Here is a 111,511-nt window from a genome sequence, read left to right as displayed (position 1 = left end):
CTGATCGGGGATGTTGCGCTTTTCCCATTGCGGCAACTGCGCATTGATTGACTTGACGTCGGCACCGGGCTTCAGCCGGGCATAGATCCAGCCCGACTGCCAGCCATATTGGCTGAGGAAATCGGGCGTCTGCGCCCAGTAGCTGGGCGGATCATAGCGGGCGAGCATGGTGAGCTTGAGGTGCGAGGCCTTGGGCAGATCCTTGAGCACGCCATTGACGCGATAGTCGGTCGAGGTGCCGCGCGAGATGAGCGTCAGCGTCTGGCCCATCGGGTCTTCGCTGCCGAAGCGGCGCTTCGCCTCGCTGTCGGTCAGCACCATGTCGCCGGGCTTGGCCAGCGCGGTGCGCGGATCGCCCTTCACCAGCGGCAGGTCGAGCACGTCGAACACCGGACCGTCGACGAATTTCATGTCGTCCACTTCGGTCGCGACGCCGTTGCGCAGCACGACCGGCCCCGCCGACAGCAGATGGACGGCCGCCGCGATCTGCGGGAAATCCTTCCGCAGCGCCGCCTGCGCGACATAGGGCGCCATCTGGAGATTGTTTTCGCGGCCGCCATGCGGGTCGGTATAATAGGTCTGGAACTGGAAGGTCCGGTCCGCCTGCGGCATCCAGGCGTCGAAGGTCAGTTCATTGCGGACGAACAGCAGGATGATGAGGCAGGCCGCCATGCCGGTCGCCAGCCCCAATATGTTGATCGCCGCATAGGTGCGGCTCTTGAGCAGCGACCGCAGGCCGACCGTCAGATAATTGCGCCACATGGGAAGTCTCTCCGTCTTGGGCTATCAGGCGGCGCGGCGCCGTTCCTGCAGGATGCGGCCGTCCAGCATGTGGACGACGCGGCTGGCATAATCGGCATGGGCGGGCGAATGGGTGACCATGACGATGGTCGATCCTTCGGCGTTGAGCGTCTGGAGCATCTTCATCACTTCCTCGCCATGGCTGGTGTCGAGGTTGCCGGTCGGTTCGTCGGCCAGGATCAGGCGCGGTTCGGACACCAGCGCGCGGGCGACGGCGACGCGCTGCTGCTGGCCGCCCGACAGCTGGCTGGGCCGGTGGCGGGCACGATGGGCGATGCCGACCCGGTCCATTACCGCCTCGACCTTCGCCTTGCGCTCGGCCGCGGGCATGGCGTGATAGAGCAGGGCCAGCTCGATATTCTCGGCCACGCTCAGTTCGTCGATCAGATTGAAGCTCTGGAAGATGAAGCCCAGATGGGTCTTGCGGATGCCCGCCAGCCTGGGTTCGGGCAGGCCCGCAATCTCGGTATCGCCAAAGCGGTAGGAGCCGCTCGACGGGCTGTCGAGCATGCCGATCATGTTCAGCAGGGTCGATTTGCCGCAGCCCGACGGGCCCATGATCGCGACAAATTCGCCCTGGAAGATGTCGAGGTCGATCGCGTCGAGCGCGGTGGTTTCGACCATGTCGGTGCGATAGACGCGGCTGAGTTCACGCAGGCTGAGCAACGCTTGGGTCATGTCTTTGCCTTTCACTTCTTTTCGAGGATCAGCCGATCCTTGTCGGCAAACCCGGTATAGGGGGATGTGAGCACCTGCTCGCCGGGCTCCAGCCCGTCGAGGATCTCGATATAGTCGGCGTTGCGCCGGCCGAGGCGCACGGCGCGCTTCACCGCCTCGCCGCCGTCGGGCGTCACCACGAACACCCAGGCACCGCCGGTGTCATTGTAGAAGCTGCCATTGGGGATGAGGCGCGCGCGGACCGGATCGCCCAGGGTCAGCTTGGCCTGGAGCGTCTGGCCGCGCTGGATCTGGGGCGGTTCGCCGTCGAGGAATTGCAGGTCGATCTCGAACTGGCCGTTGCGCACGGTCGGATAGATTTTCGCGACCTTCATCCGATAGCTCTTGCCGTTCCAGTCGACCGTCGCGGTCTGGCCGAGCTGGACGCGGGGCAGATAGAATTCGTCGATCCCGGCGACCAGCTTGTTGCGGCCGGGGCTGTCGATCTGGCCCAGCCGCTCGCCGCGCGCCATCGACTGGCCGACCTGGATCGAGAAGGCGGAGACGGTGCCGGCGACCGGCGCGCGCAGATTGAGCGCCTCCAGGCTGGCGCGGGCGACGCCGAGGCTCGACTGAAGCGTTTCGGCCGAGGCGCGCAACTGGGCGAGCTGGCTGGTCTGGAGCCGCTCGTCGGTCTGCTGGGTATGGGCGAGGACGGCCCGCCGGTCGCGCTGATAGGCAAGGTCGTCGCGCGTGTCGGCAAAGGTCCGGCCGGCGACGAAGCCGCGCGCGGCCAGCGGCGCTTCCCGCTCATATTGGCGCTGCGCCTTCTTGAGGTCGAGATCGGCCTCCAGCATGGCGCGGTTGTTGGTGAGCCGGTTCTGCGACAGCGCCAGTTCCTGGCTGCGCATGGAATTGAGCTGCTGTGTCACTTCGGTCTGGCGGGCGAGGACCGACAGTTGCAGCTCGGCGTTGGACAGGCGGGCGAGCAACTGGCCCTTCTGGACGGTGGCGCCATCCTCGACCAGCACCTCTTCGACCCGGCCGCCCTCGATCGCGTCGAGATAGACGGTGATGAGCGGGGTGACGCGGGCGCGCAGCGGCAGGAAATCGTCGAACCGGCCCTGGCTGACGGTGGAGACGACGATGCGGTCGGCCGGCAGGGTCTGGCTGTTGCTGCTGGGCATATAATACCAGGCGGTGCCGAGCAGCGCGATCACTCCAGCGGCACCCAGTGCGACCTTGGCGCGCAGCGGCAGGGTCTTGCGCGCCACCACCCGGTCCATCGCGCCGCCGCTGGTGGGCGAGGCGGCCCGCGGCGTTTCGCTCGGCATGCTGACGACGCTCATGCGCGGCGGCTCCACTGTCCGATTTCGAACATTGCTTGTCCGATACCGAACATCAGGCGAGGAAGGGCTTGCAGCCGGTGCCGGCGCGGGCGGGGCAGCGGAGATGCCCGGCCTCGGCCGCCATATGGCGCGGTGCTTCGCAGCCGAACGGCCGGGAAGCGGCCTGCGGCGCGGCCATCACCAGCAGGGTAGCGGCGATGCCGAGCAGGATCGAAAGCGGTTTTGACAGCGAGGGGCCGGGCCGGCGATACATTGTCAGTCTCCATCTGGACTTGGGGCACATGCCCTTTGCCCGATGCTTCGCAAGCGGCGTGCCAGTTGCCTTTTTGCGGGCATGTGCGGGACGGGATGCGGGCCGCGACGGGTCTGGCACGGATATTGATTGCACGGTTCCGGACAGGCGCTGTACGGGAGCGAACGGATGACAGAGGGGCGGATGACACAGGAGAAGCCATTCGAGCTGTGCGTCGTCATCGATGATGATGACGACATATTGCTGGCCGCGCGCCTGTTGCTGCGCGCGATCTTTGGCGAGGTGCTGACCTTTCGCGACCCCGAATCCGCCTTTGCCGCGACCGCCGGCCTGACCCCCGAAGCGTTCCTGCTCGACGCCAATTTCTCGCGCGGGGCAACCAATGCGGCGGAAGGGTTCGAATGGCTCGGCCGTTTCCTGGCGCGCGATCCGCAGGCGGTGATCGTGATGATTACCGCCCATGCCGGGGTGCAGGTCGCGATCGAGGCGATGAAGCGCGGTGCGACCGATTTCGTGACCAAGCCCTGGTCGAACGAGCGGCTGCTGGCGACGGTGCGCACGGCCGCAGCGCTGCGCGCGTCGCGCAAGGCAGTGGCGCAGAAGGACAAGGTGGCGATGATCGCGGCCGCGCCGGCGGGCGAAACGCCGCTGCTCGGCACGTCACCGGCGATGGCGCGGGTGCAGCAACTGATCGACCGTGCCGCGCCGACCGACGCCAATGTGCTGATCCTGGGCGAGAATGGCACGGGCAAGGAACTGGTCGCGCGCGAATTGCATCGCCGATCACGCCGGGCCGAGCGGATCATGCTGCCGGTCGACCTGGGCGCGGTGGCCGAGAGCGTGATCGATTCAGAGTTGTTCGGGCATGTGAAGGGCGCCTTCACCGATGCGCGGACCGACCGGATCGGGCGGTTGCAGGCGGCCGATGGCGGCACCTTGTTCCTGGACGAGATCGGCAATCTGCCGCTGCACCTGCAGCCCAAGCTGCTGACCGCACTGGAGCAGCGCAAGGTGACGCCGGTGGGCGCCAACAAGCCGGTGCCGGTGGACATCAGGGTGATCGCCGCGACGAACCTGAGCGCCGGGCAGATCGCGGACGAGGGGCGGTTCCGCCAGGATCTGCTGTTCCGCCTGAATACGGTCGAGATAGTGCTGCCGCCGCTGCGCGAGCGGCGCGAGGATATTCCCGCGCTGGTCGCCCATTATCATGCGCTCTATGCCCGCAAATATGCCCGGCCGGTGCATCCGATCGCGCCCGAGCTGATGGCGGCGCTGGTCGCCTATGACTGGCCGGGCAATGTCCGCGCGCTGCGCCATGCGATCGAGCGGGCGGTGATCCTGGCCGGGGACGCACCCTTTGGCATCGAGGATATCCCGCTGCGCAGCCATGGCAGTTCGGAGCCGGTCCGGATCGACCGCGCCGCCGTGGTGGAAGCGCCGCCACCACCCGACGACATGAATCTGGAACGGGTCGAGCGGCGGCTGGTCGAGACCGCGCTGATGAAGCATGGCTATAATATATCCAGCGCCGCCGCCGAGCTGGGCCTGACCCGCGCCTCCCTCTATCGCCGCATGGAAAAACATGGGCTTTGATCGACGCTTCTCGATCGGCCTGGCGCTGCGGCTCGTCATGGCGATGGCGTGCCTGGCGGCGCTCGCCTGGGCGCTGATGACGCCGGACCTGGGCGCCGTGCGCATCCTGTGCGCGATCGGCGCGGCGGTCAGCGCTATGGCGCTATGGCATCATGTGCGCCGCGCCAATTTCGAGCTGGCCCGCTTTGTCGAGGCGATCGAGTTCGGCGACCTGCAGGCGCGCTTCGCCCGGCCGGGATCGGACAGCGGCTTCGATCAGCTGGGCGCGGCGCTCGATCGCGGCATCCGCAAGCTGCGCGACGATCGGGTGCGCTTGCAAGAGGCGTCGCGCTTCTACGAGGCGCTGGCCGATGATGCGCCCGCCGCGCTGCTGACGATCGCGCCCGATGGCCGGATCGAGCCGGTGAACAAGGCGGCGCGCAAGCTGTTCAACCGCCATGCCGGGGTGCGGCCGGACGATTATGCCCCCTATGGCGGTCATTTTGCCGCGACGCTGACCGCGCTGGAGCCGGGGCGCAGCCAGACCATGTTGATCGAGACCGATATCGGGCCGCAGCGCGTGCTGATCCGCTGCGCCAGCCTGACCCGGCTGGGCGGGGCGACGCGGGTGATTGCGGTGCAGGTGATCCAGCAGGCATTGAACGCGGTCGAGGTGGCGGCGCAGAGCGACCTTATCCGCGTGCTGACGCATGAGATCATGAATTCGATGACGCCGGTGACATCGCTCGCCCGCACCGCGTCGGACCTGATGGCGCAGGCGGACGATGGCGGCGATCCGCTGATCGCCGATGCCCGTGCTGCCGTCGATACGCTGGCCCGGCGCGCCGACGGGGTGATGCATTTCGTCGAAACCTATCGCACCATCACGCGCCCGCCGCTGGTCGACCGCCGCCTGTTCGCGGCGCGGCCCTTTGCCGACGAACTGGCAAAGCTGTTCGCGGCCGATGCCGATCGCGCGAGCGTGCATCTGGAGGTGCGGGTCAGCCCGGCGGACCATCGCATCGATGCCGATCCCGACCTGTTGGCGCAGGTGGTCATCAACCTGCTGCGCAATGCGGCGGATGCGGCCGAATGCCATCGCGACCGGCCGGAAGTGTCGCTGAGCATCGCCGCGATCAGCGCCGGGCGCACCCGGATCGAGGTGGCGGACAATGGCCCCGGCGTGCCCGAGGCGCTGCGCCACGACATCTTCCTGCCCTTCTTCACCACGAAGAAGACCGGCAGCGGGATCGGCCTGAGCCTCGGGCGGCAGGTGCTGCTGGCACATGACGGCACGATCGAGATCGACAGCGCGCCGTCCGGCGGCGCGCTGTTCCGGCTGACGTTGTAGCGCGGCGGCCGGCCCCGATCAGGGGCAGGGATCGGGCAGGTCGCGATGGACCGCCTCGATCGCGGCGATGGCGTCGGCGCTGAGCGTCAGGTTGACGCTGTCGATGTCGGCCCTGAGCTGGTCCAGCGAGGTCGCGCCGATGATCGTCGCAGTGACGAACGGGCGGCTGTTGACATAGGCGAGCGCGAGCTGTGCGGGATCAAGGCCATGGGCATGGGCGATCGCGACATAGCGGGCGGCGGCCGGGGCCTGGCCGGGCAGGTCGTAGCGGACGAACTGGCGCGCCACGTCGCGGCGGGTGCCGGGCGCGATCACCCCGCCCAGATATTTGCCGGTCAGATTGCCGCCGGCGAGCGGCGAATAGGCGAGCAGGCCGACATCTTCACGCAGGGCAAATTCGGACAGGCCGATTTCGAACACGCGGTTGAGCAGATTATAGGCGTTCTGGATCGACGCGATGCGGGGCAGGCCCTGGTCCCGCGCCAGGCGCAGATATTCGCTGACGCCCCAGGGGGTTTCGTTCGACACGCCGACATGGCGGATCTTGCCCGCCTTCACCAGATCGGCAAGGGCATCGAGCGTTTCCTCGATCGGGACGGTGTCGGGCCGGTCGGCCAGGGCGGACAGGCCGCGCACGCCGAAGGAGGGGACCGGCCGGTCGGGCCAGTGGACCTGATAGAGATCGATATAGTCGGTCTGCAACCGGCGCAGGCTGTCGTCGATCGCCTGTTCGATGTTCCGGCGATCGAGCCGGTCCGCGGTGCGGATGCCGCGCGAGGGATCGCGGGCGGGGCCGGCCACCTTGGTCGCCAGGATGATGTCGTCGCGCTTCTTCCGCCCGGCGATCCAGCTGCCGATATAGGCTTCGGTCAGGCCCTGGGTCTCGCGGCTGACCGGGGTGACCGGATACATTTCGGCGGTGTCGATGAAATTGACGCCCTGGCCGATCGCATAGTCGAGCTGGGCGTGCGCTTCGGCTTCGCTGTTCTGCGATCCCCAGGTCATGGTGCCAAGGCAGATCAGGCTGACCCAGAGGTCAGTGCGACCGAGCGTGCGATATTCCATATGTCATGGCCCTTTCGTGGCAAGCGACTGGTTTCTAGCCGTTTGTCGGGAAATGCAAAGCCATGGCGGGATCGGTTGAGAAACTATCATTGACAGCATCCGTCCGGCCGCAGACAGGAAACAGCTCGTCCATCGGTTAACCAAAGGCTCATCGGATCGCCCTAGGTTGCGACTCCTTCCCTGTTGGTGCGTTGATCGAGCATGTCTGACCTGTCTGATCTCATCCTGGACATGATTACCCGCTATGGCTGGTGGAGCGGGCCGATCATCGGCGTGCTGGCCTTTTTCGAATCGCTGGTGGTGATCGGGCTGTTCGTGCCGGCGATCGCCACGATGATCGCGGTCGGCGGGCTGATCGGGGCGGGGCTGGTCGATCCGGCGCCGGTGTTCGCCTGCGCCGTGTTCGGCGCGATCCTGGGCGACTGGGTATCCTATACGCTGGGGCGGTCGGTCGGGCCGGCCATCTATCGCCATCGCTGGCTGCGCGGGCATCGGCTGGCCTTTGCGCGGGCGCGGCTCTTCTTTCGCCGCTATGGCTTCATCTCGGTGCTGCTCGGCCGCTTCCTGGGGCCGGTCCGCTCGACCGTGCCGGTGGTCGCGGGCGTGGTGAAGATGCCGCATGGCCCGTTCCAGATCGCCAATATCCTGTCCGCCCTGCTGTGGGTGCCGGCGCTGCTGTTGCCCGGCTATCTGGCTGGCGGCCGGCTGACCCATTTCGATTTCGAGGCGGAGCATTTCGCGATGATGGCGCTGGGCCTGTGCCTGGTGCCGCTGCTGCTGGGGTGGCTGGCGATCCGTTTCTTCAACAAGCCGCGCCAGCGGCATCGCACCATGTCTGCACAACGCGGCTGAAAGGTTGATGACAGGCTGCTTCGCTAATCGGCGGCGGCCCAATTCACACCCAATAGGCTGTTCGCTGCGGCGGTGATGTTCTTCACGTCGTTGCCTTGCGGGACGGCGAGAGGATTTATGAACGACATCTGGACTCACATAGTCGCCGATTTTTCCAATCTTGGCTCTCCATCCGCGCTGGCGGCCTTTGGCCAGGTGGTGCTGATCGACATCATGCTGGCGGCGGACAATGCGATCGTCGTCGGCGCGCTGGCGGCCGGCCTGCCACCCGCATCGCGGCGCAAGGTGATCGCGATCGGCGTGATCGCCGCGCTGGTGCTGCGCATCGCCTTTGCCCTGCTGGTGACGCAGCTGATGCAGCTTGTCGGCCTGGTCTTTGCCGGCGGCCTGCTGCTGGTCTGGGTCGGCTGGAAGATGTGGCGCGAACTGCGCGCGCATGGCGAACCGGAAGATGCCGAGCATATGGCCGGCAAGGCGGCGCCCAAGGGCTTTGCCCAGGCGGCCTGGGCGGTCGCGATCGCCGATGTCAGCATGAGCCTGGACAATGTGCTGGCGGTGGCCGGCGCGGCGCGGGAGCATCCCGGCATCCTGGTGATCGGACTTGTCCTGTCGGTGGCGCTGATGGGCGTGGCGGCGAACCTGCTGGCCCGCGTGATCGAACGCTATCGCGCGATCGCCTATTTCGGCCTGATCGTGATCCTCTATGTCGCCGGCAAGATGATCTATGAAGGGGCGATCGACCCGGCCACGGGCCTCATCACCTTGTTCTGATAAAAAGAATGGCGGGGCCGGTCAGTCGGCCCCGTTCTTCCGCCCCATGGAGGCAAAGCCGAGCGGCGCGCCGATCAGCACCAGGATGACGCGGGTCAGATGGTGGATGACGACGACGCCAGGCTCCAGCGCCAGGCTGAGCGCGACCATGCTCATTTCGGCGAGGCCGCCTGGCGAATAAGCGAGCGTCAGCAGCACCGGATCGACCCCGGCAAGCGTGCCGATCCCCGCCGCCCAGGCAAAGGTGACGGCCAGCAGGATCGCCGTCGACCCCGCCGCCAGCGCCAGGATGCGCAGCAATTCCTTCAATGTCAGGCCGACGAAGCGGCAGCCCATGGTGGCGCCAAGGCCGACCTGTGCCGCGGCCAGCGCCCAGCCGGGAATGCGGAAATCGGCGAGGCCGCTCATATGCACGGCGGCGCTGACCGCCAGCGGCCCGACCAGATGCCAGGCGGGCAGGCGCAGCAGCCGGCCGATCAGCAGGCCCAGCAGCGCGCAGCCCAGCCCCCAGAAGAGCAGCGACCAGCTGGCGACATCGCCGGTCACCGGGGTGATGGCGCTGGCCGCGACCGGCGCATGGTCGAGCCGGATCAGGAAGGGCAGGATGAAGACGACGAGGAAGATGCGCGCGCCATGGATCAGGCCGATGGCGCGTTCGTCGGCGCCGCGTTCGGCGCCCATCACCACCATTTCGGCAATGCCGCCGGGCATGCCGGCGAAATAGGCGGTGGCAGGGTCGAACTTCGCGACCTTGCGGAAATAGGTGACGCACAGCAGCGCGGCGGTGGCGAGGAAGAAGGGCAGGGCGGCGAGCGGGATGATCCAGTCGCGCGCCTGCGGCAACAGGTGTGGGCCAAAGCTGCTGCCCAGCACCACGCCGATCACCGCCGCCATCGGGCGGCGGGTGGCGGCGGAGGCCTGAATCGGCAAACCGGCGACGCTGGCGACCGCGCAGGCCGCCATCGATCCGAGCACCCAGGGCAGTGGCGCATGGATCGACCAGAAAAGCGCGCCGCCGGCCGCCCCGACGGCAAGCGCCGCCAGGAAGCGGAGAAGTGTATCCAATCCCCTAGGCGACAAAGGGGAAGGCCAGGGCGATCATGCCGACCAGGGTCATGACGATGCCGACCGCGGCGGCGGGCAGCAGGGTGAAGCGCTGATGATCGGCCAGGTCCACGCCCGCCAGGCTGACCAGCAGATAGGTGGAGGGGACCAGCGGGCTGAGCAGATGGACCGGCTGGCCCATCAGCGAGGCGCGGGCGATCGCCATCGGTTCGACGCCATAATGGGCGCCGGCTTCGGCGAGGATCGGCAGCATGCCGAAATAGAAGGCATCGTTGGAGATGAAGAAGGTGAAGGGCATGGAGAGCAGGGCGGTGATCGGCGCCATATAGGGGCCGAGCGCGGGCGGGATGACGCCGACGACTTCCTTGCTCATCGCCTCCACCATGCCGGTGCCGCCGAGGATGCCGGTGAAGATGCCGGCGGCGAAGATCAGCGACACGACCGAGAGGACATTGCCGGCATGGGCGGCGATCCGTTCCTTCTGCTGGGCGACGCCGGGATAGTTGACGATCATCGCGATGGCGAAGGCGATCATCATCAGCACCGAGAGCGGCAGCACGCCCCACACCAGCAGGACGAGCAGCGCCACCACCAGCAGGCCGTTGAACCAGCGCAGATGCGGCCGGCGCGCTTCGGGATATTGCGAGACGCCCAGGTCCGACGGGGCGACCGACTGGCGCGCCTGCACCTTGCCGAGGCGCCGGCGTTCCTTGATGCCGAACCAGAAGGCGAGGCCGAGCAGGAAGGCGAGGCCGGCGATCATGCCGGGGATGAGCGGCAGGAACAGGGTGGCCGGGTCCAGCTTCAGCGCGCTGGCGGCGCGGGCGGTCGGCCCGCCCCACGGGGTCAGGTTCATGATCCCGCTCGTCACCATCAGCAGGCAGACGAGATAGAGCCGGTTCATGTCGAACCTCTTGTAGAGGGGAAGCAGCGCGGCGATGGTGATGATGTAGGTGGTCGACCCGTCGCCGTCGAGGCTGACGATCGAGCAGAGCACCACCGTGCCCAGCAGGATCAGCAGCGGATCGCCATGCACGATCTTCACCAGCCGGGCGACCAGCGGGTCGAACAGGCCGGTGTCGGTCATGGTCGAGAAGAAGAGGATGGCGAACAGCAGCATGACGCCGGTCGGCGCCAGATTCTTGATGCCGTCGATCATCATGTCGCCAAGGCCGGCGGCCTGACCGGCGATCACGCCGAACAGCGAGGGGATGACGATCAGCGCGACCAGCGGCGTCATCCGCTTGGTCATGATCAGCGTCATGAAGGTGGCGACCATCAGGAAGCCGAGCAGGGCAAGATTCATCGCTGCGTCCTTGAGGGGGCTGGAGGAAGGAGGATCAGAAGGTCACGCCGACACGGGCGCTGACGGTCTGGCCGTCATCGCCGCCCGTGTAGGTGCCGGCGCGGTTGTTGGTGTGCCACTGGATGCCGTTGAGCTGGATCCGGGTGAAGCTGTTGAGATACCAGTTGACGCCCAGCGTCGCGGCCCAGCCGTCGCCGCCCAGCACGAGGTCGGTATAATCGAGATTTTCGTAGCGGGCGGTCAGCTCGATCGCGCCGAGGCCGCCGTCGAGCACGGGGTCGAGCACATTGGGCTGGCCGAAGCTGCCGAGGCGCGGGTTGTAGGGCGGCAGTTCTCCGGTCAGGAACAGGCCGCTCGACAGGCTCCAGGCCTTGCTTTCGAAGCTGGGGCGTCCGCCGTCGAGGCGTGCGATGCGGCGGCCGGCCTCACCCATCACCCAAAGGCCGCCGACATAGCCGCCCAGTTCCGCGCCATAGCCGGTGGTCGAGCGGCCACCGAGCAGTTCGCCGGTGGTGACGCGGACCGCGCCGTTGAAGCGGCCGCCGATGACGGTGCTGCGGGTCAGCGTGGTCGCGGCGGACGACAGGGCTTCGTCGAAGAACCAGCCGCCGACATGGAGCAGCGAGCGATCGGTCTTGATTGGGTTCCAGTGCGCACGGCCGCTGAAGGTACGGCTGTCATTGGTCGCCTGTTCGCCATCGACGCGGTCGCCGGTCACGCTGAGCGAGGCATGCCAGTTGGGGCCGAACATGCGGCCCATGATGCCGATGCCGTAGAAGCCGCGCTGCGGGATGATGGCGGTCGACACCACGCCGCGTTCCAGGAAGGGGGTGGAGTCCGAACCGGTGCTGCCTTCGAAGGCGCGGTCGTTGAACAGGTGCCCCGCGCGCACGTCATAATCGACCTTGCTGCTGATCTTGTTGCGATAGCCCAGGAAGGCGGTGACGATGTCGACCTCATTCTCCGAAAAATCGCTTTCGAACTGGTAGAAGAAATGCGGACCGACGCCGCCTTCCAGACCCAGGCGCAGCGCGCGCATGCCGGTCGTCGTGGTGTTGCGGCCGCCATATTTCGACCCCATGGTCGAGCTGACGTCGACCAGGATGCGGCCGCGCGGCTTGTAGGTGAAGACGCCGTCGGCCGAGCGGAAGACGGGCAGGCCCGCGCCCCATTCGGTGGTGACGCCGGACGGATTGGCGGCGACCGCGCGGGCCTGGGCCACGTCGATATCGGCCGGGCCGGGGGGCACGATCTGCGGCGCGAAGGGGGCGATGACCAGCGGCGGGGCCGTGTCCTGCTGCGCCATTTGCGGCGCGGGCTGCGCAGCGGCGGGGGGCGTCGCGGCCTGGGCGGCGGCCTGTTGCCCCTCGATCTTGTCGAGCCGGGCCTTGAGCGCGGCGATCTCGGCCGCCTGGGCCTTCACCAGTGCGGCCAGGTCATCGGCGCTGGGCGCCTGGGCGAGGGCGGGCGTGGCGACGATCAGTGCCAGCGCGGCGCAACCGCCGCGCAACATCAGATGGGACATGCTTATCGGGCTCCGGAAATAAGGGCCGCCTGCCATTCGCGCAGGAAGCGCTGGCGCGTGAGGCGGTCGAGATTGACGAGAAGCTGCGGGCCGACGCGGATCGAGCGGGCCTGGGCAGCGGGCAGGCGGCGGCCGTTGATGTCGGTCCGCACCGGCCAGAGGCTATGTTGCGCGAGCAGCGATTGCCCTTCGCGCGAGAGGAGGAAGTCGAGGAACAGTTTTGCCGCGGCGGGGTGCCGCGCCTCGCGCGCGATGAAGGCGATGCGCGACATCACGATGGTATAATCTTCGGGAAAGACGACGCCGATGCGCGGGTCGCGGCGGGCGCGTTCCTGCGCGTAGGAGCCGATCACATTATAGGCGATCGAGAATTTGCCCTCGGCCACGCCGCGCAGCATCGGTTCGGTGGTGATGTGCAGTTGCGGTCGGGTCGCGGCCATCGCCTCGACCAGCGAACCGGTGTCGCGGGTGATGGCATAATCCTGCGTCAGATAGAGATAGCCGGTGTTCGAGCGGGCGGGATCGAAGGTCGCGACCTTGCCGGTCAGGGTCTTGCGATCCTTGCGCAGCATCGCCTCCAGCGCGGCATGGCTGCGCGGCGGATTGGCAATCGCCTTCTTGTTGTAGACATAGGCGATCGGCTCTGCGGTGACGCCAAAGCCCATATTCTTCCACACCGCGTTGGCGGGCAGGGCGGGCTTTTCGGGGCTGGCATAGGCCTGGGCAAAGCCGTCGTTGATGAGCTTGACCTGCTGGTCCATCGCCGACGACCAGACCAGGTCGGCCGACATCCGGCCGCTGCGCGCCTCGGTCGAGAAGCGGCGGAACATCTCGTTCGACCCGAGGTCGGAATAGCTGACGGTGACGCCGGGATAGCGGCGCTGGAACGCCAGGATGACCGGTGCCATTTCCGACGTGTCGGCATTGGCATAGACGATGACCTGCCGTTCGGCACGGGCATCGCCGATCAGATCGTCATAGGAACGCGGATAGCCGGTTGGCCTTTGCGCTACCGCTGTCGCGCTGGTGACGGACAGGCTTGCCAGCGCCGCCACTATCTGAATAACCCTTCGCATCGACCCTGCTCCTCACATGTTCCGTTCTTCTGTCGGATTGGGAGAGGCAGTTACGAAGCCAAGCTGTCATCAACCTTTCAGCATCGGGTGCCCTATTCGGATTTTGATGATCGAGGATGACGCCGCACTGGCGCGCAGCATTGCAGCCCTGCTGCGGGCGGGCGGCCATGCGGTGGACCATGTCGCGACCGGCGAGGATGCGCTGGCGGTGGTGGGCGGGGAACCCTATGCGCTGGTGATACTGGACGTGGGCCTGCCCGATATCGACGGCTTCACCGTCTTGGCGGAATTGCGCCGGCGCGGCGAGAAAGTGCCTGTGCTGATGCTGACTGCGCGCGATGCGCTGGACGACCGGGTGCGGGGGCTGGACCTGGGCGCCGACGATTATCTGCGCAAGCCCTTCGAACCGCAGGAACTGGAGGCGCGGGTGCGGGCGCTGGGGCGGCGGCGGGGCGGCGATCCGACCCCGGAAATCACGGTCGGGCCGCTGACCATCAATCGATCGACCGGCGCCGCCGATGTCGCCGGACGGGCGCTGGACCTGCGCCGGCGCGAGCTGGCGGTGCTCGAGTCGCTGGCGACCAGGGCCGGACAGGTGGTGCCGCGCGAATTGCTGATCGGCGAGGTGTTCGGCTTTGACGAGCCGGTCGGCAGCAATGCGATCGAGGTGCATGTGACCCGGCTGCGCGGCAAGCTGGCGCCTGACGGGCCGGGCATCCGCACGGTGCGCGGCGTGGGCTATATGCTCGATGCCCAATGAGGGACGGCCATCAGGCGAGGGGCGGGCCATTGCCCTGCGCACCCGCCTGCTGGCGGCGATGCTGGGACCGATGCTGGGCGCGGCGGCGATCATCGGCGTGGGCGGCGCGACGCTGATTTCCGACGTCGTCCGCCGGACCAACGACCGGGTGCTGGGCGGCGCGCTGGGCGCGATCGCCGAAACCGTGCAGGTGGAGCGGGGCGAGGTGACGCTGGACCTGCCGCCCGCCGCTTTCGGCATGCTGGAGAATAGCGAGCGGGACAATGTCTATTACCGGATCGCGGTGGGTGGCACGCTGCTGACCGGCTATGCCGATCTGCCCGCTCCTGATCCCCGGACCATGCCGGTCGATCAGCCGCGGTTCCGCTTTGCCCGGTATCGCGGGCAGGACATCCGCATCGGCGAGGTGAAGCGCAGCCTGCCGCGGATCGCCGACCCGGTGATCGTGCAGGTGGCCGAGACGCTGGATAACCGGCGGGCGCTGATGCACCGGCTGATGATCGCGCTGCTGATCGGCGAACTGACGCTGGTGGGGGTGGCGATCCTGCTGCTGCGGCCGGCGCTGGGCTGGAGCCTGCGGCCGTTGCTGCGGCTGCGGCGCGCGGTCGAGGTGCGCGATGGCGGCGCGCGGCCGGATTTCTCGGCACTCGAAGCGGGGCCGTTGCCGAGCGAATTGCGGCCATTGGCGCGGGCGTTCAACCGGCTGCTGCGCCAGCTGGACCAGGCCACGGGGGGCGTGCGCCGTTTCACCGCCGATGCATCGCACCAGATGCGCACGCCGATTTCGGTGCTGAAGGTGCAGATTGAGCTGGCGCGCCGGGGATCGCGCGAGGCGTTCGATGAAATTGCCGATGCGGCGCAGCGGCTGGAGCGGCTGGTGACGCAGTTGCTGGCGCTGGCGCGGGCCGAGGAGGCGGGCGCATCGCCGCCGCTGGAGACGGTGGACCTGAAGGAAGTGAGCGCGGTGGTGGTCAACCGGCTGATCAACCAGGCGATCCAGGCGCAGGTCGAACTCAATCTGGAAGCGTCGGACGCGGAAAGCTATCGCGTCGAGGCGCATCGCACGCTGGTGTTCGAGATATTGGCCAATCTGGTCGACAATGGCATCCGCTATAACCGGTCCGGCGGCACGGTGACGATCGCGCTGGCGCAGGGCGAGGACGCGACCCTGATGACGGTCAGCGACGACGGCCCCGGCATTGCGGTGGAGCATCGCGACAAGGTGTTCGAACGCTTCTTTCGCGTGGGCGGCGCCAGCGCGCCGGAGGGGACGGGGCTGGGCCTTGCCATCGTCCAGTCCGCCGCGTCGCGCATGGGCGCGCAGGTGGAGATTGTCGAGGGCGGCGCGGGCACGCATATCCGCGTGCGCTTTCCGCGACGGGGGGAGGATGGCGCGGTTTAGCGCGCTTCTGCCCACTTGTGCGCAGGCCGCCGCTTCGCGGAGCACCCACCGCCGGCTCCTCCCTGGAAGGGAGGGGATGAAAGGCGCGCATGATCAGCGCGGCGGCAGGTCGGGATAGCTTTGCGCGATCGGCCCGAGCGCGTCGGCCAGCGGGGTCAGCCAGGGTTCGAATCGCCGCCAATGATCGACCCCGCCGGTGTAGATGGGCTGGCGCACCTGTTCGGAACTGGCGGTGCGCACCGCCCGGTCGGTCTGCCAGAAGGACAGGCAGGCCGCCTCGAAATCGAGGCCGAGATAGGCGAGCAGCCGGTCGACCTCGCCGAGCGTGTCGGCGACCATCTGTTCGTAGATGACGCGGTGGACCCGGCCCGGCGCGGCCGCGTCATAGGCGGCCATCAGCGCGACATAGTCGCGATAATAAAGGCCTATGTCGGTGAGGTCATAGGTGAAGGCCTGGCCGCGGGCAAAATGCTGTTTCCAGCCGGAAAAGCAGCAGCCCATCGGATGGCGCCGCGCGTCGATGATGCTGGCATTGGGCAGGATCAGCTTGATGAGGCCGACATGCTGCCAGTTGTTGGGCATCTTGTCGATGAAGCGCGGCTTGCCGCTCTGGCGGTGGACGCGGGTCTGTTCGACATATTCCTCGCCCAGACGCCGGCGGTCGGCCGGGGTCAGCGACGCCGCCATGGCCGCGAAATCGGCAAATTCGCCATCGTCCACCCGCGATTGCAGGCGGCTGGCGATCATCATCATCTCGGGCAGTTCCATCGTGCCTTCGACCTGGCTGTGGCTGGCGAGGATCTGTTCCACCAATGTCGATCCCGCGCGCGGCAGGCCGACGATGAAGATCGGGTCGGGCGCGGGGCAGCCACCATCGCCCATGGTGGCGATGAAGGGCGCGCTGAAGGTCGTGGCGGTGGCCGCGACTTCGGCGGAAAATTCGCCGGCATCATGGCGGATCATCGCGCGGCGCAGCCGGTTGCCGGCGTCATAATGGCGGAAGGCGGCTTCGTCCGCCTTGCGGTCCTCCTGCGCCTTGCCGAGCGAGAAATGGAGGTGGAAGACATCCTCGCCCTCCGTCTGGCCATCGCGGGCCAGGGTTTCGAGCGCTTTCTCCATCGTGGCGATGTCGGCAGCGTCGAGCTTCACGGTCTTGAGGTTGGCGAGGCTCCACCAGGCTTCGCCCATGGTCGGGCGATGATGGACCGCCTGGCGATAGGCATGGACCGCGTCGGCCTGTCGCCCCAGCGTCTTGAGCGCATGACCCAGATTTTGCCAGACCTGCGGTTGGTCGGGCCGATCGGCCAGCAGGTTTTCATAGATGGCGCGCGCGGCGTCCTGATCGCCCAGCCGCACCAGCACCGATGCGCGGATCAGGTCATAGCCCGGATTATGGATCGGCGAGCGGGCAAGGGTTTCGGCATGGGCCAGCGCTTCGCTCAGGCGGTTGTTCTGCAATAGCAGGCGGATGAGGAAATCGCGGGCGAGGTCGAAGCCGGGTGCCAGCACGACGGCGCGCTCGACATGAGCCAGGGCCGCATTCATGTCGCCGCGCCGCCATTGCACCTCACCCATGAGGCGGGTGCCGGCGGGATCGTCGGCCAGGCGGTCTGCGCGCGCCGACAGCAGCGTGGCCGCGTCGTCCAGTCGCCCCTCGTTCATCGCCATTGCCGCTGCCAGCAGGTCACGATCGCGCGAGGCGGCATGGACGCCCGACAGGTCGGCGCGCCAGGCGTCGCTGTCCCGCCCACTCGCGCGGAGCAGCCCGGCCAGCAGGAACCAGCCGCCGGGGACGCCGGGTTGCTGGCGGGTCAGGCTTTCGAGCGCGCCGATCGCCTGGCGCTGGTCGCCGGCTTCCTGCGCGGCCTGGGCCAGTTCCCACAATATCGCGGGGACATTGGGATGCTGGCGGGCAAGGGGGGCGAGCCGGGCCAGTGCGGCCTTGGGCTTGCCGAGGCGGCGCAGCGCCTGGCCGATCAGCAGTTCGGCGGGGGGCAGGCGTCCGGCCCGGCGCAGGATCGCCTCGGCCTGCGCCAATGCCGCATCGGGGCGGGCGTCGAGCTGGGCGGCAGCGTCTGCCAGCGCCGTCTGGATGCTGTCGGTTGCCGGTACGGCGGACGCGTTCCCCATAGCCCCTCATATTTGTGCGACTGCTCAAAATCTTATGTCGGCTGCAGGCAGGCGTCGAGTCAGCTTGTCGTAAAAGTTTCAAAAAGTCGCCGAACAGCCGCTTGACAGGGCGTGTCCGATCGGCAGTATCGAATTTAGGACAGTTGTTCTGATTGCTGCAAAAGCGAACTGTCCGGGGATTATGGAACAGATAAACAGCGTGGCCAGCGTCTGGCGGCGATCCTGAAAGAGTCTCTCTTTCGGGCGGGGCATCCTTCGCCCTGTCGGCCGCCGGTGCGCGAGGCCGTGCGAACGCGTCAGGGAAGGAGACCCGGAGCACCGGGCGAATTTCGCAGGAGAGGACGAGTCGCAACGCGTATCAGGGGGTATTCGTATGGCCATTCGTCTCCGCTCGCGAAGAGTGCGCACGTTCTGCGCGCTTGGCACGAGCACGTTCCTTACACCGATGATCCTGTCTGCGCCGGCACTGGCGCAGGCCCCGGCAGCCGATGCCGCCGCCGCCGATGCCGCAGCAGCAGAGGCCGAACAGGGGCTGGGCGAGATCGTCGTCACCGCGACGCGCAGCGCGCAGAGCATCCAGAAGGTGCCGATTTCGATGCAGGCGCTGGGCGCGGAGAAATTGCAGGAACGACAGGTGAAGGGCCTGAGCGATTTCGCCGCCCTGCTGCCGTCGGTCTCGTTCGAGGGCATTGGCCCCGGCCGCAACACCGCCTTCTTCCGCGGTATCGTGCCCGCCGGCGGCGCCTATGCCTCGGTCGGCTATTATCTGGACGACATGCCGATCACCGGCACCGAAGTGCCCGACATCCATGCCTATGATCTGGAACGCGTCGAGGCGCTGTCCGGGCCGCAGGGCACGCTCTATGGCGCGGGCTCGCTGGCCGGCACCATCCGCCTGATCACCAACAAGCCCAAGCTCGACAAGTTCGAGTTCGGCTATGACGTGGAAGCCAATAAATATGGCAAGGGCGATTTCGGCGGCCAGCTGGAATCCTACATCAACGTGCCGCTGGCGCCGACGCTGGCGGTGCGGGCCATGGGCTATTATCGGCGCGACGGCGGCTATATCGACAATACGCCCAACAACGGCACGTTCAACGATGGCAGTTCGTCGACCCTGACACTGGGCGACAACAACCCCAACACATCCTACACGCTCGACAATAGCGACATCGCCAAGGATGATTACAACACCATCCGCGAATTTGGCGGCCGCTTCCAGCTGCTGTGGCAGCCGACCGAGGGCTGGGACATCACGCCCGAGATCACGGCCCAGAAGCAGGTGGCGCGCGGCTATTTCGGCTATGATCCGCGGGTCGGCGACCTGGAGGTCCATGACTATGACCAGACCAAGAATGACGATCGCTGGTATCAGGCGGCGCTGTCGATCCATGGCCATATCGGCGACTGGGACATCGTCTCGGCTACCGGCTATTTCAAGCGCCGCACCCGCACGCTGAACGACTATACCTATTACACGGTCACCTATGACGGCTTCGGGCCGGGCTATGAAAGCTATCTGCAATTTTTCGACAATTGCACCGGCTCCGGCGCCAGCCAGCAGTGCCAGATGATCAACCCGACCCAATATTATCATGCCGACACGCACCGCAACAAATTCACCCAGGAATTGCGGATTTCGACGCCCAAGGACTGGCCGTTCGACGTGACCGTCGGCGGCTTCTACCAGCGGCAGAAGAATGAGCTGAACACCAGCTATGCGATCCGTGGGCTCGACACGATCACCGGCTATACCGCGACCGGCGGCGGCGATGTGGCGGGCGGGCTGATCGGCGTGCCGGCCATGTATGGCATCGCCTATGACGAGGACGGCAATCCCTATTTCGATACCAGCGACGTCATCAACGCCAATGGCAATCCGCTCGGTACGATGATCCTGGGCACCCAGGCGGTGAAGGGCGACGCCTTCTATTATGTCGAGCAGGACCAGCTCTATCATGACAAGGCGATCTTCGCCGAAGGCCATTACAACATCACGCCGACGCTGAAGCTGACCGGCGGCATCCGCTATTTCTGGACCGACTATAAGGTTCGGGGCTTTGCCGGCGTGGCCGGATCGGCCGCAGGCGTGGGCTGCACCACGCCGCTGCCCGACGACGAGCGGCTGACCTGCGTCAACACCAACCCCAATGCGGCGGACGGCACCGGCCGCTACAAGGAGGATGGCGAGACCCACAAGGTCGCGCTCGACTGGCAGTTTCAGCCCGACAAGATGGTCTATTTCAACTATTCGACCGGCTTCCGCCCCGGCGGGTTCAACCGGCCTCTGCGCATCCGCAGCCTGGGCAAGATCGTCAATGTCGCGCCGTTCAAGTCGGAAACGCTGACCAATTTCGAGGTCGGCGTGAAGACCACCTGGAACAATATCTTCCGCTTCAACGCCGCCGTCTATTATGAGAAGTGGAACAATATCCAATATGGCGTGGTCGTGTCGGGCGCACAGGGCGCGGGCATGACCGGCAATGCCGGCAAGGCCGAGGTCAAGGGTATCGAATATGATGCCGACCTGCGGCTGGGCAAGGTGACGATCTCGACTTCCGGCGCGTTCAACGATGCCAAGCTGAAAGGCGATTTCTGCAACTTCGCGCTCAATACCGAGACCGAGTCCATTGCGCAGTTGAGCAGTTGTACGCTGGGCGAGTTCGTGGAAGGATCGAGCCCGCCGACGCCGCAGGTTGCGGCAGCCAACGGCACCCGCCTGCCGCGCCAGCCGCGCTTCAAGGGCACGACATCGATCCGCTATGACACCGACCTGGGCGACTATGCCGCTTATATCCAGGGCGCTGCGCTCTACCAGACCGGCGCGACGCAGGATCTGAACGTCGAGAGCAACGAGCTGCTGGGCAATACCAAGGGCTTTGTCAGCTTCGATTTTTCGGGCGGGATCAAGAAGGATAATTGGAGCGTCACCCTGTTCCTGCAGAACGCCTTCGACAAGCGTGGGCAACTGACGCGCAACACCTTCTGCTCGATCGACTTCTGCGCCAACAGCTCGCGCACCTTCACGATCAAGCCGCAATTCTTCGGCATAAGGTTCGGCCAAAAATTCTAAACAGGTCGCCGAACAGGATGGCCATGCCCCGCACGATATGCGCGCGGGGCATGGCCATTTTCATGGGGGTGGCGGGCATGCTGCTCGTCATGCCGGAGCGGCCGCGCGCACAGGAGGATCATTCCGGCCTGACGCGCGCAGCCTATCGCGCCCGATGCCTGATGTGTCACAGCCGCGCCGCGCCAGAGGGCGTCTCACCGGAGATATTGGCAGGGCTGCATCCCGAACCGGGGCTGAAGCCGGCGGCAGCGATGCCGGGTGTCAGTTGCTGGCGGCGCTGCACCAATTGCTGGCCCGCAGAGCCGCGGGAGGGACGGAAGTAAGTCCCTATTTCTTCTCATATTTCCAGTTGCGGCCCTTGCCCTCGCCAATCCAGTCGACGGCCTGGGCGATGCGCTTGTCGCGGGTGGCGTCGGTCTTCGCCTCATTGATCCACTCGCAATAGTCGCGGATCTTGCCGGGCGGGAAGATGGCCCAGATCGCCGCCGCTGCCGGGTTGGCGGCGATGGCGGCCGCGAGGGCGGGATGGGCCGGCAGAGGCGGCTTTGGTGCCTTGGGGCCGGTGCGTGGGCGATCGCCGGCGTCGATCAGGGCCATGGCCTGCGCGATCAGCCCGGCGATGTCGGCATCGGAGGGGAGGTCGGAAAGGGTGGTGAGGCGGCCGAACTGGCCCATGGCGTCGTCGCTGGCGCCTTCACGCCCAACCTTGTCATGCCAGAAGCCGAAGGCGGCATGGCCCTTGAAGGCGGCCATGTTGGCGAGATTCTGGTCCCTGTAGGTGAAGAAGGGCATGCCCCATTTGACCGCTTCGCCGATGTCCGGCGACGCGGCGTGCATCAGCGCCCGGATATGGATGAGGATGGGGCGGGCGAAGTCCGCCTGGGCGGCGATATAGACGTCGATCCGCGGGTCTATGGCCATAGGATGATCCCCCTCGCTGTGCCGCGGGCTCAAGCGGCTGTCCCGATCGGCTGGTGATGCCATCAGCCGGCGGGCAGTGCAACGCGCGGGGCAATCGCACGGGGCGCAGCGAGGGGGACTGCGGGCGCGCCCCTTTCACGCGCCCGCAGAGCCTGGCTCAGTTGACAGCGCGCGGGGTGTCCGGCGTGTCGAGCAGGGCGATGGCCATGGCCGGTCCACCCGCGCGACGGGCGAAGCGGGCATTATTGTCGAGCGCCTGACGCTGAAGATCGCGGATCTGCCGGTTGTAGCTGGCCTGGGTCGTGGCGAAGAGGATGGTCGCGACATAATTCTGCCCGGCGCCGATGCCGGCGGGGAGCGGATGCAGGGTCGGGATGCTCTGGATGGCGCGCATCGCCGCCTTGTCGAGCTGGCGCGAGCCGGACGAGTTGAGCAGGGCGATGCCGGCCGGCGCACCGCTGTCGCTGCAGGCGAACTTGACCTGGACGATGCCTTCCTCCGGCCCGGACAGGATGGTGGGATAGCGCAGCCGGTTGGAAAGGATGTTGCCGGTGCGTTCGACCCAGCGGTCGAGCGTGGGCGGGGCGGTGGTGGGCGCCGTCACGTCGATCGAGGGGGCGGATGATTGGGCGCGGGATGCGGCCGGCAGCAGCAGCGGCACGGCAAGGCAGAGGCAAAAAAGCAGTTTCATGTTTCGATCTCCTGAGAGCGGATGATCGGCCGGGGGCGGGAAGGACGTCGTTGGTCGGCCCGCATGCGGTCGAAGGTGCAGACGGCGACCCGGCAATGTCTGCACCCGCATTTTTATCAGGCGAAAGATGAAATGACAATTTTACAAATGAATTTGCCATTTAGATGCTTAAGATGTTTGGAAATTAAAATTTAGTTGCAAATGCTTTTCGTGAGAACAGCGTTTCTTGGGCGGCCTCTCTGGCGCTGGATGGCAGGGGAAGGGAAGAAGTCACGGAAAACCGCGCGCTATTCCGGTGCGCGGGCCGGCATGGCGCAGGATGGCGGGGGCACATGTCGACCATGGCGGGACGGTCGACTTGAGGCTGGCGCGCCCGAGTCCTTTTCAGCCCTTGTGGCGCGCGGTCAGAAGATAGTTGATCGCTGTGTTCGCCGACAGGGTGAAGCCGCGCGCCGGATCGAAGGCGAGGCCGCTGCTGTCGGTGACTTCCAAGCCGGCATCTTCGAGCAAGGCGGTCAGCTCATCGGGGGTGATGAACTTGGACCAGTCATGCGTGCCCTTCGGGATGCCGCCGATGCTTTCGCCGATGGTGATCATGGCGAGGCGGGACATGGGTGTGCGGTTGGGGGTGGAGAGGATCATCAGGCCATCGGGCGCGAGCTTGGCCGCGAGGGCGCGAACGAAGGCGGCGGGATCGGCGACATGTTCGATCACTTCCATCGAGGTGACGAGGTCATAGCCGGTATCGCTGACCTGCTCGACCGGAGTGGCGCGATAGTCGATGGCGAGGCCCTGGCCCTGTGCATGGGCGACAGCGACGGCGATATTTTCCGGCGCTGCGTCGAGGCCGGTGACGCTGGCGCCGAGGCGGGCGAGCGGTTCGGCGAGCAAACCGGCGCCGCAGCCGACATCGAGCGCGCGCTTGCCGGCGAGCGGACGGAAGCCATGATCGTCGCTGTCCCAATGCCGGTCGATCGCGGCGCGGATATAGGCGAGGCGGACCGGGTTCAGCTTGTGCAGCATCGCGCTCGACCCCTTGGGATCCCACCAGTCGGCGGCCATGGTGCCGAAATGGGCGGCTTCCTTCGGGTCGATCGTCGCGGTCGTCTCAGTCATCATGCACCTTGGGTCTTGCTGGGTGGCGAAGCACCCGTGCCGCCGTTCTAGCAGCGGGCGGCGGGAAGGCCAATGTGCCATGCTGTCATAGCTATGTCTTTGAAGGCGGGGCATGTAGGAGCGCGGGCAGCGGCAAGGTGGGCGAGCGGATGGCGGGATTGCTTGCCATATCCGTCGCGGCTGCTAATAGGGCAGCCGTTTTGCCCCTTTGGGACATTTTGTTTCACAATTGGAGCAATGTCCGATCCGATTGCATCGGCTCGGCTGCTCCATATCTTTTGTTGGTCGCGTTTTCTGAAGTCAGCAGGTGTTCCACCTGCTTCGAAAACGCTTAAAGGACAGGTTCGACAAGCAAATGGCGCGCATCGTGATGAAATTCGGCGGCACCTCCATGGCGGGGATGGAGCGAATTCGCAACGTGGCCGCGCGCGTCAAACATGTCGTCGACCAGGGCCATGAAGTGGCGGTCGTGGTGTCGGCCATGGCCGGCGAGACCGATCGCCTGGTCGGCTTCTGCAAGGAAGCCTCGGCGCTCTATGATCCGGCCGAATATGATGTCGTCGTGGCGGCAGGCGAACAGGTCACCAGTGGCCTGCTGGCGATGACGCTGAAGGCGATCGGCGTGGACGCGCGCAGCTGGCTGGGCTGGCAATTGCCGATCCGCACGATCGAGGCCCATGCCAAGGCGCGCATCAGCACGATCGAGACCGATGCGCTGATCGCGGCGATGCAGTCCGGCCAGGTCGCCGTCATCCCCGGTTTCCAGGGCATGATGGACGATGGCCGGGTGTCGACGCTGGGCCGTGGCGGTTCGGACACGTCGGCGGTCGCGGTGGCCGCGGCGGTCAAGGCCGATCGCTGCGACATCTATACCGACGTCGACGGCGTCTACACCACCGACCCGCGCATCGTGGCGCGTGCCCGCAAGCTGGACCTCGTCACCTATGAGGAAATGCTGGAGCTGGCCTCGGTCGGCGCCAAGGTGCTCCAGACCCGCTCGGTCGGCCTCGCCATGAAGGAAGGCGTGGTCGTGCAGGTGCTTTCCTCCTTCGATGATCCCACCCAGGACGACCTCCCCGGCACGCTGATCGTGAGCGACGAGGAACTGGAAGCCAAGCTCAAGGAAACCAAGATGGAACGTCAGCTCATCACCGGCATCGCCCATGACAAGAATGAGGCGAAGATCATCGTCACCCGCGTGCCCGACAAGCCGGGCGCGGTGGCCAGCATCTTCACCCCGCTGGCCGATGCGGCGATCAACGTCGACATGATCATCCAGAATGACAGCAAGGACAATGAGGAGACCGACGTCACCTTCACCGTCCCGCGCGCGGACCTGGCCCGCAGCGTCGACATCCTGGAAGCGAACAAGGACGCGATCGGCTTCCGCCGGATCATCACCGACACCGAAGTCGCCAAGATCAGCGTCGTGGGCGTGGGCATGCGCAGCCATGCCGGCGTCGCCGCCACCATGTTCAAGACGCTGGCCGAGCGCGGCATCAACATCGAGGCGATCTCCACCAGCGAGATCAAGGTTTCGGTGCTGATCGACGAGGACGAGACCGAACTGGCGGTGCGCGTGCTGCATACCGCCTATGGCCTGGACGCCCCGGCGGCTTGACAGACATACTCCCCTCCCTTCTAGGGAGGGGCATGGGGGTGGGTGCGATTGCGTCAGCAATCGCCGCCTGCCTTGGTGGATAGGGAGGAAGCTCGCTTTGCTCGCTACCCACCCCAACCCAGCGGCAGGTAAACAGCGCCCCGCGCTGTTTAGGCCATGCCGGGGGCATGGCCAACCAGCCGCTCTTGAAAGGGAGGGGCTTTTTTATGTTGTAGGATATGACGATGACCACTGCCAAACTCGCTTCCCTGATGGCCCGCGGCACCGAATTTCTCGGCTGCGAGAGCGCGATCCTGTGTGGAGCGATGAGCTGGGTCAGCGAGCGGCATCTGGTGTCGGCCATTTCCAACGCCGGCGGTTTCGGCGTGATCGCCTGTGGCGCGATGTCGCCCGAACTGCTGGACGCGGAAATCGCGGCGACCAGGGCGCTGACCGACAAGCCGTTCGGCGTGAACCTGATCACCATGCATCCGCAGCTGTTCGACCTGATCGCGGTGTGCGCCAAGCATGAGGTGAGTCATGTCGTGCTGGCTGGTGGCCTGCCGCCCAAGGGCAGCATCGAGGCGATCAAGGCCAATGGCGCGAAGCTGATCTGTTTTGCGCCCGCGCTGGCGCTGGCGAAGAAGCTGGTGCGATCGGGCGTCGACGCGCTGGTGGTCGAGGGCATGGAAGCAGGCGGCCATATCGGCCCGGTCGCGACCAGCGTGCTGGCGCAGGAAATCCTGCCCGAAATGGCGCAGCAGGTTCCGGTGTTCGTGGCCGGCGGCATTGGCCGGGGCGAGGCGATCGCCGCCTATCTGGAAATGGGCGCGGCCGGCGTGCAACTGGGCACCCGTTTCGCCTGCGCGAGCGAGAGCATCGCCCATCCCGCGTTCAAGAAGGCCTTCTTCCGCGCGTCGGCGCGCGATGCCATTGCGAGCGTGCAGATCGACCCACGCCTGCCGGTGATTCCGGTGCGCGCGCTGAAGAATGCCGGCACCGAAGCCTTCACCGCGAAGCAGCGCGAAGTCGCCAACCTGCTGGACAGCGGCGCGGTCGACATGGGCGAGGCGCAGTTGCAGATCGAGCATTATTGGGCCGGCGCGCTGCGCAAGGCGGTGATCGACGGCGATGTCGAGGGCGGGTCGCTGATGGCGGGCCAGTCGGTCGGCATGGTGACCAAGGAAGAGCCGGTTGCCGACATCATCGCCGAGCTGATGGCGCAAGCCGCCACGGCGCTGGAACGCCGCGCGGCCTGATCCCTGCTGCCTGGAAAACAGGCTTTATCGGCTTTTAACCAATATCGGGCATGGTTTCCGGCATCAGATTTGCCGGAGACCGTCCATGCGTGCCTCGATCCGTCACCTGCTCTTGTGCCCGCTGGGCGGGATTGCGCTGCTGTCGGGCTGCGCGGGGCAGCGGGAGGTGGCGGTTGCGCCGCCGCCTGCGCCCGTGCGGGCACAGCCCGTGCCCCAGCCGCTGCCGCCGATGGGCGCGACGGCCACCATGCAGATACCGGCGATCGGCGCCGATGGCCTGCGCGTCACGCCCAACCGCGATCTGAGCGGGCCGGCAACGCTGTGGCATATGCGCATGGCGCTGAATGTGGCGGCCCTGTCCTGCCAGGGGAACGGTGACGCGGCGCGGCTGCAATATAATGCGCTGCTGGCCCGGCACAGGGCGGCGCTGACGCGGGCCAATGCGCAGGTCGAGGGGGAATATAAGGCGCAGTTCGGCGGCGGCGCGATCGCGCAGCGCGAGCGGCTGAATACTATCGTCTATAATTTCTTTGCGCTGCCGCCGGCACAGGCGGCCTTCTGCGCGGAGGCGGTGCGGGTGGGGGCGACCGTCAACAGCCTGCCCGCGGACCAGTTGCTGGCCTATGCGCCGACCGGCCTCGCCGCGCTGGAAAAGCCCTTCACCGACTTCTTCGATGCCTATGCCCGCTATCAGACCGACCTGGCGGCATGGCGTTCGGGGCGGACGCTGGCGATGGCGCCGGTGGTGCTGGAGGTCCGGCTGAGCCGGGCGGACCTGATCGCGGATGATGGCGTGACGGTGCCGAAGGGGGCGCTGCCGCGCCTGCTGGCGCGCGCCGACTGAGAAAAATCGGCTATTTCCGGCCTTTTTCGCGATGCTCGGCTTGCCGCATTGCAACCAATTGGGATAGCGGGCTTTTAACAGCAACCGGGCGGGGGTTCAGCGGTGAACCACAGGCGGGGCCGTCCTTGGCTGCGCGTTAAGCATATTTCCTCCGGTGGAAATGCCCGGCATGTTGGTCGGGCCAGATCGTCGGAGTAGTTGATGTTCCTGCCACGTTCCCTGTCTTCCCGTCTGTCGCTGCTTGCCCTGACGGCGCTGGCGGCCTGTGCGACGCCGGTGAAGCAAGTGCCGCCCACGCCGCCGCCGGCGGTGGTGCCTACGGTAATGCCGACCCCGCCGCGCAATTCCGCGCCCGACATGGTGCCGCCGGACAAGGACGAGGCCGGGAAGTTCATCACCCCCAATCGCGATTCCCAGGGCGACCAGGCGCTGTGGCATGTGCGCATGGGGCTGAACGTCGCGGCGCTGGGCTGTCCCGAGACCAATGGCCAGACGCGCATATTGTATAACCAGATGCTGACCGTGCATGGCGCGTCGCTGAAGCGCGCCAACGACACGCTGGAGGTCAGCTATCAGCAGCGTTACGGCAGCAGCGCGATCCGCATGCGCGAAGTGCTGAACACGCTGGTCTATAATTTCTTCGCCCTGCCGCCGGCGCAGAAGGCCTTCTGCCAGAAGGCGGTGGCGACGATGACGATCATCAACGGGCTGACGCCCGAGGCGCTGGCCGCCTATGCGCCCAAGGCGCTGGACGAGCTGGAGCAGCCCTTCCGCGATTTCTGGGCGGAATATGAGGATTATCTGCGGCGGCTGGAGGAATGGCGCAAGCGCTTCGGCGCGACGGTGAAGCTGGTCGGCCCGGTCGGCGGCGATGATCTGAACGACCATGAACCGCCGGCGCCGACCGCGCCCGCGCCAATGGGGCAGGTGCCGGCCACGCCGATGCAGCGGCCGTCGGACATGATCCTGCCCGATGCGCCGGCTTCCGCGCCCGCGCCTGCTGCGCCGGCCCCGGCTGTTCCGGGAACGCCGGGCGCGCCGCCGCCGGTGGTGCCGACCCAGCCGCAGGTGCAGGCGCCCAAATTGCCGTTGCAGCCGGTTCCCGCGCCGCCCGAAAGCTGATCGCCGGTCAGGCGTCGCGCGCGTCGAAGCGGGCGCGGGCGTCCTCGACCGTGGCGAGATTGCGTTCGGCCCAGACCCATACGCCGCAGAAGGCGGCGCTGAGGCTGTTGCCGAGCGGGGTGAGGGCATAGTCGACGCGCGGCGGCACGACCGGATGGACGGTGCGGGTGAGCAGGCCGTCGCGCTCCATCTGGCGCAGCGTCTGGGTCAGCATCTTCTGGCTGATCCCCTCGACCGCGCGGCCGATCTCGGTAAAGCGCAGCGTGCCGCGCTCCTCCAGCAATTCCAGGATCAGCATCGTCCATTTGTCGGCCACCCGGCCGATCAGTTCATTTACGAGTCGCTCCACCCGCGGATCGAGATCGGTCGGCGGATCATGGTCGAGATACTGCTCGGCAGCCGCTATTTCAGCGGTAGCGAAGCGGGATTCCAGAGGATTTGCCATTTCTTACCTTTGGGTGCCTATGGCACTTTACGGTGCCTTCTTTCCAAAAGAGAGTGTGGGTCTAAATTAGTGGGCAAGCAACCAGTCACAGGAGCTTTCCCATGAAAAATTCCGGCAACACCATCCTCATCACCGGCGGCGGTTCGGGCATCGGCGCGGCGCTGGCGCATGAATTCCACGCAGCGGGCAACCAGGTCATCATCGCCGGACGTCGGCAGGCGGCGCTCGACGAGGTGATCGCCGCCCACCCCGGCATGGCGTCGATGGTGATCGACATGGAAGATCCGGCGGCGATCGCGGCCTTCGCGGCAAAGCTGGTCGCCGATTTCCCGGCGCTCGACGCGGTGCTGCTGAATGCGGGCATCATGGTGGCGGAGGACAGGATCGACCTCGCCATCGCCGAGGCGACGGTGGCCACCAATCTGCTCGGCCCGATCCGCCTGACCCATGCGCTGCTGCCGCATCTGCTGGCGCAGAAGAGCGCGACGATCCTGACCGTGTCGTCGGGCCTGGCCTTCGTGCCGCTGGCGGCGACGCCGACCTACAGCGCGACCAAAGCAGCGATCCATGGCTGGTCGCTGGCGATGCGCGAGCAGCTCAAGGACACGGGCGTCGATGTGGTGGAGATCGTGCCGCCGGGCGTGCAGACCGACCTGATGCCCGGCCATGCCGAAAATCCGCAGATGATGCCGCTGGCCGATTTCATCAGCGAGACGATGGGCCTGCTGCGACAGGAGCCGACCCCGGCGGAAATCCATGTCGAGCGGGTCAAGTTCCTGAGCGAGGCGACCAAGCGCGGCGAGTTCGACCAGGTGTTCGGGATGCTGAACGGGGCGCATTGACGCCCGCAAAGCTTGCCTCCTGCATCGGGGAGGACTATCTGGGCTTCGTCAAGCGAGGCCACGTCCTCCCCCGCCATGCGGGTTTCAAGTCCGGGACGGCCCGGCGCCCCTTGTGTAGGAGCGCCATAATGGCCTGGATTGCCCTGTTTTTTGCCGGATTGCTGGAAATCGTCTGGGCCTTTGCGATGAAGCAGTCGCATGGTTTTACCCGGCTGGTGCCGAGCCTCATCACCCTTGGCGCGATGATCGCCAGTTTCGGCCTGTTGTCGATGGCGATGCGCAGCCTGCCGCTGGGCACCGCCTATATGATCTGGACCGGGATCGGAGCGCTGGGCGCCTTTGCCGTCGGCGTCGCCTTCCTGGGCGAGGCGATCAGCCCGGCGCGGCTGGCGGCGGCGGCGCTGATCCTGTCGGGCCTGGTCATGATGAAGCTGGCGTCGCCGGGCTGACGGTTGAGGGCGCCTTGGGCGGCAGGGGGAAGAGGCGGACGAACCGCTCCGCCAGCGCCCGGTCGCCCTCCATTTGCAGGGCCGGCGCCATCGCGGCGAAGGACTGGCCGCCATAGACGATGGCGGCGAGTGCATTCTGGTCGCCGGTGAATATCACGTCGGTGCCGGCCGCTGCGCCCCGGTCGATGCGGAAATCGCCATCATGGAGCGTGGCGCGAAATTCCTCCTCACCGAAGCGGAAGCCGATGGTGGCGTCCAGATCGCCGATCGCGGCGCGATCGATCATCGTGCGCATCGACATCACCACCGACACTTGGCTCATCGGCATGCCCGGCTGCATCGTCGGCGATCGGCACGCCCAGCGGCCCAGCACCATGAACAATATTTCCGACTCGCGGCCCCATTGGGTCAGCTCGTAAATCTGGCTGGCGGCGGGTGGGGGCAGGCGGCGGCGGACAAGGATGCTGGCCGCTTCCAGTTCCTCCAGCCGCTGGGTCAGCACATTGGCGCTGATTCCGGGCAGGCTGGCGCGCAGGTCGGTGAAGCGCTTGGGGCCAAGCAGCAATTCCCGCATGATCGGCATCGCCCAGCGATCGCCGATCAGATCGAGCGCATGGGCGGTGGCACAGCCATCCTGATAGGCGCGTTTGCGCGGGTTGGGACTCATTGGTTATCTTTTCTAACTTGTCTGTTGCATAATGTAATCTTCTGGCGCACAAAGTTCAAGTCGGCGACTCACGACAAGGTGCGAGCCGCCATGAAAGCATGAGGAGAGAGACGATGGCCGATGCGCCCGCGCCGAAGATGATCTTCGTCAACCTGCCCGTCACCGATCTGCCCGCCGCGATCGCCTTCTATGAAGCGGTCGGCGCCGTGCGGAACAATGATTTCGCCGATGACAGCGCGCAGATGATCAGTTTTTCCGAGACGATCCACGCGATGCTGCTGACCCATGAACGGTTCGCCGGCTTTACCCCGCGCAAGATCCCCAATGCCCATGAAACCGCGCAGGTGCTGCTGTGTTTGAGCGAGACGAGCCGGGACGCGGTGGACGCGACGGTGGACAGGGCGCTGGTGGCGGGCGGGACCGAGCCGAACCCCAAGCAGGATCATGGCTTCATGTATGGCCGCAACTTTGCCGATCTGGACGGCCATATCTGGGAAGTGATGTGGATGGATGTCGCCGCCGCGATGGCCGCGAACCAGGGAGAAACTGCCGACGTCTGATGTCGACGACCTTGCAGAAGGAGAGAGACGATGAGCTATATGGACGGGTTCGTGATCCCGGTGCCCAAGGGCAACAAGGAACGCTACAAGGAGGTTGCGGCATTCGCTGCGCCGATCTTCATCGAATATGGCGCGCTGCGTGTGGTCGAATGCTGGGCCAACGACATCAAGCCCGGCAAGGTCAATGATTTCCGCACCGCCGTCATCGCCGAAGAGGATGAGGAAGTCGTCTTCTCCTGGATCGAATGGCCCGACAAGGCGACCCGCGATGCCGGCGCCGAGAAGGTGATGAAGGACGAGCGCATGCAGCCCAAGGAGGGCGAGGACATGCCCTTCATCGGCGCGCGGCTGATCTATGGCGGGTTCGAGGTGCTGGTCGACGCGACCGCCTGACCTTCCCCCTATCGCTGACAGGAGACGGACGATGACCGACTTCAATGGCAAATTCTTCTGGTATGAACTGATGACCAGCGATCCCAAGGCGGCGCTGGCCTTTTATGGCGATGTCGTCGGCTGGACGTCGCAGCCCTTTGGTCCCGATGGCGACTATAATGTCGTCAGCGGCAGCGCCGGACCGCTGGGCGGGGTGATGGTGATTCCGGCCGAGGCCAAGGATTGTGGCATGACGCCCTGGTGGGGCGGCTATGTCGGGTCGGTCGATGTCGATGCGGATGCACAACGGCTGACCGATGCCGGCGGCAGCGTGAAGCGGCCGCCCGAGGATATTCCGGGCGTCGGCCGCTTTGCGGTGATGGCCGATCCGGGTGGCGCGGTGTTCATGCTGCTCAAGGGATCAAGCCCCGAGGGGATGGATGCGCCGCCGCCGATGGCGCCGGGCCATGTCGGCTGGCACGAGCTATATGCCGGCGATTTCGACAAGGATCTGGCCTTCTATACCGGGCAGCTCGGCTGGTCGAAGGGCGAGGTCATGGATATGGGCGAGATGGGTAGCTATCAGCTTGTCTCGCAGACCGGCTCGACGGACTTTGACGGCATGACCGGCGGCATCATGCCGGTGCCGCCGATGATGCCGGTGCCGCTATGGCTGTTCTACTTCACCGTCGGCGACATCGACGCGGCGGTCGAGCGGGTGACGGCCGGTGGCGGTACGGTGCTGCAGGGGCCGATGGAGGTGCCGGGTGGCGCCTGGATCATCCAGGCGACCGATCCGCAGGGCGCGATGTTCGCGCTGGTCGGCAGCAAGGGAGAGGGGTGATGGACAAGATTTCGCCCTGCCTGTGGTTCGACGGCCAGGCCGAGGAGGCGGCGCATTATTATGTGTCGGTGTTCGGCGGGTCGGTCGACCATGTGAGCTATTATCCCGAGGTCAATCCGTCGCCTTCGCCGCTGCCGGGCGGGAGCGTGCTGCTGGTCGAGTTCAGCCTGTTCGGGCAAAGCTATCAGGCGCTGAACGGCGGGCCGCAATTCAGCTTTGACGAGGCGATATCGCTGTCAGTGGCGTGTGCGGACCAGGGGGAACTGGACGGCTATTTCGACCGGCTGACCGGTGATGGCGGCACGGCCGGGCCGTGCGGCTGGGTGACCGACAAATATGGCCTCTCCTGGCAGTTGGTGACGCGCCAGATCATGGACAATTATCATACCGGCGACCGTGGCGGCATTGCCCGGATGATGCAGGCGATGATGACGATGCAGAAGCTGGACAGCGGCGCGATGCACGCGGCGTTCCTGGGAGAGGCTGCATGAGCGGGGCGGCGCATGAGCTGTCGGTCACCTGCCTGATCGATGCGCCGCGCGAGATTTGCTGGAAGGTGTGGACGGACCTGAAGGATGAATGGTTCTGTCCCAAGCCCTGGCGCGCCGAGGTGATCGAGGAGGATATGCGCCCCGGCGGCCGCAGCGCGGTGCAGATGTTCGGGCCGAATGGCGAGGAGACCGGGCCGATGGAGGGCATTTTCCTGGAGGTGGTGCCCGGCGCGCGGATCGTCACCACCGACGCCTATGCCGCCGGCTGGATCCCGCAGAGCCCGTTCATGACCGCGATCTGGGACTTTGCGGCGGAGGGCGATGGCACCCGCTTCACCGCGACCGCGCGCCATTGGGACGCGGAGGCGAAGGCGCGGCATGAGGAAATGGGCTTCCATCCCGGTTGGGACGAGATGATGGCCCAGTTCAAGGCGCTGTGCGAGACGTCGGCCGCGAGCGCCTGAGCGGATCGCCGGCGGGCTGGTCGGGCACCAATATTTCCGCCGGGTCCATTTTCGACATGGCGATGGCGGCGCGCATGAAGAGCAGGGCCGGGCGCAGCGACGTGTCGCCGCTTTCCTGCACATGTTCCCGCAGCGCGCGAACGAACAGGTCGGGCCAGCGCTCGATATCCACGCCCTGGCCGCGCAGGATCAGCGCGGTGGCGCTCCAGTGGCGCTGGAGCAGGCCGATCATGTCAGCATAGTCGCGGGAGTCGCCGACACAGGCATCGGTCATCTCGCGGAAGATCGGGCCAAGTAGCAGCGCCGGCTTGCCATCGCCCACGCCCGCCCAGAGCGAGCCGGGATATTCGGCAAGCAGGCCATTCAAGGCATCGCCGAAATAGCGCAGCCGCCCGTCATGGGTGGCGACCTCGATCAACGGGGCGGCGGTGCCTTCCTGCTCAGCGCGATGGCGCAGCAGCATCTGGCAGGCGAAGCCGGCCAGGGCGCCCAGCGTCTCTTCGGCCGAACGGGTGCGCGGCGGACGGACCCGGTCGAGCAGGCGGCGGGCGAGCGCCTCGTCCGGATCGAGCAGGGCGGGCATGCCCCGTTGCGCGCGATCGACGCGCTGCAGGCCGCGCGTGGCGTGACGGACCCAGAGGAAGAAGGTGAGAGTGAACAACGCGAAGCTGGCCGCCATCGCGCCGAGCAGCGGCAGGGCGTAGGCGTTGCGGACAGGCGGCAGGAACAGCGCGAACAGGCAGAATATCGGCAGCAGCGCGAGCGGCAGGAGGCGCGCGACGCCACGACGCAGGCGCTGCGCGGTGGCCATGTCGGGGATGGCATATTGGCCGCCGATCAGGCCGAACGGCATGAACAGCGGGCGGCCGTCCGCGCCATGGCCAAAGGCGCTGTCGAGGAAGCTGTTACCGAAATATGAGGGAATGGGATGAAGGGGGTGTTTACCCTGTTGGGCCAGATCGCCCGAGATGGAAGCGTCACGCGCATTCGCCGATGGTGTGAAACGGGCGCTATTCTTTGGTTCTGGGCTGCGTGGACAAATTCGGACTGTCTGCGAGCGACCAGAAGCAGACATTCCTCCCCGGAACGGGGAGGTGGCAGGCGCGGAGCGCCTGACGGAGGGGCAGGTGCCTATTAACGCTGCGCTATTGGGCCTGTGCCCCTCCACCACTCGCTGCGCGAGCGGTCCCCCTCCCCGTGCCGGGGAGGAATGTCTTGTTCCCGCCCAACTCCGTCACCCCAGCGAAGGCTGGGGTCTGAGGCGGAGGCAGAAGGAGGTCAGGCGTCTTGCGCTATCCGTTGCCCGCATGTGCGCCTGCCTGAGATGCCAGCCTTCGCTGGCATGACGGGATAAGGGGCATTGCGCACCCTACCCATCCTCGCCATTCGGCAGGCGCCGGGCTTGTTTGCGCGCGGCCTAGCGTGGTTTCGCGGTTTCGACGGCGTAGATGGCGGGGCTGCCGGCGATATTGCTGCGATAGACCAGCCATTTGCCGTCGGGCGTGAAATGCTGGTTGGGTTCGAGCGTGTAGTCATGGCTTGCGAGATCGACGAGCCGTTCCGTCTCCAGCGTGCCGGTTGCGATCAGCGTGTCGCCGCCGAGCGTGTTGCGAGCGCGGGGATTGTCGTCGGGGCGGGGGTGGAAGAGGCTGATATATTTGCCGTCATTGGCGCCGTCGCCCGAGAAGCTGCGGCCGTCGGGCGATGAGGCGAAATGATAGGAGCCCTGGCCCGGACGGATCGCATACCAGCGGCGCGCGCCATTGGCGACGTCATGGCCGGCAAGCCAGCGCATCCCCTGTGGCATGATGAGGTCGTACCAGATGGTGCGGCCGTCGGGCGCCCAATATTCATGGCCGGCAATCTCGCCCTGCAGGATGCGCTGATGCACCTTGGTTTTGGCGCTGCCGTCGGTGCGGATGGTCCAGATGCGATCGACCTGCTGCCAGGGCCCTTCATGGCAATACATGAGCAGATCGGGATCGGTCGGCGAGAATTGGACATGGTTGAGCCAGTCCTTCGACGCGGTGATGCGGCGCTGCTGGCCGGTGGCGATGTCGATCGCGAAGATTTCCATCGGCACGCCGGCGGCAAGCCGGGCCTCCATCCATTTTTCCTTGGCGGCGGCGAAGGAGAGGGGGCGGCCCTGATCGTCGGTGCCGCTATAGCTGGGTGAACCGGTCTTGGGATCGCGCTTGCCCTGGGCGGCGATGGCAGGCGGCGGCGGGGCGAGTTCGCGATGGCCGGCAAGCAGCGTGTCGTCGGCATTGATGGATTCGATGCGGCCGCCCGGCATCGCCGCGATACGGCGGCGCTTGCCGCTGTCGAGATCGACCGACCAGACGATGAAGGACGGCTCACCCTCGCTGCTGCCGGTCGGGTTGGTGGTATAATAAGCGACATTGGCGCGGTGGCCGACGAACAGCAGCCGGTCGACCTTTTCCTTCAGCACCAGCCGGGTGGTCCAGTTGCTGGTGTCGGCGACGCGGATCCCCTCCGGCGTCAGATAGACCATGCGCTTTCCGTCGGGGGTGAAGGGATTATAGTTGAAATAGAGGCCATAATTGCCCGGCCGGTCATCGACGCGGACGATGCGGTGGCCGGTGGTCGGGTCGGTCCAGCTGGCGGGGGAAGCGGCGGGTGCGGGCGCTTGCGCCGCGACGAGCAGGGGAAGGGCCAGCCCGATCATTGCCTGCCTCAACCGCATCCCATCCTCCCAGTTCAAGTTCAATTTGCGGGATTGGATACCGCATATCGGGAATTTGGCAAGGCGGCTGTGATGCGGGCGCGGCGCGTGCTTGCCGGGCCAAGTCTTTGACAGAGGAGGGCAATAAGGCGCGGGCTTCTGAAATATTCGTGAAATGACGGGGCAAAATCGGATGGCCACAGACGGGGCGGAGATTTTCCACCCAGATGAAAGGCCATGACATGACTTATTCCTCGCTCCTGACCCTGGGCGCCGCCGCGCTGATGGCGACGCTGGGCGCGCCGGCCATGGCGCAGGCGCCGCATCATGGCGCGAGCCGGCCGGTGAGCAGCAAGGCGCCGGCCAAGAAGCCTGCTCCGGCCAAAGCTCAGCCGGCCAAGGCCCAACCCGCCAAGGCCCAGGGCCGTTCGACCGGCGCGGCGCACCAGAAGGCCTGCCGCAATCGCTACAAGAGCTATGACGCCAGGCTGGACAGCTATCTCTATCGCGGCAAGCGGGTGCGCTGCACGCTCTGATCGCGATCGACGCGGGGCGGCGCCGGGGGACGGCGCCGCCCCGTTCCTGTTTTCATGAAGAAGGACGAGGCGCGATGCGCAAGATGATGATCGGGGCGGCGCTGCTGCTCTGTTCGGCGCCGTTGCTGGCCCAGGGGGGGCATGGGCGGCGGCGGCATGGGTGGTGGCATGGGCGGTGGCCCGCCCGGCGGTGGCGGCGGCCCTCCCGGTGGCGGCGAAGGCCGGCCGCAAAAGCCGCGCGAGATGAAGCCGATCAAGCGCAGCCAGATCGACAAGATCGTGACCGCCATGTTTGCCGAAGCCGACAGCAATCGCGACGGCATCGTGACGATCGACGAATTGCGGCTGGTGGTGCAGGCGCGGCGCGAAGCGATCATCCGCACCCGCTTCGACGCGATCGACGGCAATCATGACGGTACGCTGAGCCTGGCCGAGTTCCAGGCCTGGCAGAGCAGCATGGGATCGGTCGCGCTGTCGGAAACGGGCGCGATGGGCGATCAGGGCGGGCCGGTGGCCGAGGCGATCATGCCCAAGCTGGGCGACGACCCCGAGGATGCGATACTGGGCCGGCTGATCGAACCGCTCAATGCCAGCGCGATCGCGCAGGCCAACAGCAATTATGATGCCGGCGCCTCGCTGGAAGAAGTGCTGGCGTTCGAACATGCCCGCTTCGACGCGGCGGACGCCGATCATGACGGCGTGCTGTCGGCCGAGGAGATGCGCAGCCTGATGCCGCGGCGTGGTCCCGGTGGAGGCCCAGGTGGTCCTGGCGGCCCCGGCGGTCCGGGTGGCGCGGGCGGACCGCCGCCGCGCAACTGACGGGATTGATGCCGATGCCTTGCCTATCCTTGTCCTGCCGTCGGGCGGGCGGCGCCCTGCTGCTCGCCGGATGCAGCCTGTTCGCCCTATCGACGCCCGCTGCGGCGCAGAGCGTGGCGAGCGACGATATCGTCGTCACCGGGCAGGCGCCGCCGGGCGCGGTGATCGGCGATATTCCCGCACAGAACCAACTCGGCCGTGCCGACATCGATGCCTATGGCGTCGGCACGGTCAGCGAATTGCTGGACGAGATCGCGTCGCAGACCAGCAGCAACCAGGGGCGCAGCGATGACGGCCCGGTGGTGCTGGTCAACGGCAAGCGGATTTCGGGCGTCAACGAGGTCAGCGACCTGCCGACCGAGGCGATATTGCGGCTCGACATCCTGCCCGAGGAGGTCGCGCTCAAATATGGCTATGATGCGCAGCGCAAGGTGGTGAACATCATCCTGCACCGCCGCTTCCGATCGCAGGTCGCCAATGCGGGGGCTGGGATCGCGACGGCGGGGCAGGGCGAAAATCTGGCCGGCGATGTCGGCTATACCCGCATTCGCGACAATGACCGGGTGAGTGTGACGGCGCGGGCCAAATCCTCCGCCTCGCTGCTGGAAAGCGAGCGCGACGTGATCGTCGATCCGGAAGCCGCGATCGATCCGACCGGGCGGGTCAGTGACGACCGCGCCTATCGCACCCTGTCGCCCTCCACCCGCAGCTATATGCTGAACGCCACGGTCGCGCATCAGTTGAGTGAGACGGCGAACCTGTCCTGGAACGGGCGGGCGGACTACAAGACCAGCAAGGCGCTGAATGGCCTGCCCACCGGCAGCCTGACCGATGGCGACGAGACGGTCGACCGCATCCTGTCGCTCGATCCGCTGCATCAGGACACGCGCGCGCTGACGCTGAGCAGCGGCGTCAGCCTGAATATCGACCTGTCGAAGACCTGGCGCATGTCGGTGATCGGCAGCTACAGCCATAGCGACAGCCGCACCGACAGCGATCGCGGCTATGACCTGGACGATGTGCAGGCGGCGCTGGACGCGGGCGATGTGGCGACCGATGGCGTGCTGCCCGCGAGCCTGCTGGGGACCATGGGCACACAGAAGGCGCGTGCGTTGCAGGACACGGGCAGCGCCAGCCTGCTGGTCAATGGCAAGCTGTTCAAGCTGCCGGCCGGCAATGTCGGCATGAACCTGCGCCTGAGCGGCGACACGAGCAGCCTGCGATCGTCCAGCACGCTGGATGGGGTGATGTCGCAGCGGACCGCGAGCCGCACCAATGGCGGCGCACAGATCAGTTTCGACCTGCCGATCGCCAGCCGGCGCAATGGCTTCCTGCCGGTGCTGGGGACGCTGACCGCCAATATGAACGCGTCGGTGACGCAGGTTTCCGACTATGGCACGCTCGGCACGCTGGGCTATGGCCTCAGCTGGACGCCGCGCACCGGCATCACCATCATCGCGGCGGTCAATAATGACCGGACCGCGCCGACGCTGGACCAGCGCAACAGCCCGACCATCACGACCAGCAATGTGCGCGTCTATGACTATGTGCGCGGGCAGAGCGTGACGGTGACGCAGGTGAGCGGCGGCAATCCGGCGCTGACCGCCGACAATCGCCACCAGTTCAAGCTGGGCGCGACGGTGAAGCCGCTCACCAAGGTCAACCTGACCCTGTCCGCCAATTATGTGAGCAGCGAGACGCGCGACGCGATCATCAGCCTGACCGGCGTGTCTTCCGCATTGGAGGCGGCCTTCCCCGATCGCTACAGCCGCGACGAGGACGGGATGCTGACGCGGATCGACACACGGTCCGTCAATGTCGCGCGCGAGGAGGTGAAGCAACTGCGCTGGGGCCTCAACTTCACGCAGATATTGCGCAAGCCCAAGCGGCCCGAGCCGCCGGCCGGCTTCGTGCCGCCATGGCGGCGGGCGGCGGCGCAGGGCGATGAGGCGCAGATGGCGGCGCCAAAGGCGGAGGGCGGCGACGGGCAGCCCGCAGAGGGCGCGCCCGGTGGTGGTCCCGATGCCGAGCAGGACGCGATCCTGGTCGACGGCCACCGGCCCGATGATGCAACGCCGATGGGGCCGCCCGGCGGCTTTGGCGGGCCGGATGGCTTTGGTCCGCCGCCTGGCCCCCCGCCCGATGGCATGGGGCCGCCCGATGGTCCGCCGCCCGGCGGTGGACCTGGCGGTCCGGGCGGTCCCGGTGGGCCGGGCGGACGGGGCGGCTTCGGCCCGCCCGGTGGCGGTCCGTTCGGCGGCGGCAGTGACAATGGCGCGCGGCTGCAACTCTCGCTCTATCACAGCATCATGCTGCGCGACGCGGTGCTGCTGAGCGAAGGCGGGCCATGGGTCGATTTGCTGAATGGTGGCACGCTGGGCGGCAGTCCGCAGCCGCGCCACAAGGTGCAGCTGAGCAGTGGCGTGATCGACAATGGCGTCGGCATCCGGCTGGACGGCAACTGGCAGAGTGCGTCGCATGTGACCGGGGACCAGACGGCTTCGGGTGGCGACCTGCGCTTTGGCGAGCTGGTGACGTTCGACCTGCGGCTGTTCGCCAACATGGCCAACCGGTTCCGCGGACAGGCGTGGGCGCGGGGCATGCGGGTGAGCTTCACCGTCGGCAACCTGCTCAACCGGCGGCAGAGCGTGACCGATGGCACGGGCGCGAAGCCCGTCGCCTATCAGCCCGCCTATCTCGATCCCGAGGGGCGGACGCTGATGCTGTCGGTGCGGAAGATATTCTGAATGGGAAAGGGGCGGCCGACGATCGGTTGCCCCTTCAACCTGATTGAAAACCCATCATAAAATGCGCATCTGGCGTGGATGACCAAACTCTCTTTCCTAGCCCGGATAGGGGCGCCGATCGGCGTCCTGCTGGGGACGCCCGCCGCTGCGCAGGAGGCACCGGACTTTTTCGGCGCGGCGCTGTGCCAGCCGCCTTATTCGACCGACAGCGCGACCGCCCTGTATGAAGCCGCCGAAAAGGTCGCCAAAGCCGATACATCGATGTTGGGGGCGGCGATCTATACGCTGCCTACGCCGATCGAGCGGGACGGCTTTGTGGCGCGGGCGGTGGTCTTCGCCGGCATGTCGGTCGGCGTGCTGCTGGATGGCGAGGTCGCGGAGGCCGCGGCGGCCCGTTATGGGCTTGCCAGGGAAAAGAGCCGCCTGTTCGGCGCGTCGAGCCTGGGCTTTGCGCGGCAACTGGACGATGCGGCGCAGGACATGCGCGAGATGGGGCTGATTTCCGTCGTTGCGCGGCAGGGGCCTGCCCTGGCGGGACGGACATTGCTGACCTGCGAGTTCGTGTCGCATGAGGATCGCAAGGCGCTGGACAGTCAGGAAGGCGATGCGCCCTGATATGAAAAGGGGCGCCCGGTTGTCCGGACGCCCCTCCTTCGTGACGGCTTTGCTATGGGATGCCGTGGATCAGGCCTTGTAGACCTTGTCCACAGCCGCACAGAATTTCGTCATGTCTTCGGCCGAACCGACGGTGACGCGCGAGACATTGGGCCAGATCGGCCAGTTGCGGCCGATCTGCACTTTTTCCGGCGAGGCGAGCAGGGCGGCCTGCATTTCCTTGGCCGGCTTCTTCCAGTTGACCATGAACATGTTGGCCTGGCTGCCCGGCTGGACTTCGATGCCCTTCTTGGTGAGCCAGGCGATGGTCTGGTCGCGGGCGGCGATCATCTCGTCGCGGCGCGCCTTGATGAGCGCAGCTTCGGGATAGACGGCGTTGCCGCAGGCCATGGCGGTGATCGACAGGCCGCCGGCCGACGGGCCGAACAGCATCAGGCGCTTCTGCACTTCGGGATCGGCGAAGGTGAGGCCGAGGCGGATGCCGGCCATGCCGAACAGCTTCGAGAAGGTCCGCATGACGATGATGTCCTTGCGGTTGCCGATCAGCGAAGCGGCGCTGGGCGCGTCCGAGAAGTGGATATAGGCTTCGTCGACCAGCAGCATGGCGTCGGCCGGCTTGTTGTCGAGCAGCCACTTGATGTCGGCGATCGGCGTGATCGTGCCGGTCGGGTTGTTGGGCGTGCAGATATAGTAGAGGCCGGCGTTCGGGTTGGCGGCCAGCATGGCCTTCACGTCATGGCCCTTGCCGACGGCCTGGGGGGCCTTGGCGATCGGGGCCTTGAGGTAATCGGCGGTGCGCCAGGCGGATTCGAAGGTCGGGTCGGCGGTCACCAGGCCCTTGGTCGGCGAGCAATAGGCCGCGACGGTCGAGACCAGCGGGCCGCCCGAGCCGGGCCACAGCATCACCTGGGCTTCGGGAATGCCCTCCACCTTGGCGATGGTCGAGACCAGATCGCCACGATAATTGTCGGGATCATACCAGTTGCCGACGGCGCCGGCCTTGGCGATGGCGTCGACGCCCGAGGGGAAGGGGCCGGTCCAGCATTCGTTCGAGCCGATGCGCACCGCGCCCTTGATGCCGCGGGCGGCCTGCTGCTGCGCGAAGGCGGGCGCGGCCAGCATTTCGTGCATCGCGGCGCCGGCGCCGATCAGGGCGGCAACCTTGGCAAGCTGGCGGCGCGAATAGCCGCGCTCGATCAGGTCTTCCCGCGCTTCCTTGTCCAACATCATGGTCATGCCGATTGTCCCCTTGTTTTCCTGCGAAATGCCTTGGATTTCGTCTGGAGAAACGAAGGCGGAAACAATTTCCGCAATGCAAAAGGGGCTGCGGCACGCTTTATTTTGCGCGCCGCAGCCCCTTTTTCGTAAGGTCAGGCCAGATCAGGCTTTCCAGACGGCGTCCACGGCCTTGCAGAAGGCGTCCATCTCGCTGGCCGAACCGACCGAGATGCGCGAGACATTGGGCCAGATCGGCCAGTTGCGGCCGATCTGCACCTTCTGCGTCAGCAGGGTGGCCTGCATGTCCTTGGCGGGCTTGCCCCAGTCGACCATGAACATGTTTGCCATGCTGCCCGGCAGCACCTTGATCCCCTTCTTGGTCAGATGGGCGATCGCCTTGTCACGGTTGGCCGCCATTTCGACCTGGCGCGCCTTGATGAGATCGGCCTGGGCGACCGAGACTGTGCCGCAGGCAACGGCCGTCATCGGCAGCATGGCGGTGACCTGGCCACCGTCATAGCGCATCATCTTTTCCATCAGCGAGGGCGCGGCGAAGGTGAGGCCCAGGCGCATGCCGGCCATGCCGAACAGCTTCGAGAAGGTGCGCAGCACCAGCACGTCGTCGCGGGTGGCGGCGAGCTTGGCGGCGCGCGGCGTGTCGGTCCAGTGGATATAGGCTTCGTCGACCACCAGCACCGAATCCTTGGGCTTGTTGGCGGCCAGCCATTCGATGTCGCCGATCGGCGTGATCGTGCCGGTCGGGTTGTTGGGCGAGCAGATATAATAGACGCCGGCGTTGGGATCGGCCGCCAGCATCGCCTTCACGTCATGGGCATTGTCCTTGGTGAGCGGCACCTTCGTCACCTTGGCGCCGAGCCAGGCGCCGGTGCGCCAGATCGCTTCATAGGTCGGGTCTGCGGTGACGATGCCCTTGGTCGGCGAGGCGAAGGCGACGGCGACGCGGCTCAGCGGATCGGACGAGCCGGGCCAGGCGACGATGCGGTCGGCCGGAATGCCTTCCACCTGCGCGACCGCGGCGAACAGCTTCTCATGCTCATTGTCGGGTTCGTAGCGATTGCCTTCGGTCACCAGCTTGAAGGCGGCTTCGGCGGCGACCGGGAAGGGGCCGGTCCAGCATTCGTTGGCGCCGATGCGGACCGCGCCTTCGACCGGCTTGGCGGCCTGCTGTGCGGCGGCACCGACGGTGCGCATCGCGACGGCGCCGGCGCCGAGCAGCGCGGTCACCTTGGCCAACTGGCGGCGCGAATAGCCGCGGTCCAGAAGCTCCTGTTCAAACTCCGTTGGCGTGGTCGTTTCCATGATCCCTGACTCCCAGACATGCTTGATGCTGCCTTTGCGGCGTTAGACGAATGTACAGCATGTATCCGCCACGCAAATGAGGAAGATGACCTAGCTTATCAGCGATGCGCAACAATCGTGCTTTTCTGCGGGGTTCATGAACATATCGCGAGGAAAGCGCTTGGAAAGAAAGCCATGCATCTGTTAGCGATTTGCCATGCCCAGTACGCCCGCCGCCGCCGCCCGCCAGATCCTCGTCCGCCTGCAGGAGGTGATGGCGGCGCGCACCAGCGCGCAGGCCAAGCTGAACAAGGTGGTGGAGATCATCGGCGAATCGCTGTCGAGCGAGGTCTGCTCCATCTATCTGGTGCGCGAGGGCGTGCTGGAACTGTTCGCGACCCGCGGCCTGAAGCAGGAGGCGGTGCATGTCACCCGCATGGCCAAGGGCGAGGGGCTGGTCGGGCTGATCGCCACCAATGTCGAGCCGCTGAACCTGGATGAGGCGGCCGCCCATCCCGACTTTTCCTATCGCCCGGAAACCGGCGAGGAATTGTTCCACAGCTTTGCCGGCGTGCCGATCGTGCGGCGCGAGCGCGCGCTGGGCGTGCTGTGTGTGCAGCATGTCGAACCGCGCAAATATGAAGAGGTCGAGATCGAGGCGCTGCAGACGGTCGCCATGGTGCTGTCCGAGCTGATCGCCAATGCCGAACTGGCCGATGACGGCCCGACCGATGCGCGGGTGCAGGAAACCGGATCGAACATCATGACCGGGCTGCAACTGGTGATGGGCATGGCGCGGGGCCATGTCGTCTTCCACCAGCCGCGCGTCCATATCGAGCATACCGTCGCCGAGGATACGGAAGCGGAGCGGCAGCGGGTCATTTCCGCCTTTGCCAAGATGCGCGAACAGATCGACCGGATGACCGGCACGGCCGATTTCGGGACCGAGGGCGAGCATCAGGAGGTGCTCGAAACCTACAAGATGTTCGCCTATGACGAGGGCTGGATCCGTCGCATCAACGAGGCGATCGACAGCGGCCTGACCGCCGAGGCGGCGATCGAACGGGTGCAGCAGCGCACCCGGATGCGGATGCGCCAGATCGACGATCCGCTGTTGCAGGACCGGATGCACGATCTGGAGGACATGGCCAACCGGCTGCTGCGCATCGTGTCCGGGCAATTGGGCACCGCCGCCCAGTTGGGGCTGCGGCAGGATGCGATCCTGATCGCGCGTAACCTGGGTCCGGCGGAACTGCTGGAATATGACCGGCGGCGGCTGAAGGGCGTGATCCTGGAGGAAGGGTCGCTGACCGCCCATGTCACCATCGTCGCCCGCGCCATGGGCGTGCCGGTGCTGGGCCGGGTGCGCGACATTCGCCACCGGGTCAATGAAGGCGACCTGATCCTGATGGATGTCGCCGAAAATGCGCTGCTGATCCGGCCGACGCCCGACATGGAGGAGGCGTTCGAGACCAAGCTGCACATCACCCAGAAGCGGCGGGCGGAATTTGCCGCGCTGCGCGACCTGCCGTCGGTGACGCAGGATGGGGCGCGGATCGAGCTGATGGTGAATGCCGGCCTGCGCGAGGATGCGCAGGCGCTGGACATGGTCGGCGCCGACGGCATCGGCCTGTTCCGCACCGAATTCCAGTTCCTGGTGTCGGCGACGCTGCCGCAGCGCGAGAAGCAGCAACGGCTCTACAAGGATGTGCTGGACGCGGCCGGCGACCGGCCCGTCATCTTCCGCACCGTCGATATCGGCGGTGACAAGGCGCTGCCCTATATGACGCGCGAGGATGACGAGCATGAGGATAATCCGGCCATGGGCTGGCGCGCGATCCGGCTGGCGCTGGACCGCGACGGCCTGATGAAGGCGCAGGCGCGCGCCTTGCTGGAGGCAAGCGCGGGCAAGGTGCTGAACATCATGTTCCCGATGGTGTCGGAACCCTGGGAGTTCGAGGAGGCGCGCACGCTGGTCGAGCATCAGCGGCAATGGCTGATCGGGCAGAAGAAGAAGCTGCCGGTGGCGGTGCGCTATGGCGCTATGCTGGAGGTGCCGGCGCTGGCCGAGGTGCTGGACCTGCTGCTGCCGCAGCTCGATTTCCTGTCGATCGGCACCAACGACCTGACCCAGTTCCTGTTCGCCGCCGACCGTGCCCATCCCAAGCTGGCGGAGCGCTATGACTGGCTGAGCCTGGCGATCCTGCGCTTCCTGGATCGGGTGGTGCGGATCTGCGAGATCTACAAGGTGCCGGTCGGCGTCTGTGGCGAAATGGGCGGACGCACGCTGGAGGCGATGGCGCTGATTGGCCTGGGCGTGCGGCGGCTGTCGATCACGCCGGCATCGGTCGGGCCGGTCAAGGCGATGATCCGCGCGATCGACGCGGCCGAATTGCAGGCGTTGATGCGCGATCTGCTGGACAGCGGGGCAAGTGATCTGCGCGCGCAACTGACCAACTGGGCCGAGCAGCGGAACATCGAGCTGGCCTGAAAAGACACCGCCCCGGCGTTGACAAGCGCCGTCCCGCAATGAGACAAGGCCGCCAATCAAGGTCGCGGAGCAGCATGGCAGACGAACCCGAATTCGAACCCGTCGCGGACGACGCGACGGCAGCGCATCCCAGCACCCCCGGCGCCAAGTTGCGCGCCGCGCGCGAGGCGCAGGGGCTGTCGGTGCAGGATATCGCCACCCGGACCCGCATCGCCCAGCGGCAGCTGGAGGCGATCGAGCGGGACGATTATGGCGCCTTGCCGGGCATTCCCTATGCGGTGGGTTTCGCCCGCGCCTATGCCCGAGCGATCGACCTGGACGAGGTGGCGATCGCCGCCGACGTGCGCAATGCCGTGCATAATTCCGACATGGGGGCGACCCGCTACGAAGCGTTCGAGCCGGCCGATCCGGCGCGGGTGCCGTCGCGCACCCTGGCCTGGACCGCGGCGGTGATCGGCATCATCGTGATTGCCGGCTTCACCATCTGGCGCACCCAGTTGCTGACCCCGCCGACCGGCGAGGAAATCGCCGAGCAGCAGGCAGAAAAGCCCGCCGCCGCGCCCAAGGCCGGCGTGCAGGCGCCGATCGCGGCGCCCGTGACCGGACCGGTGGTGTTCACCGCCAATGACGATGTGTGGATGCGCATCGTCGACGAGACGGGCGAGCGGCTGAAGGACGGGCTGCTGAAGAAGGGCGAGAGCTTCACCCTGCCGGCCGGCGCGCGCAATCCGACGATCCTGACCGGTCGCCCGCAGGCGCTGGACGTGACCGTGGGTGGCAAGGCGATCCCGCCGCTGGGCGCGGCCGACCGCACCATCGCCGACGTTCCGGTCAGTGCCGAGGCGCTGCTGGCACGGGCTGCCGCACCGGCAGGGGCTCCGGCGGGCGCTCCGGCGCCGGCCGGCCAGCCGGCGCGCGCACCGACGACGCCCGCGGGCGGGCAGGGGAGCGTGCCGACGCCGGCTGCGCCACCGCCGCCGACCGCCGCGCCGCAGCCCAGCGCGGGCAACTAATCCGTCCCATAGCCGGACAGGTACGAGCGGGCCGCGCTTTGTTGCGTGGCGCGTCCGCCTATGGTTAAAGGCGGAAAGATTTAGTCGGGGATCATCATGCGTTACGCCTTTTTCGCCACCACCGCCATCGCGCTGGCGGCCCCGCTGCTGTCGGCCGTGCCGGCCGCTGCCCAGCAGAATCCCACGGTCGAACTGCGGGTCGACCGGCTGGAAAAGGAAATGCGGGCGGTGCAGCGCAAGGTGTTCCCGGCCGGCACGCCGGTAGAGGCGGAAATCACCCGACCCCAGACGCCGACTATCGCGCCGGGCAGCCCGACGTCGAGCCCGGTGGCCGACCTGACCGCGCGGGTGGGGGCGCTGGAATCGCAACTCGCCTCGATCACCGGCCAGGTCGAGGAAAACAGCTACAAGCTCAAGCAGTTGGAAGAGGCGTTCAATCGCTACAAGGCGGAAGCCGAAGCGCGGGCTGCAACGCCGGTCGAAGCCGGCCCGCCGGTGATGCGCCCGACGGTCGCGACCGATGCGCCCGCGCCCAAGCCGGCTGCTGCCAAGTCGACGACCCCGCCCGCAAAGTCGGCCGCCGCGCCGGTGGCCAGCGATGCGCGCAAGACGGCGGTGGCGGCGATCGAGAAGCCGGATACCGGCGATGCGGCGGGCGATGCCTATAGCTATGGCTTCCGCCTGTGGGACGCGAAATTCTATCCCGAGGCGCAGGCGCAGCTCAAGGCGACGGTCGACAAATATGGCGACGGGTCGGTCGGCAGCCGCGCCGCCAACCTGCTGGGCCGCGCCTATCTGGACGATGGCAAGCCGGCGCTGGCGTCGGTCGCCTTCTACGAAAATTACCAGAAGCGCCCGCGTGGCGAGCGCGCGCCCGACAGCCTGGCCTATCTGGGCGAGGCGCTGATCCAGCTCAAGAAGCCTGCGGACGCCTGCAAGGTCTATGCGGAGCTGGAACAGGTCTATGGTTCGACCCTGTCGAGCGGCCTGCGCGGCATGATGGACAAGGGCCGGACCAAGGCCAAGTGCAGCGTTTGAGCCGATAGACGTGCCGGAGCTGGCACCTTCCCATCGCCCCGATGCGCTGCGGCTGGCCGTGCGCGCGCTGGTGGACGGGGAGGAGACGGCCCGGTTCGGCATCGCGGTGTCGGGCGGGCCGGACAGCATGGCGCTGTTGGACCTGGCGGTGCAGGCCTGGCCCGGCCGGGTGGCGGCGGCGACGCTGGATCATGGATTGCGGGCTGAATCCGCGGCCGAGGCGGCGATGGTTGCGCGCTGGTGTGCGGAGCGGCGCGTCCCCCATGCGACGCTGGCGCCGGAGACTGCGGTGTCCGGCAATATCCAGGATTGGGCGCGGCGACAGCGTTATGCCCAGCTGGAGGCGTGGCGGGCCGGCGCCGGGCTGGACTGGATATTGACCGCCCATCATGCCGACGACCAGCTGGAAACCCTGCTGATGCGGCTCAACCGGGGATCGGGGGTCGGCGGCCTGGCCGGGGTGCGGGCGCGGGCCGGCCGGGTGCTGCGGCCGTTGCTGACGGTGCGCAAGGCGCAGTTGCAGGCCCATGCCGACCAGGCCGGGCTACCCTATGTGCTGGACCCGTCCAATGCCGATCCGCGCTTCGACCGGGCGGCGCTGCGCAAGCGGCTGGATGGCGTCGACTGGATCGATGCCGAGGCGGCGGCGCGCAGCGCGGCGGCGCTGGCGGAGGCGGAGGCGGCGCTGATATGGACGGTGGCGGGGCTGGCGGCCACGCATATCCATCCATCGACCGACGCCTGGGTGCTGGACCGCACCGACCTGCCGCGCGAATTGTTGCGCCGCCTGCTGATCGAGATGCTCTGTTCTGCCGACCCGGAGATCGTGCTGCCGCGCGGCGAGGCGCTGGACCGGGCGATTGCCGCTGCGCGAGCGGGGCGGCAGGCGAGTCTGGGCGACTGGCTGCTGCGCGGTGGCGCGGTATGGACCCTGTCGCCGGCGCCGCCGCGACGCTGAGATTTTCGGAAAAGTTCCACCGTCCGACGCAAGGTGCCAACGGTCGGTCGCTTTTGGGCGGCATGCTGACCGGTTCTTAACCCATGGGCCGTTAACCACATGGCGTGACCAATAGCGGGATTTGTTCGGAATGATGGAATTTGCGGCGCTGACCTATGGCTTGCTGGTCAGCGTGATCCTCTCGGCTGTGAAGCGGAACCGGAAGCTGAACAAGGCGCATCCGCCGCTGCTTCTCTACATGGGCTATCTGCTATGCGGCCTGTCCGCCGGCCTGGCGCTGGTGCTGGCCTATGTCGCGCTGTTCCAGCTGACCGGGAACTGACCATCTGACAATCGACAGGGCCGGAAATCGGCAGCGGACGGCGCGTCCAGCTTGCGCTTTGCCGGCCACACCCTATCTTGCGGGGTGAAAGAGAGTGATGATGAACGACGAAAAAGACCCACAGGGTAATCCCTGGATCAAGAGTGCGATGATTTGGGCAGGGGTCATCATCGCCCTGCTCCTGTTCGTTTCGCTGTTCGAGCGCCCGACCACCCAGGCCGGCAGCGCCATCGCCTATTCGGAATTCCGCGCCAAGGTGCAGGAAGGCCAGGTCAAGGATGTGGCGATCGCGCCCGACCGGATCACCGGCACCCTGTCGAGTGGCCAGGGTTTCAGCACGGTGCCGGTCAATGACCCCAAGTTGACCGACCTGCTGGACGATTATAATGTCAAATATTCGGGCCAGGCCGAACAGCAGCCCAGCTTCTGGCAGATCATGCTCTATCAGTCGCTGCCGTTCCTGCTGATCCTGGGCATCGCCTTCTTCGTGCTGCGCCAGATGCAGAAGGGCGGCGGCGCCGGTGGCGCGATGGGCTTTGGCAAGTCCAAGGCCAAGCTGCTGACCGAAAAGCATGGCAAGGTGACGTTCGATGACGTTGCCGGCATCGACGAAGCCCGTGAGGAACTGCAGGAAATCGTCGAGTTCCTGAAGGATCCGAGCAAGTTCGCGCGGCTGGGTGGCAAGATCCCCAAGGGCGCGCTGCTGGTCGGTTCGCCCGGCACCGGCAAGACGCTGCTGGCCCGCGCGATTGCGGGTGAAGCGGGCGTGCCCTTCTTCACCATTTCGGGTTCGGACTTTGTCGAGATGTTCGTCGGCGTCGGTGCGAGCCGCGTGCGCGACATGTTCGAGCAGGCCAAGAAGAATGCGCCGTGCATCGTCTTCATCGACGAAATCGACGCGGTCGGCCGCCATCGCGGCGCGGGCCTGGGCAATGGCAATGACGAGCGCGAGCAGACGCTGAACCAGCTGCTGGTCGAGATGGACGGCTTCGAAGCCAATGAGGGCATCATCATCGTCGCGGCGACCAACCGCCCCGACGTGCTGGACCCCGCGCTGCTGCGTCCGGGCCGTTTCGACCGCCAGGTCGTGGTGCCCCGTCCCGATATCGAGGGCCGCGAGAAGATCCTGGCCGTCCACATGAAGAAGGTGCCGCTGGCGCCCGACGTCAACCCGCGCACCATCGCGCGCGGCACGCCGGGCTTCTCCGGCGCGGACCTCGCCAACCTGGTCAACGAAGCCGCCCTGATGGCGGCCCGTCGCGGCAAGCGTCTGGTCGCCATGGACGAGTTCGAGGCGGCCAAGGACAAGGTCATGATGGGCAGCGAGCGCCGCTCCATGGTCATGACCGACGACGAGAAGAAGATGACCGCCTATCATGAGGCGGGCCATGCCATCGTCGCGGTCCATGAGCCGGCGTCCGACCCGATCCACAAGGCGACGATCATCCCGCGCGGCCGCGCGCTGGGCATGGTGATGCGCCTGCCGGAACGGGACAGCTACAGCTATCATCGTGACAAGATGCACGCGAACATGGCCGTGGCCATGGGCGGCCGGGTCGCCGAGGAAATCATCTTCGGCTATGACAAGGTGTCGTCGGGTGCGTCGGGCGATATCCAATATGCCACCAAGCTGGCGCGCGACATGGTCACCCAGTGGGGCATGTCCGACAAGCTGGGCCCGCTGCAATATGAAGAGCAGCAGGGCGAGACCTTCCTTGGCTATTCGCAGAGCCAGCGCGTCCATATGTCGGACGAGACGGCGAAGCTGATCGACAAGGAAATCCGTGGTCTGGTGGAGCAGGGCTATGCCCGTGCGCAGGAACTGCTGAAGGGTCATGAGGACCAGTTGCACCTGCTGGCCAATGCCATGCTGGAATATGAGACGCTCTCCGGCGAGGAGATCAAGGCGCTGCTGGAAAAGGGCGAGATCACCCGCGACGACGGCACCACGATCAAGCCGTCGGTGATCCCGGCGGCGGGGTCGTCCATCCCCAAGACGCGCAAGCGCAAGGGGCCGTTCGGCGATCCGACACCCGCTGGCGCCTGATCCAGCGATCTGGAAAGATGAGAAGGCTCGGCAGATTTGCCGGGCCTTCTTTTTTGTCGGTGGCTGGCAGCACTGCTGAAGGCGGGCTTTACCTTAATCTTAAGGCGTCTCTGGCAGGCATGGACCAGTCTTTGATGATGGCGGGCCATGACCACCAAGAACATGCCTTTTCCCGTGCAGGCGCATGCGCCGACATTGCGGCCTGGCCTCGTGCTCTGGGCCTGCCTGCTGTTGTTCATGGTTACGGCGTCGCTGACGGCGCTGCGCGTCGATGTGACGCAGGGGTTCGATGAACTTGCCCATTTATCCTATGTGGCCGAAATCCAGGACGCCAATGGCGCTGCGGTCCCGCTTGAGCGGTTGCGGCTGCTCGATCCGGCGACGATGCAATGGACCGACAATGATAATTATCTGAACCATCCCGCGCCCTATTATCAGTTGATGGCAGCGATGGCGCCGCGCCTGATTGGCGCCGGGGCCGGTGCCGTCATCATATTGCATTTCGCCAATGTCGCGATCGTCGGGATCGGCCTGCTGCTGATGCTGGGATTTGGGCGAGGTCTGGTGCGGGCGGACGCGGAATGGATCGCGCTGGGGCTGAACCTGTGCTGCATCCGATTGCTGATCGAATTGGCCGGGGCGGTCAACAACGACAATCTGGCCTTTCTGGGCGGTGGTGCCTTGCTGTTCGGACTGGGCCGCTATCTGCGGCGTGGTGCCCTGAGCGACCTGCTGCTGGCCTGCATCGGCCTGATCGTGGCGAGCCTGGCCAAGCTGACGGGACTGATGCTGTGCGGGGGCACATTGGTCGCATTGCTGACGTTGCTGGTCTGGACGGGGAAGCGAATGCCGCTCCTGCATCTTGGCGTGGTCTTGCTGGCGTTCGCGGTTGCTGCCTGGCCGTTTGTTGCCTTCTGGCTGGCCTATGGAAGCCCCGCGCCCGACACCTTCGCGCAGCAAAGCCTGTTGCGGGATGGGGCGGCCGCTGCGGGTTGGGCCGGGCAGGCGCGGATGGCCTTTCCGGCCTATGTCCTGATGTTCCTGACATCCTTCGTGGAAGGGTGGATGCCGGTACTGAGCGAAAGAACGGGGCTGCAATGGGGGGCGCTTGCCATTCCGGCCTGCATGCTGATCCTGGCGATGGATGGGATACGGCGCGCAGGCGTGGCGGTACTCGTGCAGCGTCGTCGAGATTCGCTGGCGATGCTCATCCTGGCGGGCGGCGCGGCCGCCGCCGGCGTGATGCTGGTCCATATCCTGTTCAGCTATCAACGGCATCTGGCGACGGGATGGATGATGGACGCCTATCCCCGCTATTATCTGCCGCTGCTGCCGATCGTCCCGCTGGCGGCGCTATATGCCATCCGATCGCTGCCCGACGCCCGGCATAGGCGCCTGGCACGCGGGCTGATGGCGGGGGCGCCGCTGCTTTTCGCGCTGATCGGCTGAGGCGCGTCGGGCAGGATCAGTCGCCCCGGCGTTGCAGCGCCTCCCGGAAGCCGCTGAGCCAAGTGCCGACCCGCTGGATCGCGTCGCCGCCCTTGCCGAGCAGGCCGTGCAATTCCTCCTCCGCCCGGTCAAGCGGCGCGCCGTCGGGGGCGGGCGGCAGGATATGGGCAAAATAGGTGCGGTCGAGCAGGCGACGCAGCAGCCGCTCGCCGATGAAGGGCTCGCCATTGTTGAGCGCGCGGGCGGCTTTCAGCAGATTGCGGATATCATATTGGGTCGGGCTGAGGTCCGGCACGGCCTTGGGGATATCGAGCAGCGTATAGACCGCGACCCGCGCGGTGCGGACCGAGCTTTCCATGGTGAAGACCACATCATTGTTGGTTTCCACGAACTGGCCGAGCAGGCCGAGATTGGTGCAGCCCTCCGGCACGATGCGGGGGCGGTCGCCGGCGGCGCGCGGCATGAATTCGGCGGTGATATAGGGCATCAGCGCCAGGCGCACCCTGGTGTTGGCGGCGACCGCGTCGATCTGGTCTGCGATGCCCAGATGATAGCAGAGTTCGGCCAATATCTCGCGCCCGGTGCAGGCGGGCATCGGCTTCTTCACATGATTGCCGTCCTTGTCCATCAGCAGGGCATAGACCCACAGTACCAGCACATCGCCGGGCTGGTCGGGGAAATGGGGCTGGCGGTTGCAGGTGAAGCTCATCACCCAGTTGCTGTCGGTGAAGGTGATGACCCCGCCGGTGACGGTGCGGCCCGAATAGGGATCATTGACGGACAATTGCTTCAGACGATCGACCAAAGGCGACGGCTTGCAGGTCAGTGTCGCCGATTCCCAAGTGGATCGGTCCGCATCGCCATAGAATTTTTCGGGCCGGCCGAAGACCGGCGACTTGGCGGCGAGATTCTTCCACAGCGTCCAGTCGCTGTCGGGGCCGGGATCGGCCTTGCCCCGTTCCAGCACCGGCGCATGGTCCATGTCGCCATAGGCCGTCCCCTCCGTGATCGATCCGGTGAGGGCGAAGACCAGATCGCGGGGACCGATGGCGATGCTGTCTTCCTGACCGTCGATGCGGCAGAGGAGGTCGGTGACGGTGCGCCGGTCGCCCTCCAGACGCATGCGCATGTCGCGCACCTGGGTGTCGAAGCGGATCTGCACGCCCTTGTCGCGCAGAAGCTTGCTGAGTGGGCGGACGAAGCTGTCAAACTGGTTATATTTGGGGAAGATGAGGGCCGACATGTCGTGCAGTCCATCGAGCGCATCGAGGAAGCGGTGCATGTAGAGTTTCATTTCCAGCAGGCTCTGCCAGTTCTGGAAGGCGAACATGGAGCGCCAGAGGAACCAGAAATTGCTCTCGAGAAAGCCTTTGGAGAAATAATCCTCGATCGTCAGGTCATCCAGATCCTCCTTGCGCTTGAGCAGCAAGCGAATGAGTTCCCATTGCTGGGCGCGGGTGAGGCCAAGGGTCGAGAAGTCGCGTATCTCGCCCTGCCGGTGCATCAGCCGGGCCTTCGACCAATTGGGGTCATTGTCGTTGACCATCCGATATTCGTCGAGGACGCTGAACCCTTCGGGCAGTTCGAGCGCGGGCACGTCCTGGAACATGTCCCACAGATTGTCATAGTTCCAGTTCATCTCGCGCCCGCCGCGGATGATATAGCCGTCCTGCGCATTGCCCGCGCCATCGAGCGAGCCGCCCTCTATATCGAGATTTTCGAGGATCATGATGTTGGCCGGCGGCATATGCGCGTCGCGGATCAAATAATAAGCGGCGGCAAGGCCGGCGATGCCGCCGCCGATGATATAGGCCTTGCGCGTGTCGATGCCGTCCGTGGGCAGGGGGCGATTGCGCTGATAGGCGGCCACCATGTCGGGCGGGGGAAGCGTGTTGGCGGCGCTGTTTTCCCAGAAGGCGCCGGCTGCGTCGGGTTCGTGGACGAATCCGTCGGGGGCGGTGCGGGGAATGTCGAAACCCGGTATCGGCGATTGGGGCATATCTGCCGTCTCCTTCGCTTGGATCGTGGAACGATCGCATGGGAAAGCCTTGGTCGGGGGCGGTCTAGCAGCCGGTGGAGGGCGTGGGCATTGCGTAAATACCCTGAGACAGGGCAGAAAATCCCATGTGGCTGGCAAGGGGAGCATATTGCGCCTGGCCGCGTCCGGGCCGTTGGACCGGCGGCTGCAGGATGCCGCGCAGGTGCCGCAATAAAATGACGCCGGGGTCTGGCCGTTTTGCGGGTTAATGGTTACATGGGCCGCCACGAATCCCCAGCGGTCCGGTTCCCCTCCGCCCGACCCGCGCAGCAGAAAGTGGCTTTCACATGGACATCCGCCTTGGCCTCACCTTTGACGACGTGCTGTTGCAGCCCGCCGAATCCGATGTGCTGCCCAGCCAGGCGGACACGTCCACCTATGTGACCAAGGCGATCAAGCTGAACATCCCGATCCTGTCGTCGGCGATGGACACGGTGACCGAGGCCGACATGGCGATCGTCATGGCGCAGCTGGGCGGCATCGGCGTGCTGCACCGTAACCTGACGGTCGAGGAACAGGCCGATGCGGTCCGTGCGGTCAAGCGCTTCGAAAGCGGCATGGTCGTCAATCCCATCACCATCCTGCCGACCGCCACGCTGGCCGACGCGCAGATGCTGATGCAGCGCCACAGGATCAGCGGCATTCCGGTCGTCGAGGCGAACGGCAAGCTGGTCGGCATCCTGACCCATCGCGATACCCGCTTTGCCGAGAATCCCGGCCAGCCGGTCAGCGAGCTGATGACCAAGGACAATCTGGCGACGGTCAAGGCCGGTGTCGGCCAGGATGAGGCGATGCGCCTGCTGCATGCCCGCCGGATCGAGAAGCTGCTGGTGGTGGATGATAATTATCACTGCGTGGGCCTGATCACCGTCAAGGATATCGAAAAGGCCGTCACCTATCCGCAGGCGACCAAGGATGCGTCGGGCCGGCTGCGGGTCGCCGCCGCCTCGACCGTGGGCGACAAGGGGCTGGAGCGCAGCAAGGCGCTGATCGACGCGGAATGCGACCTGATCGTCATCGACACCGCCCATGGCCACAGCAAGCAGGTTGCGGTCGCGGTGGAAGCGGTCAAGAAGCTGTCCAACCATGTCCAGGTCGTGGCCGGCAATGTCGCCACCGCCGAAGCGACCAAGGCGCTGATCGACGCCGGCGCGGACTGCGTGAAGGTCGGCATCGGCCCCGGCTCCATCTGCACCACCCGCGTCGTCGCGGGCGTGGGCGTGCCGCAGCTGACCGCGGTCATGGATTCGGCCAATGAAGCGCACAAGCATGGCGTGCCGGTGATCGCCGATGGCGGCCTGCGCACGTCGGGTGACGTCGCCAAGGCCCTGGCGGCGGGCGCCGGCTGCGTCATGGTCGGGTCGCTGCTGGCCGGCACGGCCGAAGCGCCGGGCGAAACCTTCCTGTATCAGGGCCGCGCCTATAAGAGCTATCGCGGCATGGGCAGCGTCGGCGCGATGGCGCGCGGCAGCGCCGACCGCTATTTCCAGGCTGACATCAAGGACCAGATGAAGCTGGTGCCCGAGGGTATCGAAGGCCAAGTGCCGTTCAAGGGGCCGGCCAAGGATGTCATCCACCAGCTGGTCGGCGGCGTGAAGGCGGCGATGGGCTATACCGGCAGCCGCACCATCAAGGATCTGCAGGAGCGTGCCCGCTTCGTCCAGATCACCAATGCCGGCCTGTCGGAAAGCCATGTCCACGACGTGACGATCACGCGTGAGGCCCCCAACTATCCGACGCGCTAAGGAGCAGGTGGGATGACGCCTGCGGCACGGGTGCAGGCGGCGATCGACCTGCTGGACGCGATCATTGCTGCCGCCCGCGATGGCGGGCCGGCGGCGGACACGCTGATCGCGCGCTATTTCAAGGAACGGCGCTATGCCGGGTCGCGCGATCGCCGCGCGGTGCGCGACCATGTCTATGATGCGATCCGCCGCGTCGCCGATCGGCCCGAGACTGGCCGCGCGGCGATGATCGGCCTGGTCGAGGCGCAGCCGGAGCTGGCCGCGCTGTTCGACGGATCGGCCCATGCGCCGCTGCCGATCGAGCCGGGCGAAGCAGGCGCGGCGGCTGGCGCGGTGCCGGGCTGGTTGCAGCCCTTGCTGGCCGCGCCGGTCGAGCAGGATGCGTTGCTGGGCCGCGCGCCGGTGGACCTGCGCGTCAACCGGCTGAAGGCGACGCCCGCGCAAGTGGCGCCCGAATTGCCGGACGCGACGCCGATCGCCGGCATCCCGGACGCGCTGCGCCTGCCCGAAGGCTATCCGGTCGAGCAGAGCGAGGCGTGGAAGCGCGGTGCGGTCGAGGTGCAGGATGCCGGCAGCCAGCTGATTTCGGCCGCTTGCGGGGCGCAGGCCGGGCAGACGGTGATCGACCTGTGCGCAGGGGCCGGCGGCAAGACGCTGGCGCTCGCTGCGGCGATGAGCGGCAAGGGCCGGCTGATCGCGGCCGACACGATCCGCAACCGGATCGACCGGCTGGCGCCGCGTGCCGAACGGGCGGGCGTGACCTGCATCGAGAGGCTGCTGCTGGATCAGGGGCATGAGGCGCGCGCGCTGGCGCCGCTGGCGGGGCAGGCGGACATCGTGCTGGTCGACGCGCCCTGTTCGGGCACGGGCACCTGGCGCCGCAATCCCGAGGCGCGCTGGCGCCTGACCCAGGCGCGGCTCGACCGGCTGGTGTCGGAACAGGCCCGGATCCTGGATTTCGCCGCGCCCTTGCTGGCGCCCGGCGGTCTGCTGGTCTATGCTACCTGCGCATTGACCGACAGAGAGGGGCGGGATCAGGTGGATGCGTTTCTGGCGCGTCAGGCCGGCTGGAGTGCCGAGCCGATCGAAGCGGATATGGGCCGCGCCCATGGCCATGGGCTGCTGCTGACGCCCGGCCATGACGGCACCGATGGCTTCTACTTCGCCCGGCTGCGGAGGACCGCCTGAAACAGGCCATGGACAAGCGCGCGCAAAATAGCGACACTTGCCCTTCGGTCTGCGGGCCTGAGTCAATGCCTGAAACATGGCTGGAGATTTTGATGCGTTTCACCCCGGCCTCGATTGCCCTTGCCGTCCTTCTGACCACCGTTTCCAGCGTGGGCCTGACCCAGCGCCCCGATACCCAGATCGAACCGCGATCGATCGAATGGCAGAAGGCGGGCGAGGCGGCGCGCAAGGCGGGCAATCTGGCCGGCGCCACCGATGCGCTGGAAAGCGCGCTGGCGGTCGATCCGCGCAATCGCGCGGCCTATATTGAACTGGCCGAAGTGGCGCGGGCGCAGGGGCTGCAGGGCAAGGCCATCCGCCTCTACAAGGAAGCGTTGCTGCTCGACCCGACCGATGTGACCGCGATCGCCGGGCAGGGTGAGGCGATGGTCGCAAAGGGCGCGATCGCCAAGGCCAAGGAAAATCTTGCCCAGGCGCAGAGCCTGTGCAAGGGTAGCTGCCCCGAAGTCGCGCAGCTCAATGCCGCAATCCAGAAGGGGCCGCCGGCAGTCGCGATGACCAGCAAGGAAGCGGTGCCCGGCACCAAGGCCAACAGCACCGATAATCCCTAATCTATCCGGCTTTCGCCGGTTCGATCGATTTTTCGTAGAAGCGCGTGTCGACCGCCATCCTGGGGAAGGCGGGCGGCAGGTCGTGGGCTTCGACCAGGGCGAACCCATTCTTCTCGTAGAAGCGATGCGCCGCCAGGAAACGGGCGGTGGTGCCGAGATAGATTTGGGCCAGGCCGCGATCGGCCGCCGCGTCGAGCAGATGGTCGAGCAGCGCCTGGGCGACGCCGGCGGCGCGGCCGCGATGGCTGGACGCCACGAACATCTTGCGCAGCGCGGCCTGACTTTGGCCGATATCCTTGAGCGCGATCGTGCCGATGATCCGGCTGTCCTCCTCCGCGACCCAGAAGCCGCCGGCGCCGGGCAGGTAGAAGCCGGCTATGTCAGTGAGGTCCGGCTGGTCCGCTGCGGTGATGGCGATGCCATATTCGTCGCGCTGGATGCCAAGGATCAGGTCGAGAATGCCCGGCTGGTCGGCGGGGGCGAAGGGGCGGATCAGGGGCAAGGGGCTGGGCTTCCTGGCAGCGGTTCGGAATGATCGACGCGGACGGAAACGAACGACCGCGCCGAAAGCCGCCGGTCAGTTGCTGGCGTTGGCGGCCGGTGCGGGCGTGGCCGTGGCGCTCGCTCCCTCCGGAGTCTGGCCCTCCGGCGTCTGGGCCTTGGGCGCGAAGATGCGCAGGCTGTCGAGCAGGGCCTGCGCGATCGGCTGATATTGTTCGCTCAGCATTTCGGGATAGACGAAGGTGGCGGTGACGATCGCGCCGTCAGGCTGCTTCAGCAGGCGCAGCGCGACATTATTGCCTTCGCCGTCATTGGCGGTGCCGCGATATTCATTCTCGCCGATGAAATCGCCATCCACGCCCTCGGCGCCGTCGGACAGCGCCTCGACGATCTGCTGCAGCGTCTGGTCATTGTCATTCTTCTGCCAGAAGACGCGGACGTCGGCCCCCGCGCCGGGATCCTGATAGACGACGCCATCGGCATTGCTGGCTTCGCCATCCTTCATCCAGCCTTCGGGCATGGTGACCGAATAGCCATGGTCGATATTCACATAGTTGCGGCTGTCGCCGGCATCATCCTTTTGCGCATTGGCCAGCGCATTGGCAGCGGCCGCATTGGCGGCGGCGGCCAGTTCCTCCTGGCTCGGCATGTCCGCGACCGGTTCGGCGCGGCCACAGGCGACCAGCAGCAGGAGGGGGGAGCAGGCGGCGAGGAGGGGCGCTTTCATGCCCCGTTCAAAAGCATAGGCGCGGGGATAATTCAACGCCGTAGCGGAACCCCCGCGACAATATGCCCCGGCCGCAGGGCGCCCGGTCCCGCGATCAGGCAGCGTTGTCGATGCCCAGTTCGGCGAGCTTGCGATAGAGGGTCGAACGGCCGATCCCCAGCCGGCGGGCGACTTCGGTCATGCGGCCGCGATAATGGCCGATGGCCAGGCGGATGACGTCGGCCTCGATCTCGGCGAGTTGGCGGACATGGCCGTCGCCTTCGAACAGGGTGATGCCGGCCGCTTCGCGCGGTGGCGTGGCGGCAGCGCGCTGGCGCGGACCGCCGGCGCCGCGCGACAGGATATGGGCGGCGACCTGCGGGAAGTCATGCGGGGTCAGCGCATCGCCCTCGCACAGCACGGCAGCGCGGAACAGGGCGTTCTGGAGTTGGCGGACATTGCCCGGCCAGTCATGCTGCATCAGCAGCGCCAGCGCATCGTCGGTGAGGCCCAGGCCCCGCAGGCCCGGCTGCGTCGCGATGCGGGCGAGGAGGTGGCGGCAGAGGGCGGGAATGTCGCCCATACGCTCCCGCAATGGGGGCACGGTCAACTGGACGACGTTCAGGCGATAATAGAGATCCTCGCGGAACCGGCCTGCCTCGATCTCGTCGCTGAGCTTCTTGTTGGTGGCGGCGATGACGCGGACATCGACATGAACGGGGCGGCGCGCGCCGATCGGCTGCACCTCGCCATCCTGAAGCACGCGCAGCAGCTTGACCTGCGCGTCGAGCGGCATTTCGCTGACTTCGTCGAGGAAGATGGTGCCCATGTCGGCCGACAGGAACTTGCCGACATGGCGGTCGAATGCGCCGGTGAAGGCGCCGCGTTCATGACCGAACAGTTCTGATTCGACGAGGTTGGCGGGGATCGCGCCGCAATTGACGGTCACCATCGCCTGCTTGTGGCGCGGCGATGCGGCATGGATGGCGCGGGCGACGACATCCTTGCCGACGCCGCTTTCGCCCTCGATCAGCACCGGCACGCGGGCGCGCGCGGCCTTGGCCGCGATGGCAAGGGCAGTGCGGAACTGGGGCGCCGCGCCGACGACATCCTCGAACGCCAGCGGGGCGCTGATCTTCTCTGTGAGCGGCCGCAATTCACCGCGCACATTGCCCTCCAGCGTCGCATTGAGCGCGGCGAGCAGCCGTTCGGGGGCGATCGGCTTGGAGAGGTAATCGGTGGCGCCCGCGCGCATCGCCTGGACCGCGACGGCGACGCTGTTATGCGCCGTCAGCACCAGGATCGGCAGGGCGGGGCGCTGCGCATGGATGTCGCCGATCAGGTCGGCCGGATCGAAATCCGGGCTCCATTGATCGATCAGGACCGCGTCGAGCTGCATGCCGTCCTGCGTGCCCAGCGTCGCCAGGGCGGTTTCGGCATCGCTGGCGAAGATGGTCCGCCATCCCGCGCGCGCGGCCAGCGCGGACACCAGCCGGCGCTGTGCCGGCTCGTCGTCGATCAACATCAGCAAGGGAACGCCTTCGCGAACCATCTGGACCCCTCTTGTGCAAACAGGAGGTCATCCTAGGCGCCGGGGGTAAAAGCGCCCTTAACCTGTAAAGATTTTCTTGTGCCCCTACGGCTTGAGGGGGGTGGGGGGACAGGATAAGAGGTTGCACAACGATGTAATAACTAGGGGAACGGATATGGCTTCTGACGGGAACATCCAGAGCGCAACCCAGACCTATGAAGGGTTTGTCGGCTTCGTGAAGTGGGGCACCATTGCCTGCCTCATCGTCGCCGCGATTGTCGTGCTGCTGATCTCCAGCTGAGCCATGTCGACGCTATAGGAGGGGGATGCTGATATAATGAAAATTGCGATATTGAAGGAACAGGCTGCGGGCGAACGGCGCGTGGCCGGTACGCCCGAGACCGTGAAGAAATTCATCGCGCTGGGCGCAAGCGTGGCTGTCGAGGCTGGCGCTGGCGCGACGGCGTCGATTGCTGACGACGCCTATGCGGCGGCCGGTGCCAGCGTTGGCGATCGTGCCGCGACGCTGGCGGGTGCCGATATCCTGCTGGGCGTGCAAGGCCCTGATCCGGCCAGCCTTGGCGGCGCTGCGGCGGGGGCGTGGATCGTCGCGGGCCTCAACCCGTTCGGCGAGCGAGCACGGGTCGATGCCTATGCCGCCGGCGGCTATGAGGCGCTGGCGATGGAATTCATGCCGCGCATCACCCGTGCGCAGTCGATGGATATCTTGTCATCCCAGTCGAACCTGTCGGGCTACAAGGCGGTGCTGGACGCGGCGGCCGAATATGACCGCGCCTTCCCGATGATGATGACGGCGGCGGGCACCGTGTCGGCGGCCAAATGCTTCGTCATGGGCGTGGGCGTGGCCGGCCTTCAGGCGATCGCCACCGCGCGGCGGCTGGGTGCGCAGGTGAGTGCGACCGACGTGCGCGCCGCGACCAAGGAGCAGATCGAATCGCTCGGCGCCAAGGCGATCTTCGTGGAGAAGGTGGCCGGCATCGAAGGCGAGGGCACCGGTGGCTATGCCACGGAAATGTCCGACGAATATAAGGCGGCGCAGGCCGAGCTGGTGTCGTCGCACATCGCCAAGCAGGACATCGTCATCACTACCGCGCTGATCCCCGGCCGGCCTGCGCCGCGCCTGATCAGTGACGCGCAGATCGCGTCGATGAAGCCGGGCAGCGTGATCGTCGACCTGGCGGTCGAGCAGGGCGGCAATGTCGAGGGCGCGGTCGCCGGCGAAGTGGTCGTGCGCCACGGCGTCAGGATCGTTGGCCATCGCAACGTGCCCAGCCGCCTGGCCGCCGACACCTCCGCCCTGTTCTCGCGCAATCTCTATAATTTCCTGTCCGCCTTCTGGGACAAGGAGAAGAACGCGCCGGTGCTGGACGAGGAAATCGGCAACGCCATCCGCCTGACCCAGGGGGGCAAGGTCGTCAACGAACGACTGCTGGGCTGAACGACATATCGCTGCGCGCTTTCGGTTTCAGGCCGGGCGCGAATGGCGCAGACGCTTCGCGAGCGATGCTCCGGGGCGAACAGGGAGTAGGAACGATGGACTTCATTGCCATCCTGTCGATTTTCGTGCTGGCGTGCTTCGTCGGCTATTATGTGGTCTGGTCGGTGACGCCAGCGCTGCACACGCCGCTGATGGCGGTTACCAATGCCATTTCGTCGGTCATCATCGTCGGCGCGCTGGTCGCGTCGGCGGAGGCCGGTAGCCTGGCGGCCAAGCTGCTGGGGCTGGTCGCGGTGGTCTTTGCATCGGTCAACATCTTCGGCGGCTTTGCCGTGACCGAACGCATGCTGGCCATGTACAAGAAGAAGGAGCGCAAGTGATGCACGAGCTTGCGCCCGTCTCGCCCTTCGTAGCGCTGGCCTATCTGGTTTCCGGCGTCCTCTTCATCCTGGCGCTGCGCGGCCTGTCGAGCCCGTCGACCAGCCGTCGCGGCAACCGCATGGGCATGGTCGGCATGGCAATCGCCGTGGTCACGACCCTCTATACCCATGACGTGCTGAGCCTGCCCGAAATCCTGGGCGCGATCGCCATCGGTGGCGGCATCGGCTTCATCATCGCCCGTCGCATCGAGATGACGGCGATGCCGCAGCTGGTTGCGGCCTTCCACTCGCTGGTCGGCCTGGCCGCCGTGCTGGTCGGCGCGGCCGCCTATCTCAATCCCGGCGCATTTGGCATTCTCGATCCGCTGACGAACGAGATTCATAATGCCAGCCGCATCGAGATGGGGCTGGGCGTCGCGATCGGCGCGATCACCTTCTCGGGTTCGGTCATCGCCTTCCTGAAACTGAACGGCAACATGTCGGGCAAGCCGATCATGCTGCCGGGCCGCCATGTCATCAATCTGGCGACGCTGGCGGCGATCCTGGGCCTGATCGCCTATTTCGTGACCGACCAGTCGCCCTGGATCTTCTGGACCGTGACGGCGCTGAGCTTCGTCATCGGCTTCCTGCTGATCATCCCGATCGGCGGGGCGGACATGCCGGTCGTGGTGTCGATGCTGAACAGCTATTCGGGCTGGGCCGCCGCCGCGATGGGCTTCACCCTGGGCAATACGGCGATGATCATCACCGGCGCGCTGGTGGGCAGCTCCGGTGCGATCCTGTCCTACATCATGTGCAAGGCGATGAACCGCAGCTTCATCAGCGTGATCGCTGGCGGCTTCGGCGCGGAAGCCGGCCCGTCGGGCGGCGGCGCGGCGGCAGTCGACCGTCCCTACAAGCGCGGCAGCGCCGAGGATGCGGCCTTCCTGATGAGCCAGGCGGACAATGTCATCATCGTGCCCGGATACGGCATGGCGGTCAGCCAGGCGCAGCATGCGCTGCGCGAAATGGCCGACCTGCTGAAGAAGGAAGGCGTGAACGTCAAATATGCGATTCATCCGGTCGCAGGGCGCATGCCCGGCCACATGAACGTGCTGCTGGCCGAAGCGAACGTGCCGTATGACGAGGTGTTCGAGCTGGAGGACATCAACAGCGAATTCGGCCAGGCCGACGTTGCCTTCGTCATCGGCGCCAATGACGTGACCAATCCGGCCGCCAAGACCGACAAGACGTCGCCCATCTATGGCATGCCGATCCTGGACGTCGCCAACGCCAAGTCGGTGCTGTTCGTGAAGCGCTCCATGGGCGGGGCCGGCTATGCCGGCGTCGACAATGAGGTCTTCTACATGGACAACACGATGATGCTGCTGGCCGACGCCAAGAAGATGGTCGAGGAGATCGTCAAGGCGCTGGCCCATTAAAGTGACCCGATCCACCCGCGCCGGATCGCCCCGTCGACGGGGCGGGTGGATCGTCCTGACTTGTCGAAGCCGGCATCTTTCGTAAAAGAAGGGCTGGGGCACCGACATGCCCGGCCCGCACGGGGCCGGACAGGCGCCCCCATATTGGGAGCGACATGCGTAAACTTGGTCTGATTGGTGGTCTCAGCTGGACGTCCACCGCCCGCTATTATGAGATCATCAACCAGGCGATCCACCGGGCCAAGGGGGGCCAGCACAGTGCGCGGCTGCTGATCGAAAGCCTCGATTTCGCACAGGTTTCCGGCTGCATCACGCAGGAAGACTGGGATTGCGCATCGGGCCATCTGATCGGCGCGGCCCAGCGGTTGGAACAGGGCGGGGCGGAAGCGCTGCTGATCTGTGCCAATAGCATGCACCGCATCTATGACCGGATCCAGGCGAGCATCGCCATTCCCATCATCCACATCGCCGATGTCGTCGGCACGCGGATGAAGGCCGACCGGATCGATCGCGCCGCCCTGATCGGCACGCGCAATGTGATGACCGAGAAATATTATCGCCAGCGGCTGGTGTCGCACGGCGTGTCGCTGCTGCCGGCCGATGTCGCGCTGGCCGAGCGGATCGACCGGATCGTCTATGACGAACTGACTGTCGGCAAGATCAACCGCGATTCCGAGCGTTTCATGAAGTCGGAACTGACCGACATCGCCAAGGAGGATGTGCAGGCCGTCGTGCTCGCCTGCACCGAACTGGAGATGATCGTCGACGTGAAGGCCAATGTGCTGCCGATCTACGACTGCACTGAAATCCACGCCATGGCGGGCGTCGACTTCATCCTGAGCGAATAAGGATGGCTGTGGCCGGGCGCGGTGTCAGACCGCGCTCAGCCCCGCATCGGCCAGGCCCCGCCACAGATGGAGCGCCTGGACGCTTTCCTTGACGTCATGGACGCGCACCATCTGCGCGCCCAGTTGCGCCGCGCGGAAGGCGAGGGCGACCGAGCCGCCGAGCCGGTCGGGCGCCGGTGCCTCGTTCGACAGGGCGCCGATCAGGCGCTTGCGGCTGCCGGCAAAGAGCAGCGGTACGCCCAGCCCCTGGAAGGTGGCAAGGCCGTTCACCAGCGCCAGATTGTCCGCCAGGCTCTTGCCGAAGCCCAGGCCCGGATCGACCATGATCTTCTCGCGCGCGATGCCGGCATCGAGGCAGGCGGTGATGCGGGCATCGAGATAGTCGAACACGTCGGTGACGACATCGGCATAGCCGTTGGGATTGTCGTGCGGATCATCGCCGGTCGAAGGCGCATGCATCAGGATCACCGGACAGCCGGCGCGGGCCGCGACCTCCAGGCTGCGGGGATCATGTTCCAGCGCGCTGACATCGTTGATGACATGGGCGCCGGCGGTCAGCGCTGCCTCCATCACCGCCGCCTTGCGCGTGTCCACCGACATGGCGACGCCGGCCGCAGCGAGCTTCTCGATCACCGGCACGATCCGGGCGATCTCGTCGCCTTCCCATAGCTTGGGCGCCTTGGGCCGGGTAGATTCGCCGCCGACATCGATCAGCGCGGCGCCGGCCGCCGCCATGGCAAAGCCGGCGTCGGCCGCCGCCTGCGGGTCGGTCATATGCTTGCCGCCATCGGAGAAGCTGTCGGGCGTGATGTTGAGGATCGCCATCGTCTGCGGCGCGTCGAAGCGGATGACGCGATCGCCAAGGCTGAGCGGCGCGCGCTGGGCGGAGATGTTCGCGGCCAATTGGCGGGCGCGTTCGGCCAGCGGGTCGGGCAGGGTGGCGGTGATCGCCTCGAACGCGGCGACCGGGATGGTGTCGCGGGCGATGTGGCGGCCGGCATGGCGCGCCGTCAGTTCATAGGCCTGGAACCAGATCAGGCCATTGCCCATCCGCGCCGCCGATCCGTCCGCCAGGCCGATCGGGCTCGGCACGAACCAGGTCGGCTTGAGGTAGAGCCGGGCGTCAGCGGGGATGGAGGAGAGGGTCATAAAGCTCCGTTCGCCCCGGACGGGTCGGGGCCATGTCTTGGAAGAACTCTGGCTGCCTCAACCCGAACGGGGGACGGAAATCAAGGCTCGTTGGCGAGCAGATAGGTCTGGCGCAGCGTGTCGATCGGGTGGAGCTTGCCTGCCTTCTCGATATGCCAGAAGGTCCAGCCGTTGCAGCTCGGCGCGCCCTGAAGCGTGGCGCCCAGCTTGTGGATCGAACCGGTGTCGCTGCCCACGGCGAGCGAGCCGTCGGCGCGCACGGTGGCGCTCCAGCGGCGCTTGCTGTCCATCACCACCGAACCGGGCTGGAGATAGCCGGTCTCGACCAGCGTGCCGAAGGCGACCTTGGGCTGCTGGCGCGCGGTCTGCATGATGGCGAGCGCGGATTCATCGAGCGGCAGCGCCTCGGCAATGCGTTCCTCGGCAACCTCGATATAGTCGGGCTCGCGCTCGATACCGATCCACTGGCGGCCCAGGCGCTTGGCGACGGCGCCGGTGGTGCCGGTGCCGAAGAAGGGATCAAGCACGATGTCGCCCGGCTTGGTGCAGGACAGCATCACGCGATAGAGCAGCGATTCCGGCTTCTGCGTCGGATGTGCCTTGGTGCCGTTGCGCTTCAGCCGCTCCTGGCCGCCGCAGATCGGCAGCACCCAGTCGGAGCGCATCTGCAACTCGTCATTGAGCGTCTTCATCGCCTTGTAGTTGAACGTGTACTTGGCGTCCTCGCCCTGGCTGGCCCAGATCAGCGTCTCATGCGCGTTGGTGAAGCGGGTGCCCTTGAAATTGGGCATCGGGTTCGCCTTGCGCCAGATGATGTCGTTGAGGATCCAGAAGCCCTCATCCTGCAAGGCAGCGCCGACGCGGAAGATGTTGTGATAGCTGCCGATCACCCAGATCGTGCCATTGGGCTTGAGGATGCGGCGCGCCTGCGCCAGCCACGCCTTGGTGAAGCGGTCATAGCTGCTGAGCGTGTCGAACTTGTCCCAGTCATTGTCGACCGCATCGACGCGGCCGCCCTCGGGGCGGAACAGGTCGCCGCCGAGCTGAAGATTATAAGGCGGATCGGCAAAGATCATGTCGATGCAGCCGTCGGGCAGCTTGGCCATTTCCGCGATACAGTCACCGCGCAGCAGGCGGTTTGCCTCGATCGCCGGTGCCGGCGCGAGCGCAACCGCCTTCTTCCGCCGCGGTGCGACGCGTTCCATGACACCCATGTGTGCAACCCCCATATGTTTCGTCCGTCAGCACTGAGTCCTCAGGAGTCTGCCGTCAAGGTCAGGGATTTAGCGCTCATCCCTGTCAGGATTGCGAGGATGGTGGAGAACGAAGCGGGTAGCCACAACATATTGAGTCATGCGAGTCGCGGGAGACTCATCATCGGGTGGTGTGACTCAAAAGACTCAGCGAGGAGGCGGTTCGCACTTTTTTTAGTTAATGGCGCGACCGAGTCGAAAATCATCCTTCGCTTGACCAACTCATAACCAGATGATTATGAAATTTGCATGACGGAAGTGAAATTCAGAGGCGACCTTGGAGCGAATAGCGATTCACTCTTCAAGGCGCTGTCCGACGGCACGCGACGTGCCCTGCTGGAATATCTGGTGCGCGAAGGGGAGCAGAATGTCGTCGCGCTGACCGCCGTGGCCGGCGTGTCGCAACCGATGGTGTCGCGCCATATGGGCAAGCTCAAGCGCGCCGGTCTGGTGACGGCCCGGCGGACGGGGCGCGAAACCTGGTTTGCGGCGCGGACCAAGGGGCTGGGGCCGGTGGTGCAGTGGATGGCGATCTATGGCGCGCTCTGGTCGCAGCGCTTCACGCCGATGGAGCATGCCGGGGACTGAACGGGACCGTATCGACAGGAAAAGGGGCGCCATTTGGCGCCCCTTTCGTTTTCCAGGCCGTGCGCGGAATCAGCGCAGCGGCGTCCAGGTCTGGGTCTTGCAGAAGAAGGCTATGCAGCCCTGAACCTTGAGCGTGCCGTCGCCGTTGCGGCTGACCTTGGACGTATAACTCTTGCCGCTTTCCGGGTCGTAGATCGTGCCCTTCCAGATATCGCCGGCATCGCTGAAGCCCGACAGCAGGGCCAGGCCGACCAGCGGCTTGGAGCGCAGCGCCGGATCGGGGTTCTTGATGTCGGTCTGGGGGCGGCCTGGCGTCGGCTTCACGATCTTCTCGATCTTGCCGCAGATGCTCTTTCCGCACGGCGCGATCTGGACGATCGCCTTGCCATCGACGGTCGACCAGCGGCCGGTGATGGGCTGGGCCGCATAAGCGGGCAGGGCGGTGGTGAAGGCGGCCAGAGCGGCGATGGCGACGCGAGCGCCGGTCTTGATGGTCATGATGCGATCCTCTCCTTTTGGGTTGAGGGTAAGAATAAGGGAGGAAAATGCGGCGCGCCAGCGCTTCGCTTGCAGTTTACGGAAACGGAAAGAGGGGACGCTACGGCAGCGGCCCCTCCTTGCCCTGAATTTTTTTAGAAAGCCGTGCTGATCGAGCAGGCAGCCGGACCCAGAATGACGACGAACAGGGTCGGCAGGATGAAGAGAATCAGCGGCACGGTCATGATGGCGGGCAGGCGGGCGGCCTTTTCTTCCGCGCGCATCATGCGTTCATGGCGGAACTCGGCCGACAGCACACGGAGCGCGGAGGCGAGCGGCGTGCCATATTTTTCGGTCTGGATCATGGTCGTGACCACGCCCTTGACCGCGTCGAGCTTCACGCGCGTGGCGAGGTTTTCAAACGCCATGCGCCGTTCGGTGAGGAAGCTGAGTTCGATCGCCGTCAACTGGAACTCGTCGCCCAGTTCGGGATAGGCGCGGCCCAGTTCGCGGGCGACGCGGCTGAAGGCAGCGTCGACGGTCAGGCCGGCCTCGGCGCAGATGACCAGCAGGTCAAGCGCGTCGGGCAGGCCCTTGCGGATCGCGGCAGAGCGCTTGGCGATCTTGTTGTCGATGAAGAGGTCGGGCGCCTTGTACGCGAGCAGCAATGCGCCCGCGAAGGCCATGAACCGCTTGGCACCGCCCCATTCTGGATAGATGCCGACGGCATAGAGCAGGATCGCGGCGGTGCCGCCGATCAGGATCGGCATGATCATGCGGCCGAAGATGACGGCGACGGCCCAGTCCTTGGACCGGATGCCGGCCTGGGCCAGGCGGATCTGGGCGTCCTTGAGCTGGTCGTCCTGCAGCACCTTGAGGCTGGTCAGGAAGGACCGCATCTGGTCGGTCGTCTGGTTCTTGTTGACCAGCTTGGCGCGGCGCTTGGCGGTCGAGGCGGTGATGCCGGCCTTGAGCTGTTCGCGCCGTTCGTTGAGCGCCTTGACCCGCTTGGCCATCGGATCGCGCACCGTCATCACGGCATAGAGCGCGTAGAGGGTGGCGAGCGTGGCCAGCGCGGCAAGCAGCGTGCCGAAATCGGTCGCGGTCATGCCGAACAGGGTGCCGGTGGGGGTAGGGGCGTCCATATCTCTATCCGTTCCCCGTCAAATCTCGAAGTTGATCATCTGGGCCATGATGAAGGCGCCGATGGCCATCCAGCACATGCCGCCGATGCCGACGACCTGCATCGTCGAGAGCCCGAAGATGCCCGCCGGATCGGGGGTGAAGAAGGGGCTCATATAGCCAAAGTTGATGTAGCAGATCATGCCGAACACAAGGAAAGGCAGAACGCCGATGATATAGGCCGACGCCTTGGATTCCGACGACATGGCGCGGATCTTGAGCTTCATCTGGGCGCGCTGGCGCAGCACGGTGGCGAGGTTCTGCAGCGTTTCGGCGAGGTTGCCGCCGGTTTCGCGCTGGATCGCCAGGGTGATGACGAAAAACTGGAATTCCGGCGTGCCCAGACGATCGGCGGTTTCCTGCAGCGCCTGATCCATGCTCTTGCCGATCTTGATCCGTTCGGTGATCAGCTTGAATTCCTCGCCGACCGGGCCGGGGATTTCGCTCGACACGATGCCCAGCGTCTCGCCGACCGGCAGGCCCGAGCGCAGGCCGCGGGTCAGCAGCTCGAGCGCGTCGGGGAACTTGGCGTTGAATTGATGGATCCGCTTGTTGATCAGTCGACCGACCCACAGATGCGGCAAGGCAAGGCCTGCCGCCAGCCCGACCATCAGCGCGAGCAGGAAGGGAAAGCCGCGCATCAGCAGGAACAGGGTGGTCAGCAGGAAGACCACCGCGCAGGACGTCATATATTGGCTGAGCGTCCATTTCTTGCCGGTCATGCGGATGCGCTTGGCCAGATTCTCCGGATTGGGGATCAGCGAGACCAGCATCTTGGCTTCGTTGCCGGTCGCCCGAGTGGAGATGGCCTTGCGCATGCGCGCTTCCATCATCGCCTCGGTGGAGTCGCTGTGACGGCCGCGGATCAGGGCGACACGGCGTTTCTGCGCCTTGTCGGGCGAGGGGCCGGCAAAGGCGAGCACGACCAGACCAAGCATGGTCGCGACCAGCACCAAGATCAGAAGGAAATTGCCGTCCATTGTTCGCCCGTTCCCCGTGCGTGAATATGGCTGTGCGGGGGCCGCTCTGAAGCGGCCCGCGCGTCAGCCTTCCAGTGCCGTCGCCTTGTCCTTGCGGCGCGACGGGATCATGCTCTTGAAATCGCCGATCTTGCCGAGCAGGGAATCTCCCTTCCTGGCTGTCGACTTGGCGCCCGGATTATCGGCTTCATCGCCGGCCAGACCCAGAACTTCGTCCATCATGGCGGTGCAGGCGGCGCCCACCTTGCTGCCCTTGGCGGTTTCCGCCAGCGTCTTGCCGAGCTTGGCGGCCTGGGCCGCGATGCGCAGGTCGAACGGCACGATCACATCGACCTTGCGTTCGATCGACTGTTCGAAATCCTTGCGGCTGATTTCCGGTGCGCCGGGATGGACGCGATTGGCGACCACCAGGATGCGGGCCTGCGGTGCATTCGACTTGAGCCAGGACAGGATGCGGATCGTGTCGCGGGCCGCCGCCAGGCTGAGTTCGGTCACCACCACCGCGACATTGACGTCGGTCATCAGGTGCGTGTGCTGGATCAGCATGTTGCGCGGCAGATCGATGATGCTGCATTCGAACGCCTGACGGAACTCTTCCAGCAACTGGTAGAAGGCGCCACCATCGGTCATCATCGGCTGGTTGATCGGCGCTTCGGCCGACAGGATGGCGAGCATGTCGCTGGCGCGAACCATGGCGCGCTCGATGAACAGCCCGTCGATGCGGCTGGGATTCTCGATCGCGTCGGTCAGGCCACGGCCCGGTTCCAGATCCATCGCCAGCGCATTGGTGCCGAAATGGATGTCGAGATCGAGCAGGGCGGTCGGGCGCTTCTTCTTCTCGCTCAGCATCCAGGCAAGCGAGGTCGCCATGCTGGATGCGCCGACGCCGCCACGGGTGCCGACGACGGCGACCGTCATGTGCGGGCGTTCAGGCCCGACGTCGCGCGGGGCGAGGAAGACGGCCTGCGCCTGGGCCAGCGCATCGCGCAACTGGTCTGCGCCGAAGGGCTTAAGCAGATAGTCCTGGATGCCGCTGGCGACCAGATCACGATAAAGGCGCACGTCATTGACCTGGCCCGCCGCGATCACGACGGTGCCGGGTTCGCACACTTCGGCGAGGCTGTTGATGTCGTTCAGCGGATCGCCGCTTTCCGACATGTCGACGAACAGGATCTGCGGGCTGGCGGTGATCGACAGGCTTTGCACCGCGTTGCGCATGCCGCCCTTGTTCACCTTTTCCGGTGCCCAGCCCATTTCGGACGCAACAGCGCGCAGCAGGTCGAAGCTGTGATCGTCGCAGACGAAGGCGTGGAAGGGGTCGCGCTGGCCCACGGAACCATGTTTCCAGGGTGCGTTCATCTTACTGGCCTCCGTTCGAGAGCTGCTTGAGGTCGCCCGAGCCGGTCGGCGCCTTGTCGCGATAGGTGGAAATGGCGCGGTTCGAGGTCGCGGTGCGCAATTCGCTGTCCGTGCTCTGGCCACGAACCAGATCTTCGGGATCGGCAACCATTGCCGCCAGATTGCTGTTCACGCCGCAGCCGAAATTGGACGACGCGCCCAAGCTCATCGGCGTTTCGGCCTTGTTCGACCAGTCGGGGCAGCCGGGGACCGAGGCGGTGGTGCGGCGGACGACTAGGCGGATCGTGCCTTCGGGGGCGGAGCCGGCGGCGGCCGAGCTGTCCTGGCCCAGCAGCATGCCGTGGCGGGCGACGACATTGGCGATGTCTTCGCCAAGATCGGGGCTATAATAGCCGGTGTCAGTGACGATCGCGACTTGGTCGCCATAGCCAAGCTTGATCGTGGCGAACCAGTCGTCGAGGCGCGCGGCCTCGGCGGGCGCAAGGCGCGCGCCGCCGGCCTGCACGTCGAACGTGTAGCTGGCATAGCTGACGACCGGCTGATGGACCGAGTCCACGCCGCGATTGACGCTGTCGGTCGAGCAGGCCGCCAATGGCAGTGCCAGCAGGGCGATGACGCCGAGGCGGACGAGGGTCTTGCGGGAGGTGGAAGTCATGTCTTTCGTCCTTCCGTCAGAAACTGAAGCCGGGGGTCGCGCCGCCCGACTTGCCGGACGAGCGATCTTCGTCGCGGGCGGCCAGCGCGGGCGCCGCGATCGAGGCCTGCGGGCCGGGCGTGGGCGCCACGGGCGAACCGGGTGCGCGGGTCGGCATATTTGGCTGCGCTCCGCTGACGCCGTCATGCATCTGCTGCAGGAACAGGCCCTGGCCGACATTGGCGTTGCGGAAGCCATCGGTCGGCAGGCGAATGTCGGACGCGTTGACCGGCTTCACCAGATAGGGGGTCACGACGATCACCAGTTCGGTTTCGTTCCGCTGAAAGCTGCGGGACTTGAACAGGCTGCCCAGGATCGGGACATTGCCCAGGCCCGGCACCTTGTTGACGTTGTTGGCGGCTTCATTGTTGAGCAGGCCGGCGATCATGAAGGCCTGGCCCGAGCCCAGTTCGACGGTGGTTTCGGCGGTCCGGCTCTTGAGTGCGGGCACCGAACTGCTGACGCTGAAGTCCAGGCTCGACACGGTCGGGCGGACGCGCAGCGAGATGCGACCATCGGCAAGAACCGTCGGGGTGAAGGCCAGTTGCACGCCATATTGCTTGAACTGGATGCTGTTGCCCGACGAAGGGCCGTTGTTGACCGTATAGGGATATTCGCCGCCGGCCAGGAAGCTGGCGGTTTCGCCCGACAGGGCGGTCAGGTTCGGCTGGGCCAGGGTGCTGGCCAGGCCGCTGGATTCGGCCAGGTCGAGCGCACCGGCAATGTCCATGCCGAACAGGCGGGCGACGCCGCCAAGGCTGTAGGAGCCATCGACGGGAGTAGTGAAGGACCAGCTGTTGTTGGCCGAATCATAGCTGGCGAAATCACGGCTGCCGCCACCGATGACGCCGCCCAATTTACCGCCACTATTGTCCTGGCTGGTGAAGTTGGTGCCGATCTTGTGGCCGACATCCTTGCTGACTTCGGCGATCTTGACCTGCAGCATGACCTGGAGCGGGGTCGCCATCAGCAGGCGGCTGACGACGGTCACGTCCTTGCCGACAAAGGCCTGGGTCAGGCGTTCGGCCTCGGCCGCGTCCTCGGGCGCCTTGATCGTGCCGGTCAGCAGCACCATGCCGTTCATCTTGTTGACGGCGATATTGGCACCCGGCATCGCCAGGCGCAGCATGTCATCGATGGTGGTCAAGTTGTTGCCGACCCGGACCGTGCCGGAAAACAGCACCTTGCCATTGCCGGCCGTCACGAAGACGGTGGTTTCGCCCGGCTTCTTGGCGATCAGATAGAGCTGGTTATTGGTCCGGACATGGACATCGACAACGTCGGGGTTGGCGATGACGACGTCCGACATCTTGGCCGGCAGGTTGACGACCTTGCTGCCGCCGACGGACATCAGGATCGCATTGTCCTGATCGGCTGCGGGGGCGGCGTTGAGGGCCGCGGTCGGCGCGGCGACCATGGCAAGCGCCAGGCCAAGCGCGATCGCCGGGGCGGCGAGCGGACGGGCCGCCTTGTGCCGCGCGAGCATCTGGTAAGCGTTCATCTTACTTCCCCCCGACCGGAACTTCGGTCACATTGGTGCCGCGGGCGATGCGGACGGTCGGCCCCTTGAAGACGGCCGTGCCGACCGGTGCGCCACCGGGAGCTGCCATCGCGGGCATGGCCGCATCAGGCTTGGCCGGGACGCTGCTGCGCTGGTAGCGCGACACGTCGGCGCCCGTGGAATAGGTGGAGCCGCGATCGACCGGGCGGGCCGCGATCTTGGCAATGATCGACTTTTCCGAACCCGGATTGCTGCCATCGGGCAGGTCGACGTCAGAGCCGGCAATGGCGGCGTCAAGGTCCGATGCGGTGTCGGCGATCGAGCGCAGCGACAGCGACAGCGAGCCGATGGTCTGCGACACTGCCAACTTCTCCGCGATCTTGGGCGTCACTTCGACCGTGACGTTGGAATAGGTCTGGACGACGGGCTTGCCATCGGGGCCCATGGCGTCGGTGCGCTGGTCGGTGGCGAGCACGCGCAGGTTGCGCAGGATCGTTTCCGAAACCTTGAGCGGGGCGCCATCGCCGCCGCCGGAAACCGTCTGGGTCAGCACCAGGTCGATGCGGTCGCCCGGAAAGACGAAGCCGGCAACCGCATTCTGGGCCGAGACCGGCACGGTGACGGCGCGCATGCCCGGACCGAGCGCGGCGGCCAGGAAGCCACGGTCACCCGGACGGATGACGGCGCCCTGGGTCAGCGGCTGGCCGGCGGTGATCGCGTTGCGGACGACGCTGCCTGCAAGCTTGAGCGGATCGGCCTGGCCCTTGAGATAATAGGCGGCTTCGATCAGATCCTTGGGCCAGGGCTGGAAGCGGAAGCTTTCCGCGTCCAGGATGGTCCCCACCGGCAGGGCCTTGGTCGCCACCAGAACATGCGGCTGGTCCGCCTCGTTCGGCATTGCGGCCGCGTTCACCTGCGGCGTAGATGAAGAACTCAGCATGCTGCGCGCAAGCAAGGCTGTAGTGACCGCTATGATTAGCGCCCCCACCAGCAGCACGATCTTCTTAGCATCCATGACGAAACTCGCCTTTCTCAAATGGGCGGCCTGCCCCCAGGGGCCCAATCATCACGCAAATTGGTTAAGATATCGTTCGCCAAGTAACCAAAGGGCGGCGATCGATATGGCTACGCCGTAGGGTATTTCGGGTTGGCCCTGCTTCCGGCGGAGGCGATGGTGGATCACCGTGACGATCGTCACGGCCCCGCCCAGAATCGCCATCAGCGTCAACAGGGTCAGCACCGCCTGCCACGGAAACCACAGCGCCAGCGCGCCGAGCAGCTTCACATCGCCCCCGCCCATCATGCCGAACGCGAACAGCGCGGCGAACAGGACGAAGACCAGCAGGCCGACCAGCAACTGCACCGCCATGCCCGGCCAGAGCGGCAAGCCGCAGGCGATCCACCATAGTGGCGCCAGGGCGGCGACGCCCAGGTTCAGCCGGTTGGAGATGATGCGCGCGCGCAGGTCCGTGATCGCGGCTGCGATCAGCAGAATGCCCAGTGCGGCGATCAGCGCCAGTCTGAAATATTCCCCCAACATGAGGGTCAGGCACTAGACCATATGGCTTACCAAACCGTAACCATGGCCCATGGATTCGCCGATCTTCCCGTCGCCCGCCCTTGACCGTCGCGCCTGGCCGATGGGTGGCCAGCTCGATTATTGGCAGGCCTCCGACGGCTGGCCGATCCGCCGCTATCGGCTGGGCGCTGGCACCCGTGGCCGGATGCTGATCCTCAACGGTCGTGGTGACATGGTCGAGAAATATCTGGAGGTGATCCACCATTGGGCGCAGCGCGGCTGGGCGGTGACTAGCTTCGACTGGCGCGGGCAGGGTGGGTCGGGCCGGCTGACCGATGATCCGCTGTGCGGCCATATCGACGACTTCGCCCGGTGGATTGGTGATTTGCGCGCGCTTTCAAATGATTGGCGCGCGGAAGGGAACGGGCCGACGGTCATGTTGGGCCACAGCATGGGCGGGCATATGCTGCTGCGGGCGCTGGCAGAGGGGCTGCCGAAGCCCGATGCGGCCGTGGCCGTGGCGCCGATGCTTGGGCTGCATACGGCCCCGCTGCCGCGCTGGCTGGCGGTGGCGATCGCCAATGTCATGTGCGCGATCGGCCAGGGAGAAAAGCGGGCCTGGACGCAAAAGGAAGAGAGCGACCGGCAACGCCAGATGCGGCAGAAGCGGCTGACCCATGACCCCGATCGCTATGCCGATGAAATCTGGTGGCGGGACCATAGTCGGGACATCGCGCTGGGGCCGCCGAGCTGGAACTGGGTTCGGCTCGCCCTCGAGTCGACTCAGGCGCTGGAGGCCGGAAAGGGGCCGGAGCGAATCGCGACGCCGACTCTGATTTTGGCCGCCTGTCGCGACCAACTGGTGGCGACGCCGGCGATCCGGCGGATCGCGGCGCGCTTGCCCGATGCCCGCCTGCATGTCTATGGGCGCGAGGCCGCGCATGAAATCCTGCGCGAGCTCGACCCGGTGCGGCTCGATGCGCTGGGGCGGATCGACCGTTTCCTGGATGAGGTTGCCCGTTGAACAGACCCGATATCGTGATTGTCGGTGGCGGGATTGCAGGCGCCAGCCTGGGCGCGGCGCTGGCGGAAACGGCGCGGGTGCTGATCCTGGAGATGGAGGACAGCGCCGGCTATCATGCGACGGGGCGATCGGTCGCCTTCTGGGAAGAAACCTATGGCGGGCCGGTGGTCCAGCCGCTGACCACGGCTTCGGGCGCGTTGCTGGAATCGCCCGATCCCGATTTCTTCGATGGCTCCTTCCTGTCGCCGCGCCGCACGCTGCATATCGGTCGGGCGGGGGATGAAGGGCTGCGCGACGCGCTGCTGGCCGATTTTGCCGGGGCGGTCGAATTGCAGCCGGTCGATCCGGCCAGTCTGGTGCCGGGGCTGCGGCCCGACTGGGTGCTGGGCGTGCTGGAACCGAGTTGCCGCGACATCGATGTCGCGGCGCTGCATCAGGCCTATCTGCGCCGGTTCCGCAAGCTGGGCGGCGAAATGCGGCTGGGGGCCAGGCTGGAGCACGCCGAACGACAGGGCGATGGCTGGCGGATCGAGACCGGTGATGGGCCGATCGAATGCGGCCTGCTGGTCAATGCCGCCGGGGCTTGGGCGGATGATGTCGCTGTGGCCTGCGGTGTCGCGCCGGTCGGCATCACGCCCTACCGCCGGACGGTGGTGCAGTTGCGGCTGGAGGATATGCCGGCCGACGAGATGCCGCTGGTGATGGACATGCAGGGTGGCTTCTATTTCAAGCCCGAGGGGCAGGGGCGAATCTGGCTGACGCCGCATGAGGAGGTTGCCTCGCCCCCCTGTGACGCCGCGCCCGAGGAACTGGCGATCGCGCAGGCCATCGACCGGTTCCAGGCGGCGGTCGACTGGCGGATCGCGGCGGTCGAGCGCAAATGGGCCGGCCTGCGCAGCTTCGCGCCGGACCGGGTGCCGGTCTATGGCTTCGAGCCGGCGGTAGAGGGGTTCTTCTGGTTCGCCGGGCAGGGCGGTTTTGGCATCCAGACCGCCCCGGCGGCCGCGCTGCTGGGCGCCAGCCTGTTGACCGGCAAGGCCATGCCACAGGCGATTGCCAGCCTCGATATCGCTGCCTATGCTCCCGAACGGTTTCGATAGCGCAACCAGCAGGAGAGCATGATGGCGCACAAGTTCGTGATCGAGAAGAACAAGGCCGGCGAGTTCGTGGCCAAGTTCAAATATAATGCCGAGATCATCTTCTGGACCGAGGGCTACAGCTCCAAGGCCAGTGCGAAGAATGCGATCGAGTCGATCCTGAAGAACGGCCCCGGCGCGCCGATCGAAGAAGCCGAATAAGCTGCGCGGTGCGGGGAGGGTGACCTCCCCGTCCGTCCCTATTTGCGGAAGCTTTCGGCTGCGGCGCAGGCGAGGGCATCGGCCCGCTCATTTTCCGGGTGGCCGGCATGGCCCTTGACCCATTGCCATGTCAGCTTGTGCCGGGCGGCGGCCTTCACCAGTTCCTGCCAGATCTCGACATTCTTGACCGGCTTGTTGTCGGCCGTCTTCCAGCCGCGCTTCTGCCAGCCGAAGATCCATTTGGTGATGCCGTCCATGACATATTTGCTGTCGGTGTAGAGCGTCACCTGGCACGGCTTCTTGAGCGTATTGAGCGCTTCGACGGCTGCCATCATCTCCATGCGGTTGTTGGTGGTCATCGCTTCGCCGCCGGAGATTTCTTTTTCCTGGTCGCCAAAGCGCAGCACCGCGCCCCAGCCGCCCGGACCAGGATTGCCCTTGCACGCGCCATCGGTGAAGATCTGGACTTGCGGCAGGTCGCTCATGCGCCGAGCAGCTCCGCCGGATCGGCCTTGGCGTAGAAATCCATGCGACGCAGATAGGCGAGCGGATCCTTGCGCGTCACCAGTGCATCGGCCGGCGTGTTGATCCAGTCATAGGCGCGGGTCAGCAGGAAGCGCAGCGCCGCACCGCGGCACAGGATCGGGAAGGCGGCCCGTTCCGCGTCGGTCAGGCCATGGGCGGCGCCATAGCCTGCGCCGATCGCGGTCGCGCGGTCGCCATACCAGGTGGCGCCGTCATTGCTGAAGCACCAGGCGCTGTGGGTGACGGCCAGGTCATAGGCGCGAATGTCGGTGCAGCTGAAATAGAAGTCGATGAGGCCGGTGACTTCATCGCCCAGCATCAGGACATTGTCCGGGAACAGGTCGGCATGGATCACCGAACGCGGCAGGTCGGCCGGCCAATGGGCGTCGAGAAAGGCCAGTTCCTCCGCCACGCGGGCGCCAAGGCCCGGCGCGATCTGGTCGAAATCATCGCCGCACTTGGCGGCCAGCGCGTGCCAGCCATCCTTGTCGAGCGCATTGCGCCGTTCGCCGGCGAAACCCTGCGCTGCCCTGTGCAGTTCGCCCAGCGCCACGCCGCAGGCGCGTGCCTGGGCCGGGGTCGGTTCGGTCACGGAAATGCCGGTCAGAAACTCGATCAGGCAGGCCGGGCGCCCGCCCAGCTGTTGCAGTCGCTTGCCATCGGTGTCGGCGATGAAGCGCGGCACCAGGCAGCCGCGCGCGCCCAGATGGTCGAGCAGGTCCATGAAGAAGGGCAGGTCCGCTTCATCTACCCGCTTTTCATAGAGGGTCAGGATATAGCGGTGGCCGTTTCCGTCATGGCCGGTGGTTTCGAGCAGATAATTGCTGTTTTCCACCCCTTCGGCGATGCCCTTGGCGGACACCAGCCGGCCGGCATCATAGCGGGTGAGGAAGGCGTCAATCTCTTCGGCGGGAACGTGCGTATAAACGGCCATGGGGGTTATGCGACCTCCAGTCCGCGCGGCAGCTTGAAGGAGATGTTCTCCTGCGCGGTTTCGACCTGTTCCTCGGTCACGGCAAAGCGCTCGGCAATCCGGTCGACGACTTCGCGCACCAATATTTCGGGAGCGGAGGCGCCGGCGGTGAGGCCGAGCGTCGTCACGCCGTCCAGCCAGGCAAAGTCGATCTCCTCGGCGCGCTGGATCAGGCGGGCAGGGGTGCCCTCACGCTCGGCGACCTCGACCAGGCGCAGCGAGTTGGAGCTGTTGGGCGCGCCGATCACATAGACGGCGTCGCAGCGGGCGGCGATCGCCTTGACCGCCGTCTGGCGGTTCGACGTCGCGTAGCAGATATCCTCGCCCTTCGGCGCGATGATCGAGGGGAAGCGGCGCTCCAGTGTGGCGACGATCGCGGCGGTGTCGTCGACCGACAGGGTGGTCTGGGTCAGGAAGGCGAGATTGTCGGCATCGGTGGGCGCCAGCGCCTCGGCATCCTCGACCGTTTCGATCAGCGTCATCGTGCCGTCGGGCACCTGGCCGAAGGTGCCGATCACCTCCGGATGACCCTTGTGGCCGATGAACAGGATGTGGCGACCGGCGGTCACCATGCGTTCGGCCTGGCGATGCACCTTGCTGACCAGCGGGCAGGTGGCGTCGAGATAGTCGAGGCCGCGCTCCTCCGCCTTGGCCGGCACCGCCTTGGGCACGCCATGGGCGGAAAAGACCACCGGCACGCCGTCGGGCACTTGGTCCAGTTCCTCAACGAAGATCGCGCCCTTGGCCTTCAGGCTGTCGACCACGAACTTGTTGTGGACGATTTCATGGCGGACATAGACCGGCGCGCCATATTTCTCGATCGCGCGCTCGACGATGATGATGGCACGGTCGACACCGGCGCAGAAGCCGCGCGGGGCAGCGATCAACAGGGTCATCGGCGGGCGAGGGGCGGGGCTCTGCGTCATGGGCGCGGCTTAGGGCAATGTCGCGCCCGAAGGAAGGGCCAACGCAAATCACCGCGCTTTGTGTTGCGTGGGCGGCGGGGGATGGATAAGGAAGCCGGACGCCTCTGTCCAAGGGGCATGCTGAGGAATTGCTGCCTGTGACATTGTCCCGAATTGCGTTGACCGGAATGCTCGCCCTTGCCCTTGCCGGCTGTTCTCGCCGGGGGGAAATCGACCCGACGGGCGGTATCGTCACGGTGCGTTCGGCTTGCCCGGTGGCTGCAATCCCGGCCTATACCGGTGACGTGACCCTGTTCAATCCGGCCCAGAGCCGCGATGCCTCCGCGATCGACGTGGTGGCGAACATCACCGATCTGCGCTCGACCTGTTCCGATGGCGCCCAGCTTTATACCCAGGCGACCTTCGTGGTGAATGCGCGTCGCAACGACGCCAGCGCCGCGCGCCAGGTGACCTTGCCCTATTTCTCGGCGATCGTGCGGGGCGGGAGTGCCGTCGTCGCCAAGCGGATCGGCCAGGTGACGCTGAACTTCGCGCCGGGCGAATATCGCGCGACCGCGACCGCGACGGCCGGCTCCTATGTCGACAAGGCATCGGCCACGCTGCCGCCGGAAATTCAGCAGAAGATCACGCAGAAGCGCAAGGCAGGCGACGCGGATGCCGCGATCGACCCCTTCGCCCAGCCGGACGTCAAGGCGGCGCTGCAGCGAACCAGCTTCGAGCTGCTCTTGGGTTTCAACCTGACCCAGGATCAGCTCAAATATAACGCGACCCGTTAAGCCCGTTGATTTGTTTCCGTTCGGGCTGAGCGAAGTCGAAGCCCGCCACTGAGCGAAGCGAAGTGCTTCACTCCGTTCAGCCTGGCCCTTCGACTTCGCTCAGGGCGAACGGAGTTGAAGGAAATGCCCGTGTCCCTTTACACCCGTTTCACTGCCCATCTCGATGCCGTGCTCGACGCGCTGGAGGCCGAAGGCACGCTGCCCGCCGGCCTCAACCGCAAGCCGGTGACGGTGGAGCCGCCGCGCGATCCCAGCCATGGCGACCTGGCCACCAACGCCGCGATGGTGCTGGCCAAGCCCGCCGGCACCAATCCGCGCGCGCTGGCCGACGCGATCGTGACCAAGCTGCAGGCGCTGGATGAGGTCGAGGCGGCCAGCATCGCCGGTCCCGGCTTCATCAACCTGACCCTGACCGACCCGACCTGGCGGGCGGAACTCGCGGCGATCCATGCCGAGGCCGCCGACTATGGCCGGTCCGATTTCGGCGCGGGCACGACCGTGAATGTCGAATATGTCTCGGCCAACCCCACCGGTCCCATGCATATGGGCCATTGTCGCGGCGCCGTGGTCGGCGACGCGCTCGCCACCCTGCTGGAATATGCCGGGCACAAGGTGATCCGCGAATATTATATCAATGATGCCGGCGGCCAGGTCGACGTGCTCGCCCGTTCCGCGCATGTCCGCTATCGCGAGGCACTGGGCGAGGATGTCGGCGCGATCCCCGAGGGGCTTTATCCGGGCGATTATCTGGTGCCGGTGGGCCAGGCGCTGGCCGCCGAATATGGCGACAGGTTCGTCGGTGCGCCCGAGGGCGACTGGCTGGTCCTGTTCCGCACCTTTGCCGTTGCGAAGATGATGGACATGATCCGCAGCGATCTCGCGCTGCTGGGCATCCACCACGACATCTTCTCTTCGGAGGCGGAATTGCAGGCGGCGGGCAAGCCGGCCGAGGCCGAAGCCTGGTTGCGCGCCCATGACCTGGTCTATGACGGCGTGCTGGAAGCGCCCAAGGGCGAACTGCCCGACGATTGGGAGCCGGTGGAACTGCCGCTGTTCCGTTCGACCAGGTTCGGCGACGACCAGGATCGGCCGATCAAGAAGTCGAATGGCAGCTGGACCTATTTCGGCGCCGACATGGCCTATCATTTCCAGAAGGCGCAGACCGCCGATCAGCTGATCGACATCTGGGGCGCGGACCATGCCGGCACGGTGAAGCGCATCCAGGCCGCCGTTGCCGCCCTGACCGAGGGCAAGGCGCGGTTCGACGTCAAGCTGATCCAGATGGTCCGCCTGCTGCGCGATGGCGAGCCGGTGAAAATGTCCAAGCGCGCCGGCAATTTCGTCACGCTGGCCGATGTCGTGCGCGAAGTGGGCAAGGATGTCGTCCGCTTCACCATGCTGACGCGCAAGGCCGATGCCCAGATGGACTTCGATTTCGCCAAGGTGGTGGAAGCCTCGAAGGACAATCCGGTCTTCTATGTGCAATATGCCCATGCCCGCATTTCCTCGCTCGGCCGCCGCGCAGAGGAGGCCGGGATCGACCTTCCCGCGCCCGACCTGTCCCTGCTTGGGACGGCGGAGCTGAACCTGGTGAAGCTGGCAGCGCAGTTCCCGCGCGTCGTGGAAGGATCGGCGCAGGCCCGCGAACCGCATCGTATTGCCTTCTATCTCAATGACTTGGCTTCGGCATTCCATGGCTGGTGGAATATGGGCAATGATGATCCGCGCGCGCGCGTCGTGCTGGCGGACGATCCGGCGCTCACCTCGGCCCGGCTTTTCTTGAGCCGCGGAATCGGGCAGATCATCCGCAACGGCCTTGCCCTGATGGGCGTGGTCGCGCTGACCGAAATGCAGTGAGCCGAGCGGAGTTTCGATAATGGGTGACTATGCACGTGGGCGACTTGACCTCGATGACGAGGACCGGCTGCCCTGGCTGGAACCTGCGCTCGACGAGGCGGATGAGGAGCGGATTTCGCCCTTGCGCCTGCTGGGCCTCATCATCCTGGGGCTGGTGCTGATCGGCGCGGTGATCGCGGGCATGTGGTGGTTGCAGAACCGCAACGGCGGTGGCGCGGGCGAGGGGCAACTGATCGCCGCGCCGCAGGGCGACTACAAGATCGCGGCCAAGGAAGCGGACGCCAAGAAGTTCCAGGGCGAGGGCGATGCCAGCTTCGCCGCGAGCGAGGGCGTGGCCCGCGATGGCCAGATCGACCCGAGCCGCGTGCCCGAAGCGCCGATCACCCCGACCGGCGCTGCCCCCGCAGGCACCAAGCCCGCTGTTCCCGCCAAGCCGGCGCAGAGCGTTATCGCCAAGGTCGAGGACGAGACCAGGGCCGCGCCCAAGGCAGCCGCGCCCAAGGCCGCCGGCAGCGGCGTCATCCAGTTGGGTGCCTATGGCAGTGCGTCGGGCGCCAAGGATGCCTGGGGCCGCCTGTCGAAGCGCTTTGCCTATCTGGCGCCGCTCGCCATGTCGGTCGAGCCGGCCGAAGTGGGCGGCAGCACCGTCTATCGCCTGCGCGCCAGCGCCGGCGGGCAGGCGGGCACCGTTTGCGGCAAGCTGAAGGTCGCGGGCGAAAGCTGCATCATCGTCAATTGACCCAAACAGGGCGCGGGCGTCGACAGCCCGCGCCTTAGTCATTAGCATCGGCGTCATGAAACCCGTCATCTTCGGCCTATCCGGCGAAACCCTGACCGCCGACGAGCGCGCCTTCTTTGCTGAGGCGCAGCCGGCCGGCTATATCTTGTTCAAGCGCAACATCGCCGATCGCGCGCAGGTGCGGGCGCTGACCGACGAACTGCGCGCGCTGCACGGGCGCGACGACCTGCTGATCATGATCGATCAGGAGGGCGGCCGGGTCGCGCGGATGCAGGCGCCGGTCTGGCCCAGCTTTCCCGCCGGCGCCGTGTTCGACCGCCTCTATGACATTGCGCCGTCCAGCGCGATCGCGGCGGCGCGGGCCAATGCGCGGGCTCTGGCGCTGATGCTGGCGGAGGTTGGCATCACGGTGGATGCGCTGCCACTGCTGGACGTGCGGCAGGCGGGCGCGAGCGACATCATGGGCGACCGGACGCTGGGCGCCGAGCCGATGCGCGTCGCGGCGCTTGGCCGCGCGGTGATCGAGGGGCTGGCCGACGGCAATGTCGTGGGCATCGTCAAGCATATGCCCGGCCATGGCCGAGCGCTGGTCGACAGCCATCTGGAACTGCCGGTCGTCCATGCCGGGACGGAGGAACTGGAAACCGATCTGGCGCCGTTCCGTGCGCTCAAGGACGCACCGATGGGCATGACCGCCCATGTCGTCTACACCGCCTGGGATGCCGACCGGGCGGCCAGCCTGTCGCCGATCGTGATCGAGGAGATTATTCGCCAGCGCATCGGCTTTGACGGGCTGCTGATGTCCGACGATCTCGACATGAAGGCGCTCAAGGGCTCGATTCCCGAACTGGCCGCCGGCGTGGTCGCGGCCGGGTGCGACCTGGCGCTCAATTGCTGGGGGCGGATGGACGATATGGTCGGCATCGCCAATCTGCTGCCGGAGATCACGCCGGCCGCGCGGGCGCGGCTCGATCGGGCGATGGGCTCGGCCCATGTCGCCGACCTGCCGCCGTTCGAGGAGTTGCTGGCGACCCGCGACACGTTGCTGGCGCTGGTTCCGGCCTGATCGCGGACGCGGGGGCGATGGACGATCTCTTCACCGCCCCGGCCGCGACGCCCGCCGAGGTCCTGACCGTCAGCTTCGAAAGCTGGGAGGGGCCGCTCGACCTGTTGCTGGCGCTGGCGCGGACGCAGAAGGTCGACCTGCGCGAAATCTCCATCCTGGCGCTGGTCGAGCAATATCTGGCCTATGTCGATGGCGCGCGGCAGCTGAAGCTGGAACTGGCGGCCGACTATCTGGTGATGGCGGCGTGGCTCGCCTATCTCAAATCGGCGATGCTGCTGCCCAAGGAAGCGCAGCCCGAGCCCAGTCCGGAGGAAATGGCGCTGCGGCTGCAATTGCGGCTGCAACGGTTGCACGCCATGCGCGAGGCCGGCGCGCGGCTGATGGCCGGCGATCGAATCGGGCGCGACGTGTTCGTCCGCCCCCGGCCCGAGGGGCTGCACATGGTGCGGCGGGCGAAGTGGAGCGCCAGCCTTTATGATTTGATCCAGGCCTATGGCCAGATCCGCGCGCGTAACCAGCCGGTGGTGCATATGGTCGCGGTGCGGCCGGTGATGACCCTGGACGAGGCGATCCAGCGGGTGAGTGCGCTGGTCGGATCGGCGCTCGACTGGACGACCCTCGAATCTTTCCTGCCCGACGATCGCGACGGACCGATGGCGAAATCGGCGCTGGCCAGCAGCTTCGTGGCGATGCTGGAACTGGCCAAGCAGGGGCGGGTGGACATAAGGCAGGACGGAATATTCGAGCCGATCTATCTGCGGGCGGCGCTGTCGGGCGATCAATGGGAGCAGTTGCGGTGATCCGGGAGATGGACGATTTCGCGCGCGCGGTGGAGGCGGCCTTGTTCGCGTCGGAGGAGCCGCTGACGCCCGCCGAACTGCGCGCCCATGTCGGTGATGGCGGTGATCTGCCCGCGACGCTGGCCGGGCTGGCGCAGGATTATGCCGGGCGCGGCGTCAATCTGGTCGAGCGGGGCGGGCGCTGGCATTTCCAGACGGCGGCCGACCTGGCGCATATCTTGCGGCGGGAACGGGACGAGACGCGCAAGCTGTCGCGCGCGGCGATGGAGACGTTGGCGATCATCGCCTATCATGAGCCGGTGAGCCGGGCGGAGATCGAGGCGATTCGCGGGGTTCAGGTGGCCAAGGGCACGCTGGATGTGCTGATGGAGGCCGGCTGGGTGCGTCCGGTGGGGCGGCGCGAAGTGCCGGGTCGCCCGCTCATCTATGCGACCAGCGTAGAGTTTCTGTCACATTTTGGCCTTAGCAGCCGCCGGGACTTGCCGGGTCTGGACGATTTGCGGGCTGCGGGGTTGCTGGATCCGGTGGATTTGGCGCTGGAGGGTCTGGGCGGTCAATCCGTTCTGGAAAAGGATGAGGAAGAGGCCTAGAAAGGCCTCCTTTCAGGAGTATGTGAAAATGGGTTCTTTCTCGCTGATGCACTGGGTGATCGTGCTCCTGGTCGTCATGCTGCTGTTCGGTGGCGGCCGGATTTCCGGCCTGATGGGTGACGTGGCCAAGGGCATCAAGAGCTTCAAGAAGGGCATGGCCGACGACGAGGACGACGCGACGCCGGCAAAGCCCGCGACCCGGATCGAGGGTCATCGCGTGCCCGAGCAGGACGCGCCGAGTGCGACCGAAGAAAAGACCAAGGCCTGATCTCTAACGCAGGCTGGTAGTCGCGCATGTTTGGCATCGATTCGACCGAATTTCTGGTGATCGTGATCATTGCGGTGATCGTGATCGGCCCGAAGGATCTTCCGCGCGCGCTCTACAAGGTGGGGCAGATCGTGGGGAAGGCCCAGGGCATGGCCCGCCATTTCCGCACCGGCATTGATGCCATGGTGCGGGAAGTCGAGCTGGAAGAGCTGGAAAAGAAATGGGCCGAGCAGAATAAGCGCATCATGGCCGAGCATCCGCCCGAGACCCAGGTTCCAGAAACCCAGGTCATCGAGCATGGTTCGGCCAGCGATGCGCCTGCTGCTTCGGCTGTAGACGACAAGCCGCCTTATGTGGCGGAAGCGCCGGCGGCCCCCGCTGTCGATGCGCCGCCCTATGTGGCGGAGGCCGCGCCGCCGCCGGTTGCGGACAAGCCGCCCTATGTCGCGGAAGAGCCCGCTGCACCCAAGCAGGGGGATGCGGCGGCATGATCGGCGAGATTGACGACAGCAAGGCGCCCTTGCTGGACCATCTGATCGAGCTGCGCAGCCGCCTGCTCAAATGCGTCTATGCGCTGTTCATTACCGGGGGGATCTGTTTCTATTTCTCCGAACAGCTCTTTGCCATCCTGGTCCATCCGCTCAAGGAAGCCTTTGGCGACGCCGGCGGCAAGCTGGTCTACACCAAGCTCTACGAAGCCTTTTTCGTGCAGATCAAGATCGCGGCCTTCGGTGCGTTCTGCCTGTCCTTTCCGATCATCGCCAACCAGCTCTGGGCGTTCGTCGCGCCGGGCCTGTATGCGAAGGAAAAGAAGGCGCTGCTGCCGTTCCTGATCGCCACGCCCTTCCTGTTCGCGCTGGGCGCGAGCCTGGCCTATTTCGTGGTGATGCCGACCGCCTTCCATTTCTTCCTGGGCTATCAGGGGAATGCAAGCGGGCTGCAGATCGAGGCGCTGCCGAGCGCGGACAGCTATCTGGGCCTGGTGATGCAGTTCATCCTGGCTTTCGGCATCTGTTTTCTGCTGCCGGTGTTGCTGATGCTGCTCAACCGGGCCGGCTTCGTGTCGCGTGACCAGCTCAAGGGCATGCGCCGCTACATGATCGTCGGGGCGTTCATCCTGGCCGCGGTGCTGACCCCGCCGGATGTGGTGTCGCAGCTGATGCTCGCCATCCCGCTGCTGCTGCTCTACGAAATCACGCTGGTGGCGATCTGGTTCACCGATCGCAGCCAGGCAAAACGGGCCGCCGCAGAAGCGGCGGCAGAGGAAGTTTCCGCATAAGAAAAGGCCCGCGAAACGCGGGCCTTTTTATGTGATCAGTTGGCCGACTTCTCGACGGCCTTGCCGGCGCTCTGCACGTCCCTGCCCGCGCCTTCCACCGTGTTGCAGGCGGATACCAGCAGCGAGCCGGTGAGCAGCAGGGCGGTGACGATTGTCTTGGTCATCGGTTTCTCCTTCCGAAATATCGGCCGACCGCATGGCAAGCCATATCGGTGACCGCTGGAGAACACGCCTGGACGGGAAGGGTTCCGCCGGCTGGCGCTGGTTCGACGATGATGGAGGGTGGCCCGAAAAAGTCTGAGCCCGGAACGCGTCGGGGGGGGATGATGCGTTCCGGGCTCATATTTTTTGGATAGCAAGAGCGGGGGGCAAAAGATTTGCTATCCAAAATGCAGAACGAGCGGCAAAGCGGGTGGTTCCCGATTTCCGCTCCTGATCGCGAATTTTAATTGCCCTTGTTTTCAGGCATTTCGCTGGTTGATTGGATATTAACCTAAAATAATCTCGCCAGGCGAGCGCAAAAAGATGGTGCGGTTCAACCGAGCGGCCGGCCGCTGTTGCGATATTCGGGACGGATCGTCGATTCCGGCAGATTGTCGATCGGTGCGGTGAGGGGCGCCGCGGGCGCGGGCTGGGGCGCCGGCGTGGAGGGCGCAACCGTCGGCAGGGGCACATAGGCGGTTGCCGGTCCGGCGCTCATCAGTTCGACGGGCGTCACCGGCTGGACCGGCCAGATCCGGCGGGCAGGGCCGGATATCAGTTCGCGCCCCGGATAGGCGTCGCTAAAGGCCGCGGGCGTGCCGTTGAAGCCCATGCCGCGATAGAAGATATGGGCGCCGATCACGGCAACCGGCTGCAGCGTCGCGGACCAGGCCGGGCGGACGGCCAGCGTATGATAATGGGTGGCAAGGCCCACCGGGGCATAGGCTTTGCCCGACAGGGCCTGCTGGGCGATGCCGCGCGCGCGGACCCAGGCGACGGCGTTGGGCAGGCGGGCCATGGCGCCATCGCAGCTGAAGGTGAACTGGCAGTGGAAGTCGGTGCGTTCCGATCCCTGATAGACCACACCGCAGACGCTGTTGGGCCAGAGCGGGCTGCGCACGCGGTTCAATACCACCTGTGCCACGGCGCGCTGGCCCTCCTCCGGCTCGTTCCCGGCTTCATAATAGATGGCCGATGTCAGGCAGTTGAGCGCGCGATAGCTGTCGGTTGCGGTGAGCCCGCGGAAGGTGGCGGCCGGCGCTGCCTTGACCTCGGCCAGGCCCATGACATGCGGGCTCTGGATGGTGAGCGCGCCGGGCGCCGGATCGAAGGCGCCCTCGGCATAGAAGAAGGCGGAGCCGGGGAAATTGGCGCCCGCCTGCTCGGCCGGGTCGGGGCCATGATGATCCTCGGCCAGCATGTCGAGCGGCGCGGCGGTGATGAGATGCGGCACGACCAGCACTGCAAGCGCCACCGCGCCCAGGCCGCCATGCCAGATCCATCGTTCCTGTTGTCGCGAAAGCCGCATCATCCAGCCGGTATCGAGCGGGCCCGATTGCCGCGCGGCCCTGGCCATAGCCGATTTTCCTTTCGAATTCCTCCACGGAATCGGGCAGGCCCTGGATCGGGGGCGGGCTACCGGCGCGCAAAGCCGGGGCAAACCGGCTCTTTTCGTGGTGCAGCATTCCCTTGCTTGGCAAGCACGTATCGGCTCCGCTATGCGGGGTGCATGCTGCTCCAGAAAGATAGCCTCGCCCTGATCGGTAATACCCCGATGGTGCGTCTCGCCGGTCCGTCCGAAGCCACCGGATGCGATATCTACGCCAAGTGCGAATTCGCCAATCCCGGCGCGTCGGTGAAGGATCGCGCCGCCCTGTTCATCGTCAATGATGCCGAGGAGAAGGGGCTGCTGAAGCCCGGCGGCACGATCGTCGAGGGGACGGCCGGCAATACCGGCATCGGCCTGGCGCTGGTCGCCAATGCCAAGGGGTACAAGTCGATCATCGTCATGCCCGAGACGCAGAGCCGGGAAAAGATGGACACGCTGCGCGCGCTGGGCGCGGAACTGGTGACGGTGCCGGCGGCGCCCTATTCCAACCCCGGCCATTTCGTCCACACCTCGCGCCGCCTGGCGGAGGAGACGGAGGGCGCGATCTGGGCCAACCAGTTCGACAATATCGCCAATCGCAAGGCGCATATCGTCGGCACGGCCGAGGAGATCTGGACCCAGATGGAAGGCCGGATCGACGGCTTCATCTGTGCGGCGGGCACCGGCGGCACGATCGCCGGCGTGGGCCTGGGTCTCAAGGCGCATGACGAGAATATCGTCATCGGTCTCGCCGATCCCCATGGCGCGGCGCTCTATAATTATTATGCCCATGGCGAGTTGAAGGCGGAGGGCAATTCGGTCGCCGAAGGTATCGGCCAGGGGCGCATCACCGCCAATCTGGAAGGCGCGCCGATCGACACCCAGTTCCGCATTTCCGACGAGGAAGGGCTGGAGTGGGTCCGCCGCCTGCTGGCCGAGGAAGGGCTGTGCCTGGGCCTGTCGTCGGGCATCAATGTCGCGGGCGCGGTTGCGCTCGCGAAACAGCTTGGGCCGGGCAAGAAAATCGTGACAATCCTGTGCGATACAGGCTTCCGCTATCTGTCGACCCTCTACAACCGGCAGTGGCTCGAATCGAAGGGCTTGACGATATTCCCCTGGCTCGCGCACAATTGACGGGCCGACACGGGTCGCGGCGGCATAAAATAGAGCATGTTCATGGCTGATCATTCCCGCCGACAGGAGGGGTTGCAGCGCGTTCAGATAGGGCTGACCGGCCTGGCAGGCGTTGTCCTGCTGGTCGGACTGGCGAACATCGTCATCGACAAGGCGCGGGTGGACGATATTGCGTCCGCGCCGCCAGCCGTGCCGACGATCGACGTCAATGCCGCTGTCGCCGCCACCACGCCCAAGGAGCCGCTCGCCGAACTGGGCGTGCAGCCCGCGCCGGAAATGGCGCCGATCGTCCCCGATCTGCAGCCCGATCCCAAGATCCGCAAGCCGATGGACCAGGAACCCACGCCGCAGACGCCCTGACGGGCGATGATGTCGTTCGTTCGCTGTCTTTCGCGATTGCTCACCCTGTTGCTGCCGGCGACGCTGATGCTGTTCGCCGGTCTGGCGGTTGCCTGGCGCACGGGGCAGGCAGACCCATGGTGCTGGGGCTGGCCGGCGCTGCTGTTGCTCGTGCCGACGGGGTGGTGGCTGGCGCGGCAGGACTTTCTGCATGCGCTGTGGGTGGGGCTGGGTGGCGCCGGGATGGCGCTGCTCTTCTGCGCCCTGGCCGCTGCACGCATGCCCGACCCCTGGGCCATGATCGGCTTGCTGCTACTGGCTCTGGCGGCGGCCGCTGGTGGCGCTTTGCTGTGGCAGCGGTGCTGGCTGCCGGCATGTGTCGCATTGGCCGCAGCGCTGCTGCTGCTGCTTGGCTTCGGGCCGGCCCGTCCCATTTCCTCCCAGCCTGATCGTCCGCTGCTCGCCGTCGTCACCGCGCTGCCGCTTTTCTGGGAAGAGGGGGGAGCAGGGGCAAGGCGGGACGCGCCGATCGTCACGCTGCTGCGCAGCCGGTTCGATGTGCGGCCGATCGATGATGTGCGGGCACTGGCGGCATCCGGCGCGTCCGTCCTGCTGCTGGCGCAGCCCCGACCGATGACGCCGCAGGCGCTGGTCGCGCTTGATCGCTGGGTCCGGGATGGCGGCCGGCTGCTGCTGCTCACCGATCCGCGTCTGCGCTGGCCGTCCGATCTGCCGCTGGGCGACCGGCGCCGGGCGCCGATGGTCGGCACGCTCGGCCCTCTGCTGGCGCATTGGGGTGTGCGGGGTGGGGCGGTGCGAGACCAGGAAATACGCCAGTTCCTGCCCGATGGCCGGCTTTTGACGATGGCCGGGATGCAGGCCCTGTCATTGGAGGGGCAGGAGGGCGCTGTTCCGCTGCGGTTGCGGATCGGCCGCGGGGAGGTGCTGCTGCTGGGTGACGCGGACCTGATCGACGACCGGCTGTGGCTGGCCGATCCGGCGCGGCCGCTCGATCCGCGCGCCTGGAGCGCCGATACGCCGGCGCTGGTGGCGCAATGGCTGGGGGCGGAGATGCCGGATGGTCGCCGCTGGATGCGGAATGTCGCGGATGTCCGGCTGGGGCTGCGATCGGCGCTTCTGGCTGGGACAGGGTGGGCGATAGTGGGTCTGATGCTGCTGCGCCGTCGTTCCGGGCGGAATGGCATGAGAACAAAATGTGAAAATAAGCTGGTGAAAGGAGGAAAAAACGGTTAATCCCGTTTCTGACCGGCTTTTCCCAACTTCACCCAACATTTCCCTTTGCAGGCCGCCTCATGCTTGGTAGATATTCCAACATTGGGGTTAGTCAGGCTTTGCGAGAGTCTTGCGCCGGGATTCGAAAACGCGATTCCGGCGACGGGAAGCCTGCGCCCTGCTTAAAAGGGGCGAATTTCCAGCGTGTCGGACGTCATTCTCTATTCGGGCAACGCGTTCAGCGTCGCGGACGGCAAGGGCCGTTTCGTGCTGCCCCTGGAGATGCGCCGCCAGGTGAAGCTGGCGAGCGGCGGCGAAAACCGTCTGTGCCTGTCGGTCCATATGGACAATGGCTGCGCCACCGGCTTCGGCCTGTCCCACAAGCTGTTCCTGTTCGAGGAAGTGAATGAACTGGAGCGCGAGGCGCGCGCCGCCAATCGCCCCTTCAATGGTGACCTAGAGCGCGAGAATCGCCTGGGCACGATCGAGGACGTGAATTTCGACGAGGGTGGACGCTTCTTCCTGCACCCCGATATCAAGGAAGAGGCCGGTATCACCGACGTCGTGTTCTTCTATGGCGTTGGCCGTTATTTCCAGATCTGGAAGCCGGAAGCGCTGGTCGAAAGCCCGGATCGCCCGGCGCTGATCCGCAACAAGGTGCGCCGCTGGCTGGAACAGCGCGCAGCGGAGGGTGGCAAGTGAGCGCCGCGCCGCATATCCCTGTCCTCCTGACCGAAGTGCTCGATGCGCTCGCCATCACCCCAGGCGAGCGGCATGTCGACGGCACCTTCGGCGCGGGCGGCTATTCCAGCGCCATGGCGGCGGCTGGCGCGCAGGTCTTTGCCTTCGATCGCGACCCCGATGCGATCCGGGAAGGGCAGGCGCTGGCCGATGAAAAGGGTATCACGCTGATCCCCGGCGAATTTTCGCGGATGGAGGAACTGCTGGCCGAGCGCGGCGTCAGTAGCGTGTCGGGCATCACGCTGGATATCGGCGTGTCGTCGATGCAACTCGACCGGCCCGAACGCGGCTTTTCCTTCCAGGCGGACGGCCCGCTCGACATGACGATGAGTCAGGGCGGCATGAGCGCGGCCGATTTCCTCAACACCGCCGCGGAAGAGGATATTGCCGACGTCATCTATCGCTATGGCGAGGAGCCGCGTTCGCGCCGGGTTGCCCGCGCGATCGTCGATGCGCGGCCGCTGGAGCGGACCGGGCAGCTTGCTGCCGTGGTGCGCCGGGCGCTGGGCTACAAGCCGCATGACAAGAAGGATCCCTCGACCCGCACCTTCCAGGCGATCCGCATCCATGTGAATCGCGAACTGGAGGAACTGGAGCGCGCGCTCGAGGCGGCGGAAGCGCTGCTGGAGCCGGGCGGCCGTCTTGCGATCGTGACCTTCCACAGTCTGGAGGACCGCATCGTCAAGCAGTTCCTGCGCAAGCGCAGCGGCAGCGAGGCGGGCGGATCGCGCCACCTGCCCGAGAAGAAGGCCGAGGTTGCGCCCGCATTCGAAAAGCCCGCCAAGGCCGTAAAGCCCGGCGAAACTGAACTGGCGCGCAATCCGCGTGCCCGTTCCGCCACCCTGCGCAGCGCCGTGCGGGCCGGCGCCCCTGTTGCCAATGCCCATCGGAGTGCCCGGCCATGATCGCGGTCAAGAGATTGCAGAGCCTGATCTGGGTGTTGCTGGTCGCGCTGGGCGCGCTCGGCGCCTATCTCGTCTCCTTGAAGGTCGCGACCGAGCGCAATGACGTGATGCGGGTGCGGATGCAGATCGCGCAGGCGCGCGGCGATATCCGCTATCTGGAAACCGAGTTCAGCGCGCGCGCCAGCATGCGCCAACTGGAGCGCTGGAACCAGGACGACTTCATGTATGCGACGCCGACCGCCGGCCAGTATCTGGCGGGCGAACAGGCGCTGGCGCATCTGGATGGCGTTCAGCCCAACGGTCCGGACTATGTCGCGCCGCCGGTGATGGTGGCGATGGTCGAGACGCCGGCCGACCTGCCGTCCGCGCCGCAGGCCGCGCCGGCCAGCCCCGCCGCCAGCCAGATCCGCAGCGATATCGCCGTGATCCGCGAGGCGCATGCCGCCGACAATGTCGAGAAGCTGGCCAAGCCCGCCGCGCCGGTGAAGCTGGCCGAACAGCGTGCCAAGGCCGACGCCGACGTGTCGCGGCCCAACCCGGTCGCGCGCCGGGCCGAGCGCATGGCGATGCTGGATGCCAAGCTGCTGGACGACAGCACCATGGGTGACCTCAGCGCCCGTGCGGCGCGCGAGCGAAAGGGAGGCCGCTAATGGCCACGATCATCGTCCAGCCGGGCGGCGCCCGTGCCGGGCGGCAACGGGTCAACCTGACGGCGATCGCGCATAATCGCCTGATGTTGCTGTTGATCCTGTTCATGATGATCACGGCCGTGCTGATCCTGCGTCTGACCTGGGTCGGCATTTTCGCGAGCGGCAATGGCAATGGCGATGGGTTGTCGGGCTTCACCCCGGCGCGCGCGGACATTGTCGACCGCAATGGGGTGCCGCTGGCGCGGACCATGGACGCCTATTCGATCGCGGTGCGCCCGTCCAAGCTGATCGGTGATCCCGACGAGCTGGCACGCAAGCTGCACGAAATCTTCCCGGACGAGTCCGAAGCGGTGTTCGCCAAGAAGCTGAGAGGGCGCGGCTGGGCCTATCTGCGCCGTCGCGCGCTGCCCGAGGAAGTGGCGGCGGTGAACGCGCTGGGCGAGATCGGCATCGAATTTCCGCGCGAGAAGGAGCGCCTCTATCCCCAGCGCACGCTGGCCGCGCATATTCTCGGCTTTGCGCCCAATGCCGAGGGCAAGGGCGGCATGGGCGTGGAGGCCGCATTCAACGATCGGATGATCGACCCGGCACAGCGTAGCCGGCCCTTTGCCATGTCGATCGACAGCCGGGTGCAGGGCGCGCTGGAAAGCGAGCTATATGCGCAGCTGGTCCAGACGCGGGCCAAGGGCGCCGGTGGCATCATCCTGGACGTCAATACCGGCGAAGTGATCGCCATGGCATCGATCCCGGTGTTCGATCCCAACAAGCTGCAAAATTATGCCGGCAAGCGCTGCTCCGAATCGCCGCTCTGCAACCATATGGTGCAGGCCCGCTATGAGCTGGGTTCGGCGTTCAAGCCGCTGTCGATCGCGGCGGCCATGGACGCCGGCGTCGTGACCTCGATGAGCAAGCGCTATGACGCGACCGCGCCGCTGGCCGTCGGCGGCTTCCGCATCAAGGACGACCACTCGCTCGGCCGCTGGATCAACGTGCCGGAAATCCTGGTCCACAGCTCCAATATCGGCACCGCCCGGATCGCCGACGAAATGGGTGCCGCGCCGCTGCAGAAGCTGTTCCGCAGCCTGGATTTCGACCAGCGTGCGCCGATCGAGTTCAATGAGCGTGCCGGTGGCCTATGGCCGACCAATTGGGGCCGGATCACCAGCATGACCACCTCTTACGGCCATGGCATCGCGGTGACGCCGCTGCATCTGGCGGCGGCCTATGCCGCGCTGGTCAATGGCGGCATCTGGCGCCCGGCGACGATCCGCAAGCTCAAGGCCGATGAAGTGCCCGAGGGGCGCCGGGTCTTTTCTGCCGCGACCAGCGCGCGCATGCGCCAGCTGTTGCGGATGATCGTGTCGGCGGGTACAGGGCGTAGCGCCGACGCCAAGGGATTCCGGGTGGGCGGCAAGACGGGTTCCGCTGAAAAGCCCCAGGAAGGGCGCTACAACAAGACTTCGCTGGTGACGACTTTCGCTTCCGCCTTCCCGATGGACAATCCCCGCTATGTGGTTCTCGTCACGATGGACGAGGCGACGGGCCAATATGGCCTGCGCACCGCTGCATGGACGGCGGCGCCGGTGGTGAAGCGGGTGGTGGAGCGCACCGGGCCGATGCTTGGCGTAATGCCGGACGAGCGGCGGGACGTGGATATTTCGGATTTGATGCCGCTGTTGCACGGCGACAAGGAGACAGAGTGATGCGCCTCGGGTCGCTAATCGAGGAGCTGGGCGTCGAGGTCGGTGGCAACACCGGCCTCGACACGTCCGTGACGGGTTTTGCCATCGACAATCGCAAGGTCGCGCCGGGCACCATCTTCGGTGCCTTTCAGGGCCTGCGCGTCAATGGCGAGGATTTTATTGCCGATGCCGTGAAGGCGGGCGCGGTCGCCATCGTCGCCCGGCCGGAGGCGAAGGTCGAGGGCGCGGTGCATATCGCCGACGCCAATCCCCGCCGCCTGTTCGCGCAACTGGCGGCGCGCTATTTCGCGCCATTCCCGGATGTGACCGTCGCCGTCACCGGCACCAATGGCAAGACCAGCACGGTCGAGCTGGCGCGCCAGTTGTGGCGCATGCTGGGCCACAAGTCGGCCTCGATCGGGACGCTGGGCGTCACCACCTCGGTCGATCAGGTGTCGACCGGCCTCACCACGCCGGACATCGTCACCTTCCTCGCCAACATGTCGGGCCTCAAGCGCGAGGGCATCACCCATGCCGCGTTCGAGGCGTCGAGCCATGGCCTCGACCAGTATCGCACCGAAGGCCTGCCGGTTGCGGCCGGCGCCTTCACCAACCTGTCGCGCGATCATCTCGATTATCATGGCGACATGGACAGCTATTTCGACGCCAAGATGCGCCTGTTCGACGAAGTCGTGGGCGATGGCGGCGCGGCCGTCATCTGGGCCGACGATGAATGGTCGGACAAGGCGATCGAGCGGGCTACGAAGCGGGGGCTTCGTGTGCTGAGCGTCGGGGTGCAGGGGCAGGCATTGCGTCTTGCCAACCGCACCCCGACCCAGTTGGGTCAGACGCTGGAAATCGAAGCCGACGGCAAGCTCTACAAGGTCAATCTGCCGCTGATCGGCGCCTATCAGGCGGCCAATGCGCTGACGGCGGCCGGTCTGGTCATCGCGACCGGCGGCGATACCGCCAAGGTGCTGGAATTGCTGGGCCGGGTCCAGCCGGTGCGCGGCCGTCTGGAACGCGCCGTCATCAGCAAGGCGGGCGCGCCCGTCTATGTCGACTATGCCCATACGCCCGACGGCCTGCGCGCTGCGATCGAGGCGCTGCGTCCCCATACCCGGGGCAAGCTGATCGCGCTGTTCGGCGCGGGCGGCGATCGCGATGCGGGCAAGCGCCCGCTGATGGGCAAGGTCGCGGCGGATCTGGCCGACCATGTCATCGTGACCGACGACAATCCCCGTTCGGAAGAACCCTCCGCGATCCGCGCCGCCGTGATGGCGGGCGCGCCGGGGGCGGAGGAAATTGGCGGCCGCCGCGCGGCGATCGCCGCCGCCATCGGTCAGGCGGGGGGCGACGATATCGTCCTGCTCGCCGGCAAGGGGCATGAGCAGGGCCAGATCATCGGTGACCGGGTGCTACCCTTTGACGATGTCACCGTGGCACGGGAGTGCGCGGGTTGAGCGATCTCTGGACCTCGGCCGAGATCGCAGACGCTACGGGCGGCGCCGTGTCGGCGCCGTTCGCCGTTTCTGGCGTCGCCTTCGACAGTCGCGAGGTGGGCGCGGGCGACCTGTTCGTCGCGATGAAGGGCGAAACGACCGACGGCCACAAGTTCATCGACAAGGCCTTTGCCCAGGGCGCGGCCGGCGCGATCGTCAGCGAACCGGTCGATTATCCCCATGTGCTGGTGGCCGACAGTGCCGCCGCGCTGGAGGCGTTGGGCCGTGCCTCGCGCAAGCGCAGCAGTGCGAAGATCATCGGCGTGACCGGCTCGGTCGGCAAGACCGGCACCAAGGAAGCGCTGTTCCATGCCCTTGAACGGGCCTGTCCAGGCGGCGTTCATCGGTCGGTCAAAAGCTATAACAACCATGTCGGCGTACCGCTGAGCCTGGCGCGGATGCCGCGTGATGCGGCCTATGGCGTGTTCGAAATGGGCATGAACCATGCCGGCGAACTGGCCGCGCTGACGCGACAGGTGCGCCCGAACGTAGCGATCGTCACCGCCATCGCGCCGGCTCATATCGAATTTTTCGGGACCGAGGAAAAGATCGCCGAAGCCAAGGCCGAGATTTTCGAGGGGCTGGAGCCGGGCGGCACCGCTGTCATTCCCTATGACAGCCCGCATGTCGCGACCCTCTATGGCAAGGCGGAGCGTCATGCCGATCATATCCTGACCTTTGGCTTCAGCCCGGAGGCGGATATTTTCGTGCGCGATACCGTGCCGGCGCCGGGTGGCGGCACGCTGGTGACTGCCGCGCTGCCGGGAGTGGAGCTTTGCTTCACCGTCGGCGCGCCGGGCGACCATTGGGTGTCCAATTCGCTCGCCGTGCTGGCCGCGGTCGAGGCGCTGGGCGGCGATCTGGCCGCTGCGGGCCTGGCGCTGGCGGAAATGCCGGGCCTGCCCGGACGCGGCGCGCGCCGCATCCTGCCGGTGGCGGGGGGCGAGGCGCTGCTGATCGACGAAAGCTACAACGCCAACCCCTTGAGCATGGCGGCAACGCTCAAGCAATTGGGGCGCGAGCAGGCCGACCGCCGCATCGCCGTGCTGGGCGGCATGCGCGAACTGGGCAGCCGCAGCACCGAACTGCACGCCGCACTCTCGCAACCGTTGAGCGAGAATGGCGTCGACTATGCGATATTGGTGGGCGAGGAGATGGCGCCGCTGGCCGACGCCCTTGGCGGCCTTGTCGCCTTCGACCATGTGCCGGACGCCGCGTCGGCCACCGATCTGATCAACAAGGAAATGCGTGCGGGTGACGCGATCCTGGTCAAGGGCTCCAATGGCATCGGGCTGTCCCGCCTGGTCGCCGCCCTTGGCGATGCCGCCCGCGACGGAGATAAAGACTGATGCTCTACTGGCTTGCCCAGACCCTGGATTTTGCGGGGGCCTTCAACCTCATCCGCTACCTCTCCTTCCGGGCGGGCGCGGCGATCGCGACCGCGCTGATCATCGGCCTGGTCATCGGCCCCAAGTTCATCGGCTGGCTGCGCGTGCGCCAGGGCAAGGGGCAGCCGATCCGCAGCGACGGGCCGCAGAGCCATCTGGCCAAGCGCGGCACGCCGACCATGGGCGGCCTGATGATCCTGACCTCCATGGTCGTATCGGTGCTGCTGTGGATGGACCTGTCCTCCACCTATGTCTGGGCCTGTCTGTTCGTGACCCTGGGTTTCGGCGCGATCGGCTTCCTCGACGATTATGACAAGGTGACCAAGGCCAGCCACAAGGGGCTGTCGGCCAAGATGCGCCTGGCCTTCGAGTTCCTGATCGCCGGTTTCGCCGCCTGGATGATCGTCAACCAGCATGGCAACACCGCGCTCTATGTGCCCTTCTACAATGGGCCTGCGATCGAGCTTGGGCCTTTCTATTTCCTGTTTGCCGCCTTCGTCATCGTCGCCTTCGGCAATGCGGTGAACCTGACCGACGGGCTCGATGGCCTTGCCACCATGCCGGTCATCATCGCCTGCATGGCGTTCATGGCGATCGTCTATCTGGTCGGCCGCGCGGACTTCGCCACCTATCTGGGCATCCCGCATGTGCCGGGCGCGGGCAACCTTACCATCTTGTGCGGGGCGATCATCGGCGCGGGGCTGGCGTTCCTCTGGTTCAACGCACCGCCTGCCGCCGTCTTCATGGGCGATACCGGCAGTCTGGCGCTGGGTGGCACGATTGGCGTGATCGCGGTCACCGCCCATCATGAAATCGTTCTGGGCGTCGTCGGCGGCCTGTTCGTGGTCGAGGCACTGTCGGTCATCATCCAGGTCTTCTTCTACAAGCGGACCGGCAAGCGCGTGTTCAAGATGGCGCCGATCCACCATCATTTCGAACAGCTTGGCTGGGCCGAACCGACCGTGGTGATCCGCTTCTGGATCATCTCCTTCGTGCTGGCACTCGCCGGCCTCGCCACGCTGAAGCTGAGGTAAGCGGATGATCGTTTCGCAGGCCTTCAAGGGGAAGACCTACGCCGTATTGGGGCTGGCCCGTTCGGGGCTGGCCACGGTCGAGACGCTCGTCGCCAGCGGCGCGCGCGTCGTCGCCTGGGACAGTCGCGAGGAAGCGCGGGCGGCCGTCGCCGACAAGGCTGAACTGGGCGACCCGATGGAGATCGACCTAGCCGGCTTCGACGGCATCGTCGTGTCGCCGGGCGTGCCGCTCAACAAACATCCGATCGCGATGCGCGCGAAGATCGCCGGTGTGCCGATCATCGGCGACATCGAACTGTTCGCCCTCGCCCGGCCGACGCTACCGCCGCACAAGGTCGTCGGCATCACCGGCACCAACGGCAAGTCGACCACCACCGCGCTGATCCATCACATCATCGAGCAGGCGGGCTTCCCGGCGCGGATGGGCGGTAATATCGGCCTGCCGATCCTGGGTCAGGAACCGCTGGAGCCGAACCTGCATGGCGTGGGCGTCTATGTGCTGGAACTGTCCAGCTACCAGATCGACCTCACCCACAGTCTCGACTGCGATGTTGCCGTGCTGCTCAACATCACGCCCGACCATCTCGATCGCTACAACGGCTTTGCCGGCTATGTCGCGTCGAAGGCGCGGCTGTTCGCGATGCAGTCGGCCGACCATGTCGCGGTCATCGCGACCGAGGATGAGCCGAGCCGTGGCATCGCCGCATCGGCCCCGGCGCAGCTGCGCGAAGTGAAGGCGGCGGATATCGATGGCGAAGATCAGCTTGGCTGGCCTTCGCTGCAGGGGCCGCACAATGCCCAGAATGCCGCAGTTGCGATCGCGGTCGGCCAGGCATTGGGCATTGATGACGCGACCATCATGGCCGCGCTCGCCAGCTATGCCAGCCTGCCGCACCGGATGCAGGCGGTGGGTACGTATAATGGCGTGCTCTACGTCAATGACAGCAAGGCGACCAATGCCGCTTCGACCGCGCCGGCGCTGGGTGCCTGGCCGGCCAGGGATGGCAAGCCCCGCATCCACTGGATTTTGGGCGGCGTCGCCAAGTCCGACAATCTGGATGAATGCGCGCCTTATTACGGCAATATCGCCCATGCCTACACCATTGGTGAGGCGGGCCACATGTTTGCCGACCTGTTGCGGCCGCACATGGCGGTCGATGACAGCGAGATGCTGAGCGCCGCCGTCCGTCGCGCCGCGCGCATCGCCCAGCCGGGCGATGTCGTGCTGCTGTCGCCGGCCTGCGCCAGTTTCGACCAGTTCCGGGATTTCGAGGCGCGCGGCGATGCCTTTGCCGCGGCCGTGAACGCGCTGGAATAGAACGCACTGGAATAGGCAGGGCGATCGGGGGCAACGGGATGGATAGCGAGGGACGTAAGGGCATGTTCAGGGCGGGCGAACTGGTGAAGGGCTTCAAGACCCGCACCGTGCCGCGCGAGCGTACCGCGCTGGCCATCTGGTTCTGGGAAATCGACCGGGTGCTGCTGTCGCTGATCGTCGCGCTGATGGCGATCGGGCTGGTCGCCGTGGCCGCCGCATCGCCGGTGGCCGCGATCGACCGCTCGACCGCGCAGGTGGCGGTCAATCCGCTGATCTATTTCTACCGCCAACTGATGTGGGTGTTCATCGGCCTGCCGATCATGCTGGTCATCTCCATGCTGCCGCGGCCGCAGGCGCGGCGACTGGCGATCTTCCTGGCCGTCTTCTTTTTCCTGATGCTGCTGTTCGTGCCGTTGCTCGGCTCCACCGTGAACGGTGCCAAGCGCTGGATTGACCTGCCGGGATTCCGCTTTCAGCCCTCGGAATTTCTGAAGCCGGTCTATGTCGTGACGCTGGCCTGGCTGCTGTCGCTGCGCGCCAAGGACCAGAGCCTGCCGGTGATGCCGCTCACCGGCGCGATGACGCTGCTGATCGCGGCGATCCTGATGAAGCAGCCGGATTTTGGCCAGACGGTCATCTTCCTGGCCTGCTGGGGCGTGCTGCTGATGCTCTCGGGCCTCGAAATGCGCTGGATCGCCATGCTGGGCGGACTGGCGCTGGCGGGGCTGGTCGCGGTCTACATGTTCTATGAAAATGGCCGGCAGCGCATCAACGACTTCCTGGGCATCGGTGTCCAGATGGATACCGGCCCGGACCAGACGGACCTGGCCTTCCGCACCATCACCCATGGCGGCTTCACCGGCGTCGGGCCGGGCGGGGGGCAGAACAAGTTCCGCCTGCCCGAAGCCCATACCGACTATATCTTCTCGGTGATCGGGGAGGAGTTCGGCCTGCTCGCCTGCATCGCCATCGCCTGCGTCTATCTGGCGATCGTCGTGCGCGTGCTGCTGCGCCTGCTGGACGAGGAGGATAATTTCACCATCCTCGCCGCCGCCGGCCTCACCACGCAGTTCGGGCTGCAGGCGATCATCAATATGGGCGTCAATGCGCAGATTTTTCCGTCAAAGGGCATGACGCTGCCCTTTATCAGCTACGGTGGCTCCTCTATGCTCGCGCTTTGTATCGGCGTCGGCCTGCTGCTCGCATTCACGCGGCGCAACCCCTTCATGGGTCGGCACACGGTCGTCAAATGGAGTGGTCGATGAGCATTTCCCGTCACTTCGTCCTCGCCGCCGGCGGGACGGGTGGTCACATGATTCCCGCGCATGCGGTGGCAGAGGAACTGATGGCGCGCGGCCATCATGTCGCCCTCGTCACCGATGAGCGGGGCGCGAAGATCCCCGGCATCTTCGATAAGGCGCAGGTCCATGTCATGCCGGCGGGCCGCATGACCAAGAATCCGGCGAGCTGGCCCGGCGCCCTGAAGGCGATCCTGGCCGGCCGTGCGATGGCTCGCCGTCTCAACGACACGTTCAAGCCGACTGCCGTGGTCGGCTTTGGCGGCTATCCCGCCATGCCCGCTTTGCTGGGCGCGCTGGCCGACGGCATCCCGACCGCGATCCATGAGCAGAATGCGGTGCTGGGCCGGGTCAACCGCCTGCTCGCCGGCCGGGTCGACGCGATCGCCACCGCCTATCCAGTGGTCGAGCGCCTCAAGGACAAATATGTCGGCAAGGTGCATCTGGTCGGCAATCCGGTGCGCGAGGAAGTGAAGGCGCTGCGCGACGAGGAATTTCCCGCGCTGACCGATGAGAGCGTGTTCCGCGTGCTGGTGATCGGCGGCAGCCAGGGGGCAAGCATCCTGTCGAGCGTCGTGCCCGAAGGGCTGTCGATGCTGCCGATCGCGTTGCGCCGCCGCCTTCAGGTGACGCAGCAGTGCCGTGCCGAGGATATCGAGCGGGTGCGCGCCACCTATGCCGAGATGGAAATCCCGGCCGATCTCGCCACCTATTTCAACGACGTGCCCGAAAAGCTGGGCTGGTCGCATCTGATGATCGCGCGGGCAGGGGCATCGACCCTGGCCGAGCTGACCTGTGCCGGCCGTCCCGCCATCCTGGTGCCGCTACCCAGCGCCATGGACGATCATCAGACCGCCAATGCGCGCGAGATGACCGAAGCCGGTGGCGCCCGCACCATCCCCCAGTCGCGCTTCACCGCGGTGGAACTGGCCAAGCAGATGCAGAAGATGGCGCTGGAACCCGGCGCCCTGCAAAATGCCGCCAAGCGCGCCCGTGCCTGTGGCCGCCCGGATGCGGCGCGCGACATGGCAGACCTGCTCGAAAGCATCGGCCCCGCGCCGATCATGAATGACCCGCTTCGCGTCGGCCCCACGCCGACCACGCTCAATTTGCAGGGCGTCCCTGCATGATCCGCACATATCTCTCCCCGTTCGGGCTGAGCCTGTCGAAGCCCTCTGCTGAGCGGAGCGAAGCCGCTTCGCCTGCGGCTCTGCTGGGCCCTTCGACTTCGCTCAGGGCGAACGGATATTGGAACAAGGAATATCAGGCATGAAGGGTGTCGGCACCGACATCGGCACGATCCATTTCATTGGCATTGGCGGCATCGGCATGTCCGGTATCGCCGAAGTCATGCATAATCTGGGTTACAAGGTTCAAGGATCCGACGTCGCCGAAGGTTATGTCGTGGAAGGGCTGCGCGCCAAAGGCATCAAGGTGATGATCGGCCACAAGGCCGAAAATCTGGGCGATGCCGCCGTGGTCGTCACCTCGACCGCGATCAAGCGCGGCAATCCGGAAGTCGAGCTGGCGCTGGAAAATCGCGTGCCGGTGATCCGCCGCGCCGAAATGCTGGCCGAACTGATGCGCCTCAAATCCACGGTCGCCATCGCCGGCACCCATGGTAAGACCACGACCACCTCGATGGTCGCGGCACTGCTGGACGCGGGCGGGGTCGACCCGACCGTCATCAACGGCGGCATCATCAACAGCTACGGCTCCAACGCGCGCCTGGGCAACAGCGACTGGATGGTCGTGGAAGCCGATGAGAGTGATGGCAGCTTCCTGCGCCTCGACGGCACGATCGCGGTCGTGACCAATATCGATCCCGAACATCTCGACCATTATGGCAGCTTCGACGCGGTGAAGGACGCCTTTGTCGAGTTCGTCGAAAATGTGCCCTTCTATGGCGCGGCGATGCTCTGCCTCGACCATCCCGAGGTTCAGGCCATCCTGCCGCGCGTGCAGGACCGCCGCATCGTCACCTATGGCTTCTCTGCCCAGGCCGATATTCGCGGCGAGAATGTCCAGCCGGTGCCGGGCGGCAATCGCTTCGACGTCCAGATCCGCGAGCGCGACGGCGCGACCCGCCGGATCGAGGGGATCGAACTGCCGATGCCCGGCCGCCACAATGTGCTGAACGCCATGGCCGCGATCGGCGTGGCGCTGCAGATGGGCATCGATGACGCGACCATCCAGACCGGCTTTGCCAAGTTCGGCGGCGTGAAGCGCCGCTTCACCAAGGTCGGCGAAATCCCCGCTGGCGCAGGCGTGGCCACCGTCATCGACGATTATGGCCACCATCCGGTCGAGATCAAGGCGGTGCTCGCCGCTGCGCGTGAAGGCGCCAAGGGCCGCGTCATCGCCGTGGTGCAGCCGCATCGCTTCACCCGCCTGCGCGACCTGATGGATGATTTCCAGCAGGCCTTCAACGACGCCGACATCGTCTATGCCGCGCCGGTCTATACCGCTGGCGAGCAGCCGATCGAGGATGTCGACAGCGCGGCGCTGGTCGCCGGGCTCAAGCGCCGTGGCCATCGCAACGCGGCCACTGTCACCGATGCGGACGATCTTGCCCGCGTCATCGCCGCCGATGTCCAGGCCGACGACATGATCATCTGCCTGGGGGCCGGTGATATCACCAAATGGGCGGCGGGCCTGTCCGCTGCGGTCATTGCCAAGGCCAAGGAAACCGCCTGATGTTCGAGCTCTTCAATGTCGGCCTCGAAATGCAGAAGCGCATGATCGACATGCAGATGCAGGGCGTGGAAGTCGCGCGCGACATGGTCGAGGCGGCGCAGAAGCAGGTGCAGACCGGCATGGCCGCGCATCAGGCCGGCGAGGCGGGCATGAAGGCGATGAAGAGCTGGATGAATCTCTGGGGCGTGCGCGGTTGACGGTGATGGCTTCTCTCCCGGCCGTTCGCGGCGCGCTCAAGGCCGATGCGCCGCTGGCACCGCTCGTCTGGTTCAAGGCGGGCGGGGCGGCCCAATGGCTGTTCGAGCCCAAGGACGCCGACGACCTGTCCGATTTCCTTGCCATGCTCGATCCGGCGATGCCGGTGATGGCGCTCGGCCTCGGTTCCAACCTGATCGTTCGCGATGGCGGCGTGCCGGGCGTGGTGGTGCGTCTGGGCAAGCCCTTCGCCAAGGTGGAGGCGCTGGACGCCACCACCCTGGTCTGCGGCGGTGGTGCGTCGGGCATCCTCGTATCCTCGACCGCGCGGGACGCAGGCATTGCCGGTCTCGAATTTCTCCGCTCCATCCCCGGCACGGTCGGCGGCTTCGTGCGGATGAATGGCGGCGCCTATGGCCGCGAGACCGCGGACATATTGGTCGAATGCGAGGTGGTGCTGCGCTCGGGCGAGCAGGTGACCTTGCTCAACCGCGATCTTCATTACAGCTATCGCCATTCCAACATGGTCGATGGCGCGGTCGTGGTATCGGCGACCTTCCGCGGCGAACCCGGCGAACCGGCCGCGATCCAGGCGGAAATGGACCGCATCGCCACCGCGCGCGAGGAAAGCCAGCCGCTGCGCAGCAAGACCGGCGGATCGACCTTCAAGAACCCGGACGGGCACAAGGCCTGGGCGCTAGTCGATGAAGCGGGCTGTCGCGGCCTCGCGCTGGGCGGCGCGCAGGTGAGCGAGAAGCACACCAACTTCCTGCTCAACACCGGCGACGCCACCAGCGCCGACATCGAAGCGCTGGGCGAGGAAGTCCGCCGCCGCGTCAAGGAAAAGAGCGGTGTCGAGCTGGAATGGGAAATCCAGCGTGTGGGGTTGGCGAAGTGATCGGTGAATTTTTTCCGTCATGCCAGCGAAGGCTGGCATCTCACTTCCCTTCTTTCACTGTCGGTGAAGGTAATGAGATCCCAACCTTCGCTGGGATGACGAATATTGGAATTGATCTGGAGTGTTACGCATGAGCCGTGGTCCCTGGCATGTCGCCGTTCTGATGGGCGGCTGGTCTGCGGAGCGGCCGGTGTCGTTGTCGAGCGGCGAGGGCGTTGCCAAGGCGCTGGAATCGCGCGGGCATCGCGTCACGCGGATCGATATGGATCGCGACGTCGCCGCTCGCCTGACCGAGACCAAGGCAGACGTGGTGTTCAACGCGCTGCATGGCGTGCCGGGCGAGGATGGCACGGTGCAGGGCATGATGGACCTGATGGGCCTCACCTACACCCATAGCGGCCTTGCCACATCGGTCATCGCGATCGACAAGCAACTGACCAAGCAGGCGCTGGTGCCGCACGGCATCCCCATGCCCGGCGGCCATATCGTGACGAGCGAGAGCCTCTATGCCGGCGATCCGCTGCCGCGCCCCTATGTTCTGAAGCCCGTCAATGAGGGCAGCTCGGTCGGCGTGGCGATCGTCACCGCCGAGGGCAATTATGGCAATCCCATCGCCCGCGACAGCGTCGGCCCCTGGCAGGAATTTCCCGAGCTTCTGGCTGAACCCTATATTCGCGGGCGCGAGCTGACCACCGCCGTGCTGGGCGATGAGGCGCTGCTCGTTACCGAGCTGCGCCCCAAGAGCGGCTTCTATGATTTCGACGCCAAATATACCGACGGCATGACCGAACATGTCTGCCCGGCGGAGATACCGGACGAGATCACGGACGCGTGCAAGGCGATCGCGCTCCAGGCGCACCAGCTGCTCGGTTGCAAGGGCGCGTCGCGCTCAGACTTCCGCTGGGACGACAGCCAGGGCGTCGAGGGGCTTTACCTGCTGGAGGTCAATACCCAGCCAGGCATGACTCCCTTGAGCCTGGTGCCGGAACAGGCGAAAAAGCTGGGTATCGAATATGCCGAGCTGGTCGAGCGGATCTGCGAGGAAGCATTGACGAGGGGGGCGAACATGGGGGCTGGCAATGGCTGAGGCACGGATCCGGCGCGGCGGCACGGCGCGGCTGAGCACGGCGCGGGGCAAGGTGCGCGCCAAGGCCGGATCGGGCCGTGGCCGCCAGCTCAAGCGCCAGTCCTCGTTCGACCGGCTGCTCGAATTGCTGCCGATCAGCGAGGATACGCTGCAGAAGCTGGCCACCTGGGCGATCTTTGCGATTTTCGGTGGCATAGCGATCGCCATCGCCATCTATGCGGGGCTGCCCGACATGGCGCGCCAGCAGGCGGCAAGCCTGGCCGCGCGCGCCGGTTTCGAGGTGGAGAAGGTCGAGGTGCGCGGCGTCGAGCGCATGGACGAGATGCCGGTCTATAATATCGCGCTCGGCCAGGTCGATCGCTCGATGCTCTCGCTCGACCTGCCCAAGGTGCGGCAGGAAATGCTGAAGCTTGGCTGGGTCAAGGATGCGCGCATTTCCCGCCGCCTGCCCGACACGCTGGTCGTCGATATCGTCGAGCGTGATCCGGTCGCGGTGTGGCAGCATGACGGGCAACTGCATCTGATCGACGTGGCGGGCGTGGTGCTGCAATCGGTGTCGGCCGGGGCGATGCCGGACCTGCCGCTTGTGGTCGGCCCCAACGCCAATCTCCAGACCGCCGGTCTCAACAAGCTGATGGAAAGCGCGCCTGCCTTGAAGCCGATGCTGGCTGGCGCAACCTGGGTCGGGAACCGTCGCTGGGATCTGCGCTTTCAGTCTGGGGAAACGCTGTCGCTGCCTGAGGGCGAACAGACATCGGCGGCAGCGCTGGTGAATTTCGCGCGCATGGATGGCGTCAACCGGCTGCTCGGCCGGGGCATCGTCAAGTTCGACATGCGTGATCCCGATCGTTTCGTGCTGCGTCTGCCGCAGGGCCAGACCAGCGATAAGCCGGCAGCGGCGGATGCCAAGGCGGAAAAGACCGCAAGTGCGCCTGCCGCGGGCGAGGAAGGCTAAGTCATGGCACAGCCCAAGGTCGAAAAGCTCATCACCGCGATCGATATCGGATCGTGGAAGGTGTCCGCGCTGATCGCGGGGCGCACCGATACGGGTGAGCTGGCGATCCTGGGCACCGGCCAGCGCGAGAGCCGGGGCGTGCGCCGCGGCTTCATCGCCGATATGGAACGCACCGAACTGGCCGTGCGCGAGACGGTGGAACAGGCCGAGCGTGTTGCCGGCACCAATATCGAGGATGTCTGGGTCAGCTTCTCGGGTGGCAGCCTGGTCAGCGACGTCGTCACGGTCGAGCGCGACATGGGCGGCTATCGCGTCGAGCAGCCGGACATCGACGATCTGCTGACCACCGGCCAGCAGGGCATCGACCCCGATGGCCGCATCATCCTGCATGCGCAGCCGACCTGCTTCACCATCAATGGCAAGGTGCCGGTGAAGAAGCCGCTGGGCATGCATGCCGATCTGCTGGGCGTCGACATCCATGTCGTGCTGGCGGATGGCGCGCCGCTCGCCAATCTCGACCTGTGCGTGCGTGGCGCTTATCTCAACGTCAATTCGATCGTCGCCTCGCCGATCGCCACGGGCCTCGCCTGCCTGTCGGAAGAGGAGCGCGACCTGGGCGTGGCGCTGGTCGAGATGGGGGCAGGGGTCACCAATGTTTCGCTCTATGCCGGCGGCATGCTGGTGGGGCTGCATTCGATCCCGATGGGTGCGTCCGACATTACCGATGATATCTCTTCGGCCTTCGGCATCCGCCGCAGCCAGGCGGAGCGGATCAAATGCTTCTATGGTTCGGCGATGCAGAACCGCCGCGACTTCCGCGAGATGATCGAGATCGCGACGCCCCATGGCGATGTCGCCATTCCGGGGCAGAGCGCCGGCCCCAATGCGGAAGGCGGCAAGATCACCCGCGCGGCGCTGGTCGGCGTCATCTGCGAACGACTGAACCAGATCATGGCGGAAGTGAATGCGGCGCTGGCCGGCATGGGTTTCAACAGCACCGGGCGCCAGGTCGTGCTGACCGGCGGCGGCGCGGAGATGAAGGGCATTGCCGACTATGCGCAAGGCGCATTGGGGCGTGCGGTGCGGGTCGGTCGCCCGCGTGGCTTGTCAGCCATGCCCGAAGCGCATAGTGGCCCGGCCTTCGCTACTTTGGCCGGATTGGCGCTTTACGGCGCTTCAAACCCGGTTGATCTTAGGGCGATGGCGCCTGCGCCGCAAACCGTGCATCGTCTGGGCGCCCCGCAATGGTGGCAGCGCATGATGCGGGCGATGCGGACGAATTACTGAGCGAATTTGAACGAAAACGAAAATAGCAGGTGAAATACTCTATTTTCTGGTGTTAACAATTGATGACGGTTGTCACTTCCTGACGAGGAAGCTGAGGGAGCAAAGTATATGAGCATCGAGATCAGCCCGCCGCATGTGGACGAATTGAAGCCACGCATTGCGGTGATAGGCGTTGGCGGTGCAGGCGGTAACGCCATCGCGAACATGATCGCGGCCAGCGTCGAGGGCGTCGACTTCATCGTCGCCAACACCGACGCGCAGGCGCTGAACGCCTCGCCGGCCGAACGGCGCATCCAGCTTGGCCCGCAGATCACCGAGGGTCTGGGCGCCGGTTCGCGCCCCGAAATCGGTCGCGCGGCGGCCGAGGAAACGATCATCACCGTCGAACAGGCGCTGGAAGGCGCCCATATGTGCTTCATCACTGCCGGCATGGGCGGCGGCACCGGCACCGGTGCGGCCCCGGTCATCGCCAAGGCGGCGCGTGAAAAGGGCATCCTGACCGTCGGCGTCGTGACCAAGCCCTTCACCTTCGAGGGCAATCGCCGCATGAAGTCGGCGGAAAGCGGCATCGACGAGCTGCAGAAGCATGTCGACACGCTGATCGTCATCCCGAACCAGAATCTGTTCCTGATCGCCAACCCGAACACGACCTTCAAGGAAGCGTTCCAGATGGCGGACGAGGTGCTGCAGCAGGGCGTGCGCTCGATCACCGACCTGATGATCATGCCGGGCCTCATCAACCTCGACTTTGCCGACGTCCGTTCGGTGATGGGCGAGATGGGCAAGGCGATGATGGGCACCGGCGAGGCGGAAGGCGACGGCCGTGCGCTCCAGGCGGCGGAAAAGGCGATCGCCAACCCGCTGCTCGACGGTGTGTCGATGCGCGGCGCCAAGGGCGTGATCGTGTCGATCGTCGGTGGCGACGACATGCGCCTGATGGAAGTCGACGAAGCCGCCAACCATATCCGCGAACTGGTCGATCCCGATGCGAACATCATCTGGGGCAGCGCCTTCAACGACAATCTGAACGGCAAGATCCGCGTGTCGGTCGTCGCGACCGGCATCGACAATGAAGTCGGCAGCCAGGCCGCACCGCTGACCCAGCCGTTCAGCTTCGCCAGCCGTCCGGCCGTCGCCGTGCCGCAGGCACCGCGTCCGGCACCGGTGGCCGCACCTGCCCCGGCCGCGCCGGTCGCTGCCGCGCCGGCTCCGGTCGCCGCGCCCGAGCCCGAAGCGCTGGAACTGGACGTGCCCGAAGCTCCGGCACCCGCGCCGATCGCCGCGCCTGCCGCCGAAAAGGCGCCGCCGGCCTTCGCGCCGGCGCGTCCCGCCGCCGTCTTCTCCGACGAGGATCCCTCGCAGGATGAACTGCTGCTCGGCGCCGAAGCGGCCGAACCGACGGCACCGGAAGCCG

109 protein-coding genes (2 of these 109 only partly in view) are annotated in these 111,511 nt (G+C 66.1%); 71 read left to right on the top strand and 38 right to left on the bottom strand.

Going from position 1 to position 111,511, the window contains the following annotated elements:
* The 4 genes in view from AC0KVN_RS09840 to AC0KVN_RS09825 are tightly spaced (at most 52 nt apart) and all read right to left on the bottom strand, a layout consistent with a single transcriptional unit that may run on beyond the window.
* On the bottom strand, positions 1-762 hold the beginning of the coding sequence (locus AC0KVN_RS09840; protein WP_483656090.1) for an FtsX-like permease family protein. It extends 1,743 nt beyond the left edge of the window; the window shows 762 of its 2,505 coding nt (coding positions 1-762); the start codon lies at positions 760-762; the stop codon falls past the left edge of the window.
* A gap of 24 nt (positions 763-786) precedes the next feature.
* Positions 787-1,479 (bottom strand): ABC transporter ATP-binding protein, encoded by a 693-nt coding sequence (locus AC0KVN_RS09835; protein ID WP_004208064.1) that lies wholly within the window; start codon positions 1,477-1,479, stop codon positions 787-789.
* A gap of 11 nt (positions 1,480-1,490) precedes the next feature.
* On the bottom strand, positions 1,491-2,807 hold the full coding sequence (locus AC0KVN_RS09830) for an efflux RND transporter periplasmic adaptor subunit (RefSeq protein ID WP_435566799.1): 1,317 nt from the start codon (positions 2,805-2,807) through the stop codon (positions 1,491-1,493).
* A gap of 52 nt (positions 2,808-2,859) precedes the next feature.
* Positions 2,860-3,060, bottom strand: coding sequence for a hypothetical protein (locus tag AC0KVN_RS09825; protein WP_435566798.1), 201 nt, complete (start codon positions 3,058-3,060; stop codon positions 2,860-2,862).
* A gap of 183 nt (positions 3,061-3,243) precedes the next feature.
* Between AC0KVN_RS09825 and AC0KVN_RS09820 the strand changes: the two genes are divergently transcribed.
* Together AC0KVN_RS09820 and AC0KVN_RS09815 are read left to right on the top strand one after the other, a co-directional pair.
* Entirely contained in the window at positions 3,244-4,653 is a 1,410-nt protein-coding gene (locus AC0KVN_RS09820; RefSeq protein ID WP_435566797.1) for a sigma-54-dependent transcriptional regulator, read from the top strand.
* Positions 4,643-5,983: a sensor histidine kinase gene (locus AC0KVN_RS09815; RefSeq protein ID WP_004208060.1), complete on the top strand. Its 1,341-nt coding sequence runs from the start codon at positions 4,643-4,645 to the stop codon at positions 5,981-5,983. Before AC0KVN_RS09820 ends, AC0KVN_RS09815 begins: the two co-directional genes overlap by 11 nt.
* Before the next feature lie 18 nt (positions 5,984-6,001).
* Here AC0KVN_RS09815 and AC0KVN_RS09810 read toward each other — a convergent pair whose 3' ends face one another.
* Positions 6,002-7,048, bottom strand: a complete 1,047-nt coding sequence (locus AC0KVN_RS09810; protein ID WP_010335553.1) for an NADP(H)-dependent aldo-keto reductase — start codon at positions 7,046-7,048, stop codon at positions 6,002-6,004.
* A gap of 201 nt (positions 7,049-7,249) precedes the next feature.
* On the opposite strand from AC0KVN_RS09810, the gene AC0KVN_RS09805 reads away from it, so the two are divergent.
* On the top strand, positions 7,250-7,900 hold the full coding sequence (locus AC0KVN_RS09805; RefSeq protein ID WP_004208058.1) for a DedA family protein: 651 nt from the start codon (positions 7,250-7,252) through the stop codon (positions 7,898-7,900).
* Positions 7,901-8,017: 117 nt separating this feature from the next.
* Positions 8,018-8,671: a TerC family protein gene (locus AC0KVN_RS09800; protein WP_185703952.1), complete on the top strand. Its 654-nt coding sequence runs from the start codon at positions 8,018-8,020 to the stop codon at positions 8,669-8,671.
* A 21-nt stretch (positions 8,672-8,692) separates the two neighbouring features.
* Here AC0KVN_RS09800 and AC0KVN_RS09795 read toward each other — a convergent pair whose 3' ends face one another.
* Genes AC0KVN_RS09795 through AC0KVN_RS09780 form a run of 4 tightly spaced genes read right to left on the bottom strand, consistent with a single transcriptional unit; the run spans position 8,693 to position 13,643 of the window.
* The gene (locus tag AC0KVN_RS09795; protein WP_017501375.1) at positions 8,693-9,736 is read right to left on the bottom strand and encodes an AbrB family transcriptional regulator; all 1,044 of its coding nucleotides are present in this window, start codon (positions 9,734-9,736) and stop codon (positions 8,693-8,695) included.
* 4 nt (positions 9,737-9,740) lie between these two features.
* Positions 9,741-11,042 carry a CitMHS family transporter gene (locus AC0KVN_RS09790; protein ID WP_004208055.1) on the bottom strand — a complete coding sequence of 434 codons (1,302 nt, stop codon included), beginning with the start codon at positions 11,040-11,042 and terminating at the stop codon, positions 9,741-9,743.
* A gap of 34 nt (positions 11,043-11,076) precedes the next feature.
* Positions 11,077-12,567 carry an OprO/OprP family phosphate-selective porin gene (locus AC0KVN_RS09785; RefSeq protein ID WP_435566796.1) on the bottom strand — a complete coding sequence of 497 codons (1,491 nt, stop codon included), beginning with the start codon at positions 12,565-12,567 and terminating at the stop codon, positions 11,077-11,079.
* A gap of 2 nt (positions 12,568-12,569) precedes the next feature.
* On the bottom strand, positions 12,570-13,643 hold the full coding sequence (locus AC0KVN_RS09780; protein WP_435566795.1) for an ABC transporter substrate-binding protein: 1,074 nt from the start codon (positions 13,641-13,643) through the stop codon (positions 12,570-12,572).
* Between the two features lie 106 nt (positions 13,644-13,749).
* Here AC0KVN_RS09780 and AC0KVN_RS09775 point away from each other — a divergent pair, with 106 nt between their 5' ends.
* Complete coding sequence (locus tag AC0KVN_RS09775) at positions 13,750-14,403, top strand: response regulator (RefSeq protein ID WP_004208051.1); 654 nt, start codon at positions 13,750-13,752, stop codon at positions 14,401-14,403.
* Positions 14,393-15,805, top strand: a complete 1,413-nt coding sequence (locus AC0KVN_RS09770; RefSeq protein WP_435566794.1) for a sensor histidine kinase — start codon at positions 14,393-14,395, stop codon at positions 15,803-15,805. Before AC0KVN_RS09775 ends, AC0KVN_RS09770 begins: the two co-directional genes overlap by 11 nt.
* Positions 15,806-15,898: 93 nt before the next feature.
* Here AC0KVN_RS09770 and AC0KVN_RS09765 read toward each other — a convergent pair whose 3' ends face one another.
* Complete coding sequence (locus AC0KVN_RS09765) at positions 15,899-17,935, bottom strand: tetratricopeptide repeat-containing sulfotransferase family protein (RefSeq protein WP_483656089.1); 2,037 nt, start codon at positions 17,933-17,935, stop codon at positions 15,899-15,901.
* Positions 17,936-18,380: 445 nt separating this feature from the next.
* Here AC0KVN_RS09765 and AC0KVN_RS09760 point away from each other — a divergent pair, with 445 nt between their 5' ends.
* Positions 18,381-21,008: a TonB-dependent receptor gene (locus AC0KVN_RS09760; protein WP_161734215.1), complete on the top strand. Its 2,628-nt coding sequence runs from the start codon at positions 18,381-18,383 to the stop codon at positions 21,006-21,008.
* 23 nt (positions 21,009-21,031) lie between these two features.
* Positions 21,032-21,331 (top strand): hypothetical protein, encoded by a 300-nt coding sequence (locus AC0KVN_RS09755; protein ID WP_483656088.1) that lies wholly within the window; start codon positions 21,032-21,034, stop codon positions 21,329-21,331.
* 4 nt (positions 21,332-21,335) lie between these two features.
* Here AC0KVN_RS09755 and AC0KVN_RS09750 read toward each other — a convergent pair whose 3' ends face one another.
* From AC0KVN_RS09750 to ubiG, 3 genes are all read right to left on the bottom strand, one after another.
* Complete coding sequence (locus AC0KVN_RS09750; protein ID WP_435566791.1) at positions 21,336-21,929, bottom strand: YdeI/OmpD-associated family protein; 594 nt, start codon at positions 21,927-21,929, stop codon at positions 21,336-21,338.
* 157 nt (positions 21,930-22,086) lie between these two features.
* Positions 22,087-22,620, bottom strand: coding sequence for an energy transducer TonB family protein (locus AC0KVN_RS09745; protein WP_048937694.1), 534 nt, complete (start codon positions 22,618-22,620; stop codon positions 22,087-22,089).
* 384 nt (positions 22,621-23,004) lie between these two features.
* The gene (gene ubiG / locus AC0KVN_RS09740) at positions 23,005-23,739 is read right to left on the bottom strand and encodes a bifunctional 2-polyprenyl-6-hydroxyphenol methylase/3-demethylubiquinol 3-O-methyltransferase UbiG (RefSeq protein ID WP_435566790.1); all 735 of its coding nucleotides are present in this window, start codon (positions 23,737-23,739) and stop codon (positions 23,005-23,007) included.
* 352 nt (positions 23,740-24,091) lie between these two features.
* Here ubiG and AC0KVN_RS09735 point away from each other — a divergent pair, with 352 nt between their 5' ends.
* The 4 genes from AC0KVN_RS09735 to AC0KVN_RS09720 all read left to right on the top strand — a co-directional run bounded on the left by AC0KVN_RS09735 (position 24,092) and on the right by AC0KVN_RS09720 (position 28,561).
* The gene (locus AC0KVN_RS09735) at positions 24,092-25,357 is read left to right on the top strand and encodes an aspartate kinase (protein ID WP_004208043.1); all 1,266 of its coding nucleotides are present in this window, start codon (positions 24,092-24,094) and stop codon (positions 25,355-25,357) included.
* Positions 25,358-25,581: 224 nt separating this feature from the next.
* The gene (locus tag AC0KVN_RS09730) at positions 25,582-26,595 is read left to right on the top strand and encodes an NAD(P)H-dependent flavin oxidoreductase (RefSeq protein ID WP_017501365.1); all 1,014 of its coding nucleotides are present in this window, start codon (positions 25,582-25,584) and stop codon (positions 26,593-26,595) included.
* An 85-nt stretch (positions 26,596-26,680) separates the two neighbouring features.
* Positions 26,681-27,439, top strand: coding sequence for a hypothetical protein (locus AC0KVN_RS09725; protein ID WP_435566788.1), 759 nt, complete (start codon positions 26,681-26,683; stop codon positions 27,437-27,439).
* Between the two features lie 201 nt (positions 27,440-27,640).
* Complete coding sequence (locus AC0KVN_RS09720; protein WP_435566787.1) at positions 27,641-28,561, top strand: hypothetical protein; 921 nt, start codon at positions 27,641-27,643, stop codon at positions 28,559-28,561.
* 7 nt (positions 28,562-28,568) lie between these two features.
* On the opposite strand, the gene AC0KVN_RS09715 is transcribed toward AC0KVN_RS09720, so the two are convergent.
* Positions 28,569-29,006 (bottom strand): winged helix-turn-helix transcriptional regulator, encoded by a 438-nt coding sequence (locus AC0KVN_RS09715; RefSeq protein ID WP_010337551.1) that lies wholly within the window; start codon positions 29,004-29,006, stop codon positions 28,569-28,571.
* A 101-nt stretch (positions 29,007-29,107) separates the two neighbouring features.
* On the opposite strand from AC0KVN_RS09715, the gene AC0KVN_RS09710 reads away from it, so the two are divergent.
* Complete coding sequence (locus AC0KVN_RS09710) at positions 29,108-29,848, top strand: SDR family oxidoreductase (RefSeq protein ID WP_435566786.1); 741 nt, start codon at positions 29,108-29,110, stop codon at positions 29,846-29,848.
* A 128-nt stretch (positions 29,849-29,976) separates the two neighbouring features.
* On the top strand, positions 29,977-30,297 hold the full coding sequence (locus tag AC0KVN_RS09705) for a DMT family transporter (RefSeq protein ID WP_017501361.1): 321 nt from the start codon (positions 29,977-29,979) through the stop codon (positions 30,295-30,297).
* Here the strand turns inward: AC0KVN_RS09705 and AC0KVN_RS09700 are convergent.
* Positions 30,269-30,964 carry a winged helix-turn-helix transcriptional regulator gene (locus AC0KVN_RS09700; RefSeq protein WP_435566785.1) on the bottom strand — a complete coding sequence of 232 codons (696 nt, stop codon included), beginning with the start codon at positions 30,962-30,964 and terminating at the stop codon, positions 30,269-30,271. The two genes, AC0KVN_RS09705 and AC0KVN_RS09700, sit on opposite strands and share 29 nt — an antisense overlap.
* Positions 30,965-31,077: 113 nt before the next feature.
* Between AC0KVN_RS09700 and AC0KVN_RS09695 the strand changes: the two genes are divergently transcribed.
* From AC0KVN_RS09695 to AC0KVN_RS09675, 5 genes are read left to right on the top strand one after another with little or no spacing between them, the layout of a single operon-like run.
* The gene (locus tag AC0KVN_RS09695; protein ID WP_435566784.1) at positions 31,078-31,524 is read left to right on the top strand and encodes a VOC family protein; all 447 of its coding nucleotides are present in this window, start codon (positions 31,078-31,080) and stop codon (positions 31,522-31,524) included.
* Between the two features lie 30 nt (positions 31,525-31,554).
* The gene (locus tag AC0KVN_RS09690) at positions 31,555-31,917 is read left to right on the top strand and encodes a DUF1428 domain-containing protein (RefSeq protein ID WP_374548804.1); all 363 of its coding nucleotides are present in this window, start codon (positions 31,555-31,557) and stop codon (positions 31,915-31,917) included.
* Between the two features lie 31 nt (positions 31,918-31,948).
* Entirely contained in the window at positions 31,949-32,740 is a 792-nt protein-coding gene (locus tag AC0KVN_RS09685; protein WP_435566783.1) for a VOC family protein, read from the top strand.
* Entirely contained in the window at positions 32,740-33,231 is a 492-nt protein-coding gene (locus tag AC0KVN_RS09680) for a VOC family protein (RefSeq protein ID WP_435566782.1), read from the top strand. The genes AC0KVN_RS09685 and AC0KVN_RS09680 overlap by 1 nt, the downstream gene beginning before the upstream one ends.
* Positions 33,228-33,695, top strand: coding sequence for an SRPBCC domain-containing protein (locus AC0KVN_RS09675; protein ID WP_287431562.1), 468 nt, complete (start codon positions 33,228-33,230; stop codon positions 33,693-33,695). The genes AC0KVN_RS09680 and AC0KVN_RS09675 overlap by 4 nt, the downstream gene beginning before the upstream one ends.
* On the opposite strand, the gene AC0KVN_RS09670 is transcribed toward AC0KVN_RS09675, so the two are convergent.
* Positions 33,658-34,548, bottom strand: coding sequence for a hypothetical protein (locus tag AC0KVN_RS09670; RefSeq protein ID WP_435566781.1), 891 nt, complete (start codon positions 34,546-34,548; stop codon positions 33,658-33,660). The two genes, AC0KVN_RS09675 and AC0KVN_RS09670, sit on opposite strands and share 38 nt — an antisense overlap.
* 564 nt (positions 34,549-35,112) lie before the next feature.
* Complete coding sequence (locus AC0KVN_RS09665; protein ID WP_435566780.1) at positions 35,113-36,384, bottom strand: oligogalacturonate lyase family protein; 1,272 nt, start codon at positions 36,382-36,384, stop codon at positions 35,113-35,115.
* Positions 36,385-36,623: 239 nt separating this feature from the next.
* Between AC0KVN_RS09665 and AC0KVN_RS09660 the strand changes: the two genes are divergently transcribed.
* The 4 genes from AC0KVN_RS09660 (at position 36,624) to AC0KVN_RS09645 (ending at position 41,098) form a co-directional block, all read left to right on the top strand.
* Entirely contained in the window at positions 36,624-36,917 is a 294-nt protein-coding gene (locus tag AC0KVN_RS09660) for a BA14K family protein (protein WP_483656087.1), read from the top strand.
* A gap of 141 nt (positions 36,918-37,058) precedes the next feature.
* Entirely contained in the window at positions 37,059-37,736 is a 678-nt protein-coding gene (locus tag AC0KVN_RS09655) for an EF-hand domain-containing protein (RefSeq protein ID WP_435566778.1), read from the top strand.
* A 14-nt stretch (positions 37,737-37,750) separates the two neighbouring features.
* Positions 37,751-40,483: a TonB-dependent receptor gene (locus tag AC0KVN_RS09650; RefSeq protein ID WP_483656086.1), complete on the top strand. Its 2,733-nt coding sequence runs from the start codon at positions 37,751-37,753 to the stop codon at positions 40,481-40,483.
* 78 nt (positions 40,484-40,561) lie between these two features.
* Entirely contained in the window at positions 40,562-41,098 is a 537-nt protein-coding gene (locus tag AC0KVN_RS09645; RefSeq protein WP_435566776.1) for a hypothetical protein, read from the top strand.
* A 69-nt stretch (positions 41,099-41,167) separates the two neighbouring features.
* Here the strand turns inward: AC0KVN_RS09645 and AC0KVN_RS09640 are convergent, their stop codons facing one another.
* Together AC0KVN_RS09640 and AC0KVN_RS09635 are read right to left on the bottom strand one after the other, a co-directional pair.
* Positions 41,168-42,334, bottom strand: a complete 1,167-nt coding sequence (locus AC0KVN_RS09640; protein WP_125998088.1) for a pyridoxal phosphate-dependent aminotransferase — start codon at positions 42,332-42,334, stop codon at positions 41,168-41,170.
* 144 nt (positions 42,335-42,478) lie between these two features.
* Positions 42,479-43,636: a pyridoxal phosphate-dependent aminotransferase gene (locus AC0KVN_RS09635; protein WP_435566775.1), complete on the bottom strand. Its 1,158-nt coding sequence runs from the start codon at positions 43,634-43,636 to the stop codon at positions 42,479-42,481.
* Positions 43,637-43,832: 196 nt separating this feature from the next.
* Here AC0KVN_RS09635 and ptsP point away from each other — a divergent pair, with 196 nt between their 5' ends.
* From ptsP to AC0KVN_RS09600, 7 genes are all read left to right on the top strand, one after another.
* Complete coding sequence (gene ptsP, locus AC0KVN_RS09630) at positions 43,833-46,106, top strand: phosphoenolpyruvate--protein phosphotransferase (RefSeq protein ID WP_435566774.1); 2,274 nt, start codon at positions 43,833-43,835, stop codon at positions 46,104-46,106.
* Positions 46,107-46,180: 74 nt separating this feature from the next.
* Positions 46,181-47,119, top strand: a complete 939-nt coding sequence (locus tag AC0KVN_RS09625) for a helix-turn-helix domain-containing protein (RefSeq protein ID WP_435566773.1) — start codon at positions 46,181-46,183, stop codon at positions 47,117-47,119.
* A 96-nt stretch (positions 47,120-47,215) separates the two neighbouring features.
* Positions 47,216-48,157 carry a hypothetical protein gene (locus AC0KVN_RS09620; protein ID WP_435566772.1) on the top strand — a complete coding sequence of 314 codons (942 nt, stop codon included), beginning with the start codon at positions 47,216-47,218 and terminating at the stop codon, positions 48,155-48,157.
* Between the two features lie 10 nt (positions 48,158-48,167).
* Positions 48,168-49,115 carry a tRNA lysidine(34) synthetase TilS gene (gene tilS / locus AC0KVN_RS09615; RefSeq protein ID WP_017502471.1) on the top strand — a complete coding sequence of 316 codons (948 nt, stop codon included), beginning with the start codon at positions 48,168-48,170 and terminating at the stop codon, positions 49,113-49,115.
* 130 nt (positions 49,116-49,245) lie between these two features.
* Complete coding sequence (locus tag AC0KVN_RS09610) at positions 49,246-49,437, top strand: hypothetical protein (RefSeq protein ID WP_017502470.1); 192 nt, start codon at positions 49,246-49,248, stop codon at positions 49,435-49,437.
* Between the two features lie 100 nt (positions 49,438-49,537).
* A complete protein-coding gene (gene ftsH / locus AC0KVN_RS09605; protein WP_004208015.1) occupies positions 49,538-51,484 on the top strand; it encodes an ATP-dependent zinc metalloprotease FtsH in 1,947 nt (648 codons plus the stop codon).
* A gap of 147 nt (positions 51,485-51,631) precedes the next feature.
* A complete protein-coding gene (locus AC0KVN_RS09600; protein ID WP_435566771.1) occupies positions 51,632-52,933 on the top strand; it encodes a hypothetical protein in 1,302 nt (433 codons plus the stop codon).
* Between the two features lie 16 nt (positions 52,934-52,949).
* Here AC0KVN_RS09600 and AC0KVN_RS09595 read toward each other — a convergent pair whose 3' ends face one another.
* The gene (locus tag AC0KVN_RS09595) at positions 52,950-54,932 is read right to left on the bottom strand and encodes an oleate hydratase (protein ID WP_435566770.1); all 1,983 of its coding nucleotides are present in this window, start codon (positions 54,930-54,932) and stop codon (positions 52,950-52,952) included.
* Between the two features lie 326 nt (positions 54,933-55,258).
* Between AC0KVN_RS09595 and guaB the strand changes: the two genes are divergently transcribed.
* The 3 genes from guaB (at position 55,259) to AC0KVN_RS09580 (ending at position 58,515) form a co-directional block, all read left to right on the top strand.
* Entirely contained in the window at positions 55,259-56,716 is a 1,458-nt protein-coding gene (gene guaB / locus AC0KVN_RS09590) for an IMP dehydrogenase (protein WP_037510272.1), read from the top strand.
* A gap of 12 nt (positions 56,717-56,728) precedes the next feature.
* Positions 56,729-57,904 carry an RsmB/NOP family class I SAM-dependent RNA methyltransferase gene (locus tag AC0KVN_RS09585; RefSeq protein WP_435566769.1) on the top strand — a complete coding sequence of 392 codons (1,176 nt, stop codon included), beginning with the start codon at positions 56,729-56,731 and terminating at the stop codon, positions 57,902-57,904.
* Between the two features lie 92 nt (positions 57,905-57,996).
* Complete coding sequence (locus tag AC0KVN_RS09580; RefSeq protein ID WP_435566768.1) at positions 57,997-58,515, top strand: tetratricopeptide repeat protein; 519 nt, start codon at positions 57,997-57,999, stop codon at positions 58,513-58,515.
* 1 nt (position 58,516) lies between these two features.
* Here AC0KVN_RS09580 and AC0KVN_RS09575 read toward each other — a convergent pair whose 3' ends face one another.
* The 3 genes from AC0KVN_RS09575 to AC0KVN_RS09565 all read right to left on the bottom strand — a co-directional run bounded on the left by AC0KVN_RS09575 (position 58,517) and on the right by AC0KVN_RS09565 (position 61,274).
* Positions 58,517-59,017, bottom strand: coding sequence for a GNAT family N-acetyltransferase (locus AC0KVN_RS09575; RefSeq protein ID WP_435566767.1), 501 nt, complete (start codon positions 59,015-59,017; stop codon positions 58,517-58,519).
* A gap of 75 nt (positions 59,018-59,092) precedes the next feature.
* Positions 59,093-59,743, bottom strand: a complete 651-nt coding sequence (locus AC0KVN_RS09570; protein WP_038293072.1) for a hypothetical protein — start codon at positions 59,741-59,743, stop codon at positions 59,093-59,095.
* A 94-nt stretch (positions 59,744-59,837) separates the two neighbouring features.
* Entirely contained in the window at positions 59,838-61,274 is a 1,437-nt protein-coding gene (locus tag AC0KVN_RS09565; protein WP_435566766.1) for a sigma-54-dependent transcriptional regulator, read from the bottom strand.
* A 154-nt stretch (positions 61,275-61,428) separates the two neighbouring features.
* Here AC0KVN_RS09565 and AC0KVN_RS09560 point away from each other — a divergent pair, with 154 nt between their 5' ends.
* The 5 genes from AC0KVN_RS09560 to AC0KVN_RS09540 all read left to right on the top strand — a co-directional run bounded on the left by AC0KVN_RS09560 (position 61,429) and on the right by AC0KVN_RS09540 (position 65,361).
* On the top strand, positions 61,429-61,554 hold the full coding sequence (locus tag AC0KVN_RS09560; RefSeq protein ID WP_010336245.1) for an aa3-type cytochrome c oxidase subunit IV: 126 nt from the start codon (positions 61,429-61,431) through the stop codon (positions 61,552-61,554).
* A 36-nt stretch (positions 61,555-61,590) separates the two neighbouring features.
* Positions 61,591-62,712 carry an NAD(P) transhydrogenase subunit alpha gene (locus tag AC0KVN_RS09555; RefSeq protein ID WP_435566765.1) on the top strand — a complete coding sequence of 374 codons (1,122 nt, stop codon included), beginning with the start codon at positions 61,591-61,593 and terminating at the stop codon, positions 62,710-62,712.
* 95 nt (positions 62,713-62,807) lie between these two features.
* Complete coding sequence (locus AC0KVN_RS09550) at positions 62,808-63,092, top strand: NAD(P) transhydrogenase subunit alpha part 2 (RefSeq protein ID WP_004208003.1); 285 nt, start codon at positions 62,808-62,810, stop codon at positions 63,090-63,092.
* Positions 63,092-64,513 carry an NAD(P)(+) transhydrogenase (Re/Si-specific) subunit beta gene (locus tag AC0KVN_RS09545; protein ID WP_037517256.1) on the top strand — a complete coding sequence of 474 codons (1,422 nt, stop codon included), beginning with the start codon at positions 63,092-63,094 and terminating at the stop codon, positions 64,511-64,513. The genes AC0KVN_RS09550 and AC0KVN_RS09545 overlap by 1 nt, the downstream gene beginning before the upstream one ends.
* A gap of 155 nt (positions 64,514-64,668) precedes the next feature.
* Entirely contained in the window at positions 64,669-65,361 is a 693-nt protein-coding gene (locus AC0KVN_RS09540) for an aspartate/glutamate racemase family protein (RefSeq protein WP_004208001.1), read from the top strand.
* Between the two features lie 24 nt (positions 65,362-65,385).
* Here the strand turns inward: AC0KVN_RS09540 and folP are convergent, their stop codons facing one another.
* Both folP and AC0KVN_RS09530 read right to left on the bottom strand, forming a co-directional pair.
* Positions 65,386-66,510 carry a dihydropteroate synthase gene (gene folP, locus AC0KVN_RS09535; RefSeq protein ID WP_483656085.1) on the bottom strand — a complete coding sequence of 375 codons (1,125 nt, stop codon included), beginning with the start codon at positions 66,508-66,510 and terminating at the stop codon, positions 65,386-65,388.
* A gap of 80 nt (positions 66,511-66,590) precedes the next feature.
* Positions 66,591-67,724 carry a site-specific DNA-methyltransferase gene (locus AC0KVN_RS09530; RefSeq protein WP_010336249.1) on the bottom strand — a complete coding sequence of 378 codons (1,134 nt, stop codon included), beginning with the start codon at positions 67,722-67,724 and terminating at the stop codon, positions 66,591-66,593.
* A 288-nt stretch (positions 67,725-68,012) separates the two neighbouring features.
* On the opposite strand from AC0KVN_RS09530, the gene AC0KVN_RS09525 reads away from it, so the two are divergent.
* Complete coding sequence (locus AC0KVN_RS09525; RefSeq protein WP_004207998.1) at positions 68,013-68,351, top strand: ArsR/SmtB family transcription factor; 339 nt, start codon at positions 68,013-68,015, stop codon at positions 68,349-68,351.
* A 69-nt stretch (positions 68,352-68,420) separates the two neighbouring features.
* Here AC0KVN_RS09525 and AC0KVN_RS09520 read toward each other — a convergent pair whose 3' ends face one another.
* From AC0KVN_RS09520 to AC0KVN_RS09485, 8 genes are all read right to left on the bottom strand, one after another.
* Positions 68,421-68,849 carry a DUF2147 domain-containing protein gene (locus AC0KVN_RS09520; protein ID WP_037510295.1) on the bottom strand — a complete coding sequence of 143 codons (429 nt, stop codon included), beginning with the start codon at positions 68,847-68,849 and terminating at the stop codon, positions 68,421-68,423.
* A 134-nt stretch (positions 68,850-68,983) separates the two neighbouring features.
* A complete protein-coding gene (locus AC0KVN_RS09515) occupies positions 68,984-69,973 on the bottom strand; it encodes a type II secretion system F family protein (protein ID WP_004207996.1) in 990 nt (329 codons plus the stop codon).
* Between the two features lie 18 nt (positions 69,974-69,991).
* The gene (locus AC0KVN_RS09510; protein WP_435566763.1) at positions 69,992-70,990 is read right to left on the bottom strand and encodes a type II secretion system F family protein; all 999 of its coding nucleotides are present in this window, start codon (positions 70,988-70,990) and stop codon (positions 69,992-69,994) included.
* Positions 70,991-71,053: 63 nt separating this feature from the next.
* Positions 71,054-72,349 carry a P-loop NTPase gene (locus AC0KVN_RS09505; protein ID WP_063977139.1) on the bottom strand — a complete coding sequence of 432 codons (1,296 nt, stop codon included), beginning with the start codon at positions 72,347-72,349 and terminating at the stop codon, positions 71,054-71,056.
* Between the two features lies 1 nt (position 72,350).
* Positions 72,351-73,004, bottom strand: coding sequence for a CpaD family pilus assembly protein (locus AC0KVN_RS09500; protein WP_435566762.1), 654 nt, complete (start codon positions 73,002-73,004; stop codon positions 72,351-72,353).
* A 16-nt stretch (positions 73,005-73,020) separates the two neighbouring features.
* Positions 73,021-74,544 carry a type II and III secretion system protein family protein gene (locus AC0KVN_RS09495; RefSeq protein WP_435566761.1) on the bottom strand — a complete coding sequence of 508 codons (1,524 nt, stop codon included), beginning with the start codon at positions 74,542-74,544 and terminating at the stop codon, positions 73,021-73,023.
* Between the two features lies 1 nt (position 74,545).
* A complete protein-coding gene (cpaB, locus tag AC0KVN_RS09490) occupies positions 74,546-75,559 on the bottom strand; it encodes a Flp pilus assembly protein CpaB (protein WP_125987484.1) in 1,014 nt (337 codons plus the stop codon).
* Between the two features lie 51 nt (positions 75,560-75,610).
* On the bottom strand, positions 75,611-76,084 hold the full coding sequence (locus AC0KVN_RS09485; protein WP_010336255.1) for an A24 family peptidase: 474 nt from the start codon (positions 76,082-76,084) through the stop codon (positions 75,611-75,613).
* A gap of 49 nt (positions 76,085-76,133) precedes the next feature.
* Here AC0KVN_RS09485 and AC0KVN_RS09480 point away from each other — a divergent pair, with 49 nt between their 5' ends.
* The 3 genes from AC0KVN_RS09480 to AC0KVN_RS09470 are packed head-to-tail and all read left to right on the top strand — an operon-like array spanning position 76,134 to position 78,385.
* Complete coding sequence (locus tag AC0KVN_RS09480) at positions 76,134-77,087, top strand: alpha/beta fold hydrolase (RefSeq protein WP_435566760.1); 954 nt, start codon at positions 76,134-76,136, stop codon at positions 77,085-77,087.
* Entirely contained in the window at positions 77,084-78,187 is a 1,104-nt protein-coding gene (locus tag AC0KVN_RS09475; protein WP_483656084.1) for an NAD(P)/FAD-dependent oxidoreductase, read from the top strand. Before AC0KVN_RS09480 ends, AC0KVN_RS09475 begins: the two co-directional genes overlap by 4 nt.
* 21 nt (positions 78,188-78,208) lie before the next feature.
* Positions 78,209-78,385: a YegP family protein gene (locus AC0KVN_RS09470; protein ID WP_004207987.1), complete on the top strand. Its 177-nt coding sequence runs from the start codon at positions 78,209-78,211 to the stop codon at positions 78,383-78,385.
* Positions 78,386-78,423: 38 nt separating this feature from the next.
* On the opposite strand, the gene rnhA is transcribed toward AC0KVN_RS09470, so the two are convergent.
* Genes rnhA through ispH form a run of 3 tightly spaced genes read right to left on the bottom strand, consistent with a single transcriptional unit; the run spans position 78,424 to position 80,809 of the window.
* Positions 78,424-78,870, bottom strand: coding sequence for a ribonuclease HI (rnhA, locus tag AC0KVN_RS09465; protein ID WP_004207986.1), 447 nt, complete (start codon positions 78,868-78,870; stop codon positions 78,424-78,426).
* Positions 78,867-79,844 carry a homoserine kinase gene (gene thrB, locus AC0KVN_RS09460; RefSeq protein WP_435566758.1) on the bottom strand — a complete coding sequence of 326 codons (978 nt, stop codon included), beginning with the start codon at positions 79,842-79,844 and terminating at the stop codon, positions 78,867-78,869. Before thrB ends, rnhA begins: the two co-directional genes overlap by 4 nt.
* Positions 79,845-79,849: 5 nt before the next feature.
* A complete protein-coding gene (ispH, locus tag AC0KVN_RS09455; RefSeq protein ID WP_279728680.1) occupies positions 79,850-80,809 on the bottom strand; it encodes a 4-hydroxy-3-methylbut-2-enyl diphosphate reductase in 960 nt (319 codons plus the stop codon).
* Between the two features lie 167 nt (positions 80,810-80,976).
* On the opposite strand from ispH, the gene AC0KVN_RS09450 reads away from it, so the two are divergent.
* The 9 genes from AC0KVN_RS09450 to tatC all read left to right on the top strand — a co-directional run bounded on the left by AC0KVN_RS09450 (position 80,977) and on the right by tatC (position 88,184).
* Positions 80,977-81,585 carry a hypothetical protein gene (locus AC0KVN_RS09450; RefSeq protein WP_435566757.1) on the top strand — a complete coding sequence of 203 codons (609 nt, stop codon included), beginning with the start codon at positions 80,977-80,979 and terminating at the stop codon, positions 81,583-81,585.
* 129 nt (positions 81,586-81,714) lie between these two features.
* Positions 81,715-83,442, top strand: a complete 1,728-nt coding sequence (gene argS, locus AC0KVN_RS09445) for an arginine--tRNA ligase (RefSeq protein WP_284114034.1) — start codon at positions 81,715-81,717, stop codon at positions 83,440-83,442.
* A gap of 19 nt (positions 83,443-83,461) precedes the next feature.
* Positions 83,462-84,181 carry an SPOR domain-containing protein gene (locus AC0KVN_RS09440; protein ID WP_435566756.1) on the top strand — a complete coding sequence of 240 codons (720 nt, stop codon included), beginning with the start codon at positions 83,462-83,464 and terminating at the stop codon, positions 84,179-84,181.
* Positions 84,182-84,236: 55 nt separating this feature from the next.
* Positions 84,237-85,247 (top strand): beta-N-acetylhexosaminidase, encoded by a 1,011-nt coding sequence (nagZ, locus tag AC0KVN_RS09435; RefSeq protein WP_435566755.1) that lies wholly within the window; start codon positions 84,237-84,239, stop codon positions 85,245-85,247.
* Between the two features lie 17 nt (positions 85,248-85,264).
* Positions 85,265-86,047, top strand: coding sequence for a segregation and condensation protein A (locus AC0KVN_RS09430; RefSeq protein WP_004207978.1), 783 nt, complete (start codon positions 85,265-85,267; stop codon positions 86,045-86,047).
* A gap of 8 nt (positions 86,048-86,055) precedes the next feature.
* Positions 86,056-86,637 carry an SMC-Scp complex subunit ScpB gene (gene scpB, locus AC0KVN_RS09425; RefSeq protein WP_010336265.1) on the top strand — a complete coding sequence of 194 codons (582 nt, stop codon included), beginning with the start codon at positions 86,056-86,058 and terminating at the stop codon, positions 86,635-86,637.
* Between the two features lie 28 nt (positions 86,638-86,665).
* Positions 86,666-86,905, top strand: a complete 240-nt coding sequence (locus tag AC0KVN_RS09420) for a twin-arginine translocase TatA/TatE family subunit (protein ID WP_004207976.1) — start codon at positions 86,666-86,668, stop codon at positions 86,903-86,905.
* A gap of 26 nt (positions 86,906-86,931) precedes the next feature.
* Complete coding sequence (locus AC0KVN_RS09415) at positions 86,932-87,396, top strand: twin-arginine translocase TatA/TatE family subunit (RefSeq protein WP_004207975.1); 465 nt, start codon at positions 86,932-86,934, stop codon at positions 87,394-87,396.
* The gene (gene tatC, locus AC0KVN_RS09410; RefSeq protein WP_037517214.1) at positions 87,393-88,184 is read left to right on the top strand and encodes a twin-arginine translocase subunit TatC; all 792 of its coding nucleotides are present in this window, start codon (positions 87,393-87,395) and stop codon (positions 88,182-88,184) included. The genes AC0KVN_RS09415 and tatC overlap by 4 nt, the downstream gene beginning before the upstream one ends.
* A gap of 35 nt (positions 88,185-88,219) precedes the next feature.
* On the opposite strand, the gene AC0KVN_RS09405 is transcribed toward tatC, so the two are convergent.
* Together AC0KVN_RS09405 and AC0KVN_RS09400 are read right to left on the bottom strand one after the other, a co-directional pair.
* Positions 88,220-88,348, bottom strand: a complete 129-nt coding sequence (locus AC0KVN_RS09405; RefSeq protein WP_004207973.1) for an entericidin A/B family lipoprotein — start codon at positions 88,346-88,348, stop codon at positions 88,220-88,222.
* Positions 88,349-88,719: 371 nt separating this feature from the next.
* Positions 88,720-89,697 carry a cell wall hydrolase gene (locus AC0KVN_RS09400; RefSeq protein WP_435566906.1) on the bottom strand — a complete coding sequence of 326 codons (978 nt, stop codon included), beginning with the start codon at positions 89,695-89,697 and terminating at the stop codon, positions 88,720-88,722.
* A gap of 198 nt (positions 89,698-89,895) precedes the next feature.
* Here AC0KVN_RS09400 and AC0KVN_RS09395 point away from each other — a divergent pair, with 198 nt between their 5' ends.
* From AC0KVN_RS09395 to ftsZ, 20 genes are all read left to right on the top strand, one after another.
* Entirely contained in the window at positions 89,896-90,888 is a 993-nt protein-coding gene (locus AC0KVN_RS09395; protein WP_037510479.1) for a cysteine synthase A, read from the top strand.
* Between the two features lie 42 nt (positions 90,889-90,930).
* Positions 90,931-91,248, top strand: coding sequence for a hypothetical protein (locus tag AC0KVN_RS09390; protein WP_004207970.1), 318 nt, complete (start codon positions 90,931-90,933; stop codon positions 91,246-91,248).
* Between the two features lie 6 nt (positions 91,249-91,254).
* Positions 91,255-92,481, top strand: a complete 1,227-nt coding sequence (locus AC0KVN_RS09385) for a Gldg family protein (protein ID WP_483656083.1) — start codon at positions 91,255-91,257, stop codon at positions 92,479-92,481.
* A 183-nt stretch (positions 92,482-92,664) separates the two neighbouring features.
* Positions 92,665-93,162, top strand: coding sequence for a division/cell wall cluster transcriptional repressor MraZ (locus AC0KVN_RS09380; RefSeq protein ID WP_004207968.1), 498 nt, complete (start codon positions 92,665-92,667; stop codon positions 93,160-93,162).
* Positions 93,159-94,106 carry a 16S rRNA (cytosine(1402)-N(4))-methyltransferase RsmH gene (gene rsmH / locus AC0KVN_RS09375; protein WP_313228886.1) on the top strand — a complete coding sequence of 316 codons (948 nt, stop codon included), beginning with the start codon at positions 93,159-93,161 and terminating at the stop codon, positions 94,104-94,106. The genes AC0KVN_RS09380 and rsmH overlap by 4 nt, the downstream gene beginning before the upstream one ends.
* Complete coding sequence (locus AC0KVN_RS09370; protein ID WP_004207966.1) at positions 94,103-94,756, top strand: hypothetical protein; 654 nt, start codon at positions 94,103-94,105, stop codon at positions 94,754-94,756. The genes rsmH and AC0KVN_RS09370 overlap by 4 nt, the downstream gene beginning before the upstream one ends.
* Positions 94,756-96,459: a peptidoglycan D,D-transpeptidase FtsI family protein gene (locus tag AC0KVN_RS09365; RefSeq protein ID WP_004207965.1), complete on the top strand. Its 1,704-nt coding sequence runs from the start codon at positions 94,756-94,758 to the stop codon at positions 96,457-96,459. The genes AC0KVN_RS09370 and AC0KVN_RS09365 overlap by 1 nt, the downstream gene beginning before the upstream one ends.
* Entirely contained in the window at positions 96,459-97,901 is a 1,443-nt protein-coding gene (locus AC0KVN_RS09360) for a UDP-N-acetylmuramoyl-L-alanyl-D-glutamate--2,6-diaminopimelate ligase (RefSeq protein ID WP_214862893.1), read from the top strand. Before AC0KVN_RS09365 ends, AC0KVN_RS09360 begins: the two co-directional genes overlap by 1 nt.
* Positions 97,898-99,289, top strand: a complete 1,392-nt coding sequence (locus AC0KVN_RS09355) for a UDP-N-acetylmuramoyl-tripeptide--D-alanyl-D-alanine ligase (RefSeq protein WP_435566753.1) — start codon at positions 97,898-97,900, stop codon at positions 99,287-99,289. The genes AC0KVN_RS09360 and AC0KVN_RS09355 overlap by 4 nt, the downstream gene beginning before the upstream one ends.
* A complete protein-coding gene (gene mraY, locus AC0KVN_RS09350; protein ID WP_017501213.1) occupies positions 99,289-100,362 on the top strand; it encodes a phospho-N-acetylmuramoyl-pentapeptide-transferase in 1,074 nt (357 codons plus the stop codon). The genes AC0KVN_RS09355 and mraY overlap by 1 nt, the downstream gene beginning before the upstream one ends.
* Before the next feature lie 4 nt (positions 100,363-100,366).
* Positions 100,367-101,680 carry a UDP-N-acetylmuramoyl-L-alanine--D-glutamate ligase gene (murD, locus tag AC0KVN_RS09345; protein ID WP_483656082.1) on the top strand — a complete coding sequence of 438 codons (1,314 nt, stop codon included), beginning with the start codon at positions 100,367-100,369 and terminating at the stop codon, positions 101,678-101,680.
* A 62-nt stretch (positions 101,681-101,742) separates the two neighbouring features.
* The gene (locus tag AC0KVN_RS09340; protein ID WP_010336276.1) at positions 101,743-102,945 is read left to right on the top strand and encodes an FtsW/RodA/SpoVE family cell cycle protein; all 1,203 of its coding nucleotides are present in this window, start codon (positions 101,743-101,745) and stop codon (positions 102,943-102,945) included.
* The gene (murG, locus tag AC0KVN_RS09335) at positions 102,942-104,108 is read left to right on the top strand and encodes an undecaprenyldiphospho-muramoylpentapeptide beta-N-acetylglucosaminyltransferase (RefSeq protein WP_037510496.1); all 1,167 of its coding nucleotides are present in this window, start codon (positions 102,942-102,944) and stop codon (positions 104,106-104,108) included. The genes AC0KVN_RS09340 and murG overlap by 4 nt, the downstream gene beginning before the upstream one ends.
* A 139-nt stretch (positions 104,109-104,247) precedes the next feature.
* The gene (murC, locus tag AC0KVN_RS09330) at positions 104,248-105,675 is read left to right on the top strand and encodes a UDP-N-acetylmuramate--L-alanine ligase (protein ID WP_435566751.1); all 1,428 of its coding nucleotides are present in this window, start codon (positions 104,248-104,250) and stop codon (positions 105,673-105,675) included.
* Positions 105,675-105,872 carry a hypothetical protein gene (locus AC0KVN_RS09325; RefSeq protein WP_004207957.1) on the top strand — a complete coding sequence of 66 codons (198 nt, stop codon included), beginning with the start codon at positions 105,675-105,677 and terminating at the stop codon, positions 105,870-105,872. The genes murC and AC0KVN_RS09325 overlap by 1 nt, the downstream gene beginning before the upstream one ends.
* Positions 105,873-105,877: 5 nt before the next feature.
* Positions 105,878-106,768, top strand: a complete 891-nt coding sequence (gene murB / locus AC0KVN_RS09320; protein WP_435566905.1) for a UDP-N-acetylmuramate dehydrogenase — start codon at positions 105,878-105,880, stop codon at positions 106,766-106,768.
* Positions 106,769-106,898: 130 nt separating this feature from the next.
* On the top strand, positions 106,899-107,855 hold the full coding sequence (locus AC0KVN_RS09315; RefSeq protein WP_435566750.1) for a D-alanine--D-alanine ligase: 957 nt from the start codon (positions 106,899-106,901) through the stop codon (positions 107,853-107,855).
* Positions 107,848-108,810: a cell division protein FtsQ/DivIB gene (locus AC0KVN_RS09310; RefSeq protein ID WP_004207953.1), complete on the top strand. Its 963-nt coding sequence runs from the start codon at positions 107,848-107,850 to the stop codon at positions 108,808-108,810. Before AC0KVN_RS09315 ends, AC0KVN_RS09310 begins: the two co-directional genes overlap by 8 nt.
* 3 nt (positions 108,811-108,813) lie before the next feature.
* On the top strand, positions 108,814-110,097 hold the full coding sequence (ftsA, locus tag AC0KVN_RS09305) for a cell division protein FtsA (protein ID WP_483656081.1): 1,284 nt from the start codon (positions 108,814-108,816) through the stop codon (positions 110,095-110,097).
* Positions 110,098-110,205: 108 nt separating this feature from the next.
* Positions 110,206-111,511 carry the 5' portion of a cell division protein FtsZ gene (ftsZ, locus tag AC0KVN_RS09300; protein WP_017501206.1) on the top strand. 161 nt of this gene lie beyond the right edge of the window, so only the first 1,306 of its 1,467 coding nucleotides appear in the window; the start codon lies at positions 110,206-110,208; the stop codon falls past the right edge of the window.

The sequence above is a fragment of the Sphingobium sp. SG1 genome (assembly GCF_057063145.1).
Note: the sequence above shows the minus strand (reverse complement) of the source record. Positions and strands in the feature narration are given on the sequence as shown.

Bases quoted from the DNA above. Each gene is read 5' to 3' on its own strand.
- AC0KVN_RS09835 (WP_004208064.1), bottom strand. From the start codon at position 1,479: ATGACCCAAGCGTTGCTCAGCCTGCGTGAACTCAGCCGCGTCTATCGC.
- AC0KVN_RS09830 (WP_435566799.1), bottom strand. From the start codon at position 2,807: ATGAGCGTCGTCAGCATGCCGAGCGAAACGCCGCGGGCCGCCTCGCCC.
- AC0KVN_RS09825 (WP_435566798.1), bottom strand. From the start codon at position 3,060: ATGTATCGCCGGCCCGGCCCCTCGCTGTCAAAACCGCTTTCGATCCTG.
- AC0KVN_RS09820 (WP_435566797.1), top strand. From the start codon at position 3,244: ATGACACAGGAGAAGCCATTCGAGCTGTGCGTCGTCATCGATGATGAT.
- AC0KVN_RS09815 (WP_004208060.1), top strand. From the start codon at position 4,643: ATGGGCTTTGATCGACGCTTCTCGATCGGCCTGGCGCTGCGGCTCGTC.
- AC0KVN_RS09810 (WP_010335553.1), bottom strand. From the start codon at position 7,048: ATGGAATATCGCACGCTCGGTCGCACTGACCTCTGGGTCAGCCTGATC.
- AC0KVN_RS09805 (WP_004208058.1), top strand. From the start codon at position 7,250: ATGTCTGACCTGTCTGATCTCATCCTGGACATGATTACCCGCTATGGC.
- AC0KVN_RS09800 (WP_185703952.1), top strand. From the start codon at position 8,018: ATGAACGACATCTGGACTCACATAGTCGCCGATTTTTCCAATCTTGGC.
- AC0KVN_RS09790 (WP_004208055.1), bottom strand. From the start codon at position 11,042: ATGAATCTTGCCCTGCTCGGCTTCCTGATGGTCGCCACCTTCATGACG.
- AC0KVN_RS09785 (WP_435566796.1), bottom strand. From the start codon at position 12,567: ATGTCCCATCTGATGTTGCGCGGCGGTTGCGCCGCGCTGGCACTGATC.
- AC0KVN_RS09780 (WP_435566795.1), bottom strand. From the start codon at position 13,643: ATGCGAAGGGTTATTCAGATAGTGGCGGCGCTGGCAAGCCTGTCCGTC.
- AC0KVN_RS09775 (WP_004208051.1), top strand. From the start codon at position 13,750: ATGATCGAGGATGACGCCGCACTGGCGCGCAGCATTGCAGCCCTGCTG.
- AC0KVN_RS09770 (WP_435566794.1), top strand. From the start codon at position 14,393: ATGCCCAATGAGGGACGGCCATCAGGCGAGGGGCGGGCCATTGCCCTG.
- AC0KVN_RS09765 (WP_483656089.1), bottom strand. From the start codon at position 17,935: ATGGGGAACGCGTCCGCCGTACCGGCAACCGACAGCATCCAGACGGCG.
- AC0KVN_RS09760 (WP_161734215.1), top strand. From the start codon at position 18,381: ATGATCCTGTCTGCGCCGGCACTGGCGCAGGCCCCGGCAGCCGATGCC.
- AC0KVN_RS09755 (WP_483656088.1), top strand. From the start codon at position 21,032: ATGCCCCGCACGATATGCGCGCGGGGCATGGCCATTTTCATGGGGGTG.
- AC0KVN_RS09750 (WP_435566791.1), bottom strand. From the start codon at position 21,929: ATGGCCATAGACCCGCGGATCGACGTCTATATCGCCGCCCAGGCGGAC.
- AC0KVN_RS09745 (WP_048937694.1), bottom strand. From the start codon at position 22,620: ATGAAACTGCTTTTTTGCCTCTGCCTTGCCGTGCCGCTGCTGCTGCCG.
- ubiG (WP_435566790.1), bottom strand. From the start codon at position 23,739: ATGATGACTGAGACGACCGCGACGATCGACCCGAAGGAAGCCGCCCAT.
- AC0KVN_RS09735 (WP_004208043.1), top strand. From the start codon at position 24,092: ATGGCGCGCATCGTGATGAAATTCGGCGGCACCTCCATGGCGGGGATG.
- AC0KVN_RS09730 (WP_017501365.1), top strand. From the start codon at position 25,582: ATGACCACTGCCAAACTCGCTTCCCTGATGGCCCGCGGCACCGAATTT.
- AC0KVN_RS09725 (WP_435566788.1), top strand. From the start codon at position 26,681: ATGCGTGCCTCGATCCGTCACCTGCTCTTGTGCCCGCTGGGCGGGATT.
- AC0KVN_RS09720 (WP_435566787.1), top strand. From the start codon at position 27,641: ATGTTCCTGCCACGTTCCCTGTCTTCCCGTCTGTCGCTGCTTGCCCTG.
- AC0KVN_RS09715 (WP_010337551.1), bottom strand. From the start codon at position 29,006: ATGGCAAATCCTCTGGAATCCCGCTTCGCTACCGCTGAAATAGCGGCT.
- AC0KVN_RS09710 (WP_435566786.1), top strand. From the start codon at position 29,108: ATGAAAAATTCCGGCAACACCATCCTCATCACCGGCGGCGGTTCGGGC.
- AC0KVN_RS09705 (WP_017501361.1), top strand. From the start codon at position 29,977: ATGGCCTGGATTGCCCTGTTTTTTGCCGGATTGCTGGAAATCGTCTGG.
- AC0KVN_RS09700 (WP_435566785.1), bottom strand. From the start codon at position 30,964: ATGAGTCCCAACCCGCGCAAACGCGCCTATCAGGATGGCTGTGCCACC.
- AC0KVN_RS09695 (WP_435566784.1), top strand. From the start codon at position 31,078: ATGGCCGATGCGCCCGCGCCGAAGATGATCTTCGTCAACCTGCCCGTC.
- AC0KVN_RS09690 (WP_374548804.1), top strand. From the start codon at position 31,555: ATGAGCTATATGGACGGGTTCGTGATCCCGGTGCCCAAGGGCAACAAG.
- AC0KVN_RS09685 (WP_435566783.1), top strand. From the start codon at position 31,949: ATGACCGACTTCAATGGCAAATTCTTCTGGTATGAACTGATGACCAGC.
- AC0KVN_RS09680 (WP_435566782.1), top strand. From the start codon at position 32,740: ATGGACAAGATTTCGCCCTGCCTGTGGTTCGACGGCCAGGCCGAGGAG.
- AC0KVN_RS09675 (WP_287431562.1), top strand. From the start codon at position 33,228: ATGAGCGGGGCGGCGCATGAGCTGTCGGTCACCTGCCTGATCGATGCG.
- AC0KVN_RS09670 (WP_435566781.1), bottom strand. From the start codon at position 34,548: ATGCCGTTCGGCCTGATCGGCGGCCAATATGCCATCCCCGACATGGCC.
- AC0KVN_RS09665 (WP_435566780.1), bottom strand. From the start codon at position 36,384: ATGATCGGGCTGGCCCTTCCCCTGCTCGTCGCGGCGCAAGCGCCCGCA.
- AC0KVN_RS09660 (WP_483656087.1), top strand. From the start codon at position 36,624: ATGACTTATTCCTCGCTCCTGACCCTGGGCGCCGCCGCGCTGATGGCG.
- AC0KVN_RS09655 (WP_435566778.1), top strand. From the start codon at position 37,059: ATGGGCGGCGGCGGCATGGGTGGTGGCATGGGCGGTGGCCCGCCCGGC.
- AC0KVN_RS09650 (WP_483656086.1), top strand. From the start codon at position 37,751: ATGCCTTGCCTATCCTTGTCCTGCCGTCGGGCGGGCGGCGCCCTGCTG.
- AC0KVN_RS09645 (WP_435566776.1), top strand. From the start codon at position 40,562: ATGACCAAACTCTCTTTCCTAGCCCGGATAGGGGCGCCGATCGGCGTC.
- AC0KVN_RS09640 (WP_125998088.1), bottom strand. From the start codon at position 42,334: ATGACCATGATGTTGGACAAGGAAGCGCGGGAAGACCTGATCGAGCGC.
- AC0KVN_RS09635 (WP_435566775.1), bottom strand. From the start codon at position 43,636: ATGGAAACGACCACGCCAACGGAGTTTGAACAGGAGCTTCTGGACCGC.
- ptsP (WP_435566774.1), top strand. From the start codon at position 43,833: ATGCCCAGTACGCCCGCCGCCGCCGCCCGCCAGATCCTCGTCCGCCTG.
- AC0KVN_RS09625 (WP_435566773.1), top strand. From the start codon at position 46,181: ATGGCAGACGAACCCGAATTCGAACCCGTCGCGGACGACGCGACGGCA.
- AC0KVN_RS09620 (WP_435566772.1), top strand. From the start codon at position 47,216: ATGCGTTACGCCTTTTTCGCCACCACCGCCATCGCGCTGGCGGCCCCG.
- AC0KVN_RS09610 (WP_017502470.1), top strand. From the start codon at position 49,246: ATGATGGAATTTGCGGCGCTGACCTATGGCTTGCTGGTCAGCGTGATC.
- ftsH (WP_004208015.1), top strand. From the start codon at position 49,538: ATGAACGACGAAAAAGACCCACAGGGTAATCCCTGGATCAAGAGTGCG.
- AC0KVN_RS09600 (WP_435566771.1), top strand. From the start codon at position 51,632: ATGACCACCAAGAACATGCCTTTTCCCGTGCAGGCGCATGCGCCGACA.
- AC0KVN_RS09595 (WP_435566770.1), bottom strand. From the start codon at position 54,932: ATGCCCCAATCGCCGATACCGGGTTTCGACATTCCCCGCACCGCCCCC.
- guaB (WP_037510272.1), top strand. From the start codon at position 55,259: ATGGACATCCGCCTTGGCCTCACCTTTGACGACGTGCTGTTGCAGCCC.
- AC0KVN_RS09585 (WP_435566769.1), top strand. From the start codon at position 56,729: ATGACGCCTGCGGCACGGGTGCAGGCGGCGATCGACCTGCTGGACGCG.
- AC0KVN_RS09580 (WP_435566768.1), top strand. From the start codon at position 57,997: ATGCGTTTCACCCCGGCCTCGATTGCCCTTGCCGTCCTTCTGACCACC.
- AC0KVN_RS09570 (WP_038293072.1), bottom strand. From the start codon at position 59,743: ATGAAAGCGCCCCTCCTCGCCGCCTGCTCCCCCCTCCTGCTGCTGGTC.
- AC0KVN_RS09565 (WP_435566766.1), bottom strand. From the start codon at position 61,274: ATGGTTCGCGAAGGCGTTCCCTTGCTGATGTTGATCGACGACGAGCCG.
- AC0KVN_RS09560 (WP_010336245.1), top strand. From the start codon at position 61,429: ATGGCTTCTGACGGGAACATCCAGAGCGCAACCCAGACCTATGAAGGG.
- AC0KVN_RS09555 (WP_435566765.1), top strand. From the start codon at position 61,591: ATGAAAATTGCGATATTGAAGGAACAGGCTGCGGGCGAACGGCGCGTG.
- AC0KVN_RS09550 (WP_004208003.1), top strand. From the start codon at position 62,808: ATGGACTTCATTGCCATCCTGTCGATTTTCGTGCTGGCGTGCTTCGTC.
- AC0KVN_RS09545 (WP_037517256.1), top strand. From the start codon at position 63,092: ATGCACGAGCTTGCGCCCGTCTCGCCCTTCGTAGCGCTGGCCTATCTG.
- AC0KVN_RS09540 (WP_004208001.1), top strand. From the start codon at position 64,669: ATGCGTAAACTTGGTCTGATTGGTGGTCTCAGCTGGACGTCCACCGCC.
- folP (WP_483656085.1), bottom strand. From the start codon at position 66,510: ATGACCCTCTCCTCCATCCCCGCTGACGCCCGGCTCTACCTCAAGCCG.
- AC0KVN_RS09530 (WP_010336249.1), bottom strand. From the start codon at position 67,724: ATGGGTGTCATGGAACGCGTCGCACCGCGGCGGAAGAAGGCGGTTGCG.
- AC0KVN_RS09525 (WP_004207998.1), top strand. From the start codon at position 68,013: ATGACGGAAGTGAAATTCAGAGGCGACCTTGGAGCGAATAGCGATTCA.
- AC0KVN_RS09520 (WP_037510295.1), bottom strand. From the start codon at position 68,849: ATGACCATCAAGACCGGCGCTCGCGTCGCCATCGCCGCTCTGGCCGCC.
- AC0KVN_RS09515 (WP_004207996.1), bottom strand. From the start codon at position 69,973: ATGGACGCCCCTACCCCCACCGGCACCCTGTTCGGCATGACCGCGACC.
- AC0KVN_RS09510 (WP_435566763.1), bottom strand. From the start codon at position 70,990: ATGGACGGCAATTTCCTTCTGATCTTGGTGCTGGTCGCGACCATGCTT.
- AC0KVN_RS09505 (WP_063977139.1), bottom strand. From the start codon at position 72,349: ATGAACGCACCCTGGAAACATGGTTCCGTGGGCCAGCGCGACCCCTTC.
- AC0KVN_RS09500 (WP_435566762.1), bottom strand. From the start codon at position 73,004: ATGACTTCCACCTCCCGCAAGACCCTCGTCCGCCTCGGCGTCATCGCC.
- AC0KVN_RS09495 (WP_435566761.1), bottom strand. From the start codon at position 74,544: ATGAACGCTTACCAGATGCTCGCGCGGCACAAGGCGGCCCGTCCGCTC.
- cpaB (WP_125987484.1), bottom strand. From the start codon at position 75,559: ATGGATGCTAAGAAGATCGTGCTGCTGGTGGGGGCGCTAATCATAGCG.
- AC0KVN_RS09485 (WP_010336255.1), bottom strand. From the start codon at position 76,084: ATGTTGGGGGAATATTTCAGACTGGCGCTGATCGCCGCACTGGGCATT.
- AC0KVN_RS09480 (WP_435566760.1), top strand. From the start codon at position 76,134: ATGGATTCGCCGATCTTCCCGTCGCCCGCCCTTGACCGTCGCGCCTGG.
- AC0KVN_RS09470 (WP_004207987.1), top strand. From the start codon at position 78,209: ATGGCGCACAAGTTCGTGATCGAGAAGAACAAGGCCGGCGAGTTCGTG.
- rnhA (WP_004207986.1), bottom strand. From the start codon at position 78,870: ATGAGCGACCTGCCGCAAGTCCAGATCTTCACCGATGGCGCGTGCAAG.
- thrB (WP_435566758.1), bottom strand. From the start codon at position 79,844: ATGGCCGTTTATACGCACGTTCCCGCCGAAGAGATTGACGCCTTCCTC.
- ispH (WP_279728680.1), bottom strand. From the start codon at position 80,809: ATGACGCAGAGCCCCGCCCCTCGCCCGCCGATGACCCTGTTGATCGCT.
- AC0KVN_RS09450 (WP_435566757.1), top strand. From the start codon at position 80,977: ATGCTCGCCCTTGCCCTTGCCGGCTGTTCTCGCCGGGGGGAAATCGAC.
- AC0KVN_RS09440 (WP_435566756.1), top strand. From the start codon at position 83,462: ATGGGTGACTATGCACGTGGGCGACTTGACCTCGATGACGAGGACCGG.
- nagZ (WP_435566755.1), top strand. From the start codon at position 84,237: ATGAAACCCGTCATCTTCGGCCTATCCGGCGAAACCCTGACCGCCGAC.
- AC0KVN_RS09430 (WP_004207978.1), top strand. From the start codon at position 85,265: ATGGACGATCTCTTCACCGCCCCGGCCGCGACGCCCGCCGAGGTCCTG.
- scpB (WP_010336265.1), top strand. From the start codon at position 86,056: ATGGACGATTTCGCGCGCGCGGTGGAGGCGGCCTTGTTCGCGTCGGAG.
- AC0KVN_RS09420 (WP_004207976.1), top strand. From the start codon at position 86,666: ATGGGTTCTTTCTCGCTGATGCACTGGGTGATCGTGCTCCTGGTCGTC.
- AC0KVN_RS09415 (WP_004207975.1), top strand. From the start codon at position 86,932: ATGTTTGGCATCGATTCGACCGAATTTCTGGTGATCGTGATCATTGCG.
- tatC (WP_037517214.1), top strand. From the start codon at position 87,393: ATGATCGGCGAGATTGACGACAGCAAGGCGCCCTTGCTGGACCATCTG.
- AC0KVN_RS09405 (WP_004207973.1), bottom strand. From the start codon at position 88,348: ATGACCAAGACAATCGTCACCGCCCTGCTGCTCACCGGCTCGCTGCTG.
- AC0KVN_RS09400 (WP_435566906.1), bottom strand. From the start codon at position 89,697: ATGATGCGGCTTTCGCGACAACAGGAACGATGGATCTGGCATGGCGGC.
- AC0KVN_RS09395 (WP_037510479.1), top strand. From the start codon at position 89,896: ATGCTGCTCCAGAAAGATAGCCTCGCCCTGATCGGTAATACCCCGATG.
- AC0KVN_RS09390 (WP_004207970.1), top strand. From the start codon at position 90,931: ATGGCTGATCATTCCCGCCGACAGGAGGGGTTGCAGCGCGTTCAGATA.
- AC0KVN_RS09385 (WP_483656083.1), top strand. From the start codon at position 91,255: ATGATGTCGTTCGTTCGCTGTCTTTCGCGATTGCTCACCCTGTTGCTG.
- AC0KVN_RS09370 (WP_004207966.1), top strand. From the start codon at position 94,103: ATGATCGCGGTCAAGAGATTGCAGAGCCTGATCTGGGTGTTGCTGGTC.
- AC0KVN_RS09365 (WP_004207965.1), top strand. From the start codon at position 94,756: ATGGCCACGATCATCGTCCAGCCGGGCGGCGCCCGTGCCGGGCGGCAA.
- AC0KVN_RS09360 (WP_214862893.1), top strand. From the start codon at position 96,459: ATGCGCCTCGGGTCGCTAATCGAGGAGCTGGGCGTCGAGGTCGGTGGC.
- mraY (WP_017501213.1), top strand. From the start codon at position 99,289: ATGCTCTACTGGCTTGCCCAGACCCTGGATTTTGCGGGGGCCTTCAAC.
- murD (WP_483656082.1), top strand. From the start codon at position 100,367: ATGATCGTTTCGCAGGCCTTCAAGGGGAAGACCTACGCCGTATTGGGG.
- AC0KVN_RS09340 (WP_010336276.1), top strand. From the start codon at position 101,743: ATGTTCAGGGCGGGCGAACTGGTGAAGGGCTTCAAGACCCGCACCGTG.
- murG (WP_037510496.1), top strand. From the start codon at position 102,942: ATGAGCATTTCCCGTCACTTCGTCCTCGCCGCCGGCGGGACGGGTGGT.
- murC (WP_435566751.1), top strand. From the start codon at position 104,248: ATGAAGGGTGTCGGCACCGACATCGGCACGATCCATTTCATTGGCATT.
- AC0KVN_RS09325 (WP_004207957.1), top strand. From the start codon at position 105,675: ATGTTCGAGCTCTTCAATGTCGGCCTCGAAATGCAGAAGCGCATGATC.
- murB (WP_435566905.1), top strand. From the start codon at position 105,878: ATGGCTTCTCTCCCGGCCGTTCGCGGCGCGCTCAAGGCCGATGCGCCG.
- AC0KVN_RS09315 (WP_435566750.1), top strand. From the start codon at position 106,899: ATGAGCCGTGGTCCCTGGCATGTCGCCGTTCTGATGGGCGGCTGGTCT.
- AC0KVN_RS09310 (WP_004207953.1), top strand. From the start codon at position 107,848: ATGGCTGAGGCACGGATCCGGCGCGGCGGCACGGCGCGGCTGAGCACG.
- ftsA (WP_483656081.1), top strand. From the start codon at position 108,814: ATGGCACAGCCCAAGGTCGAAAAGCTCATCACCGCGATCGATATCGGA.